Source organism: Mucilaginibacter sp. A5337, from assembly GCF_059690695.1.
In genome coordinates this window covers 459229-574571 of the sequence record NZ_JCAWEC010000004.1, presented here as the reverse complement: position 1 = coordinate 574571, position 115343 = coordinate 459229, and the positions used below count along the sequence as shown (strand labels likewise).

Below are 115343 nucleotides of genomic sequence, written 5' to 3'. Positions count from 1 at the left end.
ACGTTTACGTGGTAAATAACAAATTTGCCGGTGAACAAACGGGACTGGAGGCCGTACAAAACAAAAATGAGTAGGACTATCCTTGTTAATCTCGCCAGGTTTATTGTGCTGGTTTTTATGCAGGTTTTCCTGTTAAAAAACATCACCTTCTATAATCTTGCTACGCCATATCTTTACATACTGTTCATCCTGTTGCTCCCGTTCGAGGTTCCCAACGCGTTGCTATTCGTGCTGGCTTTTGTTACAGGGTTAAGTATCGACGCCTTTTATGACACACCGGGCCTGCACGCCGCAGCCTGCGTTGTACTGGCCCTTGTGCGTGTTTTATTCATTAGCATAACCGTACAAAAAGATGGCTTTGACAACGAGCCGGAACCCACATTGAGCATCATGGGTTTCCGCTGGTTTTTTACCTATGTTTTGATACTCACTTTATTCCACCATTTTTTCCTGCTTAATTTAGAGGTTTTTAGTTTTTCTGAAATACAATACACACTAAGCCGTGTTGTTTTGAGTTCATTGTTTACCGTATTTTTAATACTAATTTCGGGCCTGCTATTTTTCAGAAGGAAAGAACGTAAATGAATAAGTTTTTTGAACGCCGCTACGTTGTTACCGGTATCTTTATAGCTATTATTTTAGCCCTGCTGGGAAGGCTTTACTATATCCAGATAGTGGATGACCGCTATACCATATACGCCAATAGCAATGTAAGGCGCACTACCATACTTTACCCCGCCCGCGGACCAATACTTGACCGTAACGGCAAAATCCTGGTACAAAACGAACCTATTTACGACGTAATGGTTAACCCCAAAGAGGTTAAGCCGTTTGATACCCTGCTTTTTTGCAAGATGATAGGTATTGATAAAGAAGGGTTTGATAAACGCTTTATTAAGGCCAAAAGGCAATCGCCCAATACAGCGTCAATATTTGAAAAACAATTATCTGTAGAGCTTTATGCGGCCCTCCAGGAAAAGCTTTTTGAGTTCCCTGGTTTTTCAATTGTTCCCCGTACTATACGTACCTATCCCGATTCTGTAGCAGCGCAGTTTTTGGGCTTTATTGGTGAAGTTACCGACAGGGACATTAAACGCTCAAACGGCTATTATCGCCTTGGCGACTATATTGGCGTTACGGGGGTTGAAAAAGCTTATGAAAATGTGCTTCGCGGTCAGCGTGGTGTGCAGGTACAAATGGTTGATTCGCACGGCGTATTTAAAGGCTCATTTGCAAATGGCGCCCTCGATACCGTGCCGCAATCAGGCAAGCGCCTTACCTCATCATTGGATATCGACCTGCAAAGGCTTGGCGAAAAGCTGATGCAAAACAAGCTGGGTGGTATTGTGGCTATCGAGCCATCATCGGGCGAGATCTTATGTTATGTAAGTAGCCCTACTTATGATCCCAACCTGATGGTAGGCCGTCAGCGAGGCAATAACCTTGCTAAAATGTATAATAACCCGTATAAGCCATTCTTCATCAGGCCTATACAGGCGCAATATCCTCCAGGCTCATCATTTAAACCACTAAGCGCACTTATCGCCCTGCAGGAGGGGATCATCAACCCCGGCGAAACTTTTTATTGTACTGGCAGTTACAGAGTGGGTAACCGTATTGTACACTGTAACCATGGCGAAGCGCACGGCACCGTAAATATGGCCAGAGCCGTAGCCGAATCATGTAACGGCTACTTTACGATGGTATTTCAGCGCATTGTTGACCGGTACGGAGTAAAAAATACGGAGGCCAATTTCATCGCATGGCGAAATAACGTAATGAAATTTGGCCTTGGCGCCCGGCTTGACCTGGATATGCCGGCTGAAAGCCGGGGCAACGTGCCAACTCCTTTGCACTATGACAACGCTTATCATAAAGGAGGCTGGCGTTCAAGTACCATTGCTGCTTTGGCTATAGGCCAGGGCGAGTTATTAGCAACCCCACTGCAATTGGCTAACCTGGAGTGTACCATTGCCAACCGAGGTTTCTTTTACAAACCGCACCTTATTAAGGCTATCGGTACCGAAAACGTGATCAAGAAAGAGTACGTAGAAAAAAACTACGTTGGGATAGATTCGGAATATTTTGAACCGGTTATTAACGGGATGCAGCAAGTGGTGGAAAGCGGCACCGGTATCAGGTCAAAAATTCCCGGTATTATTATGTGCGGCAAAACAGGCACAGCGCAAAACCCACATGGCGAAGATAACTCGGTGTTTGTGGCTTTCGCTCCGCGCGATAATCCTAAAATTGCAATAGCCGTTGTTGTTGAAAATTCGGGAGAGGGCGCACATTGGGCGGCTCCTATTGCCAGTTTCATCGTCGAAAAATACTTAAGAGGGAAAGTTACTCCGCGTGAATCCGGAATCACCGTTGATTACTTTGCAAATGCCAATCGCCTGCCTGATCTTACCCTATATGCGCAAGATCTGCAAAAAGAACGCAGACGCGACAGCATCAGGGCAGCAAAGGTTGATTCAATTAAGAAATTCAAAGCTGATTCAATTAAGAAATTCAAAGCCGATTCGATAAAAAAAGAACGGCGGGAAGCGGCTTACAATAACAAGCCGGCAAACTGGATTAAAACACTAACAGGTGGGAGGACAGGCAAGTCATGAGCACTCAGCAGCGTAGTTTCTTTTTTAATGTAGATTGGCTTACCGTTTTTTTGTACCTGGTGCTTTGTACCATTGGCTGGTTCAATATCCATGCAGCAGTTTTTGATGCCAACCATTCCAGCATTGTTGATACATCCACTAATTACGGTAAGCAGTTCATTTACATTTGCGTATCAATTGTAGTTGGCATTGTAATATTGCTACTCGAAAGCCGGTTTATTGCCGCTTTAGCCCCAGCATTTTACGTGGTGATAGTTTTGCTGCTGATACTGGTGCTGATAATAGGCCGAAACGTGGGCGGTAATCAGGCCTGGATCAATATGGGAGGAGGGTTCAGGTTACAGCCCTCGGAGTTTGCCAAGTTTGCTACCTGTTTATTGCTTGCGCGATATTTAAGCGGCACCAACATTCGTGTTACCGATCCCAAGTCATTTTTAATGGCCGCGGCTATTATAGGGTTCCCGATGCTGCTGATCATGCTACAGCCAGATACTGGCTCAACACTGGTGTTCTGCTCCCTGATATTTGTTTTATACCGCGAAGGGCTTTCACCTTATTTCCTGATCATAGCGGGCTTATTTATCACGCTCTTCGTCACGTCGCTACTGTACAACCCGCTTTATATTATCCTGATACTGGCTGCACTAACAGCGTTCATTATCTTTTTATTTAAACGTAACAGGCAGCTTATTAAAACTGCGGTTATTGGCCTGGCCATTTGCATAGCATTTATATTTAGCGTAAAGTTTATCTATCAGCACGTTTTAAAGAAACACCAAACAGAACGTATTAACATATTGCTGGGTATCACAACCGATTTAAGGGGAAAAGGGTACAACGTAAATCAATCGAAAATAGCTATTGGCTCCGGGAAACTCTGGGGTAAAGGTTATTTACATGGCACACAAACCCAATACTCATTTGTACCCGAGCAAAGTACCGACTTTATTTTTTGTACCGTTGGTGAAGAATGGGGATTTGCAGGCTCGTTGACGGTGATTAGCCTTTTCATGTTCCTGATATTACGCGTTATCCTTATCGCCGAGCGGCAACGATCTCCTTTTACCCGTGTTTATGGCTATGGCGTAGCTTCAGTACTATTCTTTCACGTGGTGATCAATATCGGTATGACTATCGGTGTAGTGCCCGTAATCGGGATTCCATTGCCATTCATCAGCTATGGCGGGTCCTCATTGCTAAGTTTCACCATGCTCCTGTTCACGCTCATTAAGCTTGACTCAAACAGGAAATCGAACGTTTAATTTAAGTCAGAAGTCTTGAGTCGGGAGTTTGAAGTCAATAGTCTCGAGTCGAAAGTCTTAAGTCGGAAGCGGATAAATGTTCTGTTTAAAAGCGGATTCAGCCTCCCTTCATCCGAAATTCAACTTTCGACTACAGACTTATGACTTATCACTTAAGAAGCAGGGTACCTTCTTCTCAGCAATGCATAAAATTTATCGGCTGTTGAAGCTTTACTTTCCCAGTTGTTTTTAACTACGTAATTTGTTTTCAGGAAACGCTCTGCTTCTTCAAAGGTGCTGAAGCGGTTTACTATTTCAATAGCCTCGCTATAAGCCAGGCTGTAGCCGTTAAACAGATCTTTTATATAAAGCAGTTTATCATTAAGGTTGATAGCTGATTTCAGGTCGGTAACCGGCAATTCAGCAGTAGTGTTTGTTGCTGTATTAGCCTTCTCAGCTTTTTGGGCCATTATCCTTTGATTAAAGGTTAATACCTGCTGGCTATTGGTATCTGCGGCAGGAGCAGTTGCCGTAACGGGCTCCGTCGCTGGTTTTACAGGCTCAATTACAGGCAATGGTTTAGGCTGTTCGGCTATAGGAACCACTTCAACAGGTTTTTCGGGAAGCTGGCTTATCAGCTCTTCCTGCTCAAACCGGTCGGCTTCATCATCCCAGGTATCAGCTTCATTTAAATTAAGTTCAAAGCCGCTTCCCTCAGGAATTTCCTGTTGAAACGAATAACTGTCTGTATCTTTTTCAGCAGCAACATTTATCTGTGGTTCGGGAGTATCTTTTACCTCGGGTTTGGCATCAACCACTTCTATCTTTACCGGGTTGTTAAACGGCACAGGGGCTACAGGCTCAACATCATTGGTAAGTTCAATTTTATCAACCGGAACAGGAACGTTCTGCTGTTGCACTACCGGCTCAAAAAAACGCTGTTCATATAAAGCTTCCTGCTTTGCCGGCGGCGGCGTTACAGGTAGGGGCGGGGCTACCGGTGTTGCCGTTTTTGGCTGCTCAGCTATGGGTTCCGGCTTATCTGCAATTGGTGCAGGGACTACCGAGCGTTCGTTGATACGGCGCAGAATTTCGGCATGGTCTTTTAAAAAATGGGCGTTGGCTACAAAAAGCTCTAATTCAAGTTCATTTAGTTCGCTGGGATCAGCAGAAAGGTAGTCGTATTGATCATTAAGCTCCTTTAAAATCCCACCTATCTTTTTAAATACATCCATTTGCTTCATGGCCTCAATGTTAGGAAAATGCTTATCAAAAGTAGGATTAAATTCTGATATTTGCCGACTATAAAAGTCATAAATGGTATATCACGAAGAGGTTTTCAGGCGTAAAAGTGAGTTAGGCGGCAGTATAGAGGTTATCTGCGGATCAATGTTTTCGGGCAAAACCGAAGAGCTGATCAGGAGGCTTAACCGGGCCCGTATAGCCAAGCTTAAAGTCGAGATTTTTAGCCCGAAAGCTGATACCCGTTATGGCGAAGACGCCATTGTTTCGCACAATGCCAGTAAAATAACCTCCACCCCGGTTGATAGTGCTTCGGCTATTTTATTGTTAGCCAGTGATGCACATGTGATAGGCGTTGATGAAGCGCAATTTTTTGACGATGAACTTCCGGAGGTATGTACCGTACTGGCCAACCGGGGTGTACGTGTAATTGTGGCCGGCCTGGATATGGATTTTAAAGGCCGTCCCTTTGGCTCAATGCCCAACATAATGGCCATTGCTGAGTCGGTAACCAAATTGCAGGCCGTTTGCGTAAGATGTGGCAACCCGGCTCAATATTCATATCGCCTGGTACACGACAATTCAAAAATATTACTCGGCGAAAAGGAAAGCTACGAACCACGCTGCAGGGCTTGTTACAATACCGTTGCCGGTTAACATTTCATTAAACAATATATTTTTTATTTAATACTATAACTAAAACAAATACGGGGTATTTGTTTGTTATATAATAGCAAAGCAGCTCAAAAAGGCAGTTGATTAAATTATATAGCAATCAAAACTTATGGCCAAAAAGGTTTTAGTTATAGAGGACGATAAAGATATCCGCGACACCGTGGTATATGTACTGGAGGAAGAAGGTTACGAAGTAATACAATCCGACAATGCACGTATTCTGCGTACCCTTACCACTATTAACCCCGACCTGATTTTGCTTGATAACTGGCTTACCGACTGGACCAGCGACGCTAACGGGCAGCAACTAAGTAAAGGAATAAAAGATGATCCTGCTACCAGTCACATCCCAGTGGTGATTATTTCGGCTGTAAGCAATATCAAAGAAATAGCCAAAGCAGGTAATGCCGATGGCTATCTTGCCAAACCGTTTGATCTTACCGCACTCTCCGAGATCGTAAAAAGGCACATTACCAAGTAGCAATCCTTATCAGTATAAAATAAAACGGCCCTCATTAATTTGAAGGGCCGTTTTGTTTATCTTACCTAAATTCTCTCAAAGAAGAGGACTTGAATAAATATATTAAGCCCCTCTTCTTTGGAGAGGGGTTGGGGTGAGGTCCTTAAATCTTCACCCCAAAGCCAATATTAAACGTACGGCCGTCGGCAGGTAAAATACCTGGACCAGGGTACATGTTGATACGGCGCGTAAAATATTTAGCATTAAAAATATTGTTCACGTTAGCTGTAAGGTGATAATTTTTCAGGAAACTATAATTGAAAGCCCAATCAAACAAATGATATGAAGGCACTATCCCGGTAGCTCCCGTAACATTAAAAGTAGTGTTATTGGCATCGCTAAAGCTTTTGCCTACATAGCTGTATTGCAGGGTACTACTTACATGACCACTCAAAAATGTTAAACCGGCACGGTCAATCCAGTCTGGTGTACCTTCCAGGTGATTACCAACCAAACTTACATTTTTACCATTTTGGCTGATAGCGCCACTTGTGTAGCGGCCATGTGTATACGATAGTGAGTTGAACAAACGCAGATCGCTCCCTGCCGATTTATCAAACGAGCGAATGAGTGAAACTTCGGCAAAAGCCTCAATACCTTTAGCTACGCCATTGCCGATGTTAGTCATGTAAAGATGAGTTACATTACTGGCATCAGTTTGGGTTAAGGTACCGGCCCTGTTGCCATAGTAAACATAAAAGGCATTAACATCAAAACTGAACGCAGTGCTGATATGGCCGCGGTAACCCAGATCGGCATCATAGCCTTTACTGTCTTTAATGTTAGGGTCGATGATCGTTAGCTGATCTGCAGGGGTAACCGCTGCATAAATATATGGGCGGTAAGCCTGCGAAATATTGCCGTAAAACTGGCTTCCATTATCCAGCTGATATTGCAACCCGGTTCCAAACAGCGGAAAGTTTCGTTTATCCTTATAGCTTACCGGCAAGGTGCGGTTTACTATAACCCCTGTATTGGTGGTATTGATTTGCTCAAAACGTACACCCGGCGTAACAGTAAACGCTTTAGTTACCTGAAACATATTTTCGGCAAATGCGGCATAGTTAAGTGTGTGCAACCTCAGGTCGATACCATAATCTTTCACCAGGCTCAGATCAAAATCAGAACCCACCGTACCAGTTCCTTTTTGTTTACGTATGGTAGTTTCCTCAAAATATCTCACACCTGTAGTGAAGGAGCTTTTAAGATCGCCCAGCTTGTAATTATGAAGTAAACGGGCCTCGGTGGTAAAACCGGCGTAATAATCACGGTCGACCTGGCGGGGATTATAAGTTTTCAGGCTTGTATTAACGGTATCGGGAATATTGGCCGTATTAATGAACTGCACACTGTTGCGCTGACCGAATAATACATGAGATGTAACTTCCAGCCGGGTGTCTTTATCAAACTGGTAGTTGAATAATAATGCCGGGATATTAATTTCCGGGTTAAAGAAGTTACGCGCGCGGGTCGACTGACGATTATTGGCATCGAACTGGGCATCGGTTAAACCGCCTGCTATCTGTTGCCTATAGTCCGACCTCGAAAACTGAAAAGCTATGCTTCCTTTATCATTAAACTGGTATTTGATGTTGGCATAGTAAGCGCGGGAGTTAAAAGCAGCATCGGGCCTCCAGCCATCGCCGGTGCGGGCGCTGTAAAAGGCGTAGTAACTAACCTTGCCAACTTTACCGCCAACGGCATTATACGAATTGAAAAACCTGTTTGAGCCTGCCGATTGTTCGCTTTCAAAACCAAACACTTTGGTGCTGTCACCTCCTTTAAGTTTAAAGTTAACCATGCCGCCAAACTGGCTGCCAAATTGTAACGCTGCCGAACCGCGTACTATCTGAATTTCGCTCACCGCCTGAAATGGTACATTATAGTGATTTTCTGGATAGCCAAACATATCCGAGTTGGTGTTGTAGCCATTTTGACGGATATTGGTTTCGATAGAACGGTGAGTATCGGTACCCCGGGTACCAATATTAAGCTGCAAACCGGCGCCATCCATTTCCCATACGTTAATGCCGGGCACTTTGGCAAAAGTCATGCGGGCATTGTTATTGGCTAAGTTTGCCTTTCCGGCATCAAGGAAAATGTCAAAGGTTTTTTTACCGGCAAATATGTTGGTACCCGAAACATTAGGTAAATGTTTTGACCTGCCTTCTTTAATAATAACGCTATCCAATTGCAGGGTATCTTTAACGCTTTTATGCTGTGCCCGGGCCACACCTGCGCAACAAATAAAAAGCGCAGGCAATGAAATTTTATAAAGAGTATTCATTTATTCAAATTAAAAAAAGTTAGGGGTATACTGTTCAGGTACAACAATGACAAATACATGCACATAGCACGTAGCAGTGCAAATAATGCATTCATTTAAAATTGACGGAACAGGTTAATTATCAGCTATAAATTCAGACAAGTGCAATTTCAGGCGGCTGACCGCTAACCGATACAAAAGGATCAGGTATGCTGATATAGATAAATGTGCCGGGAGGCTGTACCGGTACTGCAGACTTTATAAAAGCGTACGAAATTTCTGGACAGTTATATTTAGCATCGCTGCCAAGTTTCTTTTCTGACGATTCGTGCGTGCGTTTACTAACAGGTGTACTATTTAGTTTCTTTGCACATATCACATTTTCGTTGAGCAGCTTTGTGGTTTCATAATTGGGGATACACTGCACATAAACAGTGTCGCGGGTAACCCGGAGTTTTACGTAATTGTATGCAACACCATCCAGTTGTAGCTGCCCGGAAACGTTAACATAACTATCCCAATCATGTATAAAAGGCAGGTTTTGTTTGATCTTAATTTCAATAAGGTCGCGGGTATTGTATTTGCCTTTGGCAATTTGGCGGGCTATAACTTTGTTTGATTTATTAACAAAATATTGATTAAGTGCCATGTAACCCAGCAAATTAAGCATATGGGTAACTAACATTACTATGGCGAAAATCTTTTTCAATCAATAATCAGTCTAAACAATAGCAATGCTACATAAAAATCAGCGAAATAATAATTTATATGTTAAAAAAATTAAACCACGATAATTAATTCTGGATATATTCTGTAGAAATTAATAATTGGCTAAACAAAATTAGTTTAGATACAATATGATAGTTTATCGTCGTTAAATGATGCTTATATGTATACTTATCGTGTATAGATATACGAACAGCTTGTAGAATAGGACTACATTTTAATAACCAGAAAGAAAACAAGACGCCACTGCTTTCAAAAAACAGTAACTTATATGTTACGATTATGAATTTTACATATATGTAACAAAATCGGTACGCATTTTGAATTGAGTGCTGTAGATTTATTTTTCAATAATGCCCTGATGATTTTCTAAGAAAGTAAATAAGTTGTTTATTTTTTTCGATCACATTAAAAGAATGAATATTGTATAAAACTTTGTCGTTTTAAGCAAAGAAAAAATAACTTTAGCACGATTAGCAATTAGCTTAAATTATCCTAAAATCCGGTTAACCCGGTCAGTTGTTTTCTATCAATAGTTCGTTCCTATGTTTAGTATCGGTCATAATGGCTTTAAACAAAGATCCTAATATAACAGCGGCATTATTTAACTATGACTGATCACAATTAATGAAAAAGAAAACACCCGGTACGGTCCCCCCCTATCCAGCACAATGGGCACCGGATACGTTGACAACTTTTTTTACGGAACATCTTAACAGGATTTATTGTGCAAATGCGCACCTGGCCGAGCGGCTTTTAGAAATTGCCGGTACCTCCAATTTCAAGGACCTCAATAACCCTATAAAAGAAACTATCGATGAAACCGAAAAACACATCGCCCTTATGGATAGTATCTACCTGGCCCTTCAGAAACATTATTCGTTTGATCAATGCAATCATCTGATCGCCCTGCTTGAAGATGAATTTACAGCCATTCATCAGCAGGACAATGATGAATTATTACGCGACATGCGCCTTCTTTCATACCTTCAAAATATTGAAAACGTAGAAAAAAGCTCCATACAACTATTAAAATTAATAGCTATTGAAAAAAACAACGGAGCAATAGCTATATTTTTAGATGAATATCTGAACCCGTCAAAAGATAAATTTGCGCTTTACAATTTCATCATAGATAAGTATGATAACAACCAACAAACGGCCATTAACTTATAAAGCTGTTTTGTTTTAAAAATATATCGGCACGCAAACCACTTTCGCTCATCATTTTTAAAAACATGTAGTTAATATGCTTATAAACCCGTTCAGACGAGTGTTTGACCGCGTATTGGTTCCTCAACAAAAAAGCAAACATATATACCCTTGATAATTTATAATCCATTTCATTAATAATGAGATTTGCCCACTCCTCAAGGGTATCATCAGCCAACGAAAACTGCCTGTTATTGAAGCTCACTATTATTTTAATGCAATTGAACGATGCGATCATGAATGGGGTAAAAGCTTCTGCTGCCTGACTGTAAGCTTCATCAAGCTCAAAATAGAGTGACATCGCTTTTTTGATTTGCCCAAGTGCCAGATACTCCTCAGTTTTTATTCGCTTTAAAAAGAAGTCGTACACACAGGCTGTGTTGGTAACAGGGCGATAATATTTTTCAAGCACTGCGACAAAACGCAGCGTTTTTAAAGGTTCATTGCAGAGCCTTAAAGTATGCGCCGCTAACAAAAATATAAGGTCATTTGAAACAGAGCGCTCGAGCTGCAAGGGAGGGCGGAAGTAAAAACGTGTAATTTCTTTAAAAAACTCCTTGTCAATAATACCATACTTAAAATATTGAAATATCGCATTGATGCATTTTAAAGGATCAAGCGAAAACTCATAATAACTTACTGCGCCGAAACCTTTCAGTAGTTTCAGATATTCTTCAAGCTTGTTCATTTCAAGCTTTAATACACTTATGATAGCAAGGCCAGTATAAACCAGGATCTTCTTTTTATCCGAAAGCTCAAACTTAAGCAGCGTATGCAGGGTTTTGGCATAATCATGATTAATGAACTCCAAACCAAATAAGTAATCGAATAGCTCGTCGCTGCAATCCTGTTTAAAATACAGTACCAACGTTTCGGTGTCCTTTAACGTGCTAAATTCTTTTTCAAGTAAATCACCTAAAAAGATGATAAGGTCTGATTTTTCGTTGGTAGTAAGGCGCGTTTGCGATAAAAGCTGAAAACTTTCCTGCTGCCCGCTTTTAATAGCATAAATAATGCTCCATTTTAATATAGATAACTTGCGGTCGCTGGTAAAGTACCTGTTAATGGTATTGATGAGGTCGATATCAAAAAGATTGTTATTTTTATGAAGGAGGTATTTGGTTATTGAAAATTCAAAAAAGTGATTGTTACCAAACTCAATTGATGTTTTGTATTCAAAATCGCGGCTTATATTTTGCTCGCGGATAAAACCAATGCTCAGCAATTCAAGGTAGGCGTGATTGTACTGCTTTATAATATTAATGAGCTCAAGTTTACTTGCTTCAAATACACCATTTTCAAAATCCATTTGCTCAATAATGGCCTGAATTAAATATATTTTATCGGCCGAATACTGGCCCATGTAAACCTTGTTTAAAACAAAGTTTGAAATAAGCTCATAAACACTTACATGATCAACATCATTAAGCGAAAAGTTTTTCTTATGCTGTTTATAGTAAAACTGAAAATATAGCGGATGATTAAAATTTTCCACCACATTCACTGCTATAAAGCTTTTTATGGCAGGATTTATCTTAAGGCAAAGCTCCCTGATTTCCTGCACGCTAAACAACGGAACGTTTGACAGTTGGTTATGCTGGCTAAAAAAGCCTTCAAACCAGGGGCTCTGCTCCATTTCAATCATATGATTATAATTCATCCATGTTGATGAGCGCATGGTTAAAACAAGCTTAAACCACTCATGCGACTGATAAAATGAAAAGATATCAAATAACTGGGTTATTACCAGCTGAAACTGATCGTTTTTAAACATATGCTCATCAACACCATCAACAATCAGAAAAAAGCGCCCCTCCTTGCGTTGTCTTACATCAAGCAACGAAACAATATCCTCTTCTGTTGAATAGCCAAGCAGGCTAAGCATCCAATCATTCAGATCGCGCCCGCTTAAAAACACATTCATTAAGGCACTGCTGCTAAAAAACAGTACAATATCTTTGCCGTTTTGTTGGAGTTTTTCATCAATCCAATGGCAAAGGGCCACGGTTTTGCCATATCCGGCGGGAGCGGCAATTACGGTTGCGGTATAATTCCCCTGTAAAAAGGCAGCAAAATGATCATCAATAAACTGCCTCCTGATGGTTTGAGGATAAGGGATCCCGGTTTTGTTTTTGATTGCCTGAAGTGTAAACGAAGTTATTTTACCGGCATTTGTTTTTAACAGGTCCCAGTCAACAGTAGTATTGCTTTGCCGGGTTGATTCGGCCTCGTGCTTTTTGCAAAAATCGTCCCAACCCTCATAATCACAGTAACGTGATAGTGTATTGAGGGTAAACATCGATGGATTGAACTTACTGTACGCAAAACCGTAAATCCGTTTTAACGTTGTTTCGCTAACACGCTGTTTGGTTTTGTCAAGAATGTAAGCTTCAAGTGTCTTACAATCAGCCGGAGCAATATTTGACAACCCTGCAGTTATAAGCACACAATTTTTTAGGCTCTCCGAATATTTAGAAAAACTGGTCATAATTGGCGTTTCAACTCATCAAAACTTATTATCGCTAAGGGGGTACGCCAATAATACGCTGATAATATTTATTGCTTTTATACTTTTTACCGTAAAAGCTATTTATGGTTTACACAATAATTTTATGCTTAAATATAGTTATTGGAAGGCCAAACTACCAAGATGAATGAAATGAATAAAATATTAAGCGTTGATGTGGTTCATGATGGCAAAGCAATAACTGCAAACGCCTCATGGATTTGTCAATAATTTTTTGAAGTGTATGAACAATTAAAATCTTCACTCCCATCCCTCCAATCGGCTATACAATTACAAATGAGGTTTTTTTATTTTTATTTGGATTTATTCTAAATAAGGTTTTCCTTTGTTCCTGTTAATACATCACAGTAATTAGTTTCCTATTCATGAAGAAAATCCTTTTCCTGGTAGCCCTGCTAAGCACGGTTCAGACAAATCTTAAAGCACAATCAAAATTTGATCAGGACCGCGCCGCCATCCGCACACTTGGCGGATTCTATAAAGTAACGTTTGATTATGCCGAAACTTTTTCGCCGGATACCGCATACCATAACCACCCGCAATATCATTCATGGGGATATGAATGGGCTGCCATTGAAGAAGATTCGCCAAAAAAAATAGTTATTCAGCATTTATTAGTTGTGGGCGATAGTACAGTAATAAAACACTGGCGCGAAGACTGGGTATACGAAGAACCAACCTTGCTCAATTTCGATCAAAACAGTACCTGGAAAAAAGCCACATTAAAAACGGCCGAAACCAGGGGACGTTGGGTGCAGAAAGTTTTCCAGGTTGATGATAGTCCGCGTTATGAAAGTATAGGGACCTGGATCCATGCCGATGGCAAGCACTTTTGGCAAAGTGAATGCGATTCGCCCCTGCCCCGCCGTGAGTTTACCAAGCGCAGCGATTACAACGTATTACGCCGCGGCAACCGGATCTATTTAACTCCAAACGGATGGATGTTTGAGCAGGACAATCAAAAGATAATCCGTTCGGCCGGTGGCGATAAACTTTTGGCCCGCGAAAAAGGGTATGAAGAATTTACCAAAACCGACGAAGCCAGGTTTGCATTTGCAAAAGGCTGGTGGCAAAAACAACAACCTTACTGGACCGCCGTCCGGCAGGTATGGGACGAGGTTTATGCTCAAAGTCCCATCATCAAACTAAAAGGAAAAGTGGATGGCAAACTGCTTTATGAACGTTTGTTTGATCTTGCCGATCAATCGGCAAAAGAAAAATGGGATGTACAAAAAAGCAAAACAGAAGCCCAAAAGCTTATTAACAACTATTTGGTTACTAATATTTAAAATATAAAGTCCTGTTCTGTAGTTTAGTTGCTTTTATCAGGCGCTTAACCGGCAGAGCAGGCACCAATTCAATTTTAATTACCGGAATTTATGTGCGATGCTAAAATACTCAGCCAGAAGGGAACATCGGTAGTAAGCCGCTGCTCCGAATGCCAATGCCTATTTATATGGCACCACAACCTGATCCTTAGCTTTACACCCGATCAATTTATACAGTTTAAAAACTTCGCGATTGATCTCGACTTCGGCGACCACTCCTTCCCATTTCCGGATGGGCAGGAACGCGTGGTGATGCGCACGCCTGTCAATGATATCCAGCTTACTTTTACTGTTGACGAGTGGGAAGATTTCCATGCCTCCATGGATGAAGCCATTTATATGCAGGAAATTTATGCAATGGTTGAAGGTGGCAAATAAGCTTTGAAATTATCCTGATTAAAATAAACTCTTTAACTGCGGAACATTAAAACTTCCCTGCTAAAACTTACATTAACATATTAAATACAACACCTATCCGGCAAAATGAAAGATATACCTGTACATCAGCTACATGAACGAACAAATACCGGCTTCGAGATCAGGCACTTTGAAAGCGGCGAAGAGGATTCGAAAAAAGCGCCTATGGGCGCCCATCGTGATGATCATTACCTGTTTTTTTTGATTGAAAGCGGCTCGGCTTCGCTGATGATAGATTTTAACGAAGTTCATTTTTGCGAAAACACATTTTATTATATCCTGCCGGGACAGGTACACCACCGGATAAATAATTCAATTGCCGGCGGCTGGTATGTAGCTATCGACACACAACACATCCCATCCGACTTTCGGAGTATTTTTGAAAACCAACTTTTTCTGCAACAGCCTTATCAACTTAATGACGTTGAATTGAGGCAATACCAGCAGATCCTTTGCCTGTTGCGTGAAAAAAATAACGAGGATGACAACAGCGCTTTCTTTTTGCCTGTTTTGCAATCACTTATACAATCATTTGCCGGTATGGCAGCAGCCACTTTTAGCAATGTGCATACACCCGAAAAGCAACTTTCACGACCGGCACAAATTTCACATCAGTTTAAAAAGCTGTTGTTGAGAAATGTGCGTACAGTTAAAGGCCCATCGGCATATGCGGGGATGCTTAATGTTTCGGAGTCATATCTTAACGAGGTTTTAAAGAAAACCACGGGGTTCCCGGTAAGTTACTGGATAACCCAGGAAGTAATGCTGGAAGCAAAAAGGTTATTGTATTACAGCGGGCTCAACGTAAAGGAAATTGCACATGCCCTGGGTTATGATGACCATACCTATTTTTCAAGGTTATTTAAAAAATCGGCATGCATCACCCCGCTTGAATTTAGGGACAAACACCGTAAATAATCCAACCTTTACCCCGAAATTACTATTTTTTCCGGCTAAAATTCGATGTTTCTTTGTAGTATTAAAACAATACACCATGGAAACATCCACTCTACATAAATTAAAAAGAAAGGCCGGAAGCTTATTTGAAAACCAGCTTTTGCAAAGCGGCAGGGTACTTGAAGTAAGGCACTGGGAGCCGTCGACCATGATCGAAATCGACCTGCATTTGCCACAGGCTGATATGCAAAACTGGCACGAAGTACCTTATATAAAAGTAAAAGTTGGCGACCTAACTTATCGCGACTATACCCCCGCCGGCTGGGATGCAGAAACTTGCACCTGCACCCTTTATATTGATGCAGCGCATAGCGGCCCGGGCAGTAAATGGGCCGGGGAATTACAAACCGGGGATGCTATTCATTATTTCAAAATTCGTTCAACCCGTCACGCTCCTGCCAGCACTCCTGCCATCATAGGTCTTGGTGACGAAAGCAGCATGGGGCATATGCTGGCTTTGCAGCAAATGGTATTACCTGCAACCCGCTTTTCGGGCGCTATAATTATAGCCAATCAAAATCACCGCGGTTTATTTGGCGAGTATTTTAAATCGCCGTTAAAACCTATTGAACGTAATGACGTATATGGGCATCACAGCCTCATTCAATGGGTAATGGAACAACAGTATAACCTTGAGCATTCGGTATTTTACCTTGCCGGCAACCATACTATGGTAGGCGAACTGCGGAAGTTGTTAAAATTGCAGGGGTATCCGTCAAGCCAGATCAGGGCGCATGGATTTTGGTCATAAAAACGGGTTTGACAGCGCTTGTCCTGTGCCGGCAACTTATTCACCGACATTTTGTGCCGTTTCACCTAAAATATCTGTTTAATAAAAAGCGAGGGGCACATATTTGCAGCAAATAACATGATTATGAAAACATTTTACAATCCGCTTATAGCTGTTATAGTCGTCTTGCAGGAGCACAGCACCATGGTTATCCAGGCATTGGTGAACCTGGTGAGTTGATATATCCATCTACCTATGAAAACACGAAAGCCGCTTTATTTACTGTAAAGCGGCTTTCGTGTTTGGCAAGCATTAATTTACGGTTGCAGCCAAACCAATTTAACACCCTTATTACCATGTTGGTTCTCAAGCTTCAGTGTTACATAAACATTGTTTTTCCTATCGTAGTCAGATATAGAGAATAACGCGAGATCATGATCGCGCTTACCCGCAGGATTACCAAAAACGTAATCGCGTTTTAAAATAGGGTCGGCGCCTTTAAGCGGATAGTAAAAACCATCACAGTTACTTACAGCTTTAACAGTCACTAAGCTACCTTTTTCCAGGGCATCGTTATTCCTTTCGGTATCATTAAACAAAACAAAACTTTTAGGCCCTGCGCTCAAAAACACAAATGGTTTAAATTGATTTCCATCTCCCAAGATCTGCAATGTCCCCTCACGCTCCGATTGATAAAAAGGATTTAAATACCAATTTGGTAATTCCTGATCCTTGCGTATAAGATAGTCATTGATAAACTCACCCGTTTTGCTGTAATTTACTATCGCCAAATCGCCCAAAGTTGTTTTGACATATCTGCCTTGTACTAACGTCTTCATTTCTTCAGATACAATACTAAATGTGCCGTCGTCATTTAAATACAGGTTTTGCGGCAACCCACTGAAACCTTTTTTTGAATATTGATTGAGCCGATCTGAAGGCGAAACAACATTAACCCTGTTTATTTTTTTTGCATAAGGGTCAACAAAAGCCATAATTGGTATATAGCCGTTATCTCTGCTTTTCTCTTTTACCAGTGTTAACAATATTAATGATTTCATGACCGGGTTATAGCGGACAATTCCCTGGTAAACTATAAGATCTTTTGAAAAATCGAGCTCAGTAAAACTTACGGTTTTGGCACCCTTATCTAAATTTGCCAAAATAAGCGACCTATCTTTAGCACTCGCCCCCTTGGTGTTGTAGCCATATATCAAAAGGCTCACCTTCTCGCTGCCAATAACAGCCATATCCACACAGCGCAGATATTTATATTTCTCTTCCGGAGATGAATAAAAAGCCCGGTTAATCTCCTTGTTATCATCACCGTAAGCAATAACCTCAATCCGTTTACTTTGTTCAGATTCAAATCGTCTAAATATTACAACAGCATAATTGTCGCTGTTAGGGTCTTTCTGTACATAAAAGTCAGGAGCCGTCAAACCGCCATATATAACATCAGATTCGCCGAAAAAAATACCTCTTTTACTTACCTCTGCTATTTTTTTGTCGTCCTTTACATTGCCGGTTTTACCATCAATGACAATACGGTACAACATAGGTGTACGGGAATCAATTACATTGATCATCATAACAACATCACCGGCCAGTTCAAAAACCGCATTAACACCTGCATTAATACTGCCGAATGATGCATCAACATGAGTTATGGCTGTTTCCTGATGTGCTGCATTATATATCCGGATGTTCATTCCTTTTTTATAATCAATAAGAATAAACATGGTATTGCCATTTTTGAGCTGAAGTATTTTGGCCCTTCCAGCCTCAGGTTCTTCGAAGGCCGGGCTTTCGGCAAGAAATTTAAATTGTGCTTTTACAATGATGCCGCACAATAGCATTAACACGACCAACAAGGCAGTCCTTTTCATTTAGTGATAATTAATTAGGTGATAATTGTGTACTTATTTAGAATAAAAGTAACAAAATTGTTGGTGTATAAAAATTGACATCAGGCAAAATATTAAAATCATATATATTGCCAACATGGCCTTTCATCATTCCGGGAAGTTTTACCGACAATATCAATTTTTTACCGGCATTTCTCCGATGTTTTACCCCTGTTCACCGATAACCATACTTACTTTGCCTAATAAGCCTAACGGCAGGGAGGCATTTGTGCGCAATTTTGGATCACTAAACAACAACAAATAAATGCCATGAAAACTCTACTTGCAATTCAATTGATCCATTTGGTAATGAAAGCCGCGGAACACGCCGTTGCTATCGCGCACTCAGTCGGTCATTTAATAAAATAAAGTCCCGGCCCCCGAGGGATGGTTATTTCACCTTTATCAAATCAATAACAAAGCCCATACGTTATTCAGAAAAGGTAAAGCGTATGAAAAAGGGAGATGAAGTAACCTGGAAATGGGGAAAATCAGAAGCTGAAGGCCATATCGTTAAAAAGCATGATAAGCCGGTAAGCAAAACTATAAAAGGCGCAAAAGTTAAACGCAACGCCAGCAAAGAGGAGCCCGCTTATGAAATTGAACAGAAAAACGGCAGCAAAGTGCTGAAATCTGAAAGTGAATTAAAGGCCCGCTAATCCCCCGAAAGGGGAATATTTGCGAACAGTATTTTTTAGCCCGGATGATGAGCATCCGGGCTTTTTCATTTTCTTCGTACTAAGGGGTAGTCTGAGTAATTAAAATAAAGCAACCTTTAAGTATCCCTCCGTCGTCATTGCGAGGTACGAAGCAATCCCAAACTATACAGAGCGAACTTAATTGGCTATTCTGAAAACCGGGGATTACTTCGTATCTTATATAACAACACAATTGCAATCTTCTGATTATCAAATATTTTTTTTATTTTCATTATCAATTTGGGCGTTACCTGCGGCCCGGGCTTTCCGTTGCAAGTCCTCGCCTTTCCTGCCCGCAGACCCAACCCGCGCTGTGGGCTTTACACTGCAATCCCTAACGCTGGCCTACGCACCATAACTGCAAAACCCAAAACTATATGTTCTTATTTATACGTCATCACATTTTTTCAGGACCCGCCTGATCAATGACGTCTCCTCAAAAACTCCCCTTTTCACCGTAAAAATTATGTACTTCACCGAAAAACTCATGGTTATTTCATGAATCTGATGCATTTTTACCCTATGACAAAACAACCTATCATCACTGTAAACAACCTGGTAAAAAACTATGGCGATTTTGCAGCCGTTAAAGGCATTAGTTTTGAAGTTTACGAAGGTGAGATTTTCGGCCTGCTTGGCCCTAACGGTGCCGGTAAAACAACCACCCTCGAAATTATAGAAACCCTTCGTAACAAAACATCCGGCAGTATCATTGTTGACGGCTTTGATATTGAAACCGACGCTGATAGTATCAAAAAGCGTATAGGCGTGCAGTTGCAGGCTGCCGGTTATTATCCTAACCTTAACCTGTCGGAGCTGATAGTACTGTTTTCAGGTTTATACGGCATTGACAAAACACCGATGGAGATGCTGGAAAAAGTAGCGCTTACCGATAAAGCAAAGGCAAAATATAAAGACCTGTCCGGCGGACAAAAACAGCGTTTCTCCATTGCTACTACGCTGATCAATAACCCAAGGATCATATTTTTGGATGAACCCACAACAGGACTCGACCCACAAGCCCGCCGTAACCTCTGGGATTTGATCCGTGAGATCCGCGACCAGGGCACTACAGTGGTAATTACCACCCACTACATGGATGAAGCCGAAGTACTGTGCGACCGGGTTGCCTTTGTAGACAACGGCCACATCATCGGCATTGATACCCCCGACCATTTTATTGACGAGCTGGTAGCCTCCGGTTTTGAACGCAAAAAGCAGGTTAAACTCGCCAACCTGGAAGACGTATTTATCAATCTCACCGGTAAAGAATGGCGGGAAGGATAACCCCCGGCCCCCTGAAGGGGGAGCCAGTATGCAGTTTTAAGTTTGCAGTTAGCACTCTAAAATGCTCCATGCCCTAATGACGCCGACAGACAAAATGACTCAATGACCTAATGACGCCTAATGGCAAATGACATAAAAGAATGAACAAACCTTACAGCAATACAAAAGCAACCCTGGCAATTGCCCGTGCAAGTTTCCGGTCGATATTACGCAGCCCTTCGGCGGTGGTGTTTACACTGGCTTTCCCGTTAATATTTATCATTGTTTTTGCCAATATTGGCGGGGGCGGTATGTCGATAGATGTGGGCGTAGCCAAAGGAAGCGATACATCGGCCAGCAACCCGGTTTACATGGCGCTGAAAAAAAACAAGATCATGCACCTCATCAATGATCAAACCGCCGATGAGATGAGCAAAAATCTGGCAAAGGGAAATATAGATGCAGTTCTTGACCTTAAGCCATTTGCACCACCGGCGGCCATGACCGTTCATGTGCAGTACAGCGAGGCATCGGGCGATAAGGGAAGCGTGTTAAAATCAGCCCTGAACAACATCTTTTATCGTATTCAATCAGAAGAGTTGAAGCGTATCCAATCATACACAACTGTTCAGGTACCCAAATTAATCGATCTTAAAGAAGAAACTATAAGCGGTCGCCCATATAAATATATCGACTTTATTTTGCCCGGACAGTTGGGCTTTTCGTTGCTAAGCAGCGGCGTTTTTGGTACAGCCTTTGTATTCCTGAGTTTGCGTTTAACGCTGGTTATCAAGCGTTTTTTTGCTACCCCGGTTAAACGTTACAGCATTGTTTTAGGTGAAGCTATCGCAAGGCTGGCGTTTTCGCTGTTAGGCTCATTGTTTATCATATTGGTTGGCCATTATATGTTTGGCTTCACGCTGATACACGGCATTACAACAGTATTAAACATGCTGGTGCTCTCGGCCATCGGACTGATTATTTTTATGGGCTTTGGCTTTACCGTATCGGGCATTGCCAAAAACGAAAGCTCGGTGCCGCCGCTTTCTAATATTATTACATTGCCGCAATTCCTGCTTTCGGGTACGTTTTTTTCAATCACCGCCTTCCCAAATTGGCTGCAGTATATCAGCAAGATGTTACCGCTTACGCATTTAAATGACGCTATGCGTAAGGTAGCGTTTGAAGGAGCTGGTTTAGGCGATGTTACCCACCAGTTGCTGATACTTTTTGCATGGTTCATCGGCATTTATGCTGTTGCAGTGAAAACATTTAAATGGGAATAGCGGGAAAGATGCAAGACTTTTAGAAATAAGAGCCAGGAATTTGAGATTTGCGGATTACCAACCTCGCCGCCTCTTTACTTCGACCTATAAAAATTTGTAAAATTCAGACTTACGAAGTTTTAAAAACTTTGTAAGTCTACAATCCTATTTACTAATAGAATGTCAGTTCAATAATTAACATTAATTTAACATTAACCATGTTAATATTAACATTCAGATAACATTTAGGAAATATATTTGCAGAAATAACTCCTGTAATGATAATCAAACCAGTTAGTTTTGCCGCCTTAGTATTCTTTTTGTTAACTACATGTTCAATTACCGTTAAGGCCCAGGATTCAAAGGTAGGCACCTGGGGAATAGTTACCGTTGTGCTACCTGGCGACAGCGCTCATAAGTGGGGTGGTTATACCGAGTTTCAAACCCGTACCAACAATGTTTTCAGCCAGTTTCAATACTATGAAGCAAAGGCTGGCATAAGTTACGATATTGATAAAAATTTCACAGCGCTTTTAGGCGGCGGCCGATACACAACTTATGACTATATGGATGTTGGCCGGGGCCCTACCATTACCGAAACACGCTTTTGGGAACAAATTACCAGCAATCAGTTTCTGTACCGTATAAAATTAGAGCATCGCTACCGTGTAGAACAACGCTGGGTTAACGGTGATTATCGTAACCGCTTCAGATACCGACTTAACGTATTTGTACCGTTGAACAATACTAAAATTGCGGCTAAAACCTGGTTTATCTCTGCTTTTGACGAGGTATTCCTGAACAACAAAGTCCCTAATTTTGAACGCAACAGAATTTCGGCTGCGTTGGGTTACCAGTTTGATAAATCGTGGATCTTACAGGCAGGCTGGATTAACCAGTATAATTACTCGGCGACAGCTAAAAGCGATAAAGACAATATCATGCTGATCCTGATGTACCGTATCCAGCGTAAAAATGCGGTTCAGCGTGAGCACGTACCTACTACTGCCGATTGATTTTCCAGTTACCGTGTCCTCACGGCAACTAACCAGCATTAAATCAATGCACGCATGCTGTCGTGAGGACACGACAGCGGAGATGAGAATTAGGTATTATTTACCTTAAAGCCCGCATTAGCGATAGTAGCGGATACCGGCCATGTGACTAAGGCCTCGTGCAGTATGAGTGGATAGCGCGGGCCGCAGGCAATGCTATAATATGAACTATGATTTTTGAGATCGAAGGATTGTCAGGATACTTCTGCCGAGCTCGAATTAAACGAATTATCTGAATTTATTGAATACTTATTCACGCTTTAGTTCGGCAAATTCAACAAATTCGGGTTCAGATATCATCCTTTTTGTAAAAAAATAGCCCATTACATATTAATTTCATGTTAAATCACATCATTAATTGCCTATAATCGTTACAAATACAAAATTTCAATTGCGTTTTCCTTATTTACACATTAACTTAGCCGCCGTTATTAATAGTATTCATTCAAACCACACTCTGACAATTCACTATGAGCATAATAATTGATGTGCATGCCCGCCAGATCTTAGATTCGCGCGGTAACCCTACTATTGAGGTAGAAGTTTTAACCGAAAACGGCGCATTTGGTCGCGCTGCTGTACCATCTGGTGCATCAACCGGCGTTCACGAGGCCGTTGAGCTTCGCGATAACGACAAATCAAAATACATGGGCAAAGGCGTTTTAAAGGCCGTTGAAAATGTAAACGAAGTTTTAGCTCCTGAATTAAAAGGTATCGATGTGTTTGAACAAAATGCTATCGACGCTTTAATGATTGAGATTGATGGCACCGAAAACAAGGGTAAAATTGGTGCTAACGCTATATTAGGTGTTTCATTAGCTGTAGCTAAAGCTGCTGCACAGGAAAGCCGTCAGCCTTTATACCGCTACATTGGTGGTGTAAACGCTAATACGCTGCCAATCCCGATGATGAATATCGTTAACGGTGGTTCACACTCTGATGCTCCTATTGCTTTCCAGGAATTTATGATCATGCCCGTTGGCGCTCCTTCATTCTCTGAAGCTTTACGTTGGGGTACCGAGGTATTCCACAACCTGAAAAAGATTCTTCACGACCGCGGTTTATCAACTGCAGTAGGTGACGAAGGTGGTTTTGCTCCAACTTTTGAAGGAACTGAAGATGGTGTTGAAACCATTTTAAAAGCTATTGAAAAAGCAGGTTACAAAGCTGGTGAAGATATCTTTATCGCGTTTGACTGTGCTGCATCTGAGTTTTACAAAGACGGTAAATACGACTATACTAAATTTGAAGGCGAAAAAGGTGCTATCCGCACCAGCGCTGAGCAAGCTGATTACCTTGCCGAGTTAGTTGCAAAATACCCTGTTATCTCTATCGAAGACGGTATGGCTGAGGACGATTGGGAAGGCTGGAAAATCTTAACCGACAAAATCGGTAAAAAAGTACAGTTAGTAGGTGACGATTTATTTGTAACCAACACTAAACGTTTACAAAGAGGTGTTAGCGAAGGTATTGCTAACTCAATCCTGGTAAAAGTAAACCAAATTGGTTCATTAACCGAAACTATCAACGCAGTTACTTTAGCTCAAACCAACGGTTTCACTTCAGTAATGAGCCACCGTTCGGGCGAAACTGAAGATTCAACCATTGCCGACCTTGCTGTTGCATTAAATTGCGGTCAGATCAAAACCGGTTCGGCTTCACGTTCAGACAGGATCGCTAAATACAACCAGTTATTACGTATCGAAGAAGAATTAGGCGCTAACGCTAAATTCATCGGTAAAGATTTCAAATACTTCAAAAAATAATCTTTTTAATACTTCAAAAGGCCATCTGTATTATGCAGATGGCCTTTTTTATTTTAACAATCTGGCCGAATAGAAATGCATAAACCGCCACGCTTTGTCATCCTGAGCCATAGCGAAGGATCTTCTTCAACAAGCATGGCTGCTATACAGGGCGAAGAAGATGCTTCGTTCCTACCCATGACATTTTTTTAAAATTGTTACACTTAACTTAATTCGGATCTTCCACAAACAGATACTTGCTAACAAGTATTTTCATACCTTTGCACCCGCAATCAAAGCCATATAATTAAACCAAAGCAGTTACGTTATATTAAATTGTTAAAATAAACTAATGAACAGAAAAGGGATTTTGAGGATATTGGGGATAGTGCTGATATTGGTTGTAAGCATTGGGCTTGACAGGGTTACTAAAATTTACGTAAGGGAGCATATCCACATCAGTGATAACATTTTTGTTATCAAAAACTTTTTCACCATTCTTCATGCCGAAAACACGGGTGCTTTTTTAAGTCTTGGCGACTCATTGCAAAACCCATGGAAATTCATCTTGTTGTCGTTACTGCCATTACTGGCACTTGCCTTTGGGGTGTTTTATGTAATGTTAAAACCGTCAATAGGTAAATTAACCACTATTGGTATTGTTTTGGTTATAGCCGGTGGCGCAGGCAACCTTTATGACAGGATGCTATACGGCAGTGTAACCGACTTTATGCATATGAATTTCGGTATCTTCCAAACCGGCGTATTCAACGTGGCCGACGTATCTATTATGATAGGTATGGGCCTCATCTTATTGGAGTCATGGCAAAAAGACCGCAAGGTAAAAAAGGAACAGGGAGCTCCTGATACCGAAACGCTGGCAGCTTAATCCAGTGCAGCTCTTGCTCTTAAAATTTTCTTAACAATAAAAAGCGTATCTTTGCGGGTAATTACCCGTTCGCTTACGGTTTTGAGCCCAGCAAACTCTTCAGATCCGCTTATGCTTTCGCGTTAGCACATTATACATTACAAAAGATCAAATGTCATTCGAAAATTTAAATTTAATTGAGCCAATCCTCAAGGCTTTAAAAACAGAGGGATATACTAATCCTACCCCAATACAGGCGCAAGCCATTCCTATTATATTACAACACAGGGATTTATTAGGTTGTGCCCAAACCGGCACCGGCAAAACCGCGGCATTCGCTATCCCTACCCTGCAGTTATTACACCAGGACAGGATAGCCCACAAGGAGCAAAAAACCATTAAAGCATTGGTTTTAACTCCAACCCGCGAACTTGCCCTGCAAATTGGTGAAAGTTTTACCAATTACGGTAAACATACAGGCCTTAAAAATCTGGTAATATTTGGCGGGGTATCACAAAACCCGCAGGTTGATGCTTTGCGCCGTGGTGTTGATATTTTAGTGGCAACCCCGGGTCGCTTGCTTGATTTAATGAACCAGCGTTATGTTCATTTGGAGCATGTTAAATTCCTGATACTGGATGAGGCCGACCGCATGTTGGATATGGGCTTTGTTAATGATGTTAAAAAGATCATTGCCAAGGTGCCTGCCAAAAGGCAGACACTCTTCTTTTCGGCTACTATGCCAAAAGAGATCCAGAGCCTGGCAGATAGTATTCTGAACAATCCCGAAAAGGTTGAAGTTACCCCGGTTTCTTCTACCGCCGATACTATACAACAAGCGGTTTATTATGTGGATAAGGGAGATAAAAAATCATTGCTGATACACATCCTGAAAGATAAAAGTATAAAAACGGTACTGGTGTTTACCCGTACCAAACACGGTGCCGACAAAGTAGTGAAAGACCTTAACCGTGTTGGCATCACCGCCGAAGCCATCCATGGTAATAAATCACAAAATGCAAGGCAGCGTGCGTTAACTAATTTTAAAAACCGCACAACGCGTGTGTTGATAGCTACTGATATAGCAGCCCGCGGTATTGATATTGACGAGCTTACACACGTTATAAATTACGAACTGCCAAACATCCCTGAAACCTACGTGCACCGCATCGGTCGTACAGGCCGGGCTGGCGCCAATGGTATAGCGTTTTCATTTTGCGATGCCGAAGAACTGGAATTTTTGAAAGACATCCACAAGCTGATAGCCAAACAAATCCCGGTTGAGGAAGGTCACCCTTACCCACTTAGTCCGGCAGCTATGGCAGCTAAAATAAATGAGGCGCCTAAAAAAGGTGGTTCTGGCGGTGGCCAACGAGGTGGCGGTCGTGGTGGCAACCGCAGGTCGGGTAGCGGCGGTGGCGGCAATAGTCGTTCGGCAGGCAACAACCGTTCAGGTGGCAATAAAAGATCAGGCGGTAGCCGTTCAGAAGCCGGTAAACCCGGCGGCAAAAGCGGCATGAGTGGAGCCAGGAGAGGATAATACATTAGTTCACTGGTTCATTAGTTCATTGGTAAAGGCTCGAAAATTAAGTCGCAGTAAATCATCTCTGTAATAAAAGTTGGACAACTTAACCACCAATGAACTAATGAACTGATGAACTAATGAACCAATAAACTAAATTTGTATCCGTCGAAAAAATTAAATAGCTTTAAATGAAAATCATACAGCCGGTATCAATGAAACGCCTTATAGATCTTTTCAAGAACAAGTTTTTTCTGGTTACCCTTGCTTTTGTGGTGTGGATGATATTTTTTGACAGAAACGATCTTTTTTCCCAATACCAATATCACCAACAAGTTAAAAAACTAAGGCTTGAGCGCGATTTCTACAAAGCCCAAACCGACCAGGTGACCAAAGAGCTTAAAGAACTGACCACCAACCCCCAGCAAATGGAAAAATTTGCCCGCGAAAAATACCTCATGAAAAAAGCCAACGAGGACGTTTATGTGGTAGTGCCGGAGAGCAGGGAGAAGTAAGAAGAAGCAAAAAAAGCGAGGCCTTGCCTTCTCTACTCCTGAATCTTACCGTCTTGACTCTACTACCTAAACCTCTCCTTCCCGCTTCCTCAAAAACCACTCGGTTGATAGCAGTAACAGGATCAACCCAAACAACCATTTTATATCTATCAGATCGCTGTAATGTTTATCCTCGTAAACCACCGTCTTGATATTTTCGTTTTTGCGGATCAGATCGGCAAGCAGGCTAATCTGTGAAGGTTTGATCATTTGCCCGACGCCTTGCTTAGCCAGCGCATTAAGCAGCGAATGGTTAGCGGCACTTTGGCGGGCTTCGAGGTTTAGTGGTTTTATGGTGAATTGCCCCGCGGCTTTAAAATCCTGCTTTCCGTTTTGGGTTGAGGCGTTGTATGTGTATTCACCAACAGGAAGCGAACCGGCATCCAACTGGTAACTTTGGCCTGTGCGCGTAAACAGGAAGCTGTAATTTTTCCCTGTCGCACTTTTCAGTTCTATCTTTACATCAGGTGTGTTGATGAGTTCAAGGGCGTCGTTATATAATTCGGCGTTGAGGATCACATTTTCACCTTCATCAAATACGTTACGTGCCGGATAGACACGAAAACGCTGTCGATTGGCATTTGCAGTTAAATACTGTACTGTTTGGCTCAACAGTTCATCTGTAGCATTCCGGCTGCCATAGTTTTGAAATTCGGATAATTGCCAGCGCCAAATCCCTTCGCCTGCAAGCACAGCTACACGCCTACCGGCTTCATCGCCAAAGGCAAGTAACGGATATGTAGTAACTACAGTACCAATCTTTTGCTTCAATAAAACCGAAGTGCCGGTACCTGTTCCATAACTGCCAAAGGGTGCCACCAACGGCGGGAAGGCTGCAATCTTTCTCCTAGCCGAATCAGACAGCGTAAAAGCTGTAAAATCATTCGCGGGCAACGGCATCACCTCCTGTGTTTCGGCCCTTCCTGCACTTATGCGTATGGTGTTTTGTTCGCTGTTAACCGCCTGCAAATTACTTTGCGAGCCCACTATATACCAAACCGGCGTTTTACTTTTAGCCATAAAATTCTTTATCGGGGCGTACTCGCCTGCCGAGATCTGGTATAAAATTACCAAACTATAATCCACAGGTTTAATGGTAGCGGCATCGGCGAGGGAACTTGCCTTTACCTCAAAGTTTTTGTTGGTTTCTATAGCTTGTTTAATTACCGTTAAATCGGGGTGCGGACCATTATATAACAACAGCACCTTTTGCCTCGCATCCAATACTTCCACATAAATGGTTTCGGCATTGTTTTGAATCGATAGCTCGTTTTTTATCGGGGCAATACTAATATTATATTTTCTGAGGCCTTTTTTTGCAGCGTTCAGTTTTATCGGGATGACCTTTTTAAAATCATTTCCTGTTACGGGGATGCTTTGAGTATAAACCTGTTTTCCATCTTCAGTAACTGCCAGGTTCATGTTTTCGCCCTTACTTTGATAAGCTGTGGCAAGCACCTCTATCACAAAATCGTTCCCTAAAAAAGCCGTCTTGTTGTAGTTTACATTGCCAATGAGCAGATCGCGTTTGGCAGTAGTATCGCCAAGGGCTACGGTATAGATGCTGGTTTTGATATTACGGGTTTCATATTGCGGATCGTTCCCCTGGTTGTATAAACCATCTGTTGCCAATACCAATGCGCCGATGTTTTGATTGATAAACCTGTCGTTAAGCTGGTGCAGTGCCCCCGCAATATCGGTTTGTTTACCGCTAAAGTTTTTTGAGAAGCCAGGATGCAGATCTTTATCGAAATTAAACTCCTGCACATCGTATTTATCGCCAAGCTGCTGTTTGAGTTTAGCCAGATCATCAATAAACGCTGTGGAATTAAACCCAACCGGTTTAAATGTGTTGATAGATGATGAATTATCCTGGGCGATGAGGACTAAAGGTTTTTGCGGCTCATATTTAACCGTTTTCACCAATGGAGAAATGAGCAGAACAGTTATGAAAAATACAGTAACAGCGCGGATGACAGCCAGGATATAACGTAAGTTTTTACCAAGTTCAACCGGCTTGCGGTACATGAGCCAGGCATATGCCAAACCAAGCAATAAGCCGGCAGGCAACCACCATCCCGAAACAGAACCCCATGTAAGTGAAAACATTTGTAGCTTATAGTATCGTTGTCAAAGGCGCGGGGCATCCGGCCCAATAAACATTACCTGCAAAATGCGAAATTATTGTGAAAAGAGGGGAATAAGTTTTTAACCTCACCCAACCCTCTCCAAAGGAGAGGGCTTAAAAAAAGCTTTTCAAGTCTCCCCTTTTGGGGGAGATTTAGAGGGGCGTATGCTTACAACATACCACCATCAACAGGGATAACCTGTCCGGTGATGTAAGCGGCCATATCTGAAGCCAGGAATACACAGGCATTGGCTACGTCTTCGGTTTCGCCGGCACGTTTAAGCGGAATGCCTGCTGCCCAGCCTTCAACAACTTTAGGGTCGAGCACTTCGGTCATTTCGGTACGGATAAAGCCCGGGGCGACAACGTTGGTACGGATGTTACGTGAACCCAGCTCTTTAGCTACCGATTTAGAGAAACCAATAATACCTGCTTTTGAAGCGGCATAGTTGGCCTGGCCAGCATTACCCTGCACACCAACAACCGAGCTCATGTTAATGAACACACCTTTACGGTTTTTCATCATGATTTTTGAAGCGGCTTTGGTAACGTTGAATATCGATTTCAGGTTTATGTCAAGCACTTCGTCCCAGTTTTCTTCGGTCATGCGCATTAATAAGCCGTCTTTAGTGATACCGGCATTGTTAACCACGATATCAAGCGTGCCAAAATCAGCAACAATATCGGTGATCAGTTTGTCGGCTTCGTCAAACTTGGAAGCATCAGAACGGTAACCTTTTATTTTAGTACCAAAGCTTTGCAGTTCCTGCTCAAGGGCCTGACCTTTTTCTACTGATGATAAATAAGTGAAAGCTACATTAGCGCCATGCTCGGCAAACTTTTCGGCAATCTTACGGCCTATTCCTTTTGACGCGCCGGTAACCAACGCGGTTTTTCCTTCTAATAATTTCATAATTAAAGTATATGATTTCAGGGCGGTGAAGTTAGCAGTTTTTTGTTTCTGTTCAAATGAGTTCATAGTTGATGGTTCATAGATCATAGTAACAGCTTATAGTTCATGGTTCATAGATCATGGTAAAAATGTCGAAGCAAAAGCTATGAACCATGAACCATGAACTATCATCTATGAACTAAAAATCTATTTCAAATACTCCGCCGGTATTGGATTATCCTTCCGTTCGCCGTCATAAAACCAGGCCAGGATCCAGAAACGGGAGCCATCGTTAAACAACTCAATACTATTGATGCCACGTTCGGTTACAGGGCCATTGGCTGTGTTACGTGATTCGTATGTGCTCCATACGTGGTAAATACTGCCAAATTTTTCAACCCGGCGGGCTATCTCGCGTTCATCAAAACCATTTTTTGACAGTGATGGATCGGCCAGTTTATGGTATTGCTTCAGGGTCATATAACTAAACTGCTGCTTGCCCTGCTTATCTATATACCCCGCGCCAACATGGGCATTGGCAATATGCAGCAGACTGTCGCGCTCATAGCTTACCTTTTCGCCTTTCTTAACGGTGACCACACCATAATAGGCCTTCATGATACCATCAAGGGTACTTACATTATCGCCATATTTGGTAATAACCTGCGAGCGCGCAGGAAAAGTGATGGCAATACTAACAATAGCAATGAGCAGCGGCAGGATATTCTTTTTCATGAAGATCAAGGTTTTATTAACGATCAGATTTTGATTGAATTAACAAAAAATATCCGGGATGGCATAGGGCAGAATAACTAAATATCTTAAAATAAAAATGTCATTTCGATTGAGCGGGAGAGATTAGAGTACCTGGGCGAAAGAGAAACCTTATACGCCTAAACGTGCCTTAAGCATAGCGTAGAAGATTTCTCCTCGCAGCCACCCCTTCTGTCCTTTATGCTCGTCGAAATGACATTTTTCTATAAGAAGGTAAGATTAAAAAGTAGTATTCAACGATACCCCATAAGTACGCGGATTACCTAAGTGTGTCGCGCCAAAATCATAGGCATAATCAATGTATTTTTTATTGGCGATGTTACTCTCCCAGAAAAACAGACCGAACCTTTTGGTGCTTACACCTACCCTTGCATTAAACTTGCTGTAGCCTTTTTGCTCAATCTGGTTAGCGAGGTCAAAATACTGGTCGCCAAGGTAGCGCCATTCGCCACGGGCAATCAGCTTAGTTTTCAGCGGGCCACCCAGGTCATAACCATACTGCAGTGCCAGCATGCTGGTGATGTTAGGCGTATAAATTTGCTTATTGCCTTTCAGGTTCACTTCCTCGCCATTGTTACCAACTACCAATGTAGTATAACGGGCATGGGTATAACCAAAGTTGTAATCAAACTCCAGGCCTTTAACTGGTGTGGCGTTGATTTCGGCCTCGATGCCTTTGCTGCTTAACTTACCTGCATTTTTAGTGATGGTGATGGCATCGGGCAGCACCAGCGTTGGCACCTGTGCATCGGTAATACGGGTATAAAACGCGGTTACGTTTACACGCAGGCGGTTATCTAAAAAGTCGTTCTTTGAACCCACTTCAAAGTTGTTGCTGTATTCAGGTTTAAAAGAATAAAGCGGCGGAGACGAGGGATCGGAACCTAATTCTGTAATACCACCCGCACGGAAACCACGGCTATAGGTAGCAAACAAATTGTTATGTGCCGATACGTGGTAAGCCAAACTAACTTTAGGTGTAAAGGCCTTGTAATGTGCAGTTGATGATGTATCCGAGCGGGTAACAACCGATTCTCCTCCGTTTGGCAGAAACTCGCCCATTACATTTTCTTTTTTATGCTCATAATCATAGCGCAAACCAGCTGTAATATCAAATTGTTCACTTACAGCATAAGTAGCTTGCCCGTAAACAGCTATGCCATAATTACGGTCGGTATTGGTGTTGATACTTGTAAAATCGGTTATAGGTGAGCCAACCGCGGCAGCATCATCACCAAAATAGGTACCCTGCCTGTTTGGCGCGTAGTGATAAAAGCCATAGGTACCTGCTGCCCATTTCAGTTTTGAGGTTGATGAAGCCGGAGAGGTAAAGCGAAATTCCTGGATGGTAGTTTTTACTTTATTCCATTTGCCACCGTAGTTGTTTACGATAGATACCGCATCGATAGGTGAAAAGTCGCCATCGATAGGTGTTGTATAATAACGGTTATTTACCTGGTAAGATGTTTGCGAGGTAAAGTTAAAATCATTGCCACTGTAGTTAGCCGTTAACGATGACTGGAAGGTATTGTCAACCATTTTGGTGGTGGCATTCTGATTAACCTCAAACGGATGGCTCAGAGCCTCATCAGGCGAACCGGCCAAAGTGAATGCGCCGTTATTACGGTTATTGTAGTTTTTAACATTCAGCGTAAAAGCAAGCTTTGAGGTAGCCAAAAACTTCAGGTAATAGTTACCCAAAAAGTAATGCTGTTTATCAAAATGTGTATTATTAAACGTATTGGTATAAAAGCCATTAAAACCCGAATAGATTCCGGCTACGCCTAAATACAACTTATCTTTTACCAATGGCGCTTTAATGCCTAAGGTATACCGCTGCTGATTATAATTACCAACGTCAACTCCGGCAAAACCACTCAAGGTATTTGATGGTTGTTTGGTGATCACATTGATAACACCGCCAGTAGCATTACGGCCATAAAGCGTTCCTTGCGGACCACGTAAAACTTCTATCCTATCCACATCCAGCAATTGAGGGATGTAAGTATCCAGCCCATATTGGTTTACACCATCAACATAGGTTGCAACAGCAGGATCATACGATGTGGTAACAATACCACGGATGCCTGTAACAGTACGGCCATCGCCGGGGGCGCCTGAGTTTAAGTTAGGTACAATAGCGGTAAGGTCTTTCAAATCCCAAAGCCTGTAATCCTGTATCTGTTTGGCCGATAGTGTTGAGATACTGAATGGTACACGCTGGGCCTGTTCTTCTGTTTTTTGGGCCGATACCGTAACTTCATCCAACTGGTTGCTGGCATCATTCAACTGAATTGTTATCGGGCGACTGGTACCGATCATATTTACCGGTATGTTTTTGGCCGCGTAACCAATAGCGCTGATATGCAGTGTATATTTTCCGGTAGTTATATTTTTTAAAACAAACTTCCCGCTTCGGTCGGCGCTGGTTTGGTAGTTGGTATTGAGCAGGTACACCGAAGCACCGGCAATAGGTTGATTTTTACCATCGGTAATGGTGCCCGAATAATCGCCCGAGGTTTGGCTCCGGGCCGAAAATGCTATAGCAATAAATAGTAATAAAGTAAATAATTTACGCATAAAATAGGTGTATTTAAATGTGTGCGGATCACACATTGTAATCGATTGTCAATAATAGCAATTGACAAACAATTAACAGCTATCCCGCATAAATATTACTTAAAGTTTATAAAATATATCATCTGCGTTTTTTGGGGTATGCCAATGCTTACATGATGGGTTAAGAAGAAACGTTTTATACGCAGGTGAAAACAATGGTGCCTTGTGGGAGATGTGTCTTTTAATCAATATTTATAAATATGGGCGTTGCCTGCGGCCCGTGCTATCCGCTCATACTACACAGGCATTAGCCACAAGGCCGGTATCCGCTTCTATCACTAACGCGGCCTCTCACACCATCCTTTAAATATATTTTACACGCTATCACTTTTTTTCAGGTTCGCCGATAGTTACTCGCAGATCACTTGGGGCAGATGAATTTATAGCAGGAAACAATACAGCCTACTCATTCAACATAAACTTATCTACTCCATCGGCCGGCCGCCACTTATCAGCAGGTTCAAAATAATGCCATAGCAGGGCCGATATTTTTTTGATCAGCAGGCCTGCTTCATTGCCGGGCGTCCAGCTGGTATCGGTATTATGATTGGTAATGATCGAAAATACATAGTCACTATGTGGGGCGTTAACCAGCACTGTTTCTGAGCGAGATTCATCAACAGCGCCCTGTTTGGATATGGTATGCACATAAGGCGGAATCTGCGACAACGCATGCTCGTCCCAATAAATGCGGCCCATGTTACGGTACATTCGCTCGCTGGCTGCCGGGCTCACAGCTTTTCCTTCGCGGATCATGGTAAACAATCGGCACATTTCGCGCGGGGTACTTACCCCCCAACCGTATATTTTGCGCATAGCCTCCCTCCCGGGAGCTCTTGAATTTACCCGCATTACTTTAAAACCATTTTGATCGAGCCAGTTGTTGATATACTCGCTTCCCACCAGCTTTTGCAGCCAAAGGCTTGCAGTGTTATCGCTCATGGTGATCATGAGCATGGCAACTTTGCTTAGCTGCACGGTGTCTTTATCTTTAAACGAACCCAGCAGGTCTTCACCGGCGTAAAGCAGCGAATCGCGATAACCCAGTTTCTGGTTATATTTCAGTTCGCCCTTTTCTATCTTATCCATCACCCCGCATTGAATACTTACTTTGATCATGCTTGCCGTTGGGAACAGGGTATCGGCATTGATCTCCGCAGTTTTGCCGGTTTTAAGATTATGCACATAAATGCCAACCTGTCCGTGAAAATCTTTCACCGCATCATTCAATTTAGCGGTGAGTTTACCATCAGTTTGAGCAAAAGCTGATGCTGCCAATAACAGCAACAGCAGGGTGAGTTTATGTTTCATGAGATGAGCGATCTGGAAAAATGAAAATACAAATTTTTAATCGATGAGCAACTATGCGTTCAACCCGGAGGTACTACTCAAAACTATGTTTTCTATATTTACAAAAACTCGCGTAGCACATGAACCATTTTGTTGATATCACCAACCGCAAAGTACTGTACCGCTTATTGCTTAACATCGATGCGCAGGCTAAGCCGCTTTGGGGTAAAATGACGCCTCAACAAATGATCGAACATCTTATAACTCAGGTTCAATACACCAACGGCGTTAAAATACCAACCTGGGATGGGCCTCATGAAAACACCGCGGCACGTAAGCAGAATGGTATTTATACCGATAATGAAATGCCCCGCAATATCATTTTAGAAGAGTTGCCCGAAACGCTAACCTACCCTGACCTGGAAACAGCTATTAATCAATTAATGAAAGAGTTGGATACGTTCGACAGGCATTTCAACACGCTTGACCTTAAAGTGATTCACGGTGGCTTCGGTCCATTGGATTATAACGAATGGATCATTTGGCATGGCAAACATTTTACGCATCATTTAAAGCAGTTTGGGGTGATAGATTGATGCCATAACCATGTGAAACGTTAATTAAATAAATTTTGTAAATTTGAGTATGCAAGTTCAGGTAGATATAGGGTTTGATAACAATGAACTAAAAGAATTGGAGTCATTTTTATTGCTTGCTCCTACTTTCTCTGATAAGCAAATTGCAACAATCAATAAAACGCGTAAGGCTATTAATAAATGGCGGCCTCAAAAAGGCTCGCGCGTCAAACTTTAATTTTGCAACCATGGAGATCCGTGAAGTGATTAATATAGATCATGATATTTTGGGAGGTCAGCCTGTGTTTGCCGGCACACGAGTACCCGTTGATACACTCTTTGATCATCTGGAGGCCGGGATTTCGCTTGCCGATTTTTTAGAAGATTTTCCATCTGTAAAAAAAGAACAGGCCATTGCACTGTTAGATATTGCCAGTAAAATCGTAACCTCAAAGAATATCACCCAACTCTATGAAGCTGTTGCTTGATGAGAATCTCCCTAAAAAATTAAAACTTGATTTTCCCGAACACGAAGTATATACTGTAACCGATAAAGGGTGGAACGGTATAAAAAATGGAGGGCTTTTAAAACTTTTACTCAGTAAGGTTTTGATGCCTTATTAACTTTTGATAAAAATCTCCAACATCTACAAAACTTTAAAAAGTACACCATCAGTGTTTTCGTATTAATTGCTCCAATTAATACCCATGCCGAATTATCAAAGCTTGTGCCTCTAATAAAAAGACATATTAAAAAGAGCAAAGTCACCCCCGGTCCAATTATTATCAGCATATAGCAAATTGCGTATACGTTTATATTTATATACGTATATACCTATCTTTACGGGCTATATATGAAATTTATCCGCTGGCTTTTAATCCCTTTTTCGCTGATCTATGCCCTTATTGTGGGGATCCGTAACTGGTGTTATAACCGGGGCATCTTCAAAAGCTCCGGGTTTGATATGCCGGTTATCGTTGTAGGTAATCTTGACGTTGGCGGTGCCGGCAAAAGCCCCATGACCGAATACCTGATCAGGCTGTTAAAAAACAGTTATAAAATAAGCACACTCAGCCGGGGCTATGGTCGCACCACAAAAGGCTTTTTAATGGCATCTGCCGAAAGCAAAGCCTCCGATATTGGCGATGAGCCTGCACAATTCAAACATAAATTTCCGGATATTGATGTTGCCGTTTGCGAAAAACGTGTAACCGGTGTTGAACAATTGAAAGACAATCATGATATTATCATTTTAGATGATGCTTACCAGCACCGGGCACTTGAACCGGGCATGAGCATCTTACTTTTTGATTATAGCCGGGTTAACGAGCCTCACGTCCTGCTGCCGGCGGGTAACCTGCGCGAATCATTTGCCGGGCGCAAAAGAGCGGATGTGATCATCATCAGTAAATGCCCTGCCTCCCTTACCGATCTTGAACAGGGCCGGGTAATTAAACGGATCAAGCCTTATCCTCACCAGTCGCTATTTTTCACTACTATTAACTATCTTCCCGCTCAAACTATGGAGGGAGCAACGGTTGCCAATGCTATCGACAAGCAAACTACGGTTTTCCTGCTCACAGGGATAGCTAATCCTAAGCCATTACTGGCATATCTGAAAAAGCAAACCGAACTGCTTGTTCATCACAATTATCCCGACCATCACCGTTTTAGCTTAAAAAATATCAGTAAACTTGCCAATGATTTTTCGGCCTGCTCCTCACAAAAAAAAGTGATCATCACAACAGAAAAGGATGCACAACGTTTAGGGGAACAGGACCTGCTTCCGATGATTAAAAAACTGCCCGTTTTGGTGCTGCCCATAGGCATTAGTTTTTTAAATAACGGGCAACAACAATTTGACGAATTAATACAAACATATGTTAGACAATATTGAAGGCACCGCGCAATACATCAAAAACCGAATAGGCGATTTTGTACCCGAAGTGGGGATTATCTTAGGTACCGGTCTTGGAGGCCTGGTAAAAGAAATTGAGGTTGAAAAACAGCTCATGTATTCTAACATACCTGATTTTCCGATCTCAACGTTGGAGTTCCATTCGGGCAAACTTATTTTTGGTACGCTTGCAGGTGTTAAAGTTGTTGCCATGCAGGGCCGCTTACATTATTACGAAGGCTATAATATGCAACAAATCACCTTCCCGGTGAGGGTGATGAAATACCTGGGCATCAAAACGCTTTACGTATCAAACGCCAGCGGTTCGCTTAACCCCGATTTTAAAAAAGGCGATTTGATGATCATTGAAGATCATATTAACCTGCAACCGCAAAACCCGCTGGTTGGTCGTAATTATGAAGAGCTTGGCCCACGGTTTCCGGATATGAGCGAACCTTACCGCCATGATATGATCGAGAAAGGTTTAGCTATTGCGCAAAAAAATAATATCACCTGCCATAAAGGCGTTTACGTAGCGGTAACCGGCCCTAACCTCGAAACCCGTGCCGAATACAAGTACCTGCGCATTATTGGAGGCGATGCGGTTGGTATGAGCACTGTGCCCGAAGTTATTGTTGCCAACCACATGGGCATCCCAACATTTGCCATTTCGGTATTAACTGACGAAGGCTTCCCTGAAATATTGAAGCCGATAACGCTTGAAGAGATCCTTGCCATTGCGCAGGAAGCCGAACCTAAAATGACCCTGATACTTAAAGAACTGATAGCCGGTAATTAATGCGCCAAAAGCTCAAATATATTTTTTTATTGCTGATGTGCCTGTCGGTACAGGCTGCTTTTGCGCAGTATGGTACCCGCACCAATCCGCGCAACCTGCCTACCCGTGATACTGCGCGCCGTCAGGAAAAACAAATGACCGACGATCAGCTCCTGGACAGTTTGCGCCGTAAAGAAGAAAACAAAAAGGATTCGGTAGTCTTCAGTTCCAAATTTATCCGCGTTACCAACGAGCGCTTGCTGAACGATAGTACGCAGTTGTTTCCGATTGATACCGGTATTACAAATTTCGAGATCTATAGCCCACTTATTGATCCACGCAGCCCGCGGATCCATTTGGGTAATATTGGCTTATCGCAACGGCCTTTACTTTTTGAGCCCAGCAGAACCATTGGCTTTGACCTTGGCTTGCATGCGCTTGATATTTACGCGCTGAAGCCACAGGATATTAATTATTATAATACACGGGTACCCTATACCAAGCTTACATTGTACAATGCCTTTGGTGGCTCGGCTATCCAGTTATTCAATATCGTCCATACCCAAAACATAAAGCCCAACTGGAATATTGGCTTTAACCTTAATTTCAACGGATCAAAGGGCTTTTATAACTATAACAACGTGCTGGGCCAAAACGTAAGTGATTTGAATGCATCCATTTTTACCTGGTACGAATCAAAAAGCAAACGGTACAACTTGCTGGCCAACCTGTTGTTTAACAATCTCAAGGCCCCCGAAACGGGCAGCATCCTCAACGATTCGGTATTTACCAGCACCAATGTAAACAATGCCTTTTCAAAAGATAGGGCAGCGGTACGACTGCCTTATAGTTATGAAAACTGGAACGATAAGGGACTTTATATTAAGCAATTTTACTACTTAGGCCGGATAGACAGCTTGAACAAAGGCAAGGATAACTCAAAGATCCTGCCTACCCAGCGTGTATCACATACCCTCCATATCTCAAACAGCAGGTACCTGTATAAGCAAAGCGGTGTGGATACCTATAATGTGTTTCCCGATTATTATTTCAGCAATAACCGATCGCGTGATTCGACGGTAGTGACTCATATTCAAAATGAATTTTCGTACAGTTTTTACCTCCGAAGCAAATCGGTAAAGTTTGTAAAGAACGAGCTTAAGCTTGATCTGGGCCTTGTACATGATTTTTATTCGTACAACCAGTATGTTAGCGATACCACCCTTAACCAGTATGGTGCAAAATATATACACCAAGATAAAGTACAGCACAATTCCTTCCAGGATATTACACTGAAAGCTAAACTGGGATACCGTTTCAGCGATCGTATAGCCCTTGATGCCGATTTCAGGCAAATTGCCCAGGGCCGTGACTTTGGCAACTATTTGTATGATGCCAAACTTACCCTGGCAGGCGGCCAAAAAACTGGTAAGATCGTTTTAGAGGCCTATTCGCAAAACAGCTCGCCGCCGTTGGTTTATAACAACTGGATCTCCAATCATTATATTTTCCATAACGATTTCAGCAATCAGAAAACTACCAGCGCATCGTTCAATTACATTAACAATGCCCTGCAAATTGATTTAAAAGCTGAGTATTTTTTGATTAGCAACTACCTGTATTTTACGGCACAGGATGGTGGCAGTGATGTACGCCCGGCGCAACTTGGCAGTTCCATCAACCTGTTAAAAATAAGCCTGGGTAAAAACTTCGCTTATAGGAGCCTGCATTTTGATAACTATGTCGTATATCAAAAAACCGACTATCAAAACACGCTTCGTACGCCTGAAGTATATGCTTACAGCAGCTTGTATGTTAACAGGGTTTTGCTTAATGTACTACACGCCAGTATGGGTATAAATGGAAGGTATAACACAGAATATGTTGCCCCTTCATATGCCCCGGGCCTGGGTCAATTTTATAACGGCGCAAACGTAACTTTTTCATCATACCCTATATTTGGTGTGTTCTTCAAAGCAACTTTACAGCGAACCAACCTGTTTGTTGCTTATGATTATATCAATCAGCGTGCATGGAGCAAAGGCTACTACACAGTAAACCGCTATCCGCAACAGGATGCCATCCTGAAGTTTGGCGTTTCGTGGACTTTTTATAATTAGTAAAGCATCCTATACAATTCAAAAAATTGCCTTAGACTGGCGCAAGTCTTGCGTGGCAGGCATGAGGGTGGATGACTTGTGCCTTTTGAGGTTAATATACTACTTCAACTTCACTCAAAATGCCACCTTTTTCTTCATAATTAGAAGCGCTGCTATAAACATATGCAGAAGCCTCGTTGACCCATCCCGCTTTAACGGGGTTTTGATGAATATAATCCAATTTTTGATCAAACATATTTGAGTTGGGTTCAATTTCTATCGGATGATTTTCTTGCTGCCATAGCTGATAATGGGTATTATTTAATTTGCTTTTCCTGTATCGGAAAAGAGTTTAAGCATCCAGTGCTTTCGGCTTTCCATCGGATTTTCTATGATCTCCCTGATAATTTTAACAGACGAAAACTTTTTCATATCCCGCATAATAGCTGATAGACTTTGATCGCCTTTTTTGCCTATGAGCAAATGAACATGATTGCTCATTATAACAAACCCATAAATAACTAAGCCCTTTTCCTTCATGCAATAGCGAAAGCTATCAAGCAAGATATCACGATATATGTTTCTTGTAAAAACATCCACCCAATGAACCACAGCAAAGATTACGAAGTAGACGCCCTCTGGGTTAGCGAATTTATATTTGGTACTCACACGCTGAAAATAGTTAAATATAATAAAGAAAGCAAAAGTGAGCGCCCCTCCAGCCAGCCACACAACACTTGCGCTAAAAAACGTCTAAAAAAACTTAAAAAACTGTTCCTACCCCTTCAATTCCTCACTAAATGTTAACCTGTTACCAAAAGGGTCATGAACGGTCATGGTGATAGTCTTGTCATTCCATTCGGGTACTTCCAAACCCGGGCGATTATATTTGTATTCTTTGGCGATTAGATGGGCATGATAGTCCCTTAGTTCGGTAAAATCGTCAATAGCCACGTGGCTGCCTGGGCTTGAGTCGCCGTGATGCTCGGACAGGTAAAGCACAACGTCGCGCAGCGAAATTTGAATGTATACAGGTACACCTTCGGGCTTGTGTTCCCAATCGGTTTTAAAGCCGAGCCAGGTAATATAAAATTCAATGGCTTTATCATAATCAAAAATTCGGAGGATAGGTTTTGTTATTGACATAGGTAAGTGATTGTTAAACAAATTTAACGGAAAATGTCGCCGCTTTTGTACAACGAACGCGCTTGTTTTCAATTAACTGGCTGCAAATGTTAATAGATGTTAAATATGACTAAAACGGCCTTGTAAATTAGGTTTCCATACAACAGATACCTTACTTTCGTCGGCACATTTCTCCCCCTCGTCTATTACATTGAGTGCGGGTTTAAAATGAGGCTACCTTAGCATGATATGTTTAAACGGATAAAACCGGCGCTGATTATCGAAATTTGTATCCATCTGTTATTTTGGGCACTGATTATTTTTACGCCCGTAATTTCCAGGCCGGATATGCGGGGTTTTCCGCAACCAGCCTTTTCGCTGGGTCATATCATCAGTTTTAACCTCGTTCTGGCGGCCGAATTTTATCTCAATGCTTTCCTCCTTATTCCCGGGATCCTGAAAAAGAATATCTGGCTTTACTTTTTTGCGTTGCTTGCCTCTTTTGTGGTATTCAATATCATATTGATGACCGTACGGCATTATTTTCCTGTACCTCATTTTCCCTGGATGGGGCAACATCACCGGCCAAAAGGACCTTACCTGGTTATATTCCCATTGCTGTCCATTACGGCGGGGAGTTTTGCCTATCATTACCTGGCCGATCAATTTAAGGCTATCAACAAAAAAAAGGATATTGATAATGCTTCGCTGATCTCTGAACTGGCCTTTTTACGCTCACAGATCAGTCCGCATTTTATTTTTAATGTAATTAACAGCGCAGTGGCGCTTTCACGGTTAAACCCCTCGGCAGTTGAGCCAACACTCATCCAGCTTTCCAAATTGCTCCGGTATATGCTTTATGTAACCGATGCGGAAAAAGTTACGCTATTCCAAAAAGAAGACTATCTCCGCAGCTATATCGAGCTGCAGCAGCTCCGTTTTCGCGACCAGGTGAAAGTGAGCTTCAGTTCTGATATCAAAGCTCCCGAAAAAACGATAGAACCCATGCTGCTCATCCCCTTTGTGGAAAATGCCTTTAAACATGGTACTGGAGATATTGAAGCACCGGCCATAGCCATCACACTTTTTACCGACGAAAAAAACCTGCGTTTCAGCGTACAAAACGTGTATAACCCTACCGAAGACAGTAAAGATAATGCCTCGGGTATCGGTCTTGCCAATGTTAAACGCAGGCTTGAACTGTTATATCCTGGCAAACACAACCTATATATCAATCAAAACGAGCAGGCTTATATAGTTATGCTGCAACTGGAACTTAAATGATGCGATGTTTAATAATTGACGATGAGCCGCTGGCGCTTGATCTGCTTGAAGATAACCTGAAACACGTGAACTCCATACAGGTAGTAGCACGTTGCCGCAACGCAGGCGAAGCGATCATTGCCATGCAAAAGGAGCAGATAGACCTTATTTTCAGCGATATATACATGCCTGGCATTAACGGCTTACAACTTATCAGAAGCCTCACCCAAAAACCTATGGTAATATTTGTAACCGCTTATGAAAAATTTGCGGTAGAAGGTTTTGAACTTGATGTGGTTGATTACTTGGTTAAACCCGTGCCCTTAGACCGTTTTTTGAAAGCCTGTCATAAGGCGCTTGACTTATATGAGCTTCGTCGCAGTTATGTACCGCAACCTACAACTAAAAACTATTTCTTTTTGCATGCTGATTATAACCTCGTTAAGATCAGCTTTGACCAGGTTGAATACATTGAAGGCCTTAAAGATTATATTAAAGTACATCTCATCAATCAGCAAAAACCGGTATTATCCCGTATCAGCCTAAAAGCTATTGAACTGCAATTACCACCCGACCAGTTTTTCCGGGTCCATAAATCATACCTCGTTAACCTGGATCATGTATCGCAAATGCGCCGAGCCCGCATCAAACTAATCAATACTGAAATACCTTTAAGCGATGGGTATCGTGATGTGATCAACAGGATGATCGGGAAAGCGTAACATATTTTCCCTAATCATCTTGGGCGCTGTTTGGGGTCTTTGCCTTCAGACAAGGTTAGAAATATGTCATTGCGGGCGTAGCGCGGCAATCGCATACTATACAGGGCGGCTTTGCTTCCGTGCGATTGCCGCGCTACGCTCGCAATGACATGGTTTTTCAGGCAATTTTCAATAAACATATACAAACACGTGCCACTACTTCTAACTAATATCCTTTTCCTTCCTGCTACTGCCCCTAACAACTGCTACTAAGCAAAATCCCCCTGCCACACATCCTGCCGTCTTGTCGACACAAAGCCTCTCATGGTCGATTTTATTTGAGGTGCTTCAAAACATGGTGCAATTTCGGCGCTGAAGAAAATACACCCCTACATGAAGAAATTTTCCCTATTGTTATTAACCACCCTTGTAATGTGCGGTACGGTGGCCCATAGTCAGCAAACTCAACAAAAGCTAAAAAAGATTGTAGTAAACCATTTTTTTTCATGTCCGCTTGATGAGCTCTTTGATACACTGGCAATGAACTATAAAGTTCGCATAGTGTTTGAACGGCAGCCCCTGCATGAAATGGACGTTGTGGAGCATTTTTTTGAGGAACCGCTTAAAGAAGTAATTGCCAAGGTTTGTAATGAAAACAGCCTGCATTACTGGATAGAGTCAAGCGGCACCATCTATATCCTTCAAAATACCGACGACCTGGCGCGGCTGCAAAAACTCAACAAGCTTTCATTGCAGGCATCCAACGCAGTAAAGGCCAAAGAAATTGAAGCCCCCAAGGCCAGGCCCAAGCATTTCCTGGTGAGTATTAACGGGCGGGTGATTGACCAGCAAACTGGCGAATCGCTGCCATCCGCAACGGTGAAGATCAGGGGTACCGACCTCAACGTTATGACCAACTCTGATGGCTATTTTACCATGTTCAGGGTGCCATCAGATACATCAGTGGTAGAAGTTTCATATACAGGTTACCAAACCGATTATTTCAGACTGAGCAGCGAAAAATTAAATTCGCCGCTGATCTGTGGTTTGTATTCATCGCTCAACAGCTTAAACGAGGTTACCATTACCGGTAAAAAAAGCGGCGTTATGAATACCGATAGCAGGCAGGTTGGCGTGTTACAACTGTCGCCGGCCAATTTGGATAAGCTGCCAACCATGGGCGATAAGGACGTACTAAGGGCATTTCAGCTGATGCCCGGTGTAAGCGGCACCAACGAGTCATCATCAGGTGCTTATGTACGCGGCGGTACCCCCGATCAGAACCTGGTTGTGCTGGATGGTTTTACCATTTACCAGGTTGATCACCTGTACGGTTTTTTCAGTGCCTTTAACGCCAGCGCTATCAAAGATGTACAATTGTATAAAGGCGGCTTTACGGCAAAATATGGCGGCAGGCTTTCGAGCGTTACCGAGCTTAACGGCAAGGAAGGCAACAAGAACGAAACTAATATAGGTACCGATTTGAGTTTACTGAGCGCAAGTGGTTACCTGGAAACGCCGCTGTCTGACAAATCAACTTTGCTTTTAGCTGTAAGGCGTTCGTACCAGGGACCGTTTTATAATAAGATCTTTAACCAGTTTAATCAAACCTCAACCACGCAGGGCGGTGGCCCGGGCGGCGGTGGTGGCCGGGGCGGCTTTGGTGGTGGTAGCTTTGCCAACCAGATTACGCCAAGCTCATACTTTTATGATTTTGATGCCAAGTATACCTACAGTATCAGCCCAAAAGATAAGGTTTCCTGGACCTTATACACCGGTACCGATAAAACAGATAACAGCAGGCAACTGGGTCTGCCATCGTTCCTGTCGTCGGGCAGCAGCGGTATCAACATAACCGACTATACCAAATACGGTAACCTTGGCAGCAGTATCAAATGGTTCAGGCAGTGGAATAAAAAGTTGTATTCAAACAACTACATCACCTACTCATCTTATTTTAACGACAGGAACAGGAGCACCTCTGGCTTTGCACAGATTGATACCAACGGCATTTCACATACCGTAAGCAACGGAACTTTAGAGACCAACAATCTGAAAGATGTGGGTTATAAATCTGAATGGGAATGGACGGCCAGCAACAAATACAAACTGCTCTTCGGTGGTTTTGCATCCTACAAAAAAATAGACTATGAGTATACCCAAAACGATACCAGCAAGCTCATCAACCAGCATAATAATGCCATATTAGCAGGCTTTTATACCGAGCTGGCTATCGACCCAAACAATAAATTTCATATTCAGCCGGGCTTGCGTACCAGTTATTTCGGTCCTACATCCAAACCGTACTTTGAACCCCGGTTATCGGCAAGTTATAATGTTAACGACAGGCTTACAATTAAAGGCGCAACCGGACAGTTTTACCAGTTTGAAAACCAGGTGATCCGCGAAGATATTTTGGGCGGTAACCGCAATTTCTGGGTGCTATCCAACAACAGCAATATCCCGGTTGGCATGTCAAGGCATTATATATTAGGTAGCAGCTACGAAACGGATGAGCTTTTGTTTAGCGTTGAGGGCTATTATAAAACACTTAGCGGTCTTACGCAGTACACCGTGAGGCAAACACAGCCCGCAGGTGGCGGCTTCAGGATGGAGGCCAACCAAAATCAAACACAAACCGTTACTGAAAACTTTTACGAGGGAACAGGCCGTGCTAAAGGGATTGAGTTTTTGGTACAGAAAAAAATGGGGCGTTACACCGGCTGGATCAGCTATACCCTTGCCCAGGCCCAAAACAAGTTCTCGGCTTTCGGCACGGATTATTATGCTGCCGATCAGGATGTACGCCATGAGTTTAAATCCATCAACATGTACCATTACGAGCGATGGAATTTTGCTGCAACCTTCCTGTTCAGCACCGGGCACCCTTACACGGCACCATTATCCAGCTATACCATTAAAACAGTTGACGGCAACAGCATCACTTACCTCAACATCAGCGACAAAAATGCCGAACGCCTGCCTGCCTATCACAGGCTGGACATGTCGGTTTCATATGACCTGCTGAAGATTGACGGACATAAAATAGGTTCGATAGGTTTATCGCTGTTCAACGTATATAATCATACCAATATATGGTACCGCGAATACCAGATGCAAAACAACCAGGTTATCACTACCGATGTTAACTACCTCGGCTTTACCCCTAACGTTACATTAAGCTTAAGATGGAAATAAAAACATACATACGATATACATTTTTTGCACTGATAGCCGGCTGCCTGATGATGGCATCGGCCTGCAAAAAAAACTCCTCAGATACGGACGCGGTGAACAAACCTGTTGTTGAAGCATACCTGATTGCCGGGCAACCGCTTTCGGTAAAAGTTTATCAGCAAAAAGATCTCACCGATACTGCTACTTATGGCGCGGCCTTAACCGGTTTAAGTATCAATGTGAGCAACGGCGCGCAAACCGTAAAACTTACCGAAACAACAAGCGGCACTTACACTTACAGTGATGCCTCATTTGTAACTGCGGGTAAAACTTATAGCATGCAGTTTACCTATAATAATGTGGCCGTCAGCGCGTCGACAGTAATGCCGGGTAAACCTGAAGGGTTTAAAATAACTGATACTGTATTTCATGAACCTAACACCATCGATCAGGCATATAACGACAAGGTGCGTGAAACCATCACCTGGACCAACCCTGATTCGTTACAGCATATGCTGCTTTTCAAGAATACCGACAGTAATCCATTCGAAATCATAGCAGTAAGAAACAACCGAAACGCAAGTTTCGAAATCAATACTGAACGTGCGTCGACCTACAGTATAACGCAAACCACGTTCAAATACTACGGTGCTTATAAGGTGATATTGCTAAGGGTAAATGACGAATACATCAATGTATTAACCAGCAATACCCGGGGCAGCTCGCAAAACCTGGTAAACACCCCAACCAATGTTGTTAACGGCCTCGGCATTTTCACAGCGATGCAGGCCGATACATTGAATTTGAAGGTAACAACAGAATAACTCTGATAATCCGGCCTTACGAAGTTTAAAAACTTCGTAAGGCTCCCCGAACAGGACAAATGCAATGGGACGACGCGGCAATCGCATGTTATAAAGCCAGCGTCGCCTCCAAAGCGTTTTTTCAGCTTGTGATCGGTGCTATTGCCATCAGTGTTCGGAAAATTTTAATTCCCTCCCTTGGGAGGGGTGCGTTAGGATTGTGTATTGGCAGGGAGGGGTTTATACGCCCTTGCAACGATTGGGCATCATGGTGAAACCCCTCCCTACACCCTCCCAGGGGAGGGAATCGCACAATCCCGCGCTTTTTTTATTTCTTCCAAACACCTATGATGATAACATCAACCCCAGGGCAAATTTTATACCCCGCCCCTCACTTTACCTCCTCTTTGTCACTGCATTGTAAACGCCCGTTTAAACGTTTATTGTAAAATATACGGTTTGTATCATGTTAGTGTAACTAATACATGACAATTGCACTTTTTGTAACAAAATAAAATTTAAGCATGTAACATTTAGGGTATTTTCGCCTCCAATTACCAAAATAACACTAAATGAAACGTTTTTACATACTTATTGTATTATTCTGCATTGCTTTTTCGGCTCAGGCCCAGTTTGGAGTTGGCGGAGGCGGCCCCACTGTAACAGGCAGAATTTCCGGTACAGTGATTGATTCACTTACCAAAAAACCATTGGATTATGCCACGGTGGGCTTATACCGCGCTGGTGGCAAATCGCCAATTACAGGTGTTTTAACCGATGAAAAAGGGAACTTTAAACTGGATAATGTAAAGCCAGGCACATACAAGCTGGCAGTTTCGTTTATTGGTTACCCAACCAAATATATTGAACCGGTTACTACAACTGCATCAAAACCCGATAATAAACTGGGGCAGCTCTTTATTTCGCCGGGAGCCCATGCGCTGAAAGAAGTTTCGGTAGTTGGCCAGGCTGCATTGATTGAAAACAAGATTGACAAAATAGTTTACAATGCTGAAAAAGACCTTACAGCTGCCGGCGGTAACGCTACCGATGTATTGCAAAAAGTACCGTTGGTAAACGTCGACATTAACGGTAACGTATCTATCCGTGGTGACCAGAACATTAAAGTATTGATCAACGGTAAGCCATCCGGCGCTACATCAGCAAGTTTATCTGATGTGTTGAAAACTATCCCTGCCGATCAGATCAAAAGCATTGAAGTTGTAACTTCACCGTCGGCCAAATATGATGCTGAAGGTTCAGGCGGTATCATCAATATCATTACCAAGCAAAAAAATGTTTCGGGCTTTAGCGGTTCGGTGAGCGGTGGTGTAGGTACCCGTCAAAACAATGGTAACATCAACCTAAACTATAACAAAAACCGTTTCAGTTTAGGTATTAACGCCGGCGGTAACTTAACATGGCCGCAAACCTCATTGACTACTTTCGACCAGATGATCAATACTCCTGCACACGATACAGTTCCTGCTGTTAGCCTCCATAACCGCAATAATACATCAAGCAGGATCAAAAGACATGGCGCTATAGGTTCGGTTACTGCAGGTTATGAGTTTAACGCATTTAACAGTATCAACAGTACCTTCAGGTTAAATGATGGTGGTTTTAATACCAACGGAGGCGGCGATTACAACCGTACGCTAAATGGCAACTTATTAACTTATAACGGCCGGACTACATCTCACAACCATTTTGGCGGTTTTGACTGGAATATCGACTATACCCACAAATTTAAAAAAGAAGGTCACGAATTGACCATATCAGGTCAGTGGAGCCATAGTGATATCACCACCGATTATACAAGTATCTTTACTGCAGTTAACCCAAGCCAGATAGGTGACAACAACGGCAAAAACAACGAATATACCGGACAAGCCGATTATACCTTACCTGTAAGCAAACTGTTAAAAGTAGAAGCAGGCGCTAAAACCATTCAACGCCGCATCAACAGTAATTACGATATTTTTAATACAGATACCGAAGGTAACAATCCGGTTCGAGATGTATTAAATTCAAACCTGTATGATTACAATCAGAATGTGTACGCAGGCTATACCGTATTAACGTTTACTTTACCTAAAAGCTATTCAATATTGGTAGGTGGCCGTGTTGAAAACACCAGGATTAAAGGCGACCCACAAAATCCTTTCCAGGAAGCAGGTAGTTCAGGTTTCCAAACTTTGGAGCCATTTACTGCAAGTTATACAACTTTTATCCCAAGTTTAACCTTACAAAAACAATTTGGTTCAAACACTATCAAGTTATCATACAGCAAAAGAATCCAGCGCCCAAGCCTTCAGTTTTTGAACCCGTTCATCAACCGTGCTAACGTGCAGAACCAAACTGTAGGTAATCCTAACTTGTCGCCAGAGATTTCACAAACTGTTGAGTTAAACTATAACACCTTTATCAAATCATCAGTACTTAACTTCTCTGTGTATTACAAACATACCAGCGATTTGATTGAAGGCATAGCAAGCCCAATTGTTGATACTATCAACAACAAACCGGTTATAGCTACCCGTACAACATATTCAAACGTTGGTGTAAATAATTCAATTGGCGCAAGCTTCTTTGGATCAATAAATCCTATTAAGCCGCTTACTATCCGTGCCAGCATTAACGGTTTTACCTATAGCCCAAGCCCGCAAGGGGTATTTGTGTCAAACTCATCTGCAACAGGTACCTATTTTCAGTACTCTGCTTTCGGAAGTGCATCGTACCAGTTCCCACATAATTTCCTTGCCGAGCTGTTTGGTTTCACTAACTCATCTCGCAGAACTATCCAGGGTACTAACCCATCGTTCGGGATCTATGCCTTCGGTGTTAAAAAACAGTTCTTAGATAAAAAACTGGCTATCGGCTTCAATACTGTACAGCCATTTGCAAGGGACAAGCATTTTGACCAGAACATCAATAGCCCAGGCTTTACACAAACCAGCTCAACGGCATTCCCATTCCGTTCGTTTGGGATCACGTTTAGCTACAGTTTTGGTAAACTAAGCTTCAGCAACCCTAATCAGCAGAAAAAAGGCGTTAACAACGACGACCAAAAACAAGGCGATCAAGCCGGCGGTCAGGGTGGCCCGGGCGGCAGATAATTTGGCTTAGAAGTCAAAGACTGTTAGAGTCAGGAATCAAGAAAAATAAAAAGAGCCGGAAGCGTAATGCTTCCGGCTCTTTTTCTGAACCGGGATTTGGGGGGATTTTTCTGATTTTTGGGATTTTCTCTTTTGATCGCCAAAATCATTCCGTAATCCAATAAATCCCGATTCAGATAAAATCCTATAATCCGGCAAATCCTCCCAAATCCCGGTTCTACTCCGCATCCACCTCAATACCAATCTGCTTAAGCAATAGCGAGGCATTAAAAGTTTTGCATTCGCCATGCTTGATCTTATAGTCAAACAACATTTCCCCGTTTACCACCTGGATATCGAAATAAAAGTTGCGAACATAATTGGGATATTTAGTCTCGAGATGAGCTATCTGCAAATCATGAGTGGCTACCATACCTACGGCGTTCTTGCGGATCAGCTGTTCTATAACTGCTTTTGAGCCGAGGTATTTATCAACCGAGTTGGTACCGCGCAGCATTTCATCTATCAGGAAAAACACCTTAGGTTCATTTTCAACGGCAGCCAGCAACATCTGCAGGCGGTCGAGCTCGGCTTTAAAAGTTGAAGTGCTTTCATTCAGCGAATCCTTGATACGCATATAGCTGATCATGGTGATCACCGATACCTGCATGCTTTTGGCGCAAACAGGTGCACCGCTTAGGGCTAGCGCGGTATTAATGCCCACCGTACGCAAAAAAGTGCTCTTACCGGCCATGTTTGACCCGGTTATGATATCTACCTTAAAAGTATTATCCAGCTCATAATCATTTTCGATACGTTTAGCGGCATCAATAAGCGGGTGGGCAATAGATTTGGCGGTGAGGGTATAGCCCTGCCTGTCGTCAATAACGGGAAAACTCCACTCCGGATAGTTCACTGCTAAACCGGCCAGACTCAGTAGCGATTCAAATTCGGCAATTACGTCAAAGGACGTTTCAAGACTATCCTGGTTTTGGCGTTTCCAGTTTTCGATGGCGATGATCTGGCGGATATCCCATAAAAAAAACAAGTTGAGCAAGAAGCCAACTAATAAGTTAAGATGATAATTAAGCTTGTTGATCAGTTGCCCCAACTCTTTTATTTTGGCCGATGTTTTATCGGTTTTTAGTTGTTGTGCCAACGTGTTGCTGTAACCGGACTGCCATTGCTGATCTTCAATGCACTTAAATACACCGGCATAATTGGCTAAAGTATCACCTATTTTTCCGGCAATGAGATCGGCTTTTCGGATATAGGCCGCTTTTGAAAACACTACCCCCATATTGAACAAACCCACGGCTATTGCCACCAATTTTGCCGGGGAATAGAAATAAGCCACGATAAGTAAAGCCGTAAAAAGGTAAGGAGCAATTTTGGTATAAGCGGCGAGCCACTTTTCGCCGGGCATATCAAGTGGGATATGCAGGTATTTAAACAGATTTTTAAGCTGGTTCACATCCTGCTTCATAGCAAAAACAAGGCGTGTTTGCAGGTCGAGTTTCCAGCTATTTTTAGTGGCTATTTCTTTAACAGCTTCTTGTCGCTGCAATACAGTTTGTTTGTTTGCCGGAGCATTAAGCCAGCCCGCCAGTTTATTGTTGCCCGGTGTGGTAGCTGTGCGGTTGATGAGTTGGTATAGCGATGCACCGCCGTAAATATCCAGATCGGAGGTATAAAAGTGCTTATCATTATTATAACGTGCACCATCGCCATAAATATTACTGTGGCTTTGGATACTGCCTATCTCGTTTTCATTTACCTGCTGCAGATCATCATAATACTGCTTTTGTTTTTCGAAACCGCTTTGCCGGGCCACCAACCAGGCAAAGGCAAAAACCAGCAACACAAAAGCAACAGCAATGATGCTGAAATTGTCGAAGTGAATGGCAAAGGCTATAGTTACGGCCACCATAGCAAAAATGCCAAGCCGCATAAGCGAATAAGTATTGGCAAGACTTTTATATTTGGCTGCTTCAGCAGCTGCGAGGTTGGCCCTGTGGGTGTAATCTATGATAATTGTTTGTTCCATTTGCAGATAAATTCAACCAAAATAAACACATATATTTTAAATAAACGTTTATTTGTTGCAGATATGAAGATCACGTTCCTTACCGTTGGAAAAACTGAGGATGCCTACCTGAAAGAAGGCATAGATAAATATGTAAAACGGTTAAAGCACTACACCAAACTGGAGCTTGCCGAAATCCCGGAGCTCAAAAACACCAAAGCCCTGAGCCCCGAACAGCAAAAAGGCAAAGAAGCTGAACTGATCCTGAAAAAGATCACCCCGCTTGATTTTGTGATCTTGATGGATGAGAAGGGCGCCGAGTTTACTTCGACCCAGTTTGCAGCCTACATCAATAAAAAAGAAGTTACCACATCGGCCAACCTGATATTCATCATAGGCGGACCATACGGGTTTGATAATTCCGTTTATCAGCGTGCCAATGATAAAATTTCCCTTTCGCGCATGACATTTTCGCACCAGATGGTACGCCTGTTTTTTGTAGAGCAGCTGTACAGGGCATATACCATTATGAAGGGGGAGCCTTATCATCATGAGTGACCGTTGATTTTTATGATTACGTTGATTTCGCTGATTTTCTTTCCGCTACTGCTAAAATCCCGTAAATCTTTTAATCCGTTTAATCCCGGTTCAGAAAATGAACAATCCATGAATCTGCACATTTGCACATCTGCATATCTGCACATCTTTCCCTACCTTTGCTAAATGTCAGCAGGTCACGATCATTCGCATTCGCACGGGCACGGGCACCATCACCATGACCACGCCCCTAAACTCGATCATTTAAATTCGGCTTTTATATGGGGTATCGTGCTTAACTCGGTATTTGTGGTGGTTGAGGCCATTACTGGTTTTATAACACACTCGCTATCCCTGTTAACCGATGCCGGTCATAACCTGAGCGACGTGGCCTCACTTGCACTGGCCCTGCTTGCTTTCAAGCTGACTAAGGTAAGTGCCAACAGTAAATACACCTATGGCTATAAACGGTCTACCATCATCGTATCGTTCTTTAACGCAGTAATATTATTTGTTGCGGTTGGGTTTATTATTTATGAAGCCATTATGCGTTTCATGACCCCCGAAACTGTATCTGGCGGAACAATGGCCTGGGTGGCTTTTATAGGTATTGGCATTAATGCCTTTACCGCATGGCTGTTTGTAAAAGATAAGGATACCGACCTGAATATAAAAGGCGCTTACCTGCACATGGCTGTGGATGCCATTGTATCGTTTGGCGTAGTGGTTTCCGGCCTCATCATATACTTCACCAAACTATATTGGATTGATAGCGTAGTGAGCCTTATAATAGGTTTCGTGATATTGCGCGGCACCTGGAGCCTGCTTATTGCCAGCTTGCGTTTGGAAATGGACGGCGTACCTGCCGAAATGGACCTCGATAAAATCAAAGCCGAACTCAAAAAAGCCAAAGGTGTAGTTGATGTGCACCACATGCACGTTTGGGCGCTCAGCACTACCGAAAATGCGCTTACTGCTCATTTGGTGATCAGCCCCGAATCAATGGCCGATTTTGATAATATCAAGCATGATCTGCGCCATAGGCTGGAGCATCTGGATATCAGCCATAGCACCTTCGAACCCGAATTTTCGGAAGAAGAGTGCAAGCAGCCGGAGTGTTTGTAGGCCGCGTTAAATTTTTAAAAAGTGTCATTTCGATAGAGCAAGTCGGCATAGCGTAGGGAGCGAAAGAGAAATCTTATACATCCGGCATAGCCCAAACATGATTTATCAAATGGCGTATACGATTTCTCCTCATGCCGATGCAGCTCCCATCGCTGTTCGATCGAAATGACATGGACTTTTTCTTAAAATCGCTGATTTTCTTATTTTTATGGTAAAACAATTACCAGAAGATGAGCAAAATCAAAACCTTAAAAGTACTTTCTGTAATTACCTTTCTTGAGATCATCGGGATGGTGGCATGGCCGGTTATATTAGGATGGGGTCAGCTTATTGGTCCGGCAGGGAAATTGCTCTTCACCATATTTATTTTTCCATTCTTTTACTATATCGCTTTCCTCATATTTCTGTCGCGCTATGCAAAAAGAGAGAAGGACGATCAAAATATCGGCCTCGTCATATTTTTAAATGTAGCACCAATTATTGGGCTGCTTTATGTTTTAGACGTATTTTAATAAACGGACAGTATTCAGTTTGAAATATTGATGACAACCAAAGGAATTTAGTATGAACATACAGGAACAAATCGAAGCATATATCGCCAGCCAGCCCGAACCAAACGGAATGACATGCAAACCTTGCATTTACACATACTTCAGTTACTGCCGGGATGTAAATTATGGTTCCTGGATGGTAGGGACAGCGAAAATAAGATTGTTAGTAATCCCAATATCGGATATGGATCATACACCATAAAATACGCCGATGGTACAACCAAAGAGTTTTATCAAATTGGCATCAGCGCAAATACAACCGGAATTTCAGTTTATATCCTCGGGATAAAGGATAAAACATATTTGGCTCAAACTTTTGGAAAAGACCTCGGCAAGGCAAGCGTAACCGGATATTGCATTAAATTCAAAACGCTGAAAGATATCAACCTTAGTATACTCGATGCAGCAATACAGTACGGAGTTAAGGTTACAGGTGAAAATTAAATCTTAAACCGGGGCACTACGCAAATACCAATGTTTATTTAATAATTCTTGCTACCTTAAAGCGATTATTTAACCTCTTATGAAATCAACCAGGAGAAAATTTATAACCACAACAGCGGCATTAGCTGCAGGAACAGTTACTGCAGCGGCAATATCATTGAAAGAGCAAAAAGAAGAATGGCCAATAGTTCACCATGTATTTTTCTGGCTTAAAAACCCGGGATCAACAGAAGACCGCGATAAACTGGTAGCCGGTGTTAAAACCCTTGCCAAAATTGAAACAGTACGCAAGCTTCGTGTAGGTATTGTAGCCAGTACCGAAAAACGCGATGTGGTTGATAACTCATGGGCTGTATCTGAGCTCATGTTCTTCAGCGACCTGGCCGGACAGGCAACCTATCAAACTCACCCCATCCACCTGGAGTTTATTAAAAACTGCAGCCACCTTTGGGAAAAGGTTATTGTTTATGACGCGCAGGATGCTTAGGCTAAGGAGTCTGATTGGTAGTAAACCGACAAATTAGAGCCATGTTAGTTAAATTTCATCATGAAACAAAATGCTTAAATTATTTCATAAACATTTTGTTGATAACAGTGGTATGTAACTTTATTTTAAGCTGTTCTAATCCTAAACCTACTGCTTTACAACGGTTAAAAAGCATGGATAAATCCCAACTTGATAGCATTAAAGATGCGGTATTAAGGAGTTATAGGGATACCATTAAAGTTGATAGCACAGAAATAGCAGATAATGGTGATACTGTATCGGTAAAATTCAGGCATTATTGTAGTTATGATAATAAAATAAGCGTACCACAGGAATATCTCGATGTTTATGGAATCTCCGAATTTCAAACACACAACTTTATATCGGAGATAGAGTTTAAGATCAACTCCAGGATGATTTATAAAGGTGCTATAACTAAAAGTGATTTTAGTAAGTCCGTTTCCATGAGACTGAAAAAATATGGCGTACTCTGCTACACTCCAGATCTGAGCATATCGGGAAAGCGGCTATCCATCGATTATAATATAAATATACCTTTATCCGGAGAAGGCTGGGGTTATACTATCAGTATAGATTCAACCGGTAAAAAGATCACCGGTTCGCTTGATTAAGATGCTAAGGTAGCATTAAGCTAATTGATTGGTGTCAACGTATATATCGAAGAAGGAAAGAATTGCTACAAACAAAAAAAGCCGAATAATCGGCTTTTTTTGTGTTATGCTATCCCTATTATTTCGTTATCATTTTCAGCAGATCTTTTGATGATCTGCTCCTTGCGCTAAAGCGCGAAATGCATTGCCATTTTAACAAACTCGTTTAATGTGATATTGTTAATTGCAGCAAATACTGATGCTTCTTTATGCAGGGTTGACGGGACGCGAACGTTAAATGTGCCTTTGTAAGTTTTATCAGGCGATTTACCAATAGTATTACAAGTATCAATATAATCTTCAATCGCCTCTTCAAATGCAGCTTTAAGTTCTTTTACCGATGTCCCCTCAAAATTAACCAGATCGGTGATGCCCAAAACTTTACCATGGAAAACTTCATCGGAGGCACTAAAATGCACCGATCCGTAATAGTTTTTATATTGCAAGATATCATTCATCTTTTAAGTATCCTTTTATTCTCAGAATTTCAATAACGTCCTTTATTGCGTATTCCTTTAGTATATTGGCAGGATGGGGTTTATGAAGGTTGATAATATTTTTATTCCCGTCAACAAATCGTCTTCTTGATCCTCCCGTTTTTCCACCTTTTAACTCTTCAAAGCCAAATGCTTTTAGTACTTTAATCGTTCTTCCCATGTAAAATCCTTGGGAAGAGATAATAAACGTACAATTAATTTTTCATGTCTTGACATTGTCTTTCGTTAATGCTTCTTTATTTGCCATAATAATCCCTTTCTACATATCTATTGGATAATTTCTTCAACCGTTGAAGAGAAATATAAAATTAAAAAGAGCGGCGGATATTTGCAACTAAAAATCAGTTGCAAATATCCGCCGCTCTTTCCACAAAAAAAGCCGATTATTCGGCTTTTTTTGTGGCTTTTTTAGCTTTTGCTTTTGGAGCAGCAGGTTCAGCTTCCGGCTCAGCAGTTACTGCTTCGGCAACCGGCTCTTCTGCAACCGGGGCAGGGGCTTGGGTTGGATCGGCCTCTTCAAAAATTGGAAGCGGCTTTAATATCTGGAACCAGGCTATTACCTTTTTAATATCAGATGAGTAAACTTTTTCTTCATCATGATCTGGTGCAACCTCATAAAAGAAGGTACGTAATGCTTTTCCGTCGGCTTTAACATCAGGTATGTTTGATGCTGATTTCATACGCTCAAGAACATCAGTTAACCTGATATCATCTTCAACACCAAAAATGGTAATCTCGCTCAAAGCGGCTAATTTAGCTGTAGAAAGGTTAGCTATTAGCTTTGTTTTTTGTGCGTCTAAACTTTCCAGTACGTAACCGGTTTTGTTTTGAGCCAAAGCCTTCCATAAACCTGGTTTTCCCGATACTGATACAATTCCCTGTAAATTCATATATTTTTTGTTAGTCAACTTGATGAAGCGGATGATTCGTCATCATAAAAAGACAAATCATCCACCTATCAACTATTCACTTAATCTTCAATAACTTCTATGGTTAAAATTTTATCTCCCTGGCGAATAGCGTCAACTACCTCAACATTTTCAATCACTTTACCAAAAACGGTATGGTTACGGTCAAGGTGTGCAGTGTTGTCACGGCTATGGCAGATAAAAAACTGTGAACCACCAGTGTTACGACCGGCGTGAGCCATTGAAAGCACGCCACGGTCATGGTATTGATTATTGCCTGTAAGCTCGCAATCAATTTTGTAGCCTGGGCCACCTGCACCGGTACCGGTTGGGTCGCCGCCCTGAATCACAAAATTAGGGATAACACGGTGAAAGGTCACGTTATCATAAAAGTTTGATTTTGCTAATTTTTTAAAGTTAGCAACGGTATTAGGGGCATCCTGATCGTAAAATTCTACGGTCATATCGCCTTTTTCGGTTTTGATTATTGCTTTGCTCATTTTTTGTTTTTTTAGAAAACAGTTGGCAAAGGTAATAAAATTGAGGATTAAAGAAAAAGGTAAAAGGCGAAAGGTTAAAGGTTAACGGTTTGCTATTTTATTAATCACCATGGTGTAAATGTTATGGTAAGCGTCTTCTCTTTAGGCGAATAACTGATCTCACCTTTTCTCTTTGAATCAAACATTTTGATCTCCGAAACTGGCTTTTTATAGTCTTTGCCCAGTTCGGCTAATTGGATAAAAAACCAGTCGAGTCCTTCCTGGTCGCCCAGAGTATTGGCAAACCAGGCCAGTTTCTGCAGTTCTATGAGGTTTACTTTTTCATCAGCCTTGAAAACGTAAGTCCACTTTACTATCATCAGTTCATCGGCCTTACCAATCAGCAGGGCCCGGCTTCCATTAGCATCTGTAGCAACAAAATTCGGAAGCAGGCTGATATCTGTGTCTTGCTTAAAAACAAGACTACTATCGGCCTCAGTAAGCTTTTTAATTAACACGTTACGATTAAGGTGCATTCCGGGATTGCCAATTTGGGCATGCGCAGGCAAATAACATATTAATATAACTGCCACAAGGATGATATTTTTAATAACAGATAAACTCATTTAAGGGCCAGGATTTAACAGCGGTATAAAACTAAAACAACATGCCCAAAGCCCGAAGTCCCTGTGTGTTAAAAATGGTTAAAATACATTAGCTGTTTATTCGTTACATTTGATAACCCGGCAATAATAAATCAACAAGGATTGTGAATAAATCATTAGGCTATAACTTTTTAACTCATACATTCCGTCTTTTACTCACAAAGCTCAAGTTCCTTTTGCCTTTCGCCTTTTACCTTTTACCTTTAACAGCAAAGGCCGCATCTATATTGATCCCGATGGACGATGAGCAAAAAGACCATCTCAAATCATACGGTATAGCTTTCTGGGTGCTCAAAAATGGTGAAGAAGTTGATTGGCTGCTCAACTATCGTGGCGGGAGTTTTATGATGAAATATGGGCCAAAGGTTGAAGAAGAATGTAAGATCCGCGGGGTAAGCTATGAAGTTATTGCCGATGCCAAAGCGAATGAGATCATAACCGAAGTAAGTGATCCATCAGTAAATATGGATTTGGTTAAACTGGAGAAAGCACCACGGATGGCAGTATACTCGCCCAAAAACAAATTACCCTGGGATGATGCCGTTACCCTGGTTTTGAAATATGCCGAAATTCCGTACGACCTGGTTTACGATGAAGAAGTGATCCATGGCGAGCTGCCCAAGTACGATTGGCTGCACCTGCACCATGAGGATTTTACCGGGCAATACAGCAAGTTTTACGGCGCTTTCCGCTATGCACAATGGTATACCGATGATATCAAGATCCAGGAAGCTATGGCCCATAAGCTGGGCTTTAGCAAAGTATCAAAAATGAAACTGGCCGTAGCTCAAAACATCCGCGACTTTTGTGCCGGCGGCGGCTTCCTGTTCGCCATGTGTTCAGGTACTGATACTTTTGATATTGCCCTATCCGCTGCCAATACAGATATCTGCGAACGCATGTTCGATGGTGATGCTGCCGACCAGGACGCGCAATCGAAACTCGATTTTAGCCAGACTTTTGCCTTTCAGAATTTTACGCTGGATATGAACCCCATTTCGCACTCATTTAGCAACATCGACGTTACCACCACCCGCCAGGTCGATCGTACGCGTGATTTCTTCACATTGTTTGATTTTTCGGCCAAATGGGATGTAGTGCCCAGTATGCTAACGCAAGACCATGACAAGGTGATCAAAGGTTTTATGGGCTTGACCACAGCTTACAACAAAAATATGCTCAAACCCGGTGTTACCATTATGGGCGAAATGAAAACCGCCAATGAGGCCCGTTATATCCATGGCGAATACGGCAAAGGCCAATGGACCTTCTACGGCGGCCATGACCCCGAAGACTACCAGCACGCTGTAAATGATCCGCCAACAGATCTCAAGCTACATCCCAATTCGCCCGGTTACAGGTTGATATTGAACAATGTACTTTTCCCGGCTGCTAAGAAGAAAAAGCAGAAAACCTGATGTTGTTAGCTTAAAGCAAAAGGCGGAAAGCTTAAAGCTATAAGCGTATCAATCAATACCTGCGCCCCTTTTTAACGATTGCGTAACATAGGGCTGTATTTATAATGCCAGTGATTACATTACAAATTTATTCCCACCTCACCTTATCTCTGTTATTTTCTATGTATTCATAACTCATCTCAAAATATTTGTTCATGGTTTTATTGAGATAAATCTTCCAGTTAACATTTTCATTGCGATAGAGGGCCAGCCAGGCCATAGCATAAGCCATTACCTGTTCGGGTAAATAACTATTCACTTTCATTCGCCACCCGCTTTCACTTGAACTTTGCCATGTTTCAAAATCGAAATATGAGTTACCTTTAAATATACCAAATCCGAAAACTACTGCTAATAAATCAGTCAGCAGTTCGTTATTTCGAGGCATCCTCTTTTCACCCAACAGCTTGTAATGTGACAGCTCATGTGTCATCACAGAAATTAATAAAGCGGCCGTACGCAATTTGCCGAGGTTAATCCATATCTCTTTTTCATCAGTGTCGGTGGTAATATACCAGCCCAATGCAACGCTTTTACTGCTCAGTATCTTACCTGTGGGAATGATCTCTGTTGATACTTCTTCCGGTTCATCTGTAAAGAATAGCAGTTTAACTTCGTTTCGATCAATATCCATAATGGTAAGAAGTTGATCAAAAAGACATATTGCATCCGCCTCTGTACCCTTAAAATCATCACCAAAGCTTATATCGCCGGCAATTATCGTACGCAACGATTTAAAATAGCCGGGATCGAACAACCCGAGGAGTAAAATCAAAGACCGCTCCACCCATAACTGATCGGTAAGGGTAACGGGAGGATAGATATCCTTCCTCCAAAACCAAATTGATTTTTTGCGGATTGTTTCATCATGCGGCGTTTCTTCAAGTACATACCAATCGGCATGCGGACTCATCTCTCCGCAACCGCCCCGTGCAAGGAAACACTGTGTTTCTTCATACACCTTTTCACAGCCCGGACATTTTCCATAGGTATCAAATGTGTCCCATTTGGTTTTACAAACCGAGCATTGCCAATGACAACCTTTATAAGGCTCCCAATCACACTTCGGGCACCGTACCCTTATTGTTTGCATATAATGTTTAAGTTATCTCCTAAAATAAAAAATCCCGGCCAAACCTGACCGGGATTTTAATATTATAAAAGCTTTCCGCCTTATGCTTTAAGCTAACTTAGCCAATTCTTCAGCCATAGCAGCGCCGATTTCGGCAGGAGATTCAACTACACGGATACCGCACTCGGCCATGATCTTCATTTTAGCAGCAGCAGTATCATCGGCACCGCCAACAATAGCACCTGCGTGGCCCATACGACGGCCCGGAGGCGCTGTTTGACCTGCAATGAAACCTACAACCGGTTTAGTACCGTTTGCTTTGATCCAACGGGCAGCATCAGCTTCCATGTTTCCGCCAATCTCGCCAATCATGATGATGCCATGAGTTTCAGGATCGTTCATTAATAATTCAACAGCTTCTTTGGTTGGTGTACCAATAATGGGGTCGCCACCTATACCGATAGCTGTAGTGATACCCAAGCCGGCTTTAACTACCTGGTCAACAGCTTCGTAAGTTAAAGTACCTGATTTTGAAACCACACCAACATTACCTTTTTTGAAGATAAAGCCAGGCATGATACCAATTTTGCTTTCATCAGCAGTGATAATGCCAGGGCAGTTAGGGCCAATCAGGCGGGCATCCTTATCTGATAAATATTCTTTAACCGCAATCATATCCTTTGTAGGGATACCTTCGGTAATACAAACAATAACCTTAATGCCGGCTTCGGCAGCTTCCATAATGGCGTCAGCGCCAAAAGCAGGAGGTACAAAAATGATGGATACATCAGCACCGGTTGCAACTACGGCATCTTTAACCGTGTTAAAAACCGGCCTGTCTAAATGGCTTTGGCCACCTTTACCTGGTGTAACACCACCAACTAACTGAGTGCCATAAGCAATCATTTGCTCGGCATGGTATGAACCCTCTTTACCGGTGAAACCTTGTACAATAACTTTTGAATCTTTATTTACGAGTACACTCATTGGTTTTTTCGTTTTAGTACGGCAAAGCTAAAGTTTTTGCCCGAATGTCAAACCCTATTGTAATCTAAATTTATATGTTAACATAAAAGTGACTTTTAAAGAGTTGGGATTAAGAGACAGGCATGTTTTGGAGGGCTAAAATTTATGATAATGGCACAATGGATATTATGTTACAGAAGAATAAAGCTGCCTGCTGAAAACTGCCTGATGCCAACTAAAATTAGGGCATTACCTGCGGCCCGGGCTGTACGCTCATACGCCTGCAGGCCTTATCCACATGGCCGGTATCCGCTACCATCCCTAATGCTGTTTGTCTGAACCGGGATTTGGGAGGATTCTTTGGATTCACGGGATTTTCTGTTCCGATCGATAAGAATCCCATAATCCAGCAAATCCTATAAATTCAGGTTCAGACAAAATCGGCGAAATCAAAAATAAATCTGTGTAATCCAAATAAAAAAATCCGAAATCGAACATTCGAAATCCGAAATTACTCCCTTGGGGCAAACTCCCCCTCACTCTTAGCAATCACAATAGTAGCCACGCCATTACCTATCACATTGGTAATGGCCCGCGCTTCCGACATGAACCTATCCACACCTATTAATATCGCCAAACCTTCAACCGGGATAATTTTAATGGCTGTAAGGGTACTGGTGAGCACAATAAACCCACTGCCCGTAACACCAGCCGCTCCTTTGGAGGTGATCATCAGTATGCCGATGATCGTCAGCTCCTGCCCCAGCGAAAGCGGAATATTGAACACCTGCGCTAAAAATATTACGCACATAGACAGGTAAATGGTAGTACCATCCAGATTAAAGGAATACCCTGTAGGGATCACCAAACCCACCACGGATTTAGAACAGCCAAACTTTTCCATCTTCTCCATCATAGCAGGCAATGCCGATTCGGACGAAGAGGTTCCCAGCACAATCAGGATCTCCTGCCTGATATACTTCAGATACTCCCAAAGACTAAATTTAAACAGCCTGCAAATGATATTCAACACCACAAATATGAACAGGAACATGGTCAGGTAAACCGAGCCCATCAGCAGGGCCAGCGGCTTCAATGTTTGGATGCCGTATTTACTCACCGTAAAAGCCATCCCGGCAAACGCCCCTATCGGCGCCACCTTCATCACTATCTTCATGATGTTAAAAAACACTTTCGAAAGCTTATCAAACAGCACGATAACCGCTTCGCCGCTTTTACCCATCCGGCTTAGGCCGAAACCAAACAATATCGCAAAAAACAGGATCTGTAAAATATCGCCTTCTGCAAAAGCTTTAAACATATTTGAGGGAACAATGTGGGCAATAAAATCACCCCAATGCATCTCGGCGGCGGCTTTTTCATAAAGGGCCAGCTTGCTGGTATCCATTTTAGCAGCATGGTTTTCAAAGCCGGCACCGGGCTTTATGATATTGGCTACAGTAACACCAATAATCAGCGCGAAGGTTGTCACTATCTCAAAATAGAGCAACGCCTTGCCGCCTACCCTTCCTACCTTTTTCATATCGCTCATGCCTGCAATGCCCAGCACAATAGTTAAAAAGATGATAGGCGCAATCAGCATAGTGATAAGACTGATGAACGTTTTGCTGATCAGCTCGGCAGTGGGTGCAAATCCTTTGATATATAATCCGGCAACAACCCCAAGGGCTATGGCGATAAGTACCTGGAAAGTTAAGTTTGATAAGAGGCGTTTCATGATTCCCCCCAGCCCCCTAAAGGGGGAGCAACAGGTTGGGGCGGCAATATAATAAGTTATTGTGGACGCACAAAAAAGCCCCGTGCCGGAAAACCGGTACAGGGCATGATTTATTGATTGAAAGATTGTAATTAGGCCGGTGTTGCAGTGCCGGTTATCAGGTCAATTAAGAATATCTTATTAAGGAAAGTCAGCTTAGCTTTGTGGTTGCCCAGGAAAACAATGGTACCGCTGTAATCCCAGCCGCCGCCGTTTGTTTTTCCTTCCGAACGGAAAGTAGCTGTACCACTGGTGATATCAAAGTTATCATTGCCATGTACATACAGGTTAGTAAATACATAAGTATTATGTACCCTGCTAAAAGTTTTGTATTTAGTATACTCGTTATCGATATAGGCTTTCATTGGGCCATCGAGCGAGAAGTTTGAGTTATTGGTGTTCAAGCCCCTAACCTTGTATTTCTGCACAATATTGTAAACAAAAGAATAACCCGGACCGCTGCCTGCGGTATTTAATGAATCAACCGAATCATAACCAACGGTTTTGTTTCCATCGCAAACAAAGTAGTATTTGGTGCCACCGGTCTTGGTTGATTTTAAGCTATCACCCTGGTTAAACACAAGGTTCAGGCTTGTATCAACATAAAAACCGCAGCTGTAAGTACTTTGTACTTTAAGTTTTGATGACGAATTGGTTGTCGGGGTAACGCCATCTTTGATGCTGGCACCGCCAAATGAACCTGCTAATGATTTTGCAAGGTTATCTGCAATTGCAGAGCTGGCCACATTATCACTTGCTTTTGTAGTAGTTGAATCGGATTTTGTATTGATCCCTGTTTTTGTACAGGCCGAATAAAGAACAGCTATACCTGCCAATAAGGGTAATACGCTGCGTAGATTTAGTTTCATAAACGTGATATCAGATTAAAGTTTAGATTCTCTTTGACCTCTTTTTTTGCAACAAGCATACCACAGGCGAAATAATTCGGCAAAAACAACCTGGTCAATGATTTTAACCTGTTTTTTATTTTAAAAAAGCACGTTTACAAATTTATATTCCTGATAAGAATGCAAAACAAAAAATACCAACCGGCTTCTTTCCCCGTTTCGGGGAAAGAAGCGTAGAAATTATTCCCCAAATCAATTTCAAAAACAGCACTTTAAAAACCATGCCGTACTGATCGGTTTGTCTTCTATAAATGATATTTTCAATCATTTAGTACCTATTGTTTAAAAGTCCATTACATAAAAAACCCTGCATCCGGTTTACAGTGCAGGGTTCTTATATCTTCAAAATTTGTGTTAGTTTACTTCCCCGGTCATCAGGTCGGCTGTGTAAACAGTGCCATCAATGGTAATTTTAGCTTTATGGCCGCCTAAAAACGTTATCGTTCCCTTATAGTTCCAGCTATTTTTCCCGATGTTTCCTTTGCTCGAAAAAGTAGCAGCTCCACTTAATATAAAATCGGGGTCTTTTGTAGGGTCAACCACAATCGACTTAAAATTGTAGTTAAACGTACCTTCAACATTTGGCTGATCGGTTGTTGGTTTAACATAAGTAACTTTTGCATAGTAATTTACAGGGCCATCAAATGAATACTGCGCATGTTCAACACCCGAATTAAGGCTTCTCAATGTCAGGTTTTCGCCCATTTTCAGAGCCATTGTAAACTCGCTGCTCACAACTGTCATATTTAAGCTATCATTAGCGGTAACACCCGATGGCACGCCGTTGGTGCAGGTAAGTTCATACTTAATCTTAGCCCAGATATCAAGCTTAGACGTATCACTTTGATCTAAGTTAAGGGATATGGTAGTATCTTTTTTAGCGCCGCACTGAGGCTTAGGATCAACAGACTGCACCTTGATTTTACCTTTTTTGTTCAGGGAAAGATCGGTTGGCATGCTTAAGCCATCCTTAAAGTCGAAGCCACCGTTTTCGGGGTTAAAAATACCAACAAGGCTTTGTGCTATCTGTACGCTCGCTTCTTTTTTGCTTACAGTACTTTGATTGGCAGGCCCCATGTTAAGTTTATGACACGAGGTGTAGATGGCAGTGATGCCGGCAAGCAGCAATACTATAATTTTGTAATTGTGTTTCATGTTTAGGATTTTATTCGGGCGCAAATTTAACTTATTATCAATCAATTAAAGAATTTTCAAAAATATTTAAGGGTAGAAGGGTTATAATCTATGTTCTCTCCATTTGTACGGGCCAGCACTGCAAAAGGTTAGCCAGGGTTGAAAGCTCCTATTGACTCTGCTATAGTGACGGGTATTGACAAAACTTAGATTATGCGATTCTCCTTCTTGGGAGCAAAGCCGTCAATTTAAGGAACGAAAAGCGGGGATTTTTAAAATCTTTTGCCCTATTGCCTGCGGCTATGCTCTCAGGAAAGCAACTTAAACCTGGGCTATATTACACACTTTTCCGCCAACTAATCCATTAATAACTACTAAACTAATAGGGAAATGCTTAATTTCGCAACCTCATACGCGTAAAACATAAAATGGACTACCAATTTAAAGAGATAGAGCAAAAATGGCAGCAGTTTTGGGCTCAAAACCAAACCTTCAAAGCCGAAGACAAAAGCAGTAAACCCAAGTATTATGTGCTGGATATGTTCCCTTACCCATCAGGGGCCGGCCTGCATGTTGGGCACCCGCTGGGCTATATCGCTTCAGATATTTTTGCACGCTACAAACGTTTAAAAGGCTTTAACGTGTTGCACCCTATGGGTTATGATAGCTTTGGCTTACCGGCCGAGCAATACGCCATTCAAACCGGTCAGCACCCTGCTATAACCACCGAAGATAATATCGCAACATATCGTCGCCAGCTTGACCAGATAGGCTTTTCGTTCGATTGGAGCCGCGAGGTACGTACCAGCTCACCCGATTATTATAAATGGACCCAGTGGATCTTTATGCAGCTGTTTAACAGCTGGTATAATAAAGATGCCGACAAGGCCCAATCAATTGATCAACTGGTTGCACATTTTGAAACCAAAGGCTCTGCCGGTATCAATGCCGTTTGCGATGATGAAATATTAAGTTTTACTGCCGATGAATGGAAAGCGTTAAGCAACCAGCAACAGCAGGACGAACTGTTAAAATACCGCCTTACATACCTGCGCGAAAGCACCGTAAACTGGTGCCCGGCCCTTGGTACTGTATTGGCAAATGACGAGGTAAAAGACGGCTTCAGCGAGCGCGGCGGTTACCCTGTTGAACAAAAGAAAATGACCCAGTGGAGCATGCGCATCACTGCCTATGCCGAAAGGTTGTTGCAAGGTCTTGACACTATTGACTGGCCCGAGCCTTTGAAAGAAATGCAAAGGAACTGGATAGGCAAAAGTACTGGTGCATCAGTAAAATTCCCAATAGATAAATCGGGTCACAACGCCGCTTTGGATACTGAATTTATTGAGGTTTTTACCACACGTGTTGATACCATTTTCGGTGTTACCTTTTTAGTGATTGCACCAGAGCATGAGCTGGTGGCTTCGCTCACTACTCCGGAACAAAAAGCCGATATTGAAGCTTACATTGCTCAAACCAAAAAGAAATCGGAGCTTGACAGGATGGCAGATGCCAAAACTGTATCCGGTGCATTTACCGGCAGCTATGTGCTTAACCCATTGAACGGCCAGCAAATTCCTATCTGGATTGCTGATTATGTATTGGCGGGTTACGGAACCGGAGCGGTTATGGCCGTACCATCGGGCGATCAGCGCGATTTCCTGTTTGCAAAACATTTTAATTTGCCGATAGTGCAGATCCTCGATATTCAAAACATAGAAACCGAGGCCGATCCAACCAAAGAAGGCACCTACGTCAATTCTGACTTTATCAACGGCCTGCCGTATAAGGAAGCGACTGCTACTGTGGTTGCCAAACTGGAAGAGATCAACGCCGGTAAAGCCAAAGTAAACTTCAGGATGCGCGATGCCATTTTCGGCCGTCAGCGTTACTGGGGCGAACCGGTGCCGGTTTACTTTAAAGATGGCTTGCCATACCTGATTGACGAAAGTCACCTGCCATTGTTACTACCTGAGATTGACAAGTACTTACCTACCGAAACCGGCGAACCACCGTTGGGCCGTGCCGAGGATTGGAAATATGAAGGCGATTTAGCTTACGAGTTGAGCACCATGCCCGGTTGGGCTGGCTCAAGCTGGTACTGGTACCGTTATATGGATGCACAAAACGATAAAGAATTTGCATCGCGTGAGGCTATTGAATATTGGAAAGACGTTGACCTTTACATTGGCGGCAGCGAACATGCAACCGGTCACTTGTTGTACAGCCGTTTCTGGAATAAATTTTTGAAAGATCTTGATCTGGTGGTTGAAGAAGAGCCATTCAAAAAACTGATTAACCAGGGTATGATCCAGGGCAGGAGTAATTTTGTTTACAGGCTGATTGATGAGGAGGGCAAAGGTACCAACACCTATGTATCGCACGGATTGATCAAGGAACATAAAACAACACCGATACATGTTGATGTCAACATTGTTGAAAACGAAGTGCTAAACATTGCTAAGTTCAAACAATGGCGACCTGAATTTGCAGATGCCGAATTTATCCTGGAAAACGGTAAATATATCTGCGGCGTTGAAGTAGAAAAAATGTCAAAACGGTATTACAACGTTGTAAATCCGGATGATATAGCAACCCGTTTTGGTGCCGATACCTTGCGCATGTACGAAATGTTCTTAGGTCCGCTGGAACAAAGCAAACCTTGGAATACCAATGGTATCGAGGGTGTGTTCAAATTCCTGCGTAAATTCTGGAGATTATTCCACAATGATGCCTGGGAGTTTGGTGTAAGCGATGCCGCGCCATCAAAAGCCGAATTGAAATCGCTGCATAAGATCATTAAAAAGGTTGAGGAAGATATCGAGCGATTCTCATTCAACACTTCAGTTTCAAGCTTCATGATCGCTGTAAATGAATTGACTGATCTGAAATGCAATAACCGTGCTATTTTGCAGGACATGGTGATCATCCTATCATCATATGCACCACATATTTGCGAGGAGTTATGGTCGTTATTAGGTAATGCCGATGGTACTTTATCATACGCGCCTTTCCCTAAATTTAATGCGGAATATTTGGTTGAAGATGAGTTTGCTTACCCAATCTCTATCAACGGTAAAATGAAAATGAACCTGAGCATCTCGTTAAGCCTTGATGTAAAAGAAATAGAAGCAGCCGTTTTAGCCAGCACCGATGTACAAAAATACCTTGACGGTAAAACACCTAAAAAAGTGATCGTTGTAAAAGGCAGGATTGTGAATATGGTGGTTTAGTCCCCCTCCGCCCCCTAAAGGGGGTACTTTTGAATATTATTTAGCCCCAGTATCGCAAAAGCGATACTGGGGCTTTTTTATCTTCAAAAAATGTCATTTCGAAACGAGGAACGAGTGAGAAATCCTATGCGTCTCGCCGGGCTAACATGCTTGCCGGATTTGCAGGGCGTATAAGATTTCTCTTTCGCCCCAATGCTTAGGCCTTCCCCTGCTCAGTCGAAATGACATGAAATTTGACCTTTATAGTTAAGAGACGCAATTATTCGTTTCTATAAAAAATTACTTCTTCCCTTTCGGCAATTTAATTAACCCCAATCTGTATAAATCAATCGCTTCATTCAAAATAAACCGGATGGTATCAACAGGCAGATCCTCTTCCGGATTAAAAACCATGATCTTGATACGGGCACGATCTTCAAACGTCAATTCAGGGTGGTGAAGATGTTTCCCTTCAACCATCCCTAAAAACGGCCATTGCTTTTTGGTATGTACCCATAGGTAGCAAAACATTTTGCCTTTATAATAAAAGAAGGGCATGTTGTATTTCCACTCGGCGGTAATATCAGTATCAAACGCCAGGACAATATCACGTAAAGCAAGAAGGCAGCTCCGGTTGGGCTCATCTTTGGTGAGGTAGAAGTGGTCGATTGGAGTGAGTATGGCCATATAGTTTAAAGATAGTGGTTGATATTCACATCAGTATATACTTTTGTGAATCAGGTTTATCAATCATGTCATTGCGAGGCACGAAGCAACCGCATGCTATACAGGGCGAACATGCTTCCGTGCGATTGCTTCGTGCCTCGCAAGGACATGTGTGTTTACCCCACCATTATTTTGACATTCCCCTACCCAACCTTCCCCCTCAAAATCCTTATCTTTGCGGCAACATAAATTACCCATCTATGCTTAAAGGATTTTTTAATGTTCCGGCACCGGTGAATGAGCCCGTTTTAAATTACGGTCCGCGGAGTTTGGAGCGTGTGGCGCTTAAGGCGGCTCTTGAAGCTGGTCGTGCCCAACAAATCGACATACCTATGTACATTGGCGGCAAAGAAGTACGTACCAACACCAGGTTGGAAATCCGTCCGCCGCATGATCATAAACATTTACTGGCTACCTTCAGCGAAGGTGATGCGAGCCATGTTACCGCCGCTATTAATGCTGCCCTTGCAGCCAAAGCCGACTGGGAAAACCTGGCCTGGGAACAACGTGCCGCCATATTCCTGAAAGCTGCCGAACTTGTTGCCGGACCGTACCGCGCCGAGATCAACGCAGCCACCATGCTTGGCCAGTCAAAAAATGCTTACCAGGCCGAGATCGATTCGGCTTGCGAGTTGGTCGATTTTCTGCGTTTCAACGTGGAGTACATGACCGAGATCTATAAACAACAACCTCCGGTATCAGGCAAAGGCGTTTGGAACCGTGTGGAACAACGCCCGTTGGAGGGTTTTGTGTTTGCACTTACTCCGTTCAACTTTACTGCTATTGCCGGTAACCTGCCCGCATCAGCAGCCATGATGGGCAACGTTGTGGTTTGGAAACCTGCTTACCCGCAGATCTATGCCGCTAACGTGATCATGAAGATCTTCAAAGAAGCAGGTGTACCAGATGGTGTTATCAACCTGATTTATGTTGATGGCCCTGTTGCAGGCGAGGTGATCTTTAACCACCCTGATTTTGCAGGGATCCACTTCACAGGTTCAACCAAAGTATTCCAGAACATCTGGCAAACTATCGGCACCAATATCCACAAATACAAAACCTATCCGCGCATTGTAGGCGAAACCGGTGGTAAAGACTTTGTGCTTGCCCACCCAAGCGCCGATGCCGAAGTTGTAAGTACAGCACTTGTTCGCGGCGCATTTGAATACCAGGGACAAAAATGTTCGGCTGCTTCAAGAGCTTATATCCCGGCTTCACTATGGCCGGCTGTTAAAGAAAATATGCAGCGTGATATTACGTCGTTTAAAATCGGTCCGGTAGAAGATTTTGAGAATTTTGTGAACGCAGTGATCACCGAAGTATCGTTTGATAAACTGGCAAAATACATCGATGCTGCCAAAGCCGACGAAGGAGTTGAAATTGTTGCCGGCGGTGGTTATGACAAAAGCCAGGGCTGGTTCATTGAGCCAACCGTACTGAAAGTTGAAGACCCATATTACGTAACCATGTGCGAGGAGCTTTTTGGCCCGGTACTTACGGTTTATGTTTACGAAGACGATAAATTTGATGAGATCCTTGATATTGTAGATAAAACTTCCATCTACGCGCTTACAGGCTCTATTATTTCTCAGGACAGGTATGCTATTGAAAAAGCTACTACCCGTTTACGTAACGCGGCAGGTAACTTCTATATCAATGATAAACCTACAGGCGCAGTAGTTGGTCAGCAGCCGTTTGGCGGTGCAAGAGGATCAGGCACTAACGATAAAGCCGGATCAATGATCAACCTGTTACGTTGGGTGTCACCTCGTACCATCAAAGAAACCTTTGATCCACCTAAGGATTACAGGTATCCGTTTTTGGCTAAGGAAGTGTAGTTGAGATCATAGATAATGGTTTATGGTTCATAGCTTAAAAGCAATGTACCATGAACCATTTTTATTTAACGCGGTTGAGGCCATGATCTATGAACCATCAACCATTAACTCTTCTTTATTTAAACTTAAACACAGCATCCATATTCTCATTGCTGGATGTGCTTACCTTCATATCGTTGATAAGGCCGGTGCTCAGGCTGTAAACCCAGCCATGTACTGAAAGTTCCTGCCCATTCTTCCAGGCGTTTTGTACTATAGATGTTTTGCAAAGATTGTTTACGTTCTCTATCACGTTCAGTTCAACCAGACGATTGCTGCGTTCTGTTTCATCGGTAATGGCGTCAAGCTCATCAGCGTGTAAACGGTAAACGTCTTTGATGTGGCGCAACCAGTTATCGATCAGGCCGAACTGGTTGTTACCCATAGCGGCATTAACACCACCACAACCGTAGTGACCAGTAACAATTACGTGTTTTACCTTCAGCACGTTCACGGCGTAGTCAAGCACGCTCAGCATGTTCATATCCGAGTGGATAACCATGTTGGCAATGTTGCGGTGTACAAAGATCTCGCCCGGAGCGGTATTGGTGATCTGGTTGGCAGGCACGCGACTATCGGCGCAGCCAATCCATAATACCGGTGGCTTTTGACCGTTAGCCAGCTTATCAAAATACTCAGGGTCTTCGGCTAAAGCGCCTTCAATAAACTTTTTGTTTCCTTCCAGTAAGCCTTCGTAGGTGATGTGACTGGTGTCATGAATTTGAGAACTCATAATTTTTTAAGATTGATGTTTTAAGATGCGGTTTGGCGTTTGCCCGGTGCAAACATACGGCTTAGTTTATGCAAAGCAAGCGGCGAAACGTCATAATACATTATGGTGAGCAAAATGAGTGGAATGAAGTAAAAAATGGCAAACTCATACAAGTTAAAAAAATACCCGCCGGCCAGTCCGCCAAATAGATAAAAACCAAGTACAGTACACCTGATCAATATTTTATTGCCTGCTGCTTCTGTATTTTTAGTACGGGGATGGAACCATTCGGCTACTTCACTGCCCAGATCGGTAAATAAGCCTGTTAAGTGGCTTGATTTGATCAATCCGCCCGAGATATTGGATACCAGGCTGTTCTGCAAGCCCATCGAAAACAAAATAGCGCTGATCACAATTTCACGCTCCAGTTGAGTTTCCTGATAAAAGTTGTGCCCATAAACAGCAACAGCCAACAAAATAATAGCTTCTATTATCATGGGGGTAGAGTTTGCCCGCCACCGGCTCTTTTCCTCAAATGAACATACTATAAAACTGGATACAAAAGCTCCGGCAAAGAACATCATCAGCCAAACCAGGAAGATGATCATCTGGCGATAGTTCTGCTCCACAATATGCTTGGCCAAATTAGCCACATGCCCGGTAATGTTAGATGTGAAAGCCAGAAATGCCAGCATCCCGGCCACGTTAGTAACCCCAGCCACAAATGCAGTCGACGAGGCCAGCATCAGGTTTTCTTTAAGGGTACGTTGTTCTTTTACAGCTTTAAGCATAGATATTTCGCGGCACGTGGCGCTCAGTTAAATTTACAGAAAACTTAACCACTTGGATGCATACTTGTTTGATGCGGCAGATAATATCTTAAACAGATTGGGAATAAGCCCCCTCTAAATCTCCCCCGGAAAGGGAGACTTTTTTAAGCCCTCCCTTCCGGGGAGGGTTTGGGAGGGGCTGGCTGATACAAAAAATCCCGGTCATTTTCATGAACCGGGATCAACTTAACAATCAAACCTCCCTTCGCCCCTTACAGCGTCGGAAGCACTGATCAAATTATACTTTAGTGTGCAGCTACTTCTTCAGCGCCTGCAAACTCATATACATAACCTAAATTATGCGGACTGCTGCTGGTAACTTTCAAGTCTTTTACCAAACCGCTGCCTAAATCAATTACCCAACCATGCACTTCAAGGTCATGACGATCTTTCCACGCGTTTTGAATGATGGTGGTTTTGCACAGGTTATAAACCTGCTCAGTTACGTTCAATTCAACCAGGCGGTTAATTTTCGTAGTTTCATCGGTAATGCGGTCCAGTTCGTGGCTGTGCAAGCGGTACACATCTTTAATGTGGCGCAGCCAGTTATCAATTAAACCAAACTGTTTGTTGCTCATGGCAGCGGCAACACCGCCGCAACCATAGTGACCGGCAACAATAACGTGTTTTACTTTAAGTACGTTCACAGCATAGTCGAGCACGCTCAGCATGTTCATGTCCGAGTGAACGCATACGTTAGCTATGTTGCGGTGTACAAACACTTCACCGGGTTTGGTGCCGGTTACTTCGTTGGCAGGTACGCGGCTGTCAGAGCAGCCTATCCACAGCACTTCCGGGCTCTGGCCTTTGGCCAGGTTCTTGAAATAATCGCCATCCTCGGCCAGTTTACGCTCAACCCAGGCGGCGTTGTTTTTAATTAAAGTATTATAGCTGCTTGATTGTGCAAGTTTAAGGTTGTTGGTATCTATTACGGCTTTGCCGTTTGTTTTTTCTTGTGTTGACATTGTTTTTCGATTTTTTAGTTGGGGTTATAAACCATTTCTTTCAAAGGAGGTACATCATACTTCTCCTTTACTTCGTTCAGTTGCACAATAATGCCTTTTGTATAGGCATTGTGCTTGTAATTATGGATGATCTCCAGTACATCCGGATCGATATATCTCGAGCCCGATCCGTCGATCACTACTTCGGCCCCCTGCGGTAAGCTGGTAAGCGTTACCTGTATGGCAGCCTTGTTCAGGAAGGATACTTCCTCGGCAAGCTTGATCCTGATAACTTTTTTGCTGCCGTTTTTTTCCAGATGATAGAAATAAGGGTTACGCAGGTTAGTACGCAGAATATAAAAGATCCCTACCAGCATACCTATGCCTACACCGATAAGCAAATCGGTCATTACAACGGCTACAATGGTAACCACGAAAGGGATAAACTGGCTCAAGCCCTGGTGCCACATGTGCTTGAAAAGGCTTATACGAGCCAGTTTATACCCAGTCATCAGCAGGATCGCTGCCAAACACGACAGCGGGATATGGTTAATCAAGGACGGTATCGCCAATAATGCAACCAATAAGAATATACCATGTATGATAGCGCTCATTTTGGTACGTGCACCGGCATTTACGTTTGCCGATGAACGCACGATAACCGCAGTCATGGGTAAGCCGCCAAGCATACCGCTTACTATATTGCCCGCACCTTGAGCAAGTAGTTCGCGGTTAGTTGGCGATATGCGTTTAATAGGATCTATTTTATCTACAGCTTCAAGGCTCAGCAGGGTTTCCAGACTGGCCACAATGGCAATAGTGGCAGCCGTTATCCAAACCTGCTTGTTACCTATCTGCCCAAAATCCGGCGATTTAAACAGCGCGAAAAACTCGGCACTGCTGTTCACCAGCGGAATACGTACAAACTGCTTATCAAGCAAGGCAATGCCTGTTCCGGAAAACGCGAGGCTTAGCCCGATACCGGCCAGTACCACCAATAACGGAGCCGGAACTATAGCCAGCTTTTTAAACTTAGGCCAGTAGATCATAAAAGCCAGGGAGACGATACTTATGATCACTGCGCCATAGTTTATGCGGGCAAAAGCCCGCGTTATGCCCGAAAAAGTATTATGTTCGTCAATCTGCTTAAAACCTTCATCGCCTTCAAAATCGGCATCATAGCCAACCGCGTGCGGAAACTGCTTCATGATTAAAATGATGCCAATTGCCGCCAGCATCCCCTCAATAACCGATGAGGGGAAGTAGTTGGCTATAGTACCGGCTTTAATTACCCCCAGTATGATCTGGAAAACACCGGCTAATACCAGGGCCATTAAAAAGGTTTCGTAAGCGCCAAGTGATGTAATACCATTAAGTACAATAACTGTTAAACCGGCAGCAGGGCCGGCTACGCTTAATTGTGAGCCACTAAGTGTACCCACAACTATACCGCCGATAATGCCTGTTAATACGCCTGCAAAAAGCGGCGCGCCCGATGCCAGCGCTATACCTAAACACAGCGGCAAAGCCACCAGGAATACAACGATACTTGAAGGAATGTCCCTTTTTAAGTTTTTGGACAAAAAATATTTTTTCAGGTTGAGATTGCCCATAGCAGACTCACCTTGCTTGATTTGCATAAGAATGAAAATTGAGTAAGATTGTTAAAATGAATTAAAAAGCATTGCTATCCGGATAGGGAAGTATCCGGTTAAATTCATTTTAAACGTTGGGCGGCGGTGTGGGTACCACAGGATGGTATACCTGTTTGTATAAAGCATTTTCCTGGTTATGGAGAACCTTGCTTTCGGTAATGAAGGTAATGAAGCTGATGGTGTGCAGATCATACTCATCGAAGGTCTTTTTCTCCTTCATGAGGTCTTTTTCGGGGCTTTCCTTTTCAGTTTTGCTTTCCTGCTCCAGCTGAAGGATCACCGCACTTACCGTTTTATTATCAAGATATGAAAACAGGGGAGCAAGCGAAATGCCCATCTTTATTGCAAAGACGGTCATGAACAGCGCCACTACCCATATTTTATTATTCCTGATCTTCATCAACACAAATATATAAAAATCCGTTATCAAACTATCAGAATAAGTGACTAAAAGCTATTCTTACAATATAATTACTATTTTTAAGCAATTACTAACAACCTGAATTGTGGATAAAAAGCTTGATCTGTTAAGGCTAAAACGTCATGAAGCCATGCAGGGCGGAGGCCCGGTACGTATTGAAAGTCAGCATAAAAAAGGAAAATTAACGGCCCGTGAGCGTTTGCATTTTTTATTGGATGAAGGCTCGTTCCAGGAGATTGGGATGCTGGTTACCCACCGCTCCATTGACTTTGGCATGGAAAAAGAAAAATATCCCGGCGACGGTGTTGTTACAGGTTACGGTACCATAAACGGGCGGCTCACCTACGTATTTTCACAGGATTTTACGGTTTTCGGCGGCTCGCTATCCGAAACCCATGCCGAGAAGATCTGCAAGATCATGGACCTCGCCCTTAAAAACGGAGCTCCCCTTATCGGCCTTAATGATTCGGGCGGTGCACGGATCCAGGAAGGCGTAGTATCCCTTGGCGGCTATGCCGATATTTTTTATCGTAATACTATGGCCTCGGGCGTTATCCCCCAGATCTCGGCCATTATGGGCCCATGTGCAGGCGGCGCTGTTTATTCGCCGGCCATTACCGATTTTATTTTGATGGTTGAGCACACCTCGTACATGTTTGTTACCGGACCTAATGTTGTAAAAACGGTTACACATGAAGTAGTTACTTCCGAGGAGCTTGGGGGCGCCAACACTCACGCCAGTAAATCGGGCGTTACACATTTTGCCTGTGCCAATGAAATTGCGGCCATTCAGCATATCAAAAGCCTGTTAAGCTACATGCCTCAGAATTGTGAAGATAAGGCCCCTGCCGTTCCGTATGAAATTGGCAACGAGCTCAGGCCCGAATTAAACACCATCCTGCCCTCTATAGCGTCGCAACCTTATGATATCCGTGAGGTTATTGATCATATCATTGATAAAGCTTCATTTTTAGAGGTACATAAAGATTTTGCCGAAAATATTGTGGTTGGCTTTGCACGCCTGGCAGGCCGCAGCATTGGCATAGTAGCCAATCAGCCTGCCTTTTTAGCTGGCGTGCTTGATATCCATTCATCAACCAAGGCAGCACGCTTTGTCCGTTTTTGCGATTGTTTCAATATCCCGCTGCTGGTATTTGAGGATGTTCCCGGCTTTTTGCCCGGTACCGACCAGGAATGGAATGCCATTATTACCAACGGCGCCAAACTGCTGTATGCTTTTTGCGAGGCTACCGTTCCGCGGGTTACAGTAATTACCCGCAAGGCCTATGGCGGTGCTTATGATGTAATGAACTCTAAACACATCGGGGCCGACATGAACTTTGCCTGGCCATCGGCCGAAATTGCGGTGATGGGTGCCAAAGGTGCCGCCGAAATCATTTTTAAACGCGAGATCAGCAAGGCCGAAGATCATGAGGCCAAATGGCTGGAGATGGAACAGTTGTATTCAGATACCTTTGCCAACCCCTACCGCGCTGCCGAACGGGGTTTCATCGACGAAGTTATTGAACCCGCCGAAACCCGCATTAAGCTCATAGCAGCATTTAAAATGCTTGAGAATAAAGTAGTAAATAACCCCAGGAAAAAGCACGGGAATATTCCGTTGTGATTTGGGATTTCGGATGTTCGATTTCGGATTTATTTTCCTTTTCATTGTAGAGATTTATAATTGCCTTTTCCGGCGCAAGTATTGATCGGTCGCCGGTGTTGGGATTACTTGTGCCATCTACGATAGCGTTTTATAATTTTCTATTTTCCAAAATTCGAAATCGAAAATCTCAAATCCGAAATCAGATTGTTTACTTTTGAGCTTTCGATTTTCGAAAATCCGAAATCGAACATCCGAACTCCGAAATGACAAACATCTCTATCGAACAAATCCGTCCCGAACTTACCTGGCGTTTAAGGCAACGTATACTATATCCCGAAAGCAAGTTATATGAAATGGAGATGGAGGAGGATAACCACGGGTATCATTTTGCTGCATTTAATGATAACAATATCATAGCTGTAATATCCCTTTTTAACAAGGATAACGACTGGCAGTTTCGAAAATTTGCCGTTGATGAAACCATGCAAAACATGGGGATAGGTCGTACGGTACTGCAACATATTACCGATTTTGTTATTACCAATGGCGGTACACGCCTGTGGTGTAATGCCCGGCTATCAGCCATAAACTTTTACATTAAAGCAGGTTTTAACCATACCGGCAATTTCTTTTCAAAAAATGGGTTCGATTATGAGATCCTCGAGAAAGAACTTATTCCTTCTCCAACTCAGGAATAATAGCGTTTGCCCGAAAGTTTGGTTGCTTTTCGTTTGATAATTTCGCCGTTTTGAGAGCCTCTTCAATATCGCCCTGCGCTTCATATAATACAGCCAGGTTGTAGGCGGCATGGCTTGCCAGCTTCAGGTCGGGCCCGTCAATGAGCGGGTTCAGGATTTTAAAAGCCTCGTTATACCGCTTCGCAATCATGTGGTTTATGGCAGCCTTCATGCTATCATTATCAGCATATAATTGCCGCTGATTAGTTAAGGTTGAAGGCAGGTAATCTTTTATAGCATCAATAGCCGCATTTCCTGCCGATTGGCTGATGGCCGCACCATTGCCTTTTACAGTCGGATGCACAAGTAAGGCAGCTAATATGCCGTAATAACGGCTTTCCGAGTGGAAATCCTTCGCATTCCCTCTAAGGATCTTAAAATAGTTGCCGTTGCTTTCGTACAAGGTAAACTTTACATTAACTACTGTGGTGTATACCTCCATAGTATCAACAAGCTCCATAGGGATATCGGCCCCAAGCGAATCAAGCGTTAAAACGTAATTGGCGCCATACTTTTCGGCAAGCTTCTTTACCGGAGTAGTATCTGCAACCATATTAACGGAGTCGGTAAGCGTAGTGGCCTTAATGCGGGGCAGCATATCAAACTGCCTGGTAGCCATGGAAATAGCACTATAGGCACCACTTTTTAGTACGGCACGTTTACGCTTATTTTTATTCACTGCCGAATCAACAGTGAACCTGTTTACCACTACTACCTGGGTTGTATCGTGCCCTAATTCCACTTTAGGACCGTAATTAACGGGAACAGTAATGACATAATCGATACTGCAGGATGCCAAACCCAGGGCAGCAAGCACGCAAATAATAATTAAAGTTTTCAAGGTATTTGTAATAAGGTTGGTTTAGGTTTAGTGGCTTTTATTCTTTCATCAAATCAACAATAATGGCTTTGGCAAAATCATTAGGCTGTTTTTGGTTTGATATTTTAGCCACATCAAGTGCGGCGTCAATATCGCCCTGAGCTTCGTATACTACGGCCAGGTTGTAGGCTGCGCGACTGGCAAGCTTTAAATCAGGGCCGTCAATAAGTGGATTCAGCACCTTGAATGCCTGATCAAACTTTCCGGCTTTGATCAGTTCAACCGAGCTGCTTAGCTGATCGCCATTAGCATACAGGGGCCTGTCATGGTAATCGGTGTATGGCAGGTAATCCTTCAGGGCATCCAATGCCGAGTTGCGCATGGCATCAAACAGCGGCCCGCCATGGGCAAGCAGGCTCGATGCACTGGCATAGGGATTAGTATCGTAGACTTCGGCTTCGCCATTTAATTTTTTCGAATAAATACCATTTGCTTCGTAAAGGGTAAAACTGGTATTGATCACTGTTGCACGATAAACAGATGGCACACCATTATAGTTGTCCTGCTTCCACTTGGTTTCACCCTTAAAATCTTCGAAAGCAAGCACATATGCAGCTTTATATTTTTTAGCCAAAAACTTAACCGAATCGGTATTAGCCGTAAAATTTACCGAATCAACCAGTTGTACTACTTTTACTCCGGGTAGTGCATGCAATTGGATTGCGGCATTGTTGATGGCGGTATATGCGGCTGCTTTAAATGTGGCCAATACGCGTTTGCCCCGGTTACGGGTTGAATCGGGCATGTAGTGGTTAATCACCACTATAGTTGTTCTGGCCCGGCTAAAGTTCAGTTTTGGAGCATAATCAACCGGTACGTTTACATATTGAGGAACGCTGCATGCTGCTAAAAAACATGCGGCAAATAAGATACAAGTAAGCCTTAATAGTTTCACTTCAGTAAAAATTAAATATCGCGGAAAGGTATAACATAAGCATGAAAGCATTATGAAATAGCCGGTCATTTTTGTATCAAAACAAACAAAGGCCTTTATTGTGACTAAATATTTGCAACAACGTTTAACGGTACGGCAAATTTTGTTAACTCAATTAAGAATATAATATCAGATTGTTAAAATCTAATTTATTAACAGTCATTATCGAACATTTTAATAAAAAAACACTTTAATTAATATGAAATTGTTATTTTAGCTACCAATTAAGCTGTTGAAATTTGCAGCATTATTTAATTAGGTTTAATGTAAATATGGCTAAAAAGAAATCTGACGCCCCACAGCATACATCCGTTGTAAACGAAACTTCACTCGCGTTTTTTGAAAAATACATCAATAACCCCTCACCTACCGGTTTTGAATGGAAAGGCCAGGAGCTTTGGCTGGAATATCTGAAGCCTTATATTGATACCCATTACGTTGATAACTATGGCACCGCAGTTGGCATCATCAATCCAAAGGCTGATTACAAAGTAGTTATCGAAGCCCATGCCGATGAAATTTCATGGTTTGTGAATTATATCACCAACGATGGTTTAATATATGTTATCCGCAACGGCGGTTCAGATCATCAAATAGCGCCTTCAAAACGTGTTGATATCCACACAGATAATGGCGTTGTTAAGGCTGTTTTCGGATGGCCGGCCATCCACACGCGTTTGGGCGGCGATAAGGAAGAAGCCCCAACCCTTAAAAATATCTTTTTAGATTGCGGCTGCACCTCAAAAGAAGAAGTTGAAAAGCTGGGTATCCACGTAGGTTGTGTTATTACTTACGAGGATGAGTTTATGGTGCTTAACGACCGTTATTATGTTGGCCGCGCACTTGATAACCGTGCCGGCGGCTTCATGATTGCCGAGGTAGCCCGTTTACTTAAAGAAAACAATGTAAAGTTACCTTTCGGTTTGTATATAGTAAATGCAGTGCAGGAAGAGATAGGTTTACGCGGTGCCGAAATGATAGCCCATAAAATAAAACCCAACGTGGCTATTGTTACCGACGTAACACATGATACGCAAACGCCAATGATCAACAAAATTACCCAGGGCGATCTGGCTTGCGGTAAAGGTCCGGTGGTATCATATGCCCCGGCAGTTCAAAACAACCTGAATAAACTGCTTATTGAGAGTGCTCAAAAGGCAGGGATCCCGTTCCAGCGCCAGGCATCATCACGTTCAACCGGTACCGATACAGATGCTTTTGCTTATTCAAATGATGGCGTACCATCGGCATTAATTTCATTGCCGTTGCGTTATATGCACACCACTGTTGAGATGATCCACAAAGAGGATGTTGACAACGTGATCCGTTTGATATACGAGTCACTTTTAAACATACAAGCTGGTCAGGATTTCAGATACATTAAATAATTAAATTTGCGCCCTATAAAAACAATTAAGGCAAAAATTCATTTCCTCATAAAATTAAACGCAATCCCAATATTAAAATCCCCAAATTCTATCTATGAAACCAACCTTACTGATACTGGCCGCAGGAATGGCCAGCCGCTATGGTAGCATGAAACAAGTTGACGGCTTTGGTCCCAACGGTGAAACAATTATTGATTATTCGATCTACGACGCTATAAAAGCCGGCTTTGGTAAAGTTACATTTATCATCCGCGAAGAATTTGTTGACAGCTTTAAGTCTATTTTTGAGCCTAAACTGGCTGGTCGTGTTGAAACAGATTATGTTTTCCAGAGCTATGACCTTAAGCAATTTGGTATCGACAAAGAAATTGAACGCGCTAAACCATGGGGAACAGCCCATGCCGTACTTGCCGCACGCAACCAGGTTAATGAACCTTTCTGCGTAATCAATGCAGATGATTATTATGGCTATGACGCATTTGAAAAAATGGCTAATTTTTTAACTACCGAAGTTAAAGATGATCTGTATTCATTAATCGGTTACCAGATTGACCGCACCTTATCTGATTATGGTTCGGTATCACGCGGTGTATGTAAAGTTGATGACAATGGCAACATGGTTGAAATTAACGAACGTACTGAAGTTTATTTTAAAGAAGATGGCAGCGTAGCATACAAAGATGCAACCGGCGAATATGCACTTCCTAACGATACCCGTGTATCAATGAACTTCTGGGGCTTTACACCAGCCATCTTTAAACAGAGCGAGCAAATGTTTGTTGACTTTGTTGCTGCCAACGAAAATAACCCTAAAGCCGAATTCTTTATTCCGCTTGCTGCCGATAAATTGATAAAAGACGGTACTGCTGCATTTAAAGTGATCCCAACCGGCTCAAAATGGTTTGGTGTTACTTATAAAGAAGATAAGCCTATCGTTCAAAAAAGTATATCAGAACTTGTGGCTAACGGTGTATATCCTGAAAAACTTTGGGACTAAATAGCTAACGAGTTTAAAAAGCAAAGCTCCCGCCGGTATAACCGAACGGGAGCTTTTTTTATATATGCTTAATTAAAAATTAGTCCTGGTAAATAAAGAATGTTTTTTGGTCGCCGTCTTCATAAACGTGCAGGGTTTTCTTAACCACCTGGTTGTTAGTTTTAACTTCCATGATGTAGTCGCCATCTTCAAGATTAGTTAAAACATAACCTCTTTCAACATCTGTTTTAGTTGAGATAACATCTTTCAACAAAAGTTCATTTTGTTTACTGTAAACGCGTACAAACGCGCGGCCTTTATCTGATTTTGCGATAGTTAATTTAACACCGCGGTCGTGATCAAGTGCGCGGAAGTATACTACTTCTTTTGCTTTAGGGGTTACATCGGCTGCTTTAGCGGCTGTAGTTGCAAAAACGCCTGCGCTTAATAAGAAGAATAATGCTGATAATTTTATTGAAGTTTTCATGATTTTGAGCTTTTAAGTATTGTTAAATATTTTGTGTTTGTTATTTTCAATGATCAAATGAACAACATTAATTTTAACTGCTAAAAAGTGTTATACCAGCGCTTTATAAATATAGACCAATGCCAAAAAGCACTCTGCAAACGCTTAAAACATACTAATTATCAATATTTTACAAGTTGGTCGAAAATTACAGGGCGTTGATCGGGCGGGAAAGCGGGTTTGTCGTTTTTGAGGGTGGAATAGAAAATTTCGTGCAACGTTTTGAAAGTTATGTTTAAAGAATCAACAGCCTTTTAATACCGCCCCTTTAATCTTGCGCTCGTTTGTAACGAGCGCTTAATATCGTGTAGCGATTGCATCGCCTTTGCGTTATAAACGCAAACCCAGGTTACGCACTCGTTACAAACGAGCGCGAGTCGAGGGGGTGCGGCAGGGCTGTGTAGTTGCAGGGAGGGGTTTATGCATCATTAAAGTAGATAAGCCTGCCGTCGAAATCCCTCCCTACACCCTCCCAGGGGAATCGCACAATCCCGAACTTTTTGTTCTTCCCAACACCTGTGGTTTGTAACGAGCGCGAGTCGATAAAAAATCCGTGCAACGTTTTCAAAATCCACATTTAACAAAACCAACCAAACCAAACAACGTTGCCTTTAAGTACTCTCTTTATCCGGGTACACCACAGGCATGAATTTAGAAATAACAGGCAACGTGCAAGGCTTTAAACAGCAGGATGGTATTTTAATAATCAAAGCCGCCGGGGCAGAAGCAAGAGTTTATATCTACAGCCCAACAATTATCAGGATAAACATCAGTAAAAACTTTAACCCGGATGATCCCTCCTTCGCGGTGATCAGGCAGCCGCTGGCCGATTTTGATTTTGATGAATCATCGGCCAATATTGATATTACTACATCCGCCTTAAGCCTCAGTATTCAGAAATCGCCACTACGGTTCAACTTTTTTACTGCAGATGGTATCTCACTAAGCGAAGATGACGCCCGCTTCGGCACCAACTGGCAGGGTGAAAGGGTGACATGTTATCGCCGATTGTTTGAGGGAGAGAGATTTATTGGTCTCGGAGAAAAAACCGGTAACCTTGACAGGCGCGGTGCAGCCTATGTAAACTGGAATACCGATGCGACTAACCATACACCCGAATCTGATCCGCTATATAAAACCTTTCCATTTTTTATAGGCCTGCACAGCGGGTTAACCTACGGCTTGTTTCTCGACAATACCCATAAAAGCTATTTCGACTTCGGCGCATCTACAGACGAAGAAACAAGCTGGTTCGGTGCCGATGGCGGCGATCTGAATTACTATTTCTTCGGAGCGCAGGGCGTTGCCAAAATTATTGAAGATTATACATGGCTTACCGGCAGGATGGAAATGCCGCCGCTTTGGAGCCTTGGTTACCAGCAATGCCGCTGGAGCTATATGAGTGCCGATGAAATACTAAACATCGCCCAAACCTTTCGCAAAAAACAAATCCCTGCCGATGTGATATATTGCGATATCGACTACATGGACGATTTCAAAATCTTCACCTGGAATAAAAAAGCTTTCCCTAACCCCAAGCAAATGCTGAATAAGCTGAAAGCTATGGACTTCAGACTGGTCACCATTGTTGATCCGGGAATTAAAGTGGAAGAAGGTTACAAAGAATATGATGAAGGTATTGAAGGGGATTATTTTGCCAAATATCCCGATGGAGAACATTACACAGGCTATGTATGGCCCGGGCGTTGCCACTTTCCCGATTTTTTCAGGGAAGATGTTCGAGAGTGGTGGGGCGCAGCCTTTACTGCCCTTACCGAACCCGGCGTCGAAGGCTTTTGGAACGATATGAATGAACCTGCCGCCTGGGGTCAAAATATCCCCTGGATAGTAAAATTTGGCGATAAGTTTATGCCCGAGGTTCGTAATGCTTACGGGATGCAAATGACCCGTGCCACTTATGATGGTACAAGAAAGATCCTGGGCAATAAACGACCTTTTGTACTTACCCGTGCCGCATATTCGGGCACACAACGCTATTCGGCTGTGTGGACAGGGGATAATACCGGTACCGATGCCCATATGCTATTAGGCCAGCGGTTAGTAAACAGCCTGGGCATTACAGGCATGAGTTTCGTTGGCGTTGATATCGGCGGCTTCAGCGGCAATCCTACGCCCGAGCTGATGGTGCGCTGGAATTCATTGGGTACCTATACCCCAATGTTCCGTAATCATGCCATACAGGGCAGCAAAATGCGTGAGCCCTGGGAATGGGGCAAAGATAATGAGCAAATCATCAAAAAAGATATCGAGCAGCGGTATAAACTCCTGCCCTACCTGTACAGCAGCTTTTATCAATCAACCCAAACCGGTTTACCCGTAAGTCGCACACTGGCCATTGAGCACAGCTTTGACGAGAATGCTTTTGATGAACGTTTTCAGAATGAATTTATGTTTGGCGATGCCATGCTGGTTATCCCGGTAGAGAGCACAAAACTTATGGAAAATGTTTACCTACCCAAAGGTTCTTGGTACCGGTTAAGCAGCGATGAGCTTTATGAGGGTGAACAGATTGTCAACGTGCCGGCGCCATTAACAGATCTGCCGGTGTTTGTAAAAGCCGGCAGTATTATCCCCATGCAAAGTATTGTGCAAAGCACCAATGAAGAAGGCGATGGGACATTACAGATCCATATTTGGAACGGTAGCGAGGCTAATAGTTTTGTTTATTATGAAGATGATGGCATATCGTACGATTATGAGCAGGGTGTTTATTATAAACGTGTTATCCGTTTTGATCCGGTAAGTAAAAGCATCAGCTTATCAGCGGTAGAGGGCTCTTTTAAATCGAGGTTTGCGCAGTTAAAATTTGTTTTGCATGGGTTTGGGGACCTTGGGCTAAAGGAGGAGGCTATTGAGAATAAGAGTGGTGAGATTGGAGTGAACTATTAATTTCAATTGGTCATTTTGAAATTTTTATGATACTAATTACATTCGATTAAGTATCTCAATAATGGCCAATACCTTTTCACAGATCTATCTTCAATTTGTTTTCGCGGTTAAAGACAGGTATAGTCTCATATCAAAAAACAATAAAGAAGAATTGCATAAATACATTACGGCTCTAATTCAAAATCGGGGAATAAAATTACTGGCTGTTAACTGCATGCCTGATCATATCCACATTTTTGTTGGTTTTAAGCCAAATCTTTTAATTTCGGATTTTGCAAAAGAAATTAAAGTAGAGAGTAATGAATTTATCAACAGCAAAGGCTGGGTAAAAGGAAAATTTAAATGGCAGGAAGGGTATGGCGTTTTTTCGTATTCACAATCACATATCGACTCTGTGATAAAATATATTCAAAATCAAGAAATCCATCATCAGAAACGCACATTCAAACAAGAATATTTAGAGCTATTAGAAAAGTTTGAAATTTCGTTTGAAGAAAAGTATTTGTTCGATTTTATTGAGTAATGATTGCCCCGATCGCATGATTTGTATGGCGTAGCAGGAGGCACCTATGGAGCCAAAAGCAACCTATCATTTTGGCTATAAACATGGTACTCCTACGGAGTTCTATTTCAATAGTTTGTCCCGCCCTAAAAAAGTTTACAGTTTCTGAGATAATCCTCTTATGTATTTACAGTTTATCTACTTTTTTAAAACTCCGTAGGAGTACCATGTTTATAGCACTATTGGAAAGATATAACAAGGCTCCGTAGGCGCCTCCTACTTCTGTATGCAGATCAAACTCCCCACCCCATCCAACAAAAAAGCCCGGTCTGGAATTAACCAAACCGGGCTTTATATTATCGAAACAAAATTGATTATTTCACTTCTTCAAAATCAACATCTGTAACAGTGTCAGAGTTGTCTTGCGGAGCTCCGGCATCACCAGCTGGTGCACCTTGAGCACCTTCGGCAGAAGCTTTGTACATATCTTCAGATGCAGCAGTCCAGGCAGTGTTAAGCTCGGTTTGTGCAGCTTCGATAGCGTCAAAGTTTTTAGCTGAATAAGCTTCTTTTAATTTAGCTAAACCAGCTTCGATAGGTGCTTTTTTATCAGCCGGGATCTTATCACCGTACTCTTTCAATTGTTTTTCTGTCGAGAAGATCAAGGCATCGGCAGCGTTCAGTTTTTCAACTTCTTCTTTTGCCTTTTTGTCAGCGTCAGCATTTGCTTCAGCTTCGTCCTTCATCTTTTTGATCTCGGCATCAGTTAAACCTGAAGAAGCTTCGATACGGATTTTTTGCTCTTTACCTGTAGCTTTATCTTTAGCAGATACATGCAGGATACCGTTAGCGTCAATATCGAAAGTAACTTCAATTTGAGGTACGCCACGAGGTGCTGGTGGAATACCATCCAGGTGGAAACGACCTATAGTACGGTTACCTGCAGCCATTGGGCGCTCACCTTGTAATATGTGGATCTCAACTGATGGCTGGCTGTCGCTGGCGGTTGAGAAAGTTTCAGATTTTTTAGTAGGAATAGTAGTGTTTGACTCGATCAATTTAGTCATTACACCACCCATAGTTTCGATACCTAATGAAAGTGGGGTAACGTCAAGTAACAATACATCCTTAACCTCACCTGTTAATACACCACCCTGGATAGCAGCACCGATAGCAACAACTTCGTCAGGGTTAACACCTTTTGAAGGAGCTTTACCAAAGAATTTTTGTACAGCTTCCTGGATAGCAGGGATACGGGTTGAACCACCTACAAGGATCACCTCGTCAATATCAGAAGTGCTTAAACCTGCATTTTTCAAAGCTGATTTACAAGGCTCGATAGTACGTTTAATCAGGTTATCAGCCAGTTGCTCAAATTTAGCACGGGTTAAAGTTTTAACTAAGTGCTTAGGCATGCCATCAACTGCAGTGATGTATGGCAGGTTAATTTCAGTTTGAGCTGAGCTTGATAACTCAATTTTAGCTTTTTCAGCCGATTCTTTTAAGCGTTGTAAAGCCATTGGGTCTTTACGCAGGTCGATACCTTCGTCGCTTTTAAATTCTTCTGCCAACCAGTCAATAATTACCTGGTCAAAGTCGTCACCACCTAAGTGAGTATCACCATCAGTTGATTTTACTTCGAAAACACCGTCGCCTAACTCCAGGATAGATACGTCATGCGTACCACCACCGCAGTCAAACACAGCAATTTTCATATCCTTGTGTGCTTTATCAAAACCATAAGCCAAAGCAGCAGCAGTAGGCTCGTTAATGATACGGCGAACTTTTAAACCTGCAATTTCACCGGCTTCTTTGGTAGCCTGACGCTGAGCATCGTTAAAGTAAGCAGGAACGGTAATAACCGCTTCGGTTACTTCGGTACCTAAGAAATCTTCAGCAGTTTTCTTCATTTTCTGAAGGATCATTGCAGAAATTTCTTGCGGGGTATATTTACGGTCGCCAATTTCAACACGTGGAGTGTTGTTGTCACCTTTAACTACTTTATAAGGTACACGAGCCGCTTCACTTGTAACTTCACTAAACTGGTTACCCATAAAGCGTTTAATTGACGAAATGGTTTTTGTAGGGTTTGTGATAGCCTGACGTTTTGCAGGGTCACCAACTTTACGTTCGCCATTATCAATAAAAGCTACTACAGACGGCGTAGTACGTTTACCCTCGCTGTTAGCTATAACTACAGGCTCGTTACCTTCCATTACAGCAACGCAGGAGTTAGTTGTTCCTAAGTCGATTCCAATTATTTTAGACATATATGATTGTTTTTTCTTTTTGATTTATTGTTTACTTACCACTGCTATTTATCAATGCCTGTGCCAATATGCCAATGGCAGTAAAAATTGCCTTTAATTGTCAGTTCGTGAACAAGGCGGCAGGATAGCTTACTTTGTGATGACAGGTTGGCAGAAGTTATAGAGGTAAAGGCGAAAGGTTAAAGGCAAAAAGGTTATTGCCGGATTTGTTAATTGGCAGTATATCGCTTAACTTAAAACTCGCAATTAAACACACCTATGAAATACATCAGGGAGGGCAATAATAAATTCGGAACAGTATTATATACTATCGACGGCAGCTATGTGCGTAAAGGCCAGGGCCGGTTCGGTGACATATTATATACCATAGACGGCAAAATAGTAAAAAAGGGGCAGGGAATGTTTGGGGATGTAGTTTGTAATCTCGACGATAATCTGATCAGGAAAGGCCGGACCCTCTTTGGCGATGTACTATATAATATCGATGGCAACTTTGTGCGGGAAGGACGCAGCCGCTTCGGTGACATAAAGTTTTATATTGACGAGTGATGGGGAGTGTTGTTAAACCGGAATTTGTGGAATTAAGAAGTTAGCGGAATGTCGGGTAATTTTTAAGAATTCTTTAATTCGTTTAATTCGAGTTCAGACAAAAAATCAGCGGAATCAATGCAATCATTCTAATCAACGGTTCTGAATAATGGCGTTGCCTGCGGCCCGGGCTATCCGCTACAAGTCCTCGCCTTACCTGCACGCAAACCCTACCCGCGCTGTGGGCTTTCCGCTACTATCCCTAACGCACTTTACGTTTTTATAATACTAAAGGCTTCTGATAAAATCCTTACATTTATATCAACAAACAAAACGCCTTTGTTACTTAACGCACTCAACAGGCTCATCACACTGCCTGGAATTGTATAACAAACAGCCATAATATACCGGCTGTGCCTTCACTTTAAAAAAGCGAACTGGTTTCTTATTGTTATTTAATTCCAAACATCAAATGTTTTTTATCCAATCACAACGGTTAAAGATGATACCGTTAACACATGAACAATTACTGTTACTTAAACAAGACCGCAAGCTGCTGGAACTATCATTAGGCCTGAATCCGTCTGCTATGCTAATCGATCCATTATATATCAAAGAAATTGATGACGCCTTCGATAGTTTCTGGCTGCCCAACACGCTCGCCTTCCCCGATAAATACCTATGGTATACCGGCTGGGAGATCGTTCTTAAAAGCACCAACACAGTCATCGGCGGCATGGGCTTCGCCGGCTATCCTAATGATGTGGGGGAAGCGGAGATAGGCTACATGATCGATGCCAATCAGCATAACCAAGGCTTCGCTACCGAAGCGTTGCAATTGCTTTCGCAATGGGCATTTACCCATAAATTTGTGAAAGCTATTATAGTGCATACCTATGCCGATAACCTGCCATCAAAAAGGATCCTTGATAAATGCGGGTTCTCCCTTACAGGTGACGAGGCAGAATTGCTCACCTATAAGTTAACCAGGTAACGGCAGCAAAAAAAGACTTACGATTAGTCCGCAAAAGGATATCGTAAGTCTTTTAAATAGCGGTTACGCTTGCTTCTTAACTATTTTGAAGCATTGATCAATGGCGTTTGGTCGTAATAAGCTGCCTCTACAGCAATTTTACCAGCCTTATTAAATTCATCAAACTGCACCAGCTGAAATTTCGCCGTTTTCTTTGTTTTTTTGTTTACAGCGGTTATTGTCCACCACGATTGTACAGTAAAAGAGTCTTTATCATATTGAAGACCATCCGGATAGCCTACCTTAACTATTTTTATCTGGCCCCAGTCCTTCGCGATAGCGGCCCAGGCTTTCTTCTCATCTGCAAAAGAAATTTTCTTAGGGCTTGTAGGGTCGTAAAATTTGGCCGTATCGGCATACAATTTCGCCAGGCCGGCCCAATCCTGCTTAATAAACAGATCGTTAGATTTGTTAACAATGGTGATATATGGATGTTCCTTGTAAATGATACCGTTTTTCTTAGGGGCTTGTGCCCATGTACTACAGGCTAAAAGTACCAAAAGCACGATCAAAAGATTTTTCATTGTTTTAGGATTTAAGGGTTAAACTTGATATAATACTACTTAAATTTAAATACAATAAATCAAAAATACAGTCTAATCCACTGATTATTAGAAATTTATACAAAAATTGTAAAATTTCAAACAATGAAACTTTTGTAAGTCTGAGAACATTAAAACAATACCAGGAGTTAAAGATTTAGTAAAAAGCATTTCGGTTTAATAACATATACATTTACATCCGCTGTTCAAAACAGAGAGCTTGCAGATAAAAGAACCCAATTAAAACAAAAGCGGCCCCGATCAATGATCAGGGCCGCTCTTAGTATGTGTTGAGATGAATAATTAATTATTCGCCTTTTTCAGCATTCTCTTCGTTTTCAGAAGGAGCAGGTGCTTCAGCAGCCGGCTCTTCTTTAACGTCTTCAACTACTACAGCTTCTTCTGCAGCTACCGGAGCAGCAGTTTTAGCTTTTGCACCAGAACCACCACGACGACGGGTTGATTTCTTAGCAGGGGCAGCAGCGTCAGCACCGTAAACAGTGTTGTAATCAACAAGCTCGATGATTGCCATTTCAGCGTTATCGCCTAAACGGTTTTCTAACTTGATGATACGGGTGTAACCACCTGGGCGGTTAGCAATTTTCTCAGCAACCTCACGGAACAAGATCGAAGTAGCGTCTTTATCCTGAAGGTAGCTAAATACTGTACGACGTGAGTGCGTAGTATCGTTTTTTGATTTTGTTAAAAGTGGCTCAACATAACCGCGTAAAACTTTTGCTTTTGCTAATGTTGTAGTGATACGCTTGTGTAAAATAAGCGAAGTTGCCATATTAGCCAGCATCGCTTTACGATGGGCTGTAGTACGGCCTAAGTGATTGTTTTTGTTTCCGTGTCTCATTGTTTTATATATTTCACGTGCATACCGTTGGGCGATAGGCTCAAGCCCTCGGAATTATGCTTTCGCTTAAATGTTAGATTTGAGATGTGAGATATTAGATGAGAGAACTAAGCTCCCTAAGCCATTATCCCGATCTCGTTTGTTACAAATAAAAAATGTTAGATTTTAAGAGCGAGAAAAATCTCATGTCTCAAATCTAACATCTCATATCTTATTCTTCGTCTAACTTAAATTTAGACAGGTTCATACCAAAAGATAAGCCTTTTGATTTAACCAGGTCCTGGATTTCAGTTAACGATTTTTTACCAAAGTTCCTGAATTTCAACATATCAGCAACATCGTACGAAACCAGATCAGCTAAGCTGCGGATATCAGCAGCTTTAAGGCAGTTAAGGGCGCGTACAGAAAGGTCAAGATCAACCAATTCGGTTTTAAGGATCTTGCGCATGTGCAGGATCTCTTCGTCAACTTCTTTAGTTTCTTCTTTAGCCTGTGCTTCAAGCATCATGTTTTCATCGCTGAACAGCATAAAGTGCTGGATCAGGATTTTAGCTGCTTCTTTCAAAGCATCTTCAGGATGGATTGAACCATCGGTAGCAATATCCAATACTAATTTTTCATAGTCGGTTTTTTGCTCAACACGATAGTTTTCGATGGTATATTTTACGTTTTTAATTGGAGTATAGATCGAGTCGATAGCTATAACACCAACATTAGCGTCAGGATTTTTATTTTCCTCGCTTGGTACATAACCACGGCCTTTACCTACAGTAAGCTCAACTTCAAGCGTCACTGAAGGATCCATGTTGCAAAGTACCAAATCAGGATTTAATACAGTAAAGTTGTTAGAGAATTTGGTGATATCTCCTGCTTTAAATGCATCCTGGCCATTTACAATAACAAATATTTTCTCGCTGTCGCCAGATTCACCTGTTTTCTTAAAACGAACTTGTTTAAGGTTCAGGATGATCTCGGTTACGTCTTCAACAACACCTTTGATGGTCGAAAATTCATGAGTTACTCCCGAAAAACGAACAGAAGTAATTGCATAACCTTCAAGTGATGAAAGTAAGATACGACGCAGAGCATTACCAATGGTTACACCAAAGCCTGGTTCTAACGGACGAAATTCAAACGTACCATCAAAATCATTTGCTTTTTGCATGATAACCTTGTCTGGTTTTTGAAATGCTAAAATTGCCATTTATATCCTTTATTTATTGTTTACTTGTTAATTGATTTGAGATGTGAGATTTGAGATGTGAGAATTTTCTCTGGTATCCAAACGCTTATCCAAACCTTTTGTTTGTCATTTGCATATATACGAAAACCAGAAATGAGATTTGAAAAAACTCTCAAATCTCACATCTGATATCTCATATCTTATTTAGAGTACAACTCGACGATCAGGTTTTCCTTGATGTTTTCAGGGATCTCATCGCGGTTAGGATAGTTAAGGAATTTACCTGTTAGGTTATTCGCATCCCACTCTAACCAGCTGTATTTATTGATTCTTCTACCGGCTACTGAAGTAGTGATAGCCTCTAATGATTTAGATTTTTCACGTACTGCAACCACGTCGCCAGCTTTCAATGCATAAGAAGCGATGTTTACAACAGCACCGTTAACAGTGATGTGTTTGTGGTTAACCAATTGACGGGCTGCTGAACGTGTAGGAGCAATACCTAAACGGAAAACAGCGTTATCTAAACGAGCTTCTAAGAATTTCAACAGGTTTTCGCCTGTGATGCCTTCTTTAGCTGAAGCGCGGTGAAATAAGTTTTCGAACTGACGTTCTAATACACCGTAAGTGTATTTAACTTTTTGTTTCTCTTGCAACTGAGTTGAATACTCTGATTGCTTTCCACGGCGTTTTGATGCGCCATGCATTCCCGGCGGGTAGTTTTTACGTTCTAACGCTTTGTCCGGACCGAAGATCGGCTCACGGAAACGACGGGCAATTTTGGATTTTGGTCCTGTATATCTGGCCATTTTTGTGTGTTCTTAAAGTATCATACAGCCTGTAGCTGCAGAATCTTAGCTTTAAAAAATATGTTAATTAAACTCTTCTTCTTTTTGAAGGACGGCAACCGTTGTGAGGAAGCGGTGTAATATCTTTAATCGTAGTTACTTCGATACCTGCAGTTTGCAAAGTACGGATAGCAGACTCACGACCGGCACCAGGGCCTTTTACAAACACTTCAACTTTACGTAAACCTAAGTCATAAGCAACTTTACCGCAATCGGCAGCAGCTTGTGAGGCAGCGTAAGGGGTGTTCTTTTTTGAACCTTTAAAACCCATTTTACCAGCTGATGACCAGGAAACTGCCTGGCCTGTTTTGTTGGTAAGGGTGATGATGATGTTGTTGAAAGTAGCATTGATATGCGCTTCGCCAACAGGCTCAACAATCACAATGCGTTTTTTGGTAACTTTTTTAGCTTTAGCCATTTTTTTAATCTGTTACTTACGAATTACTGGATTACTACTATAACCCGGACCCGTAAAAATTCCTTAATGAGGTATTCCTGATGAATTAAAGGTTATCAAGCGGCTATTAAGCAGTCTCTAACCTCTAAACACCAATCACTATTTAGTAGCTTTTTTCTTGTTAGCAACTGTTTTACGTTTACCTTTACGGGTACGTGAGTTGTTTTTAGTACGCTGACCACGTAATGGTAAACCTTTACGGTGACGTGTACCACGGTAGCAACCAATATCCATCAAACGTTTAATGTTAAGCTGTACTTCTGAACGTAAAGCACCTTCAACTTTAATTTGCTCGTTGATGATACCACGTATAGCAGCTAATTGCTCATCGGTCCAGTCTTGTACTTTGATATTTACGTCGATGCCAGCTTCAGCTAAAATCCTTTGAGCTGTTGAACGGCCGATACCGTAAATGTAAGTAAGTCCGATTTCTCCTCTTTTATTCTTTGGTAAATCAATACCTGAAATCCTTGCCATATTGTTTATTTAGTGATTTAGTGACTTAGTGATTGGGTGAGCTTTTGCCTTTAATAGATTCAGCAACTCACTAATTCACTAATTCAAAATTAATTTTTCTTAGCCCTGGCGTTGTTTAAACTTCGGGTTCTTTTTGTTAATAACGTAAAGTTTCCCGTTACGGCGGATGATCTTGCAATCAGCGCTGCGCTTTTTGATGGATGCTCTAACTTTCATCTTTTTATTTATATCTATAGGTTATTCTACCCTTTGTTAAATCGTATGGGCTCATTTCCAATTTCACCCTGTCGCCAGGAAGAATTTTAATGTAGTGCATACGCATTTTGCCCGATATGTGCGCTATAATCTCATGACCATTTTCAAGTTCAACCCTGAACATTGCATTTGACAATGCCTCTCTAATTGTACCGTCTTGCTCAATCGAAGATTGTTTAGCCATATTTTGTTGATTATTACTTAATTATCCGCCCTAAAACCGGGATGCAAAATTAATAAAAAATTATTTAATTATTATTTTTTTCTTTTAAAACATTTTCTACGTAATCAAACGTCGATAAAATGTCTGGAGTACCTTTGCGTACCGCTACGGTATGCTCATAATGCGCCGAAGGTTTTTTGTCTGAAGTTGAAACTGTCCAGCCATCATCCCAGAATTTAACACCGGCACGGCCGGCATTGATCATTGGCTCGATAGCTATCACCATTCCTTCTTCCAGTTTGATACCTGCACCACGTTTGCCATAGTTAGGCACTTCCGGCTTCTCGTGCAGCTTTAACCCTACACCATGGCCTACAAGTTCCTTCACCACACCAAATCCGTTCTTTTCGGCATGCTCCTGTACGGCATGGCCAATGTCGCCTATACGCATTCCTACCACCGCTTTCTCAACACCCAGCTTTAAACATTCCTGGGTAACACGCATCAGTTTCTTAACCTCAGCGCTAACCTCACCAATAGCAAAGGTATAAGCCGAGTCGCCGTAGTATTTATTTAAAATAACACCGCAGTCAACAGATACCAGGTCGCCTTCGGTTAAAACATGCGATCCGGGAAAGCCATGTACAACCTGATCATTCAGGGAGATACACAACGAATAAGGAAATCCGTGATAGTTTAAAAAGGCAGGCACACCGCCGTTGTCCCTGATAAAGGTTTCGGCAAGCTTATCCAGTTCTATTGTTTTAACACCCGGAGCGATAACCTTGGCTATTTCTCCGAGTGTTTTAGAAACAAGTAAAGAACTTTCTCTTATGAGTTCTATCTCTTCGACAGACTTATAATTGATTTTTGACATTACTAATTAAATCGCTGTCGGACTGGTACCGGCAGCGGCAGGCATAGCTGTACGTCCCTTAATCCGTCCGGTTTTCATTAAACCATCATAATGGCGCATCAACAAATGACTTTCTATTTGCTGTAGTGTATCCAGTACAACCCCCACCAGGATGATCAGCGATGTACCGCCGAAGAACCTTGCAAATATTGGAGATACACCAACCAAACTGGCCAAAGCCGGGATGATTGCTATAATTGCCAGGAATACTGATCCTGGTAAAGTGATCTTTGAAATTACGCCATCAATAAACTCGGCAGTAGTACGGCCCGGTTTAATACCTGGTATAAAGCCACCGTTTTTCTTCATATCATCAGCCATTTGGTTAGGGTTAACCGTAATAGCAGTATAGAAGTAAGTGAACAGAATAATCAGGATACCAAACAACAGGTTATGCTCCCATGAGTTATAGTTAGCTAAAGCTATCAATATACCATTTGATGATACATTAGGGAAAAACTGCGATACGGTTTGCGGGATAAACATCAATGCCTGAGCAAATATGATTGGCATTACACCGGCAGCATTTACCTTTAAAGGTATATACTGGCGCACGCCGCCATATTGTTTGTTACCCACAATACGCTTAGCGTATTGTACCGAAATTTTACGGGTTCCCTGTACTATCAGTATAGTAAACATTACTACGCCAATAAGCGCCACAATCTCAACAATGAACGCGATCAAACCACCGGCACCGCCATTACGCGAAATGAACTCGGTAGCAAAAGCGCCAGGTAACTGAGCGATAATACCAACCATGATGATCAGTGATATACCGTTACCGATACCTTTATCAGTGATTTTTTCACCTAACCACATTACGAATAATGTGCCTGCAGTTAACACGAAAGTGTTAAGGAAGATAAAGGTGAACGGATCAGCAATAGTCCTTGCATCAGCAGCAACCTGCGATTTAAGGTAACCTATGGCTTGTAAAAAGGTAATACCTATTGTTAGGTAGCGGGTCCATTGGTTTAGCTTGTTGCGTCCGCTTTCACCTTCTTTTTGCAATTTTGTAAAATACGGAACGGCAATACCCAGCAGTTGCACCACAATTGAAGCCGAAATGTAAGGCATAACACCTAACGCGAAAATAGAGGAACGTGAAAACGATCCTCCCGCAAACATATTCAGCAATCCTACTAATCCTTCTGCCTTTTGGGTTGATGCTATCGCAGCGTTAACGCCGGGTAAAACAACGAATGAGCCTACACGATATATTAAAAGAAATAAGAGTGTGTTAGTAATACGCACTCTCAGATCTTCGATTTTCCAGATATTGGATAATGTGGTGAAAAATTTCTTCATCGAAATTATAACTTAACTATGGTACCACCTGCAGCTTCAATAGCTTTTTGAGCTGTAGCAGTAAATGCATGTGCTTTAACTTCTAATTTGGCAGTAAGTTCACCACGGCCCAGGATCTTAACCAGGTCGTTACGTGATGCTAAACCATGCTCTTTCAAAGTATCAAAATCAACACTTGTAAGCGAGAATTTTGTTACTAATTCCTGAAGTACGTCAAGGTTTACACCTGTGTACTCAACACGGTTAGGGTTTTTGAAGCCCACTTTAGGCACACGGCGCTGTAAAGGCATCTGACCGCCTTCAAAGCCTACCTTGGTGCTGGTACCTGAACGTGAACCGGCGCCTTTGTGGCCACGGGTTGACGTACCGCCACGGCCAGAACCTGTACCACGGCCAATTCTTTTTCTATTTTTGGTTGAACCTTCTGCAGGTTTTAAATTACTTAAATTCATGATATTAAATATTTTCAACCGCTACCAGGTGGTTCACTTTCCTAACCATCCCAACTATAGCAGGTGTAGCCTCAACTTCCACACTGTGGTTAATTTTACGCAAGCCTAAAGCCTCGATTGTTTTTTTCTGGCGTTCCGTTCTGTCGATCACGCTCTTAATCTGTGTTATTTTGATCTTAGCCATGACTGATTATCCGTTAAATACTTTACCTAAACTAATTCCGCGTTGTTGTGCTACTGTATTTGCATCACGTAACTGGGCTAATGCCGATACGGTTGCTTTTACCACGTTGTGCGGGTTTGATGAACCTTTTGATTTTGCCAATACGTTGTGTACACCTGCCGACTCTAATACGGCACGCATAGCACCACCTGCAATTACACCGGTACCGTTAGCTGCTGGTTTAATGAAAACAAAACCACCGCTAAATTTACCAATTTGCTCATGAGGTACAGTTCCGTTAATGATTGGAACTTTTACCAGGTTCTTTTTAGCATCATCAATGCCTTTAGCAATAGCTTCAGTTACCTCTTTAGCTTTACCTAAACCGTAACCTACAACACCGTTTTCATCACCTACTACCACAATGGCAGAGAAGCTGAAAGTACGGCCACCTTTGGTTACTTTGGCAACACGCTGTATGCTTACCAAGCGGTCTTTTAATTCGATCTCGCTTGTTTTTACTCTTTTTATGTTGATTGTTGACATTTCTCTTCTCGATTAAAAGTTTAAACCACCTTCACGTGCACCTTCGGCCAATGACTTAACACGGCCATGGTACAGGTAACCGTTCCTGTCGAAAACCACATCTTTAATACCTGCAGCAATAGCTTTTGAAGCTACTAATTTACCTACAGCTACTGATTGATCTGATTTTGTACCTTCAGCGGCAAAATCTTTTGATAAAGATGATGCAGAAACTAAAGTTTTACCGGTTACATCGTCAATGATCTGCGCATAAATACCTTTATTACTTCTAAATACTGACAGGCGGGGACGCTCTGATGACCCTGAAAGGCGTTTTCTGATGCCTTTTTTAATCCTGTCTCTTCTTGATAGTTTAGCTCCCATGACGATTATTTTTTAGATGCTGATTTACCTGCTTTTCTTCTTAAAATCTCGCCCTGGAACTTGATACCTTTACCTTTGTAAGGCTCTGGAGCACGTAATGAACGGATTTTAGCTGCTACCTGACCAATTAACTGTTTGTCAATTGACTCAAGGATGATGGTTGGGTTTTTACCCTTATCAGCAGTGGTTGTAACTTTAATTTCTTGTGGCAATTCAAATACATAGTGGTGAGAGAAACCCAACACTAAATCTAATGTATTGCCGGTATTGGTAGCACGGTAACCTACACCCACTAATTCCTGGGTTACTTTGTAACCTTCGGTTACACCAATTACCATGTTATTTAAAAGCGCGCGGTATAAACCATGTAACGCTTTGTGACGTTTTTGATCAGACGGGCGTTGAACCAGTAACTGACCGTCTTCCTGTGCAATAGTGATATCGCTATCAATTGCCTGCTGCAACTGGCCTTTAGGACCTTTTACGGTAACAACATTATCTGCTGCTACTGTAACGGTTACTCCTTGTGGCAGTGCTATCGGTGCTTTTCCTACTCTTGACATTGCTTAAATTTCTTCGATTAATAAACGTAGCATAAAACCTCACCACCAACATTTTGCTGACGAGCTTCTTTATCAGACATAACGCCTTTAGAAGTTGACAGGATGGCGATACCTAAACCATTTAATACACGTGGCATGTTTTCCATACCTGCGTATTTCCTCAAACCTGGTTTGCTGATGCGCGAAATGCTGCGGATAGCAGAAATTTTAGTTATCGGGTGGTATTTCAAAGCAACTTTGATAGTGCCCTGAGGACCATTTTCCTCAAACTTGTAATTTGCAATGTAACCTTTGTCGAAAAGCACCTTAGTGATTTCCTTCTTCAGATTTGATGCAGGAATTTCAACAACCCGGTGGTTGGCTTTAATAGCATTCCTTACTCTTGTAAGATAATCTGCGATTGGATCTGTATTCATTTTATTGTGTTATGACGGTGGTTTCCTTCCCGTAACATCCGGGGCGACCTTCCATCGGTTAATTCATTTTGTATTTGAGATTTCGGATGTTCGATTTCGAATTTATCTAAATCTCAAAAAAATTAAAAATATCGGATTCCGAAATCGAAATTCCGAAATCCGATATTTTTATATCTTCTTACCAGCTTGCTTTTTTTACTCCCGGGATCTTGCCTTCAAGAGCCATTTCACGGAATGTAACACGTGAAATGCCAAACTGACGCATATAACCACGAGGGCGGCCGGTTAATTTGCAACGGTTGTGCAGTTTTACCGGTGATGATGCTTTTGGTAATTTATCTAAAGCAGCGTAATCACCTGCTTCTTTCAAAGCAGCTCTTTTTTCAGCGAATTTAGCTACTAATTTTGCGCGCTTTACTTCACGTGCTTTTACACCTTCTTTAGCCATTGCTATTTTGATTTTTAAATGGTAAACCAAATTGTTTCAACAACTCCAATGCTTCAACATCGTTTGTTGCGGAGGTTACAAAGGTAATATCCATACCTTGGATTTTATTGATTTTATCAATATTTATCTCAGGGAAGATAATTTGCTCAGTAATACCTAATGTATAGTTGCCTCTTCCGTCAAAACCTTTATCGTTAATGCCTTTGAAATCACGGATACGTGGCAGGGCAACAGCGATTAAACGATCCAAAAACTCATACATTGTGTTGTCACGCAGGGTAACACGTACGCCAACCGGCATATTTTTACGCAATTTAAAGTTTGAGATATCTTTTTTAGATTTTGAAGATACTGCTTGCTGACCAGTGATGGTAGTTAACTCGGTGATGGTGTTTTCGATCAATTTCTTGTCGGTAGTTGCACCACCTACACCCTGGTTAATGGCAATTTTCTCCAATTTAGGAACCTGCATTACGCTTTTGTACTGAAATTTATCTTTCAGTGCGGTGCGGATCTCTTCCTTGTATTTTGATTTTAATCTTGGTACGTAAGTCATTACTTAATTTCCTCCCCTGATTTTTTTGCTACCCTTACTAATTTGCCGGCTTCGTTTTTCTGACGGCCAACACGGGTTGTATTACCTGTTTTAGGATCAACCAGCATAAGGTTTGAAATATGTATAGCAGCTTCTTGTTTAACAATTCCGCCGTTAGGGTTAGCAGCATTAGGTTTAGTATGTTTTGATACCATATTGGCACCTTCAACAATAGCCCTGTTCTTATCTACCAAAACCTCAACGATTTTGCCTTGTGATCCTTTTGAATCGCCGGCGATAACTTTAACCAGGTCGCCTTTACGGATCTTTAATTTTACTTTCTTTTCCATGTTACAATACCTCCGGTGCTAATGATACAATTTTCATAAATTGTTTCTCGCGCAGTTCCCTTGCAACAGGGCCAAAGATACGTGTACCTCTTGGCTCGTCCTGGTTGTTTAACAACACAGCTGCGTTATCGTCGAAACGGATATATGAACCGTCTTTTCTGCGGATCTCTTTTTTAGTACGCACAACTACGGCTTTTGATACGGTACCCTTTTTCACGTTACCTGATGGTAAAGCGCTTTTTACGGTAACCACAATTTTATCGCCGATTGATGCATACCTTTTACCGGTACCACCTAATACACGGATCACTAAAACTTCTTTAGCGCCGCTATTGTCGGCTACTGTTAATCTTGATTCCTGTTGTACCATCTTATTTAGCCCTTTCTAAAATTTCAACTAATCGCCAGTTTTTGGTTTTGCTCAGCGGGCGGGTTTCCATGATCAATACTGTATCGCCTACGCCACAGGTATTGTTTTCATCATGAGCCTTGAATTTGGTAGTTTTCTTTACGAATTTACCATAGATAGGGTGTTTCACCTTACGCTCAACGGCCACAACAATAGATTTTTCCATCTTGTTGCTTACTACGAGGCCGGTACGTGTTTTTCTTAAATTTCTTTCCATTTTTACTAATGTTTAAAAAATTAATTCTTTTCAGAAGCGGCCGCCGCTTTACGTTTTGTTAATTCAGTATTTAACTGAGCAATTCCTTTGCGTACTTTGGTTATACGGGACGGGTTCTCAATAGCTGAAACTGCATGAGCAAATTTCAATTTGGTTAGGGTAGCCCTTTCCTCGCTGATTTTAGCAACAATTTCTTCAGTTGATAGGCCCAAAATTTCTGAGTTCTTCATTTTTCTTTGTTATTTGTTGTCTGTTGGCAAGTTTAAACGTTGTATCGTTTTATTAATGATGGGTGAAATTCGGCATCAACTTCACAACATTAAAACTTTACAACTTTTCAACTAACTCCTCAATTTATGCTTCTACGTAATCCCTACGTACAATAAATTTAGTTTGCACTGGTAATTTCTGTGCTGCAAGGCGTAAAGCCTCTTTAGCAACTTCCAAAGGCACACCTTCGGCTTCAAAAATGATCCTTCCGGGGCGTACTACCGCAACCCAGTATTCAGGAGCACCTTTACCTTTACCCATACGTACCTCTGCAGGTTTTTTAGTTACAGGTTTGTCAGGGAATATCCTGATCCAAACCTGTCCTTCACGTTTCATAAAACGTGTTACAGCGATACGTGCAGCCTCGATCTGACGGCTGGTGATCCATGCCGCTTCGAGTGATTTAACACCAAAAGATCCGAATGAAAGTTCAGCACCACGAGTGGCTAAACCTTTCATCCTGCCTTTTTGCATCTTTCTGAACTTCGTTCTTTTTGGCTGTAGCATTTTCTTAAGTATTGAGATTTGAGATCTGAGATTTGAGACTGCTCATCCGCATCTCAATCAAAAACCCCTTATCTTGTTATTTTCTTTTTTTTACTTACAGTTTCAGATGTTTTGAGATACTTTTTCTCATATCTCAAATCTAACATCTCAAATCTGCTTTAATTATCTCTTACCTGGGCCACCTGGGCGGTTTCCACCTTGTCCACCCGGACGGTTTCCACCTGGCCTGTTACCACCACCACGGCGGTCGCCACCTGGTTTCCTGTCGCCACGACGCTCACCGCCGCGCTCGCCGCCTCTTTCGTTACCACGGCCACCAAAGCCTGGCGCACCGCCTTCTGGCCTGCCACCTTTGCCGCTTGCGCTGCTGGTACCGCCAATGTTTGGAGAAAGATCGCGTTTGCCATAAACCTCGCCTTTGCAGATCCAAACTTTAACACCTATTTTACCATAGGTAGTTAATGCTTCTGCCAATGCGTAGTCAATGTCAGCACGGAAAGTGTGCAAAGGAATCCTGCCTTCTTTATATTGCTCGCTACGTGCCATCTCAGCGCCACCTAAGCGGCCTGAAGTCATTACCTTGATACCTTCAGCACCCATACGCATGGTTGCAGCGATTGTGGTTTTCATGGCACGACGGAAAGAGATACGTGCTTCTAATTGTTTTGCAATGCCTTCTGCTACTAATTGTGCATCAAGCTCAGGGCGTTTGATCTCGAAAATGTTGATCTGAACTTCTTTTTTAGTAAGTTTTTTTAACTCTTCTTTGATCTTGTCAACTTCCTGACCGCCTTTACCAATCACAATACCCGGACGGGCAGTGTGGATAGTTACGGTAATGCGTTTTAAAGTACGCTCGATAACTACTTTAGATACACCACCTTTAGCAATACGAGCTGAAAGGTATTTGCGGATTTTTTCGTCCTCAACTAATTTGTCGGAGTAGTTGTTACCACCGAACCAGTTAGAATCCCAACCTCTGATGATTCCTAACCTGTTACCTATTGGATGTGCTTTCTGTCCCATTTCAAATTAATTGTTTTCGTTTTTACTATCCACAACAAGTGTTACGTGGTTTGAGCGTTTGCGGATACGGTATCCCCTTCCTTGCGGAGCTGGGCGTAACCTTTTTAACTGACGGCCACCGCCTACAGATACTTCCTTAACAAAAAGGTTGCTGTCTTCAACACGTTTGCCTTCGTTTTTTGCTTCCCAGTTTTTGATTGCTGATAACAAAAGTTTCTCTACACGAATAGCAGCTTCTTTGTTAGTAAATTTTAATATGTATAACGCTTTCTCAACGTTTTCACCGCGGATCAAATCAACCACCAAACGCATTTTGCGTGGTGAAGTTGGGCAGTCCTGTAACTTAGCAACAGAAGCGCCGCCTACAAGAGCTTTCGCAGCTTCTTTTTGTTGCCTGATCAGTACAGACTTTTTAATTTTTGTTGTTGCTTCCATTGCCTGTTATTTTTTCTTTTCTGCGTGTCCGCGGAATGTACGGGTTGGGGCAAACTCTCCAAGCTTGTGACCAACCATGTTTTCTGTTACGTACACAGGGATAAACTTGTTACCGTTGTGTACAGCGAATGTATGACCAACGAAATCAGGAGAGATCATGGAACGACGTGACCATGTTTTTACAACTGATTTTTTATTTGCATCATTCAGCACCATAACTTTCTTGTCTAAGTTATGATCGATGTAAGGTCCTTTTTTTATTGAACGAGCCATTATTTCTTCCTTCTTTCAATGATGTAACGATCCGATGTTTTCTTCTTGTCACGAGTTTTATAGCCTTTAGCCAATAAACCTTTACGTGAACGTGGATGACCACCTGAGGCACGGCCTTCACCACCACCCATAGGGTGATCTACCGGGTTCATAGCTACACCACGTACCCTTGGCCTGCGACCTAACCAACGGTTACGGCCTGCTTTACCTAACACAGCATTTGCTCTTTCGCCATTTGAAACAGTACCGATAGTTGCCAAGCAAGTTGACAATATCATACGTGTTTCGCCTGAAGGCAATTTGATGATGGCATATTTACCATCACGTGCTGATAACTGAGCATAAGTACCGGCGCTGCGGGCAATTACACCACCCTGGCCAGGGTTTAACTCAATGTTGTGGATAATTGAACCAAGAGGGATATTTTTCAATGGTAAAGTGTTACCAACTTCAGGAGCTGCTGTAGCACCTGCTGTAACTACTGTACCAACTGTTAAGCCTTCCGGAGCAATCATGTATCGTTTCTCACCATCAGCAAAGTGTAGCAGGGCTATACGTGCCGAACGGTTAGGATCGTACTCGATAGTTGCAACTTTTGCCGGGATATCAAACTTGTTACGTTTAAAATCAATTAACCTGTATGCTTGTTTATGACCACCACCTAAGTAGCGCATAGTCATTTTACCGCTGTTGTTACGACCGCCCGATCTTTTGTTTGATGCTACTACCAACGACTTTTCAGGAACGTTTGTTGTAATATCTGAGTTAGATACATCAACTCTGAAGCGGGTACCCGGGGTAACCGGTTTAAATCTCTTTACTGCCATTTCTATAATTATATATTGCTGTAAAAATCAATTACTTCTCCGTCCTTCAACGTAACGATCGCTTTTTTGTAAGTAGCTGAACGGCCTTGAACAGCGCCAGCCTTAGTATTGCGGGTTTTTAGTTTACCGACGTATTTCATGGTGTTCACCGCAGTGATATTTACACCATACATTGCCTCAATGGCATTTTTGATCTGAATTTTGTTAGCCCTGTGATCAACTTTGAAAGCATAACGGTTAAGCTTTTCAGTTAACTGAGTAACTTTTTCAGTAAGTAGGGGTTGTTTTAAAATTTCCATAATTACTTAGCTAATGCTTCCTCCAAAGTTTTAACAGCACCTGTAGTAAGCAATAATTTGCCGGCGTTCAACACATCGTAAGTGTTTAATTGCTCAACAGAAATTACTTTGCTTTTTTTCAGGTTTCTGCTTGATAAATAAACATTGTTATTTTCAGCGCCTGCTACTACTAATAATGTTTTATCATTAGTAACATTCAAATCGGCCTCCAACTTAATGTAGTTTTTAGTTTTGATGCTATCAAAATTAAAATCCTCTAACACTAAAATGTTGTTATCCTTTGCTTTGTATGATAAAGCAGAGTTACGGGCCAGTGATTTAAGCTTTTTGTTTAATTTGAAGCTGTAATCGCGTGGTTGCGGACCGAATACACGGCCACCACCGTTAAATAATGGTGATTTAATACCACCGGCACGGGCACCGCCTGTACCTTTTTGCTTATATAGCTTGCGGGTTGAACCTGCAATCTCATTACGCTGTTTTGATTTGTGTGTACCCTGACGTTGATTAGCAAGATATTGCTTAACATCAAGATAGATAGCGTGATCATTTGGCTCAATACCGAAGATCGATTCAGGAAGCTGCACCTTGGCACCTGTTTCTTTACCTGATACGTTTAATACGTTAACTTCCATCTTATTTATCCACTATTACAAATGAACCCTTAGCTCCAGGGATGGAACCTTTAACTACTAACAGATTCTGCTCAGCGAAAACCTTAACTACTTCAAGGTTTTGTACTTTAACGCGAGCATTTCCGGTTTGACCAGCCATACGCATACCTTTAAATACACGTGAAGGCCATGATGACGCACCCAAAGAACCTGGCGCACGTAAACGGTTATGCTGACCGTGAGTTTGCATACCCACACCGCCAAAACCGTGACGTTTTACCACACCCTGAAAACCCTTACCTTTTGAGGTACCTACCACATCAACAAAATCTCCCGCAGCAAAAATGTCGACAGTAACGGTGTCGCCTAATGTTTTTTGATCTTCGAAAGTTTTGAATTCAACCAATTTACGCTTTGGAGCGGTGTTGGCTTTTTGGAAGTGTCCTTTTAAAGGGGCAGAAGTGTTTTTTTCCTTTTTGTCGCCATACGCTAACTGAACAGCAGCGTATCCGTCTGTATCCACAGACTTAACTTGTGTTACCACGCAAGGGCCAGCTTCGATTACTGTGCAGGGAATATTTTTCCCTGTTTCGTCGAAAATGCTGGTCATTCCTACTTTTTTACCAATAATTCCTGACATTTTTTTAATTGTTTTTGTGCCCATCGAAGCAGTAGGGCTTCGTTCAAGGCATATTTCTCCCCCGAAAGGGACGGCAAAGATAGAAACTTTGTATTAATTATCAAATAGTTAGTACGTTATTTTTTTATAATTTTTGCACCCGTGTTTTAACATATGTTTGAAAGGTATTTGACTAAGCATTAGCTGGTTTAATTTTTTGACTTTTCAGAGCCATTTTGGATGGCATGTTACCGCGCCATCCAATTGGCGGCGTAAAACCGGTGATGGGTTGGGGAAATTTTTAAGGATTGATAAGCTTAACACGGCAATCAACCAAAAAATTGCTGGTATTATCTAATTCAGAAAACCCTGCCTATCTTTACCGCATGAAACCTTATTACTTTACCGTAGCTGCCATGCTCATGGGCCACGTTGTATTTGCCGGCCAGGCCACGCAAACCGACACTACTAAAAAAGCGAAACATTCCGCAGCTTATACATCAATTGAACAGGTACCTGAATTTCCGGGTGGCCTCGCCGCCTTTGGTAATTATATAAGCAAAAACCTGAAATACCCGGAAATAGCGCGTTTGATAGGAATTAATGGCAAGGTTGTTTTATCGTTTATAATTGAAAAAAATGGCGAAGTAAGCACCGTTACGCCCATGAATTGTATTGGCGCCGGTTGCGAGGCTGAAGCTGTTAAAGTTTTGGAACAGAGCCCTAAATGGCTTCCAGGTATACAGAATAGCAAACCTGTGCGGGTGCAGTATACAGTACCTATAACTTTTGTGATACCACAGGGCCGGATTAGTTTTAAAGACCTCCAAAATTCAGATTATGGCTTCATTTTCGATATTAAGGGTAAACTTTATACCGCTGCCGAAGCTCAGGCCATATTGGGCAGCAATTTCCCAAGTACTGACATACAAATTGCCGAGCCTTATTATAACTATGATAAAAATCAGCAATTTACAGTGGCCGGTAAAAAAGAAGTATACCTGATCAGAATGAAAGATAATTAAAGACGGCTAAGGCAGCCGCCTTCAATAAATCCAACGAATTCTGAAGACGTTTCAATTACGTATTTTGCATTAGTTACTTTAAAGGAATCACGGGCATTCCCCCTAACCCTACGCCGCATACCCGCGTTGGCTATGTGCTATAAATGGACTATTTTTCCTCCTTATCGTTAGTAAAACGCCTGTATACTTAATTTAGTCCTTTATCCTGCCCTATTTATTCCCTATACTTATACCCGAAAAACAGGTATGATCTACTTAGAACCACAGGGGGGACTGGCCAACAGGCTACGGGTTATTGCCAATGGCATCTGGCTTAAACGGATGCTCAATACCCAACTGTGCGTTATCTGGAACGAAACACATGAGCTTAACTGCCCCTATCACCTGCTCCTTGAGCCCATTGCCGATTTTACCATTATCCCCAAAACGCGGGTATTTGATTTTGTAACGCGAACCGTTCAGCCCGATAAAAAAAGCCGGTTTAAGGCCAAACTTAAAAACCTGATTGCCCGGGTTGATATCTGCATTACCGATGCAGATTACCCGCTTACAGATGTTTATGAAACAGTACGCCATCATAAACGCATCTATATAAAAACCTGCCAGCGCTTTACCGATAGTGTTGATGAGTTTAAGCTTTTTAAGCCTATTGCCACGCTTAGCCTTAAAATTAATGAACTGTTAAGTACACTTAACCCAACCGGCGTGGGCGTACAGGTTAGACGAACAGATAATGCATTGGCTATAGCTAACAGTCCGCTGGAGCTGTTTACCGCCCGCATGCAGGAACTCCTGGCGGCAGATGATACAACCCGTTTTTTTCTTGCAACAGATGATGTTAATGTTGAACTTGAATTGAAACTAACATTTGGCGACCGGATCATCAGCCCCCCGAAAGACCTGAGCCGCCAAACAGTTGCCGGCATCCAGGCAGCCGTAGTTGATCTGTTTGTACTTGCCGGCACAGGGCGTATCCTGGGTTCGTACTGGAGCTCATTTTCGGAAGTGGCAGCCTGGATGGGCGATATACCTTTGGAAGTAATTAAAAAGGACAGCGTAAACGTGTAAATAAAAGTTACCTTAACCCTGATCTTTGCCAGCCAACTCATCAAGCATTTGCACGGTTTCCTGTTCAGCTTCTGCCTGGCGGGCCTTTTGTTTCAGAGACGGATACAACGCGTATCCGAACAACAGCCCGCTGAGCAAACCGCCTATATGCGCGGCGTTGTCAATACCACCCGACAGACCCGCCAAAAGATTATATCCTACAAAAACAGCAGTATTGATCAAAAATGGCTTTTTAAATTCGGGAGGGAACAAATTGGTAGTAAGCAGTGCCAAAAACACGCCATACATGCCAAATATGGCGCCTGAAGCACCTACGCTAACTGTAGCCGGGTGCCACCAGATACTGGTAATACTGGCTATTATTCCTGTTAACAGGTAAAGTACGGTGTATTTGCCGGTTCCGAGCAAGGGTTCAAGAAAGATGCCTACAAACAGCAAGCCATACATATTAAACAATACATGCATGATGCCGCCATGTAAAAACATATTGGTTAACAGCCGCCAGTATTGTCCGGTTTGCACCGATGGCCTGAAATTGCCGCCCCAGATCAACAAGTCATGGGTGTTGAAATTAATAAAACCCAAACCACTGCAAACCATAATGATAAACAGCAGCAGATTAAGATCAATGATGATAGCCGTACTAAAAAAGCCCTGACGCGGCACTACCAGATCTCTGATTATTTTAAGGCCAAAAGGGTCGGTCGACTTTTGCGGTACCGGTTCAGCATCAACATTTAGTGGCCAGTAAGCTATTATCATCAACAGGATGGCGCAGCAAATACCCAATATACCAAATACCCAAAACAGCTTATTACCATTCCTGGCCGCGAAAGGTTCATTTACCGGCGATAAAATAACAGGATAAGCCCTGGTCAGGCTATCTTTTGTGCGCACTGCAGCAATATAATTGTCCCTCATGCTACTGGGGCCAAGCCTTTCCAGGTAAACAAATTCATTTAAGTTCTTAGCGTCAAAATCTCGCTGGCTTTCATCGGCAAAAGCTTTATATTCTGCCTGTTTTTCTGAATCTGATAACCTGTTGCTAATGGTTTTGCTGTAGCTGGTTGTTAACCACGCAACCGGCGGTGTTATAAAGGCCGGCACCGGCGGGTCAGTAATTTCAGCCAGTATATCTTCAACTTTGTATTGTTTTTTCAGGCTGATCAATAATACGCCATTCTTTCCCTTATCGCCATATATACTAATTGCGGCGTTGCCATGTAAAACATTTACGGTTTCAACTTTATCCGGATCTATCTTTTTTAGCTGTTGTCCTGCAATAGGCTTACCATTAAGCAGCACAAAGGGATTTTTAAAATTACCTTTTGGGTTTAACATTTTGCCGGCAGTGTCTGGCTGGGTAAAAGCACTGTCAAGTACAGGGCTTACGGCATATATGCCCATATCAAAGTTGTTATTGTGTTTGCCGCTTACCTTAAATGTAACTTTAAAGCGCGCAAACCGCTTATCGGTATAAAAATGTTTTACCTCATAATATTTGGTTAGGGGCAAATGGTTTAAACTGCTTATATGATCAAGTACCGTGAGTTTGCCTGTAGCCGATTCCATGTATGTTTGTGCAATAATACAGGGGCCCAGCATGCCTATGTAAGTTATCAACAGGGCAAAACTGAGCGGATCGCTGCGCCTGTTGCTTACCATATTAAGCAGTTTAAGACGCGGCTTCACCCATAATAAGATAATTACCAACGCTATTACCCCCGGACCGGCAATTTCCGTAAACACATCATCGACAACAAAAAGACTAAGCTTTACAAATATGAACCAGTTAAAAAAGGTATAGGCAGTTATAAACAATACCGTAACCGCAACAAAGGGGACAAATATTAATTTGAGTTTGGAAAAAAATTGGTTCATGATAAGGCGCACTGTTATTTTGTAAAGCTAATATATCATATTAGCCGCAATTAACAGCGAGCTTGCCGGTAACCTCATTTTCAATTCATAAACACCGAACTCGTGGGCACCTCATCGGCATGCGAAAACGAACGTGTAAAACCTGCCTTGTAATACTGCAGCTTTTCGATACGGTTTTGCGCCTTCAAGCTTTGATACATGCCCAGCATCGACCAGCCGTTACCTGGATTACGTTCCAGATCTTCGCGGAAAACAGTTTCGGCCTGCGGGTTATAATCGGTTTTGAGCAGGTAGGCCCCCATAAACTGCCGTGCCGGGATAGGCCACTCGGCGGGTTCTGAGTAAATCATGTTATCTTCTGTCTGCACCGCTTTTTTAAAGGCCGCCATACCATCATCAAACTTATTACGGCCAAGCAAAATAGCGCCATCCAATATATTTTCGGCAACGGTTGCCCCATCCAGCGCGGTATTAAAAGGGATATGCCGCTGTTTTAAAGAGGCATCATCAAGCCTGCCACGCAATAAAGCCAGCTGGGCAACGGCCGAATCCTGCCCACCTGTGTACAGAAATGCCAGTCCCCGGGCAAAGTGGTGCAGCACCCGTGCATAAGCCCAGGCAGGGTTAGGGCCAACGCTGTCTTTCAACAACTGATGCCATTTGCCAAGGCGCACCATGGTAAGTACAGGCATCATATACAGGTATTGTGAATAAGTATCGCCCGCCGAAGGTTTTACAGCATTGCGGCAGCGTTGGGCCGCTTCCATCCCCCTCTTGTACATTCCCCCATTAAAGGCGCAAAGTGTTTCAACAGCATAAAAGTGCGAGTTTATTTTGGTGAGCTTTAAGTTTTTTGCCATATCAGCATACACCCCGATACATTTAGCAGCCTTTTCGTTAGCATCAACGCCCTGAAAATATAAACCATTACGCTGGTAAACATGACTGGCCATATGTACCATATGCCCGATACCCGGAAATAAACTTTTTAAAGCCTGCGCGTTGTCCAGGGCAGCGCCCGGGTTACGCGAAGCCTCGGTTAAATGGATATAATAATGCAGCGCAGCCGGATGATCAGGATTTGTAATTAACACACCTTTACACAATGCAACCAGTTCGGCCGTCCAGGGTTTGCCGGTACCATCGGGTGCCCAAAAATCCCAGGGGTGAATGAGCATTACCGCGTCGATGTACAGCATTCTAAGGTCGGCATCGGTGGGATAAGCGTCATTCAGCTTTCTTATGCCCTGGGCATAAGCTTCGTTGTCACTTGCATTAGTGCCTCCTTGTGGATAACGCAGGTTCATCACCGCTATCAGCTTCTTTTCCTTCTCAGAGGCGTTGCCGGCAACAGCGTTCATTTGTTTCAAAACAGCAGGTAAACCGGCAGGTGCAACATAAGGCCCACCAGCATTATAGTAAGGGCCAAGGCTTAATGCCTGTCCCCAATAAGTCATAGCCGCAGCAGGATCAAAGCGCGATGCCTCCCTGAACGAGGCAAATGCCTCCTTCATGTGATAGCTATAATACATGGTTAAACCCTGGTTAAAGTAAAACCGCGCACTATCGTTACCGGCAGTTATAGCGTAACTGTGATGTCCCCAGCCGGGCAGGCGCTGTACAAATTTGCCGTTGCCTGCCGTGTCTGCATTATCTGCTGCACCCGATGAGCACATTACCGGGATTACCGGCTTTATTTTGCCCGATACTTTTAGTTTTTTTCCCTGGAACGCAAACAAATATGTAGCGAACAGCACCACAGGAAACACAAATAACAGCGATACCTTTTTCATGTTCGGCTTTTTTTAAATGAGAAACCGGAATACAATTGGCTGGTTGTGAAAACCTATACTAATATAAGGTATTATAGGCAGGAATGGATGAAAAATTAGGATTAGAGAGGATTGCTTGAGGTAAATAAATTGCCGCTATAATTGAGCGCATTGTGTCAACTGTAAACGATTGCCTAAATTCAGAGCAGACGTTGCATACAAGCCACAAACCGGAAGGCTCACAGTAGCGCGGGCAAATATTAAAACCTTAAGCACTAATATTTTCCTAACTATTTTCGAAAATTAATGAAGTCCAATTTTTTAAGTTAAATTATATATTCTATATTAAGCTTTCAATCCCACAGTTGAATTATCAATGCATAAGAATGAACTGTCATTAACTGAATCTAAAATTATAGCCGATAAGGTTATGAAGGACATTTTCGAACCCGACCGAAGTTACAAGACCACCATTTTCCTTTGCGGGAAAGACGTTGCTGACCGGAGCAGTATAAGGTATAAAATTTCTTATATTTTGAACAATGCCTTCATGTATGCCGGTGATTATGAAATAATCTATCCTGAAGACATTTTTGAAGCATTGTTGTATAAATCATCCTCTGATGACCTGCTTTCACTCGAGAATCTTTTAGCAGACAGCGTAGATGTTGTTGTTGTTATTCCAGAAAGTGCAGGGTCAATTGCAGAATTGGGCGCATTTGCCAATAATGAAAAACTACGTAACAAAATGGTCTGCGTCTTAGATAAAAAATATGAGCGGGATAAAAGCTTCATAAATCAAGGGCCAGTAAAATTGATTAAAAGAGCCAACAATAAGGCTATTGTACATATTAACCCTACACTACTTGATGAGTCCCTTAAACTACCTATAGGGTTCAAATCTTTTACCAGGAATCCTGAATTAGATAAAGTTGTTGCTTCTATTAGAAACGTAAAGAAAGGTGCTGTCAAAACAGGAAAAAAACTCACATTACTTGGTGTCGACCGTTTTTTGCTTCCAGTCATATATTTGTTAGAACCTGTTGGGAAGAAATCTCTCACCTATCTTACAGCAATTGTTACAGACGATGAGCCACATGCTTCAAGTATCACTGAAACAGCTTTAAGTATTTTAGTAAAAAAAAGGTGGGTTCAATCCAGCACTGAGGGATTTTCGCTCACAGATGCCGGGGTTGCATCCTTCTTAAGCTATAGGAGCAGAAAAGGAACCAAAATTACCAATAAAACCAAAGCAATTGATGATTTAAGATTAGAAATACTAAATTTGAAGTACAGGAGCAAAAAAATGAGGGTAACATAAGTTTTTAGACATTTAGCTTGCGTTGCATGCTAAGTAGTGATGCTGTTTCGGCATCCAAGAGTTAAACTTAAGTTTATCTTCCAAAATTATGAAGCGATTACTCGATTCCTCGCAACCGCTTCATACTTCCGTCCAAAATTATGAGTAAAAACCGCTTACCCTCATTTTTTGTTTCATGAGTACATCTGATACTGTCAGGCTAAAACTACTTGGTCTACCCGTTATTGAATCAATTGAAGATTTTTCTGTAATCACTCGTCTCTCCCAATCAATCATTTTTCAGCTTTCAATGCACGCCGAGAAACACTATAAGACGTACACAATTCCAAAAAAATCTGGGGGTGTACGGTCTATAAGTCAACCAGGTCGTAGATTAAAGGCTTTACAATCATGGATATTAGTTAATATATTAAATAAATTAAGCACGTCTTCTTCATGTAAAGGGTTTGAAAAAGGAGAATCAACATTCCACAATGCCCGAGCTCACATTGGAGCCTCAGCAATTTTAACTATAGATATCGAGGATTTCTTTCATTCCGTTTGCAAGCGTCAAGTCTTTAGCATTTTCAAAGCAGTCGGTTATAATAATTTGATTGCGACCATGTGTTCAAATATATGCACTTACGAAGGAAGGTTACCCCAAGGTGGCCCGTGTTCTCCAAAACTGGCAAATCTATCAGTATGGAGATTAGATGCCAGGCTTCAAGGTTACGTCGGAAAACAAGGAATTAATTATACGCATTATGCTGATGATTTAACTTTTTCCGGTTCGAATCCATCAAAATTAGCTTGTACCCTTCCTTTTATCAAAAGCATTGTAAAGGATGAAAGTTTTGCGTTAAATAATTCCAAAACCAGGCTCTCAGGTCCTAAGAAAGCTAAAGTTGTCACTGGCTTGATAGTGCAAAATGATAGTGTCGGCATTGGCAGTGAAAAATATAAAATTCTGCGAGCTAAAATCCATAAATTGACAAATCCCGCAGAACAAAAAAATATTAAA

At 42.2% G+C, this 115343-nt stretch carries 118 protein-coding genes (2 of these 118 only partly in view); 51 read left to right on the top strand and 67 right to left on the bottom strand.

What is annotated here, in order from left to right:
• The 4 genes in view from mreC to rodA are tightly spaced (each overlapping or abutting the next) and all read left to right on the top strand, a layout consistent with a single transcriptional unit that may run on beyond the window.
• A protein-coding gene (gene mreC, locus AC59JO_RS16495) for a rod shape-determining protein MreC (RefSeq protein WP_413669648.1) crosses the window boundary here: on the top strand, positions 1–74 show its final stretch. 760 nt of this gene lie to the left of the window's left edge; 74 of the gene's 834 nt are visible here — the last part of the coding sequence; the start codon falls outside the window, past its left edge; its stop codon occupies positions 72–74.
• Positions 67–585, top strand: coding sequence for a rod shape-determining protein MreD (locus tag AC59JO_RS16490; protein ID WP_413669649.1), 519 nt, complete (start codon positions 67–69; stop codon positions 583–585). Before mreC ends, AC59JO_RS16490 begins: the two co-directional genes overlap by 8 nt.
• On the top strand, positions 582–2618 hold the full coding sequence (gene mrdA / locus AC59JO_RS16485) for a penicillin-binding protein 2 (RefSeq protein ID WP_497306537.1): 2037 nt from the start codon (positions 582–584) through the stop codon (positions 2616–2618). Before AC59JO_RS16490 ends, mrdA begins: the two co-directional genes overlap by 4 nt.
• Complete coding sequence (rodA, locus tag AC59JO_RS16480) at positions 2615–3880, top strand: rod shape-determining protein RodA (protein WP_497306535.1); 1266 nt, start codon at positions 2615–2617, stop codon at positions 3878–3880. Before mrdA ends, rodA begins: the two co-directional genes overlap by 4 nt.
• Positions 3881–4032: 152 nt before the next feature.
• Here the strand turns inward: rodA and AC59JO_RS16475 are convergent, their stop codons facing one another.
• Entirely contained in the window at positions 4033–5103 is a 1071-nt protein-coding gene (locus tag AC59JO_RS16475; protein ID WP_413669652.1) for a DUF8457 domain-containing protein, read from the bottom strand.
• A 73-nt stretch (positions 5104–5176) separates the two neighbouring features.
• Between AC59JO_RS16475 and AC59JO_RS16470 the strand changes: the two genes are divergently transcribed.
• On the top strand, positions 5177–5758 hold the full coding sequence (locus AC59JO_RS16470) for a thymidine kinase (RefSeq protein ID WP_497306533.1): 582 nt from the start codon (positions 5177–5179) through the stop codon (positions 5756–5758).
• Between the two features lie 127 nt (positions 5759–5885).
• Positions 5886–6257, top strand: coding sequence for a response regulator (locus AC59JO_RS16465; protein WP_413669654.1), 372 nt, complete (start codon positions 5886–5888; stop codon positions 6255–6257).
• 142 nt (positions 6258–6399) lie between these two features.
• On the opposite strand, the gene AC59JO_RS16460 is transcribed toward AC59JO_RS16465, so the two are convergent.
• Both AC59JO_RS16460 and AC59JO_RS16455 read right to left on the bottom strand, forming a co-directional pair.
• Positions 6400–8583, bottom strand: coding sequence for a TonB-dependent receptor family protein (locus tag AC59JO_RS16460; protein ID WP_497306531.1), 2184 nt, complete (start codon positions 8581–8583; stop codon positions 6400–6402).
• A gap of 133 nt (positions 8584–8716) precedes the next feature.
• Entirely contained in the window at positions 8717–9271 is a 555-nt protein-coding gene (locus tag AC59JO_RS16455) for a hypothetical protein (protein ID WP_413669656.1), read from the bottom strand.
• A gap of 644 nt (positions 9272–9915) precedes the next feature.
• Here AC59JO_RS16455 and AC59JO_RS16450 point away from each other — a divergent pair.
• The gene (locus AC59JO_RS16450) at positions 9916–10464 is read left to right on the top strand and encodes a DUF892 family protein (protein ID WP_413669657.1); all 549 of its coding nucleotides are present in this window, start codon (positions 9916–9918) and stop codon (positions 10462–10464) included.
• On the opposite strand, the gene AC59JO_RS16445 is transcribed toward AC59JO_RS16450, so the two are convergent.
• Positions 10454–12988 (bottom strand): hypothetical protein, encoded by a 2535-nt coding sequence (locus AC59JO_RS16445; RefSeq protein ID WP_497306529.1) that lies wholly within the window; start codon positions 12986–12988, stop codon positions 10454–10456. The genes AC59JO_RS16450 and AC59JO_RS16445 overlap by 11 nt on opposite strands.
• A gap of 404 nt (positions 12989–13392) precedes the next feature.
• Between AC59JO_RS16445 and AC59JO_RS16440 the strand changes: the two genes are divergently transcribed.
• From AC59JO_RS16440 to AC59JO_RS16425, 4 genes are all read left to right on the top strand, one after another.
• Complete coding sequence (locus tag AC59JO_RS16440) at positions 13393–14316, top strand: DUF6607 family protein (RefSeq protein ID WP_497306527.1); 924 nt, start codon at positions 13393–13395, stop codon at positions 14314–14316.
• Positions 14317–14406: 90 nt separating this feature from the next.
• Positions 14407–14733, top strand: coding sequence for a DUF6686 family protein (locus AC59JO_RS16435; RefSeq protein WP_110587374.1), 327 nt, complete (start codon positions 14407–14409; stop codon positions 14731–14733).
• Positions 14734–14838: 105 nt separating this feature from the next.
• Positions 14839–15690: a helix-turn-helix domain-containing protein gene (locus AC59JO_RS16430; RefSeq protein ID WP_497306525.1), complete on the top strand. Its 852-nt coding sequence runs from the start codon at positions 14839–14841 to the stop codon at positions 15688–15690.
• A gap of 76 nt (positions 15691–15766) precedes the next feature.
• Complete coding sequence (locus AC59JO_RS16425) at positions 15767–16480, top strand: SIP domain-containing protein (protein ID WP_413669661.1); 714 nt, start codon at positions 15767–15769, stop codon at positions 16478–16480.
• Between the two features lie 296 nt (positions 16481–16776).
• Here the strand turns inward: AC59JO_RS16425 and AC59JO_RS16420 are convergent, their stop codons facing one another.
• The gene (locus AC59JO_RS16420) at positions 16777–18348 is read right to left on the bottom strand and encodes a hypothetical protein (protein WP_497306523.1); all 1572 of its coding nucleotides are present in this window, start codon (positions 18346–18348) and stop codon (positions 16777–16779) included.
• 470 nt (positions 18349–18818) lie between these two features.
• On the opposite strand from AC59JO_RS16420, the gene AC59JO_RS16415 reads away from it, so the two are divergent.
• The 8 genes from AC59JO_RS16415 (at position 18819) to AC59JO_RS16380 (ending at position 27300) form a co-directional block, all read left to right on the top strand.
• Positions 18819–19025, top strand: coding sequence for a hypervirulence associated TUDOR domain-containing protein (locus AC59JO_RS16415; RefSeq protein WP_413669663.1), 207 nt, complete (start codon positions 18819–18821; stop codon positions 19023–19025).
• Positions 19026–19586: 561 nt separating this feature from the next.
• Positions 19587–20351: an ABC transporter ATP-binding protein gene (locus tag AC59JO_RS16410; RefSeq protein WP_413669664.1), complete on the top strand. Its 765-nt coding sequence runs from the start codon at positions 19587–19589 to the stop codon at positions 20349–20351.
• Positions 20352–20491: 140 nt separating this feature from the next.
• Positions 20492–21616, top strand: coding sequence for an ABC transporter permease (locus tag AC59JO_RS16405; protein WP_497306520.1), 1125 nt, complete (start codon positions 20492–20494; stop codon positions 21614–21616).
• 257 nt (positions 21617–21873) lie between these two features.
• Positions 21874–22611 (top strand): DUF2490 domain-containing protein, encoded by a 738-nt coding sequence (locus tag AC59JO_RS16400; RefSeq protein ID WP_497306518.1) that lies wholly within the window; start codon positions 21874–21876, stop codon positions 22609–22611.
• A 509-nt stretch (positions 22612–23120) separates the two neighbouring features.
• Positions 23121–24416, top strand: a complete 1296-nt coding sequence (gene eno / locus AC59JO_RS16395) for a phosphopyruvate hydratase (protein WP_090528991.1) — start codon at positions 23121–23123, stop codon at positions 24414–24416.
• Positions 24417–24747: 331 nt separating this feature from the next.
• On the top strand, positions 24748–25284 hold the full coding sequence (gene lspA, locus AC59JO_RS16390; protein ID WP_413669667.1) for a signal peptidase II: 537 nt from the start codon (positions 24748–24750) through the stop codon (positions 25282–25284).
• A gap of 151 nt (positions 25285–25435) precedes the next feature.
• The gene (locus AC59JO_RS16385) at positions 25436–26803 is read left to right on the top strand and encodes a DEAD/DEAH box helicase (protein ID WP_497306515.1); all 1368 of its coding nucleotides are present in this window, start codon (positions 25436–25438) and stop codon (positions 26801–26803) included.
• Positions 26804–26976: 173 nt separating this feature from the next.
• A complete protein-coding gene (locus tag AC59JO_RS16380; RefSeq protein ID WP_497306513.1) occupies positions 26977–27300 on the top strand; it encodes an FtsB family cell division protein in 324 nt (107 codons plus the stop codon).
• Between the two features lie 66 nt (positions 27301–27366).
• Here AC59JO_RS16380 and AC59JO_RS16375 read toward each other — a convergent pair whose 3' ends face one another.
• From AC59JO_RS16375 to AC59JO_RS16355, 5 genes are all read right to left on the bottom strand, one after another.
• Positions 27367–29448: a hypothetical protein gene (locus AC59JO_RS16375; RefSeq protein WP_497306511.1), complete on the bottom strand. Its 2082-nt coding sequence runs from the start codon at positions 29446–29448 to the stop codon at positions 27367–27369.
• Between the two features lie 188 nt (positions 29449–29636).
• Entirely contained in the window at positions 29637–30380 is a 744-nt protein-coding gene (gene fabG / locus AC59JO_RS16370; RefSeq protein ID WP_497306736.1) for a 3-oxoacyl-[acyl-carrier-protein] reductase, read from the bottom strand.
• A 186-nt stretch (positions 30381–30566) separates the two neighbouring features.
• A complete protein-coding gene (locus tag AC59JO_RS16365) occupies positions 30567–31094 on the bottom strand; it encodes a hypothetical protein (RefSeq protein ID WP_497306509.1) in 528 nt (175 codons plus the stop codon).
• 258 nt (positions 31095–31352) lie between these two features.
• Positions 31353–33713 (bottom strand): TonB-dependent receptor, encoded by a 2361-nt coding sequence (locus tag AC59JO_RS16360; protein WP_497306507.1) that lies wholly within the window; start codon positions 33711–33713, stop codon positions 31353–31355.
• 441 nt (positions 33714–34154) lie between these two features.
• Entirely contained in the window at positions 34155–35063 is a 909-nt protein-coding gene (locus tag AC59JO_RS16355; protein WP_413669673.1) for a serine hydrolase, read from the bottom strand.
• Positions 35064–35182: 119 nt separating this feature from the next.
• On the opposite strand from AC59JO_RS16355, the gene AC59JO_RS16350 reads away from it, so the two are divergent.
• The 6 genes from AC59JO_RS16350 (at position 35183) to AC59JO_RS16325 (ending at position 40413) form a co-directional block, all read left to right on the top strand.
• On the top strand, positions 35183–35638 hold the full coding sequence (locus tag AC59JO_RS16350; RefSeq protein WP_497306505.1) for a hypothetical protein: 456 nt from the start codon (positions 35183–35185) through the stop codon (positions 35636–35638).
• 227 nt (positions 35639–35865) lie between these two features.
• Positions 35866–36105 (top strand): DUF433 domain-containing protein, encoded by a 240-nt coding sequence (locus AC59JO_RS16345; RefSeq protein WP_413669676.1) that lies wholly within the window; start codon positions 35866–35868, stop codon positions 36103–36105.
• Entirely contained in the window at positions 36089–36241 is a 153-nt protein-coding gene (locus AC59JO_RS16340; protein ID WP_497306503.1) for a hypothetical protein, read from the top strand. The genes AC59JO_RS16345 and AC59JO_RS16340 overlap by 17 nt, the downstream gene beginning before the upstream one ends.
• Before the next feature lie 230 nt (positions 36242–36471).
• Positions 36472–37515 carry a tetraacyldisaccharide 4'-kinase gene (gene lpxK, locus AC59JO_RS16335; protein WP_497306501.1) on the top strand — a complete coding sequence of 348 codons (1044 nt, stop codon included), beginning with the start codon at positions 36472–36474 and terminating at the stop codon, positions 37513–37515.
• Positions 37499–38314, top strand: a complete 816-nt coding sequence (locus AC59JO_RS16330) for a purine-nucleoside phosphorylase (RefSeq protein ID WP_091218692.1) — start codon at positions 37499–37501, stop codon at positions 38312–38314. The genes lpxK and AC59JO_RS16330 overlap by 17 nt, the downstream gene beginning before the upstream one ends.
• A complete protein-coding gene (locus AC59JO_RS16325; RefSeq protein WP_497306499.1) occupies positions 38314–40413 on the top strand; it encodes a putative porin in 2100 nt (699 codons plus the stop codon). The genes AC59JO_RS16330 and AC59JO_RS16325 overlap by 1 nt, the downstream gene beginning before the upstream one ends.
• 91 nt (positions 40414–40504) lie before the next feature.
• Here AC59JO_RS16325 and AC59JO_RS16320 read toward each other — a convergent pair whose 3' ends face one another.
• The 3 genes from AC59JO_RS16320 to AC59JO_RS16310 form a co-directional block, all read right to left on the bottom strand.
• Positions 40505–40648: a hypothetical protein gene (locus AC59JO_RS16320; protein ID WP_413669679.1), complete on the bottom strand. Its 144-nt coding sequence runs from the start codon at positions 40646–40648 to the stop codon at positions 40505–40507.
• A 65-nt stretch (positions 40649–40713) separates the two neighbouring features.
• Positions 40714–41061, bottom strand: a complete 348-nt coding sequence (locus AC59JO_RS16315; RefSeq protein WP_497306497.1) for a transposase — start codon at positions 41059–41061, stop codon at positions 40714–40716.
• Positions 41062–41169: 108 nt separating this feature from the next.
• Complete coding sequence (locus AC59JO_RS16310; RefSeq protein WP_413669681.1) at positions 41170–41538, bottom strand: glyoxalase superfamily protein; 369 nt, start codon at positions 41536–41538, stop codon at positions 41170–41172.
• Positions 41539–41766: 228 nt separating this feature from the next.
• Between AC59JO_RS16310 and AC59JO_RS16305 the strand changes: the two genes are divergently transcribed.
• The 5 genes from AC59JO_RS16305 (at position 41767) to AC59JO_RS16285 (ending at position 50580) form a co-directional block, all read left to right on the top strand.
• The gene (locus AC59JO_RS16305; protein ID WP_413669682.1) at positions 41767–42801 is read left to right on the top strand and encodes a sensor histidine kinase; all 1035 of its coding nucleotides are present in this window, start codon (positions 41767–41769) and stop codon (positions 42799–42801) included.
• Positions 42801–43502: a LytR/AlgR family response regulator transcription factor gene (locus AC59JO_RS16300; protein WP_497306494.1), complete on the top strand. Its 702-nt coding sequence runs from the start codon at positions 42801–42803 to the stop codon at positions 43500–43502. The genes AC59JO_RS16305 and AC59JO_RS16300 overlap by 1 nt, the downstream gene beginning before the upstream one ends.
• Before the next feature lie 372 nt (positions 43503–43874).
• Positions 43875–46679 (top strand): TonB-dependent receptor, encoded by a 2805-nt coding sequence (locus tag AC59JO_RS16295; protein ID WP_497306492.1) that lies wholly within the window; start codon positions 43875–43877, stop codon positions 46677–46679.
• A complete protein-coding gene (locus tag AC59JO_RS16290) occupies positions 46670–47482 on the top strand; it encodes a DUF4249 domain-containing protein (protein WP_497306490.1) in 813 nt (270 codons plus the stop codon). The genes AC59JO_RS16295 and AC59JO_RS16290 overlap by 10 nt, the downstream gene beginning before the upstream one ends.
• A gap of 551 nt (positions 47483–48033) precedes the next feature.
• On the top strand, positions 48034–50580 hold the full coding sequence (locus AC59JO_RS16285) for a TonB-dependent receptor (protein ID WP_413669686.1): 2547 nt from the start codon (positions 48034–48036) through the stop codon (positions 50578–50580).
• 217 nt (positions 50581–50797) lie between these two features.
• Here the strand turns inward: AC59JO_RS16285 and AC59JO_RS16280 are convergent, their stop codons facing one another.
• Positions 50798–52606: a MutS-related protein gene (locus AC59JO_RS16280; protein ID WP_497306488.1), complete on the bottom strand. Its 1809-nt coding sequence runs from the start codon at positions 52604–52606 to the stop codon at positions 50798–50800.
• A gap of 63 nt (positions 52607–52669) precedes the next feature.
• Between AC59JO_RS16280 and rlmH the strand changes: the two genes are divergently transcribed.
• From rlmH to AC59JO_RS16250, 6 genes are all read left to right on the top strand, one after another.
• Complete coding sequence (rlmH, locus tag AC59JO_RS16275; protein ID WP_413669688.1) at positions 52670–53143, top strand: 23S rRNA (pseudouridine(1915)-N(3))-methyltransferase RlmH; 474 nt, start codon at positions 52670–52672, stop codon at positions 53141–53143.
• Between the two features lie 165 nt (positions 53144–53308).
• Positions 53309–54247 (top strand): cation diffusion facilitator family transporter, encoded by a 939-nt coding sequence (locus AC59JO_RS16270; RefSeq protein ID WP_413669689.1) that lies wholly within the window; start codon positions 53309–53311, stop codon positions 54245–54247.
• Positions 54248–54477: 230 nt separating this feature from the next.
• Complete coding sequence (locus AC59JO_RS16265; protein ID WP_497306485.1) at positions 54478–54759, top strand: hypothetical protein; 282 nt, start codon at positions 54478–54480, stop codon at positions 54757–54759.
• A gap of 114 nt (positions 54760–54873) precedes the next feature.
• The gene (locus tag AC59JO_RS16260; RefSeq protein WP_497306483.1) at positions 54874–55242 is read left to right on the top strand and encodes a hypothetical protein; all 369 of its coding nucleotides are present in this window, start codon (positions 54874–54876) and stop codon (positions 55240–55242) included.
• Positions 55243–55321: 79 nt separating this feature from the next.
• Positions 55322–55729, top strand: a complete 408-nt coding sequence (locus tag AC59JO_RS16255; RefSeq protein ID WP_497306481.1) for a Dabb family protein — start codon at positions 55322–55324, stop codon at positions 55727–55729.
• A 173-nt stretch (positions 55730–55902) separates the two neighbouring features.
• The gene (locus AC59JO_RS16250) at positions 55903–56361 is read left to right on the top strand and encodes a hypothetical protein (RefSeq protein WP_413669693.1); all 459 of its coding nucleotides are present in this window, start codon (positions 55903–55905) and stop codon (positions 56359–56361) included.
• Between the two features lie 167 nt (positions 56362–56528).
• On the opposite strand, the gene AC59JO_RS16245 is transcribed toward AC59JO_RS16250, so the two are convergent.
• From AC59JO_RS16245 to AC59JO_RS16225, 5 genes are all read right to left on the bottom strand, one after another.
• A complete protein-coding gene (locus tag AC59JO_RS16245) occupies positions 56529–56858 on the bottom strand; it encodes a type II toxin-antitoxin system HicB family antitoxin (RefSeq protein WP_497306479.1) in 330 nt (109 codons plus the stop codon).
• Positions 56851–57057, bottom strand: coding sequence for a type II toxin-antitoxin system HicA family toxin (locus tag AC59JO_RS16240; protein ID WP_497306477.1), 207 nt, complete (start codon positions 57055–57057; stop codon positions 56851–56853). The genes AC59JO_RS16245 and AC59JO_RS16240 overlap by 8 nt, the downstream gene beginning before the upstream one ends.
• Before the next feature lie 223 nt (positions 57058–57280).
• Positions 57281–57787, bottom strand: coding sequence for a DUF5606 family protein (locus AC59JO_RS16235; protein ID WP_176622247.1), 507 nt, complete (start codon positions 57785–57787; stop codon positions 57281–57283).
• 80 nt (positions 57788–57867) lie between these two features.
• A complete protein-coding gene (locus AC59JO_RS16230) occupies positions 57868–58305 on the bottom strand; it encodes a peptidylprolyl isomerase (RefSeq protein WP_091218741.1) in 438 nt (145 codons plus the stop codon).
• Between the two features lie 104 nt (positions 58306–58409).
• Complete coding sequence (locus AC59JO_RS16225; RefSeq protein WP_497306474.1) at positions 58410–58877, bottom strand: hypothetical protein; 468 nt, start codon at positions 58875–58877, stop codon at positions 58410–58412.
• A gap of 308 nt (positions 58878–59185) precedes the next feature.
• On the opposite strand from AC59JO_RS16225, the gene AC59JO_RS16220 reads away from it, so the two are divergent.
• Positions 59186–60367, top strand: coding sequence for an asparagine synthetase B (locus AC59JO_RS16220; protein WP_497306734.1), 1182 nt, complete (start codon positions 59186–59188; stop codon positions 60365–60367).
• A gap of 127 nt (positions 60368–60494) precedes the next feature.
• Here AC59JO_RS16220 and AC59JO_RS16215 read toward each other — a convergent pair whose 3' ends face one another.
• The 5 genes from AC59JO_RS16215 to AC59JO_RS16195 form a co-directional block, all read right to left on the bottom strand.
• Positions 60495–61499, bottom strand: coding sequence for a hypothetical protein (locus AC59JO_RS16215; protein ID WP_497306472.1), 1005 nt, complete (start codon positions 61497–61499; stop codon positions 60495–60497).
• Between the two features lie 87 nt (positions 61500–61586).
• Positions 61587–62465, bottom strand: a complete 879-nt coding sequence (gene sucD, locus AC59JO_RS16210) for a succinate--CoA ligase subunit alpha (protein ID WP_497306471.1) — start codon at positions 62463–62465, stop codon at positions 61587–61589.
• 490 nt (positions 62466–62955) lie between these two features.
• Positions 62956–64182, bottom strand: a complete 1227-nt coding sequence (gene dctA / locus AC59JO_RS16205) for a C4-dicarboxylate transporter DctA (RefSeq protein ID WP_497306469.1) — start codon at positions 64180–64182, stop codon at positions 62956–62958.
• 131 nt (positions 64183–64313) lie between these two features.
• The gene (locus AC59JO_RS16200) at positions 64314–65090 is read right to left on the bottom strand and encodes a hypothetical protein (protein WP_497306467.1); all 777 of its coding nucleotides are present in this window, start codon (positions 65088–65090) and stop codon (positions 64314–64316) included.
• Positions 65091–65483: 393 nt separating this feature from the next.
• Positions 65484–66284: a hypothetical protein gene (locus AC59JO_RS16195; RefSeq protein ID WP_497306465.1), complete on the bottom strand. Its 801-nt coding sequence runs from the start codon at positions 66282–66284 to the stop codon at positions 65484–65486.
• A gap of 407 nt (positions 66285–66691) precedes the next feature.
• Here AC59JO_RS16195 and leuS point away from each other — a divergent pair, with 407 nt between their 5' ends.
• On the top strand, positions 66692–69496 hold the full coding sequence (leuS, locus tag AC59JO_RS16190; RefSeq protein ID WP_497306463.1) for a leucine--tRNA ligase: 2805 nt from the start codon (positions 66692–66694) through the stop codon (positions 69494–69496).
• A 279-nt stretch (positions 69497–69775) separates the two neighbouring features.
• Here leuS and AC59JO_RS16185 read toward each other — a convergent pair whose 3' ends face one another.
• Positions 69776–70162, bottom strand: a complete 387-nt coding sequence (locus AC59JO_RS16185; protein ID WP_497306461.1) for a DUF1801 domain-containing protein — start codon at positions 70160–70162, stop codon at positions 69776–69778.
• 239 nt (positions 70163–70401) lie between these two features.
• Here AC59JO_RS16185 and pruA point away from each other — a divergent pair, with 239 nt between their 5' ends.
• Complete coding sequence (pruA, locus tag AC59JO_RS16180) at positions 70402–72039, top strand: L-glutamate gamma-semialdehyde dehydrogenase (RefSeq protein ID WP_497306459.1); 1638 nt, start codon at positions 70402–70404, stop codon at positions 72037–72039.
• A gap of 115 nt (positions 72040–72154) precedes the next feature.
• Here the strand turns inward: pruA and can (AC59JO_RS16175) are convergent, their stop codons facing one another.
• The 5 genes from can (AC59JO_RS16175) to AC59JO_RS16155 form a co-directional block, all read right to left on the bottom strand.
• The gene (can, locus tag AC59JO_RS16175; protein WP_413669706.1) at positions 72155–72811 is read right to left on the bottom strand and encodes a carbonate dehydratase; all 657 of its coding nucleotides are present in this window, start codon (positions 72809–72811) and stop codon (positions 72155–72157) included.
• 20 nt (positions 72812–72831) lie between these two features.
• Positions 72832–73581, bottom strand: a complete 750-nt coding sequence (locus AC59JO_RS16170; protein ID WP_497306456.1) for a YoaK family protein — start codon at positions 73579–73581, stop codon at positions 72832–72834.
• A 284-nt stretch (positions 73582–73865) separates the two neighbouring features.
• Positions 73866–74585, bottom strand: coding sequence for a carbonate dehydratase (gene can, locus AC59JO_RS16165; RefSeq protein WP_413669708.1), 720 nt, complete (start codon positions 74583–74585; stop codon positions 73866–73868).
• 14 nt (positions 74586–74599) lie between these two features.
• Entirely contained in the window at positions 74600–76204 is a 1605-nt protein-coding gene (locus AC59JO_RS16160) for a SulP family inorganic anion transporter (protein WP_497306454.1), read from the bottom strand.
• Between the two features lie 82 nt (positions 76205–76286).
• Positions 76287–76619, bottom strand: coding sequence for a hypothetical protein (locus AC59JO_RS16155; RefSeq protein ID WP_091216044.1), 333 nt, complete (start codon positions 76617–76619; stop codon positions 76287–76289).
• A 106-nt stretch (positions 76620–76725) separates the two neighbouring features.
• Between AC59JO_RS16155 and AC59JO_RS16150 the strand changes: the two genes are divergently transcribed.
• Together AC59JO_RS16150 and AC59JO_RS16145 are read left to right on the top strand one after the other, a co-directional pair.
• Entirely contained in the window at positions 76726–78267 is a 1542-nt protein-coding gene (locus AC59JO_RS16150; RefSeq protein ID WP_497306453.1) for an acyl-CoA carboxylase subunit beta, read from the top strand.
• A gap of 245 nt (positions 78268–78512) precedes the next feature.
• A complete protein-coding gene (locus AC59JO_RS16145; RefSeq protein WP_497306451.1) occupies positions 78513–78947 on the top strand; it encodes a GNAT family N-acetyltransferase in 435 nt (144 codons plus the stop codon).
• Here the strand turns inward: AC59JO_RS16145 and AC59JO_RS16140 are convergent.
• On the bottom strand, positions 78922–79827 hold the full coding sequence (locus AC59JO_RS16140; protein WP_497306449.1) for a DUF6340 family protein: 906 nt from the start codon (positions 79825–79827) through the stop codon (positions 78922–78924). The two genes, AC59JO_RS16145 and AC59JO_RS16140, sit on opposite strands and share 26 nt — an antisense overlap.
• Before the next feature lie 37 nt (positions 79828–79864).
• Positions 79865–80761 (bottom strand): DUF6340 family protein, encoded by an 897-nt coding sequence (locus AC59JO_RS16135; protein WP_413669712.1) that lies wholly within the window; start codon positions 80759–80761, stop codon positions 79865–79867.
• Between the two features lie 311 nt (positions 80762–81072).
• Here AC59JO_RS16135 and AC59JO_RS16130 point away from each other — a divergent pair, with 311 nt between their 5' ends.
• Entirely contained in the window at positions 81073–82188 is a 1116-nt protein-coding gene (locus AC59JO_RS16130) for a M42 family metallopeptidase (protein ID WP_413669713.1), read from the top strand.
• A 94-nt stretch (positions 82189–82282) separates the two neighbouring features.
• Positions 82283–83185 (top strand): nucleotidyltransferase family protein, encoded by a 903-nt coding sequence (locus AC59JO_RS16125; RefSeq protein ID WP_497306446.1) that lies wholly within the window; start codon positions 82283–82285, stop codon positions 83183–83185.
• A gap of 79 nt (positions 83186–83264) precedes the next feature.
• Here the strand turns inward: AC59JO_RS16125 and AC59JO_RS16120 are convergent, their stop codons facing one another.
• Both AC59JO_RS16120 and AC59JO_RS16115 read right to left on the bottom strand, forming a co-directional pair.
• Complete coding sequence (locus AC59JO_RS16120) at positions 83265–83651, bottom strand: hypothetical protein (RefSeq protein ID WP_413669715.1); 387 nt, start codon at positions 83649–83651, stop codon at positions 83265–83267.
• 457 nt (positions 83652–84108) lie between these two features.
• Complete coding sequence (locus tag AC59JO_RS16115; protein WP_497306444.1) at positions 84109–84258, bottom strand: hypothetical protein; 150 nt, start codon at positions 84256–84258, stop codon at positions 84109–84111.
• A gap of 77 nt (positions 84259–84335) precedes the next feature.
• On the opposite strand from AC59JO_RS16115, the gene AC59JO_RS16110 reads away from it, so the two are divergent.
• Entirely contained in the window at positions 84336–86600 is a 2265-nt protein-coding gene (locus AC59JO_RS16110; protein WP_497306442.1) for a glycoside hydrolase family 31 protein, read from the top strand.
• 61 nt (positions 86601–86661) lie between these two features.
• Positions 86662–87123: an IS200/IS605 family transposase gene (gene tnpA / locus AC59JO_RS16105; RefSeq protein WP_497306440.1), complete on the top strand. Its 462-nt coding sequence runs from the start codon at positions 86662–86664 to the stop codon at positions 87121–87123.
• A gap of 353 nt (positions 87124–87476) precedes the next feature.
• Here the strand turns inward: tnpA and dnaK are convergent, their stop codons facing one another.
• On the bottom strand, positions 87477–89372 hold the full coding sequence (dnaK, locus tag AC59JO_RS16100; RefSeq protein WP_413669718.1) for a molecular chaperone DnaK: 1896 nt from the start codon (positions 89370–89372) through the stop codon (positions 87477–87479).
• A gap of 258 nt (positions 89373–89630) precedes the next feature.
• On the opposite strand from dnaK, the gene AC59JO_RS16095 reads away from it, so the two are divergent.
• Both AC59JO_RS16095 and AC59JO_RS16090 read left to right on the top strand, forming a co-directional pair.
• Entirely contained in the window at positions 89631–89921 is a 291-nt protein-coding gene (locus AC59JO_RS16095; RefSeq protein WP_413669719.1) for a 6-fold beta flower protein, read from the top strand.
• A gap of 481 nt (positions 89922–90402) precedes the next feature.
• Positions 90403–90894, top strand: coding sequence for a GNAT family N-acetyltransferase (locus AC59JO_RS16090; RefSeq protein ID WP_413669720.1), 492 nt, complete (start codon positions 90403–90405; stop codon positions 90892–90894).
• Between the two features lie 80 nt (positions 90895–90974).
• On the opposite strand, the gene AC59JO_RS16085 is transcribed toward AC59JO_RS16090, so the two are convergent.
• The 30 genes from AC59JO_RS16085 to rplC all read right to left on the bottom strand — a co-directional run bounded on the left by AC59JO_RS16085 (position 90975) and on the right by rplC (position 107297).
• The gene (locus AC59JO_RS16085; protein ID WP_497306437.1) at positions 90975–91457 is read right to left on the bottom strand and encodes a nuclear transport factor 2 family protein; all 483 of its coding nucleotides are present in this window, start codon (positions 91455–91457) and stop codon (positions 90975–90977) included.
• A 325-nt stretch (positions 91458–91782) separates the two neighbouring features.
• On the bottom strand, positions 91783–92334 hold the full coding sequence (gene rplQ / locus AC59JO_RS16080) for a 50S ribosomal protein L17 (protein WP_091216004.1): 552 nt from the start codon (positions 92332–92334) through the stop codon (positions 91783–91785).
• A 211-nt stretch (positions 92335–92545) separates the two neighbouring features.
• Positions 92546–93538 carry a DNA-directed RNA polymerase subunit alpha gene (locus AC59JO_RS16075; RefSeq protein ID WP_091216000.1) on the bottom strand — a complete coding sequence of 331 codons (993 nt, stop codon included), beginning with the start codon at positions 93536–93538 and terminating at the stop codon, positions 92546–92548.
• Between the two features lie 179 nt (positions 93539–93717).
• Positions 93718–94326 carry a 30S ribosomal protein S4 gene (gene rpsD, locus AC59JO_RS16070; protein ID WP_090529221.1) on the bottom strand — a complete coding sequence of 203 codons (609 nt, stop codon included), beginning with the start codon at positions 94324–94326 and terminating at the stop codon, positions 93718–93720.
• 67 nt (positions 94327–94393) lie between these two features.
• Complete coding sequence (gene rpsK, locus AC59JO_RS16065; RefSeq protein WP_090529224.1) at positions 94394–94783, bottom strand: 30S ribosomal protein S11; 390 nt, start codon at positions 94781–94783, stop codon at positions 94394–94396.
• A 138-nt stretch (positions 94784–94921) separates the two neighbouring features.
• The gene (gene rpsM, locus AC59JO_RS16060) at positions 94922–95299 is read right to left on the bottom strand and encodes a 30S ribosomal protein S13 (RefSeq protein ID WP_091215993.1); all 378 of its coding nucleotides are present in this window, start codon (positions 95297–95299) and stop codon (positions 94922–94924) included.
• Between the two features lie 99 nt (positions 95300–95398).
• On the bottom strand, positions 95399–95515 hold the full coding sequence (gene ykgO / locus AC59JO_RS16055; RefSeq protein WP_022833269.1) for a type B 50S ribosomal protein L36: 117 nt from the start codon (positions 95513–95515) through the stop codon (positions 95399–95401).
• A gap of 4 nt (positions 95516–95519) precedes the next feature.
• Entirely contained in the window at positions 95520–95738 is a 219-nt protein-coding gene (gene infA / locus AC59JO_RS16050; RefSeq protein WP_022833270.1) for a translation initiation factor IF-1, read from the bottom strand.
• A 64-nt stretch (positions 95739–95802) separates the two neighbouring features.
• Positions 95803–96594 (bottom strand): type I methionyl aminopeptidase, encoded by a 792-nt coding sequence (map, locus tag AC59JO_RS16045; RefSeq protein ID WP_091215989.1) that lies wholly within the window; start codon positions 96592–96594, stop codon positions 95803–95805.
• A 6-nt stretch (positions 96595–96600) separates the two neighbouring features.
• Positions 96601–97944 carry a preprotein translocase subunit SecY gene (gene secY, locus AC59JO_RS16040; RefSeq protein WP_497306432.1) on the bottom strand — a complete coding sequence of 448 codons (1344 nt, stop codon included), beginning with the start codon at positions 97942–97944 and terminating at the stop codon, positions 96601–96603.
• Between the two features lie 5 nt (positions 97945–97949).
• Positions 97950–98396, bottom strand: coding sequence for a 50S ribosomal protein L15 (gene rplO / locus AC59JO_RS16035; protein WP_112574508.1), 447 nt, complete (start codon positions 98394–98396; stop codon positions 97950–97952).
• Positions 98397–98400: 4 nt separating this feature from the next.
• Entirely contained in the window at positions 98401–98580 is a 180-nt protein-coding gene (gene rpmD, locus AC59JO_RS16030) for a 50S ribosomal protein L30 (protein WP_022833274.1), read from the bottom strand.
• A 6-nt stretch (positions 98581–98586) separates the two neighbouring features.
• Positions 98587–99105 carry a 30S ribosomal protein S5 gene (rpsE, locus tag AC59JO_RS16025; protein ID WP_090529238.1) on the bottom strand — a complete coding sequence of 173 codons (519 nt, stop codon included), beginning with the start codon at positions 99103–99105 and terminating at the stop codon, positions 98587–98589.
• A 12-nt stretch (positions 99106–99117) separates the two neighbouring features.
• A complete protein-coding gene (rplR, locus tag AC59JO_RS16020) occupies positions 99118–99468 on the bottom strand; it encodes a 50S ribosomal protein L18 (RefSeq protein ID WP_091215983.1) in 351 nt (116 codons plus the stop codon).
• Positions 99469–99473: 5 nt separating this feature from the next.
• On the bottom strand, positions 99474–100031 hold the full coding sequence (gene rplF, locus AC59JO_RS16015; protein WP_091215980.1) for a 50S ribosomal protein L6: 558 nt from the start codon (positions 100029–100031) through the stop codon (positions 99474–99476).
• A gap of 17 nt (positions 100032–100048) precedes the next feature.
• Complete coding sequence (rpsH, locus tag AC59JO_RS16010) at positions 100049–100447, bottom strand: 30S ribosomal protein S8 (RefSeq protein WP_091215977.1); 399 nt, start codon at positions 100445–100447, stop codon at positions 100049–100051.
• A gap of 178 nt (positions 100448–100625) precedes the next feature.
• Positions 100626–100895, bottom strand: a complete 270-nt coding sequence (rpsN, locus tag AC59JO_RS16005; protein WP_091215973.1) for a 30S ribosomal protein S14 — start codon at positions 100893–100895, stop codon at positions 100626–100628.
• The gene (gene rplE, locus AC59JO_RS16000; RefSeq protein ID WP_091215970.1) at positions 100888–101451 is read right to left on the bottom strand and encodes a 50S ribosomal protein L5; all 564 of its coding nucleotides are present in this window, start codon (positions 101449–101451) and stop codon (positions 100888–100890) included. Before rplE ends, rpsN begins: the two co-directional genes overlap by 8 nt.
• Positions 101451–101780, bottom strand: a complete 330-nt coding sequence (rplX, locus tag AC59JO_RS15995; RefSeq protein ID WP_091215966.1) for a 50S ribosomal protein L24 — start codon at positions 101778–101780, stop codon at positions 101451–101453. Before rplX ends, rplE begins: the two co-directional genes overlap by 1 nt.
• Before the next feature lies 1 nt (position 101781).
• Positions 101782–102150, bottom strand: coding sequence for a 50S ribosomal protein L14 (gene rplN / locus AC59JO_RS15990; RefSeq protein WP_090529260.1), 369 nt, complete (start codon positions 102148–102150; stop codon positions 101782–101784).
• A 1-nt stretch (position 102151) separates the two neighbouring features.
• Positions 102152–102406 carry a 30S ribosomal protein S17 gene (rpsQ, locus tag AC59JO_RS15985; protein ID WP_090529263.1) on the bottom strand — a complete coding sequence of 85 codons (255 nt, stop codon included), beginning with the start codon at positions 102404–102406 and terminating at the stop codon, positions 102152–102154.
• Positions 102407–102426: 20 nt separating this feature from the next.
• Positions 102427–102636 carry a 50S ribosomal protein L29 gene (gene rpmC, locus AC59JO_RS15980; RefSeq protein WP_090529266.1) on the bottom strand — a complete coding sequence of 70 codons (210 nt, stop codon included), beginning with the start codon at positions 102634–102636 and terminating at the stop codon, positions 102427–102429.
• A gap of 124 nt (positions 102637–102760) precedes the next feature.
• The gene (gene rplP / locus AC59JO_RS15975; RefSeq protein ID WP_090529269.1) at positions 102761–103183 is read right to left on the bottom strand and encodes a 50S ribosomal protein L16; all 423 of its coding nucleotides are present in this window, start codon (positions 103181–103183) and stop codon (positions 102761–102763) included.
• A 162-nt stretch (positions 103184–103345) separates the two neighbouring features.
• Positions 103346–104209, bottom strand: a complete 864-nt coding sequence (gene rpsC / locus AC59JO_RS15970; RefSeq protein ID WP_091215961.1) for a 30S ribosomal protein S3 — start codon at positions 104207–104209, stop codon at positions 103346–103348.
• 6 nt (positions 104210–104215) lie between these two features.
• Positions 104216–104644, bottom strand: coding sequence for a 50S ribosomal protein L22 (gene rplV / locus AC59JO_RS15965; RefSeq protein WP_091165379.1), 429 nt, complete (start codon positions 104642–104644; stop codon positions 104216–104218).
• 6 nt (positions 104645–104650) lie between these two features.
• Entirely contained in the window at positions 104651–104917 is a 267-nt protein-coding gene (rpsS, locus tag AC59JO_RS15960) for a 30S ribosomal protein S19 (RefSeq protein ID WP_022832979.1), read from the bottom strand.
• A complete protein-coding gene (rplB, locus tag AC59JO_RS15955; RefSeq protein ID WP_413669724.1) occupies positions 104917–105744 on the bottom strand; it encodes a 50S ribosomal protein L2 in 828 nt (275 codons plus the stop codon). Before rplB ends, rpsS begins: the two co-directional genes overlap by 1 nt.
• Positions 105745–105752: 8 nt before the next feature.
• Positions 105753–106043: a 50S ribosomal protein L23 gene (gene rplW / locus AC59JO_RS15950; protein WP_091215952.1), complete on the bottom strand. Its 291-nt coding sequence runs from the start codon at positions 106041–106043 to the stop codon at positions 105753–105755.
• Between the two features lie 2 nt (positions 106044–106045).
• Positions 106046–106678, bottom strand: coding sequence for a 50S ribosomal protein L4 (rplD, locus tag AC59JO_RS15945; protein WP_274990026.1), 633 nt, complete (start codon positions 106676–106678; stop codon positions 106046–106048).
• A gap of 1 nt (position 106679) precedes the next feature.
• Complete coding sequence (gene rplC, locus AC59JO_RS15940) at positions 106680–107297, bottom strand: 50S ribosomal protein L3 (RefSeq protein ID WP_413669725.1); 618 nt, start codon at positions 107295–107297, stop codon at positions 106680–106682.
• Between the two features lie 365 nt (positions 107298–107662).
• Here rplC and AC59JO_RS15935 point away from each other — a divergent pair, with 365 nt between their 5' ends.
• Positions 107663–108301 (top strand): energy transducer TonB, encoded by a 639-nt coding sequence (locus AC59JO_RS15935; protein WP_413669726.1) that lies wholly within the window; start codon positions 107663–107665, stop codon positions 108299–108301.
• 246 nt (positions 108302–108547) lie between these two features.
• The gene (locus AC59JO_RS15930; protein WP_497306423.1) at positions 108548–109369 is read left to right on the top strand and encodes an O-fucosyltransferase family protein; all 822 of its coding nucleotides are present in this window, start codon (positions 108548–108550) and stop codon (positions 109367–109369) included.
• A 12-nt stretch (positions 109370–109381) separates the two neighbouring features.
• Here the strand turns inward: AC59JO_RS15930 and AC59JO_RS15925 are convergent, their stop codons facing one another.
• Both AC59JO_RS15925 and AC59JO_RS15920 read right to left on the bottom strand, forming a co-directional pair.
• Positions 109382–111250, bottom strand: a complete 1869-nt coding sequence (locus AC59JO_RS15925) for a rhomboid family intramembrane serine protease (RefSeq protein ID WP_497306421.1) — start codon at positions 111248–111250, stop codon at positions 109382–109384.
• An 80-nt stretch (positions 111251–111330) separates the two neighbouring features.
• Positions 111331–113043 carry a hypothetical protein gene (locus AC59JO_RS15920; RefSeq protein ID WP_497306419.1) on the bottom strand — a complete coding sequence of 571 codons (1713 nt, stop codon included), beginning with the start codon at positions 113041–113043 and terminating at the stop codon, positions 111331–111333.
• Between the two features lie 355 nt (positions 113044–113398).
• Between AC59JO_RS15920 and AC59JO_RS15915 the strand changes: the two genes are divergently transcribed.
• Both AC59JO_RS15915 and AC59JO_RS15910 read left to right on the top strand, forming a co-directional pair.
• Entirely contained in the window at positions 113399–114343 is a 945-nt protein-coding gene (locus AC59JO_RS15915; RefSeq protein ID WP_497306417.1) for a retron St85 family effector protein, read from the top strand.
• A 175-nt stretch (positions 114344–114518) separates the two neighbouring features.
• Positions 114519–115343, top strand: partial view of a retron St85 family RNA-directed DNA polymerase gene (locus tag AC59JO_RS15910; protein ID WP_497306415.1) — the 5' portion only. It continues 138 nt past the right edge of the window; only the first 825 of its 963 coding nucleotides appear in the window; its start codon is at positions 114519–114521; its stop codon lies off the right edge, out of view.

What these genes read in the sequence shown, in the direction of transcription:
- lpxK (WP_497306501.1), top strand. Translation starts at nt 36,472, where the DNA reads ATGAAATTTATCCGCTGGCTTTTAATCCCTTTTTCGCTGATCTATGCC.
- rplO (WP_112574508.1), bottom strand. Translation starts at nt 98,396, where the DNA reads ATGAATTTAAGTAATTTAAAACCTGCAGAAGGTTCAACCAAAAATAGA.
- AC59JO_RS16200 (WP_497306467.1), bottom strand. Translation starts at nt 65,090, where the DNA reads ATGAAACTAAATCTACGCAGCGTATTACCCTTATTGGCAGGTATAGCT.
- rplB (WP_413669724.1), bottom strand. Translation starts at nt 105,744, where the DNA reads ATGGCAGTAAAGAGATTTAAACCGGTTACCCCGGGTACCCGCTTCAGA.
- AC59JO_RS16250 (WP_413669693.1), top strand. Translation starts at nt 55,903, where the DNA reads ATGGATAAATCCCAACTTGATAGCATTAAAGATGCGGTATTAAGGAGT.
- AC59JO_RS16450 (WP_413669657.1), top strand. Translation starts at nt 9,916, where the DNA reads ATGAAAAAGAAAACACCCGGTACGGTCCCCCCCTATCCAGCACAATGG.
- AC59JO_RS15925 (WP_497306421.1), bottom strand. Translation starts at nt 111,250, where the DNA reads ATGAACCAATTTTTTTCCAAACTCAAATTAATATTTGTCCCCTTTGTT.
- AC59JO_RS16405 (WP_497306520.1), top strand. Translation starts at nt 20,492, where the DNA reads ATGAACAAACCTTACAGCAATACAAAAGCAACCCTGGCAATTGCCCGT.
- rpsD (WP_090529221.1), bottom strand. Translation starts at nt 94,326, where the DNA reads ATGGCCAGATATACAGGACCAAAATCCAAAATTGCCCGTCGTTTCCGT.
- AC59JO_RS15920 (WP_497306419.1), bottom strand. Translation starts at nt 113,043, where the DNA reads ATGAAAAAGGTATCGCTGTTATTTGTGTTTCCTGTGGTGCTGTTCGCT.
- AC59JO_RS16145 (WP_497306451.1), top strand. Translation starts at nt 78,513, where the DNA reads ATGACAAACATCTCTATCGAACAAATCCGTCCCGAACTTACCTGGCGT.
- can (WP_413669708.1), bottom strand. Translation starts at nt 74,585, where the DNA reads ATGTCAACACAAGAAAAAACAAACGGCAAAGCCGTAATAGATACCAAC.
- AC59JO_RS16360 (WP_497306507.1), bottom strand. Translation starts at nt 33,713, where the DNA reads ATGCGTAAATTATTTACTTTATTACTATTTATTGCTATAGCATTTTCG.
- infA (WP_022833270.1), bottom strand. Translation starts at nt 95,738, where the DNA reads ATGGCTAAACAATCTTCGATTGAGCAAGACGGTACAATTAGAGAGGCA.
- AC59JO_RS16425 (WP_413669661.1), top strand. Translation starts at nt 15,767, where the DNA reads ATGGAAACATCCACTCTACATAAATTAAAAAGAAAGGCCGGAAGCTTA.
- tnpA (WP_497306440.1), top strand. Translation starts at nt 86,662, where the DNA reads ATGGCCAATACCTTTTCACAGATCTATCTTCAATTTGTTTTCGCGGTT.
- AC59JO_RS16330 (WP_091218692.1), top strand. Translation starts at nt 37,499, where the DNA reads ATGTTAGACAATATTGAAGGCACCGCGCAATACATCAAAAACCGAATA.
- AC59JO_RS16245 (WP_497306479.1), bottom strand. Translation starts at nt 56,858, where the DNA reads ATGAATGATATCTTGCAATATAAAAACTATTACGGATCGGTGCATTTT.
- AC59JO_RS16130 (WP_413669713.1), top strand. Translation starts at nt 81,073, where the DNA reads ATGGCTAAAAAGAAATCTGACGCCCCACAGCATACATCCGTTGTAAAC.
- rplR (WP_091215983.1), bottom strand. Translation starts at nt 99,468, where the DNA reads ATGGGAGCTAAACTATCAAGAAGAGACAGGATTAAAAAAGGCATCAGA.
- rlmH (WP_413669688.1), top strand. Translation starts at nt 52,670, where the DNA reads ATGAAGATCACGTTCCTTACCGTTGGAAAAACTGAGGATGCCTACCTG.
- AC59JO_RS16120 (WP_413669715.1), bottom strand. Translation starts at nt 83,651, where the DNA reads ATGAAAACTTCAATAAAATTATCAGCATTATTCTTCTTATTAAGCGCA.
- rplD (WP_274990026.1), bottom strand. Translation starts at nt 106,678, where the DNA reads ATGGAAGTTAACGTATTAAACGTATCAGGTAAAGAAACAGGTGCCAAG.
- rpsN (WP_091215973.1), bottom strand. Translation starts at nt 100,895, where the DNA reads ATGGCTAAAGAAGGTGTAAAAGCACGTGAAGTAAAGCGCGCAAAATTA.
- AC59JO_RS16355 (WP_413669673.1), bottom strand. Translation starts at nt 35,063, where the DNA reads ATGAAACATAAACTCACCCTGCTGTTGCTGTTATTGGCAGCATCAGCT.
- AC59JO_RS16350 (WP_497306505.1), top strand. Translation starts at nt 35,183, where the DNA reads ATGAACCATTTTGTTGATATCACCAACCGCAAAGTACTGTACCGCTTA.
- AC59JO_RS16155 (WP_091216044.1), bottom strand. Translation starts at nt 76,619, where the DNA reads ATGAAGATCAGGAATAATAAAATATGGGTAGTGGCGCTGTTCATGACC.
- ykgO (WP_022833269.1), bottom strand. Translation starts at nt 95,515, where the DNA reads ATGAAAGTTAGAGCATCCATCAAAAAGCGCAGCGCTGATTGCAAGATC.
- rpsS (WP_022832979.1), bottom strand. Translation starts at nt 104,917, where the DNA reads ATGGCTCGTTCAATAAAAAAAGGACCTTACATCGATCATAACTTAGAC.
- AC59JO_RS16160 (WP_497306454.1), bottom strand. Translation starts at nt 76,204, where the DNA reads ATGCAAATCAAGCAAGGTGAGTCTGCTATGGGCAATCTCAACCTGAAA.
- eno (WP_090528991.1), top strand. Translation starts at nt 23,121, where the DNA reads ATGAGCATAATAATTGATGTGCATGCCCGCCAGATCTTAGATTCGCGC.
- AC59JO_RS16400 (WP_497306518.1), top strand. Translation starts at nt 21,874, where the DNA reads ATGATAATCAAACCAGTTAGTTTTGCCGCCTTAGTATTCTTTTTGTTA.
- mrdA (WP_497306537.1), top strand. Translation starts at nt 582, where the DNA reads ATGAATAAGTTTTTTGAACGCCGCTACGTTGTTACCGGTATCTTTATA.
- AC59JO_RS16185 (WP_497306461.1), bottom strand. Translation starts at nt 70,162, where the DNA reads ATGGCCATACTCACTCCAATCGACCACTTCTACCTCACCAAAGATGAG.
- lspA (WP_413669667.1), top strand. Translation starts at nt 24,748, where the DNA reads ATGAACAGAAAAGGGATTTTGAGGATATTGGGGATAGTGCTGATATTG.
- AC59JO_RS16340 (WP_497306503.1), top strand. Translation starts at nt 36,089, where the DNA reads ATGAAGCTGTTGCTTGATGAGAATCTCCCTAAAAAATTAAAACTTGAT.
- rpsK (WP_090529224.1), bottom strand. Translation starts at nt 94,783, where the DNA reads ATGGCTAAAGCTAAAAAAGTTACCAAAAAACGCATTGTGATTGTTGAG.
- AC59JO_RS16095 (WP_413669719.1), top strand. Translation starts at nt 89,631, where the DNA reads ATGAAATACATCAGGGAGGGCAATAATAAATTCGGAACAGTATTATAT.
- map (WP_091215989.1), bottom strand. Translation starts at nt 96,594, where the DNA reads ATGTCAAAAATCAATTATAAGTCTGTCGAAGAGATAGAACTCATAAGA.
- AC59JO_RS16220 (WP_497306734.1), top strand. Translation starts at nt 59,186, where the DNA reads ATGGACGATGAGCAAAAAGACCATCTCAAATCATACGGTATAGCTTTC.
- AC59JO_RS16415 (WP_413669663.1), top strand. Translation starts at nt 18,819, where the DNA reads ATGAAAAAGGGAGATGAAGTAACCTGGAAATGGGGAAAATCAGAAGCT.
- AC59JO_RS16195 (WP_497306465.1), bottom strand. Translation starts at nt 66,284, where the DNA reads ATGAAACACAATTACAAAATTATAGTATTGCTGCTTGCCGGCATCACT.
- rpmD (WP_022833274.1), bottom strand. Translation starts at nt 98,580, where the DNA reads ATGGCTAAGATCAAAATAACACAGATTAAGAGCGTGATCGACAGAACG.
- dnaK (WP_413669718.1), bottom strand. Translation starts at nt 89,372, where the DNA reads ATGTCTAAAATAATTGGAATCGACTTAGGAACAACTAACTCCTGCGTT.
- fabG (WP_497306736.1), bottom strand. Translation starts at nt 30,380, where the DNA reads ATGAAATTATTAGAAGGAAAAACCGCGTTGGTTACCGGCGCGTCAAAA.
- AC59JO_RS16300 (WP_497306494.1), top strand. Translation starts at nt 42,801, where the DNA reads ATGCGATGTTTAATAATTGACGATGAGCCGCTGGCGCTTGATCTGCTT.
- AC59JO_RS16255 (WP_497306481.1), top strand. Translation starts at nt 55,322, where the DNA reads ATGAAATCAACCAGGAGAAAATTTATAACCACAACAGCGGCATTAGCT.
- AC59JO_RS16435 (WP_110587374.1), top strand. Translation starts at nt 14,407, where the DNA reads ATGTGCGATGCTAAAATACTCAGCCAGAAGGGAACATCGGTAGTAAGC.
- AC59JO_RS16385 (WP_497306515.1), top strand. Translation starts at nt 25,436, where the DNA reads ATGTCATTCGAAAATTTAAATTTAATTGAGCCAATCCTCAAGGCTTTA.
- rplX (WP_091215966.1), bottom strand. Translation starts at nt 101,780, where the DNA reads ATGGAAAAGAAAGTAAAATTAAAGATCCGTAAAGGCGACCTGGTTAAA.
- AC59JO_RS16280 (WP_497306488.1), bottom strand. Translation starts at nt 52,606, where the DNA reads ATGGAACAAACAATTATCATAGATTACACCCACAGGGCCAACCTCGCA.
- AC59JO_RS16230 (WP_091218741.1), bottom strand. Translation starts at nt 58,305, where the DNA reads ATGAGCAAAGCAATAATCAAAACCGAAAAAGGCGATATGACCGTAGAA.
- rplV (WP_091165379.1), bottom strand. Translation starts at nt 104,644, where the DNA reads ATGGAAGCAACAACAAAAATTAAAAAGTCTGTACTGATCAGGCAACAA.
- AC59JO_RS16320 (WP_413669679.1), bottom strand. Translation starts at nt 40,648, where the DNA reads ATGTTTGATCAAAAATTGGATTATATTCATCAAAACCCCGTTAAAGCG.
- AC59JO_RS16085 (WP_497306437.1), bottom strand. Translation starts at nt 91,457, where the DNA reads ATGAAAAATCTTTTGATCGTGCTTTTGGTACTTTTAGCCTGTAGTACA.
- AC59JO_RS16290 (WP_497306490.1), top strand. Translation starts at nt 46,670, where the DNA reads ATGGAAATAAAAACATACATACGATATACATTTTTTGCACTGATAGCC.
- AC59JO_RS16270 (WP_413669689.1), top strand. Translation starts at nt 53,309, where the DNA reads ATGTCAGCAGGTCACGATCATTCGCATTCGCACGGGCACGGGCACCAT.
- AC59JO_RS16125 (WP_497306446.1), top strand. Translation starts at nt 82,283, where the DNA reads ATGAAACCAACCTTACTGATACTGGCCGCAGGAATGGCCAGCCGCTAT.
- rpsM (WP_091215993.1), bottom strand. Translation starts at nt 95,299, where the DNA reads ATGGCAAGGATTTCAGGTATTGATTTACCAAAGAATAAAAGAGGAGAA.
- rpsE (WP_090529238.1), bottom strand. Translation starts at nt 99,105, where the DNA reads ATGTCAACAATCAACATAAAAAGAGTAAAAACAAGCGAGATCGAATTA.
- leuS (WP_497306463.1), top strand. Translation starts at nt 66,692, where the DNA reads ATGGACTACCAATTTAAAGAGATAGAGCAAAAATGGCAGCAGTTTTGG.
- AC59JO_RS16090 (WP_413669720.1), top strand. Translation starts at nt 90,403, where the DNA reads ATGATACCGTTAACACATGAACAATTACTGTTACTTAAACAAGACCGC.
- AC59JO_RS16445 (WP_497306529.1), bottom strand. Translation starts at nt 12,988, where the DNA reads ATGACCAGTTTTTCTAAATATTCGGAGAGCCTAAAAAATTGTGTGCTT.
- AC59JO_RS16345 (WP_413669676.1), top strand. Translation starts at nt 35,866, where the DNA reads ATGGAGATCCGTGAAGTGATTAATATAGATCATGATATTTTGGGAGGT.
- AC59JO_RS16295 (WP_497306492.1), top strand. Translation starts at nt 43,875, where the DNA reads ATGAAGAAATTTTCCCTATTGTTATTAACCACCCTTGTAATGTGCGGT.
- rplQ (WP_091216004.1), bottom strand. Translation starts at nt 92,334, where the DNA reads ATGAGACACGGAAACAAAAACAATCACTTAGGCCGTACTACAGCCCAT.
- AC59JO_RS16475 (WP_413669652.1), bottom strand. Translation starts at nt 5,103, where the DNA reads ATGAAGCAAATGGATGTATTTAAAAAGATAGGTGGGATTTTAAAGGAG.
- pruA (WP_497306459.1), top strand. Translation starts at nt 70,402, where the DNA reads ATGCTTAAAGGATTTTTTAATGTTCCGGCACCGGTGAATGAGCCCGTT.
- AC59JO_RS16465 (WP_413669654.1), top strand. Translation starts at nt 5,886, where the DNA reads ATGGCCAAAAAGGTTTTAGTTATAGAGGACGATAAAGATATCCGCGAC.
- dctA (WP_497306469.1), bottom strand. Translation starts at nt 64,182, where the DNA reads ATGAAACGCCTCTTATCAAACTTAACTTTCCAGGTACTTATCGCCATA.
- AC59JO_RS16420 (WP_497306523.1), bottom strand. Translation starts at nt 18,348, where the DNA reads ATGAAAAGGACTGCCTTGTTGGTCGTGTTAATGCTATTGTGCGGCATC.
- AC59JO_RS16380 (WP_497306513.1), top strand. Translation starts at nt 26,977, where the DNA reads ATGAAAATCATACAGCCGGTATCAATGAAACGCCTTATAGATCTTTTC.
- AC59JO_RS16410 (WP_413669664.1), top strand. Translation starts at nt 19,587, where the DNA reads ATGACAAAACAACCTATCATCACTGTAAACAACCTGGTAAAAAACTAT.
- AC59JO_RS16365 (WP_497306509.1), bottom strand. Translation starts at nt 31,094, where the DNA reads ATGAAAAAGAATATCCTGCCGCTGCTCATTGCTATTGTTAGTATTGCC.
- AC59JO_RS16490 (WP_413669649.1), top strand. Translation starts at nt 67, where the DNA reads ATGAGTAGGACTATCCTTGTTAATCTCGCCAGGTTTATTGTGCTGGTT.
- AC59JO_RS16375 (WP_497306511.1), bottom strand. Translation starts at nt 29,448, where the DNA reads ATGTTTTCACTTACATGGGGTTCTGTTTCGGGATGGTGGTTGCCTGCC.
- AC59JO_RS16170 (WP_497306456.1), bottom strand. Translation starts at nt 73,581, where the DNA reads ATGCTTAAAGCTGTAAAAGAACAACGTACCCTTAAAGAAAACCTGATG.
- rplE (WP_091215970.1), bottom strand. Translation starts at nt 101,451, where the DNA reads ATGACTTACGTACCAAGATTAAAATCAAAATACAAGGAAGAGATCCGC.
- rplF (WP_091215980.1), bottom strand. Translation starts at nt 100,031, where the DNA reads ATGTCAAGAGTAGGAAAAGCACCGATAGCACTGCCACAAGGAGTAACC.
- AC59JO_RS16430 (WP_497306525.1), top strand. Translation starts at nt 14,839, where the DNA reads ATGAAAGATATACCTGTACATCAGCTACATGAACGAACAAATACCGGC.
- AC59JO_RS16110 (WP_497306442.1), top strand. Translation starts at nt 84,336, where the DNA reads ATGAATTTAGAAATAACAGGCAACGTGCAAGGCTTTAAACAGCAGGAT.
- AC59JO_RS15935 (WP_413669726.1), top strand. Translation starts at nt 107,663, where the DNA reads ATGAAACCTTATTACTTTACCGTAGCTGCCATGCTCATGGGCCACGTT.
- AC59JO_RS16305 (WP_413669682.1), top strand. Translation starts at nt 41,767, where the DNA reads ATGTTTAAACGGATAAAACCGGCGCTGATTATCGAAATTTGTATCCAT.
- AC59JO_RS16440 (WP_497306527.1), top strand. Translation starts at nt 13,393, where the DNA reads ATGAAGAAAATCCTTTTCCTGGTAGCCCTGCTAAGCACGGTTCAGACA.
- rplC (WP_413669725.1), bottom strand. Translation starts at nt 107,297, where the DNA reads ATGTCAGGAATTATTGGTAAAAAAGTAGGAATGACCAGCATTTTCGAC.
- rpsQ (WP_090529263.1), bottom strand. Translation starts at nt 102,406, where the DNA reads ATGGAAAGAAATTTAAGAAAAACACGTACCGGCCTCGTAGTAAGCAAC.
- AC59JO_RS16215 (WP_497306472.1), bottom strand. Translation starts at nt 61,499, where the DNA reads ATGCAAACAATAAGGGTACGGTGCCCGAAGTGTGATTGGGAGCCTTAT.
- rplN (WP_090529260.1), bottom strand. Translation starts at nt 102,150, where the DNA reads ATGGTACAACAGGAATCAAGATTAACAGTAGCCGACAATAGCGGCGCT.
- rodA (WP_497306535.1), top strand. Translation starts at nt 2,615, where the DNA reads ATGAGCACTCAGCAGCGTAGTTTCTTTTTTAATGTAGATTGGCTTACC.
- rpsH (WP_091215977.1), bottom strand. Translation starts at nt 100,447, where the DNA reads ATGAATACAGATCCAATCGCAGATTATCTTACAAGAGTAAGGAATGCT.
- AC59JO_RS16310 (WP_413669681.1), bottom strand. Translation starts at nt 41,538, where the DNA reads ATGTCAATAACAAAACCTATCCTCCGAATTTTTGATTATGATAAAGCC.
- AC59JO_RS15915 (WP_497306417.1), top strand. Translation starts at nt 113,399, where the DNA reads ATGCATAAGAATGAACTGTCATTAACTGAATCTAAAATTATAGCCGAT.
- AC59JO_RS16470 (WP_497306533.1), top strand. Translation starts at nt 5,177, where the DNA reads ATGGTATATCACGAAGAGGTTTTCAGGCGTAAAAGTGAGTTAGGCGGC.
- sucD (WP_497306471.1), bottom strand. Translation starts at nt 62,465, where the DNA reads ATGAGTGTACTCGTAAATAAAGATTCAAAAGTTATTGTACAAGGTTTC.
- rplW (WP_091215952.1), bottom strand. Translation starts at nt 106,043, where the DNA reads ATGGAAATTTTAAAACAACCCCTACTTACTGAAAAAGTTACTCAGTTA.
- secY (WP_497306432.1), bottom strand. Translation starts at nt 97,944, where the DNA reads ATGAAGAAATTTTTCACCACATTATCCAATATCTGGAAAATCGAAGAT.
- rpsC (WP_091215961.1), bottom strand. Translation starts at nt 104,209, where the DNA reads ATGGGACAGAAAGCACATCCAATAGGTAACAGGTTAGGAATCATCAGA.
- AC59JO_RS16260 (WP_497306483.1), top strand. Translation starts at nt 54,874, where the DNA reads ATGCAAACCTTGCATTTACACATACTTCAGTTACTGCCGGGATGTAAA.
- AC59JO_RS16285 (WP_413669686.1), top strand. Translation starts at nt 48,034, where the DNA reads ATGAAACGTTTTTACATACTTATTGTATTATTCTGCATTGCTTTTTCG.
- AC59JO_RS16075 (WP_091216000.1), bottom strand. Translation starts at nt 93,538, where the DNA reads ATGGCAATTTTAGCATTTCAAAAACCAGACAAGGTTATCATGCAAAAA.
- rpmC (WP_090529266.1), bottom strand. Translation starts at nt 102,636, where the DNA reads ATGAAGAACTCAGAAATTTTGGGCCTATCAACTGAAGAAATTGTTGCT.
- AC59JO_RS16235 (WP_176622247.1), bottom strand. Translation starts at nt 57,787, where the DNA reads ATGAATTTACAGGGAATTGTATCAGTATCGGGAAAACCAGGTTTATGG.
- rplP (WP_090529269.1), bottom strand. Translation starts at nt 103,183, where the DNA reads ATGCTACAGCCAAAAAGAACGAAGTTCAGAAAGATGCAAAAAGGCAGG.
- AC59JO_RS15930 (WP_497306423.1), top strand. Translation starts at nt 108,548, where the DNA reads ATGATCTACTTAGAACCACAGGGGGGACTGGCCAACAGGCTACGGGTT.
- AC59JO_RS16240 (WP_497306477.1), bottom strand. Translation starts at nt 57,057, where the DNA reads ATGGGAAGAACGATTAAAGTACTAAAAGCATTTGGCTTTGAAGAGTTA.
- AC59JO_RS16265 (WP_497306485.1), top strand. Translation starts at nt 54,478, where the DNA reads ATGAGCAAAATCAAAACCTTAAAAGTACTTTCTGTAATTACCTTTCTT.
- AC59JO_RS16325 (WP_497306499.1), top strand. Translation starts at nt 38,314, where the DNA reads ATGCGCCAAAAGCTCAAATATATTTTTTTATTGCTGATGTGCCTGTCG.
- AC59JO_RS16460 (WP_497306531.1), bottom strand. Translation starts at nt 8,583, where the DNA reads ATGAATACTCTTTATAAAATTTCATTGCCTGCGCTTTTTATTTGTTGC.
- can (WP_413669706.1), bottom strand. Translation starts at nt 72,811, where the DNA reads ATGAGTTCTCAAATTCATGACACCAGTCACATCACCTACGAAGGCTTA.